Origin of the sequence: Arthrobacter sp. 9MFCol3.1 (assembly GCF_000620385.1) — a bacterium.
GTDB lineage: Bacteria > Actinomycetota > Actinomycetes > Actinomycetales > Micrococcaceae > Arthrobacter.
Map to the genome: position 1 here is coordinate 1 of NZ_JIBJ01000009.1, position 113,715 is coordinate 113,715.

The 113,715-nt window shown below is 67.9% G+C and carries 108 protein-coding genes and 1 tRNA gene (1 of these 109 only partly in view); 80 read left to right on the forward strand and 29 right to left on the reverse strand.

The window, feature by feature from the left end; all coding sequences use genetic code 11:
- Nucleotides 1-436: 436 nt before the first annotated feature.
- Complete coding sequence (locus C560_RS0111005) at nucleotides 437-1,660, reverse strand: multidrug effflux MFS transporter (protein WP_018774558.1); 1,224 nt, start codon at nucleotides 1,658-1,660, stop codon at nucleotides 437-439.
- A 184-nt stretch (nucleotides 1,661-1,844) separates the two neighbouring features.
- Here C560_RS0111005 and C560_RS0111010 point away from each other — a divergent pair, with 184 nt between their 5' ends.
- The 6 genes from C560_RS0111010 to C560_RS0111035 all read left to right on the forward strand — a co-directional run bounded on the left by C560_RS0111010 (nucleotide 1,845) and on the right by C560_RS0111035 (nucleotide 7,296).
- Nucleotides 1,845-2,723 carry a phage holin family protein gene (locus C560_RS0111010; RefSeq protein WP_026538247.1) on the forward strand — a complete coding sequence of 293 codons (879 nt, stop codon included), beginning with the start codon at nucleotides 1,845-1,847 and terminating at the stop codon, nucleotides 2,721-2,723.
- Nucleotides 2,724-2,778: 55 nt separating this feature from the next.
- Nucleotides 2,779-3,402, forward strand: a complete 624-nt coding sequence (locus tag C560_RS0111015) for a CDP-alcohol phosphatidyltransferase family protein (RefSeq protein ID WP_026538248.1) — start codon at nucleotides 2,779-2,781, stop codon at nucleotides 3,400-3,402.
- Nucleotides 3,402-4,304, forward strand: coding sequence for a DMT family transporter (locus C560_RS0111020; RefSeq protein WP_026538249.1), 903 nt, complete (start codon nucleotides 3,402-3,404; stop codon nucleotides 4,302-4,304). Before C560_RS0111015 ends, C560_RS0111020 begins: the two co-directional genes overlap by 1 nt.
- Nucleotides 4,305-4,409: 105 nt before the next feature.
- The gene (locus C560_RS0111025; RefSeq protein WP_018774554.1) at nucleotides 4,410-5,606 is read left to right on the forward strand and encodes a glycosyltransferase; all 1,197 of its coding nucleotides are present in this window, start codon (nucleotides 4,410-4,412) and stop codon (nucleotides 5,604-5,606) included.
- Between the two features lie 210 nt (nucleotides 5,607-5,816).
- Nucleotides 5,817-5,890: transfer RNA gene (locus tag C560_RS0111030), tRNA-Ile, on the forward strand.
- Between the two features lie 215 nt (nucleotides 5,891-6,105).
- Nucleotides 6,106-7,296: an acyl-CoA dehydrogenase family protein gene (locus C560_RS0111035; protein WP_026538250.1), complete on the forward strand. Its 1,191-nt coding sequence runs from the start codon at nucleotides 6,106-6,108 to the stop codon at nucleotides 7,294-7,296.
- Nucleotides 7,297-7,420: 124 nt separating this feature from the next.
- Here the strand turns inward: C560_RS0111035 and C560_RS0111040 are convergent, their stop codons facing one another.
- Nucleotides 7,421-8,068, reverse strand: coding sequence for a M23 family metallopeptidase (locus tag C560_RS0111040; RefSeq protein ID WP_043422998.1), 648 nt, complete (start codon nucleotides 8,066-8,068; stop codon nucleotides 7,421-7,423).
- A gap of 477 nt (nucleotides 8,069-8,545) precedes the next feature.
- On the opposite strand from C560_RS0111040, the gene rpsB reads away from it, so the two are divergent.
- The 6 genes from rpsB to C560_RS0111070 all read left to right on the forward strand — a co-directional run bounded on the left by rpsB (nucleotide 8,546) and on the right by C560_RS0111070 (nucleotide 13,570).
- Nucleotides 8,546-9,418, forward strand: coding sequence for a 30S ribosomal protein S2 (rpsB, locus tag C560_RS0111045; protein ID WP_026538252.1), 873 nt, complete (start codon nucleotides 8,546-8,548; stop codon nucleotides 9,416-9,418).
- Nucleotides 9,419-9,551: 133 nt separating this feature from the next.
- A complete protein-coding gene (gene tsf / locus C560_RS0111050) occupies nucleotides 9,552-10,388 on the forward strand; it encodes a translation elongation factor Ts (protein WP_026538253.1) in 837 nt (278 codons plus the stop codon).
- A 174-nt stretch (nucleotides 10,389-10,562) separates the two neighbouring features.
- Complete coding sequence (gene pyrH, locus C560_RS0111055) at nucleotides 10,563-11,300, forward strand: UMP kinase (protein WP_018774549.1); 738 nt, start codon at nucleotides 10,563-10,565, stop codon at nucleotides 11,298-11,300.
- A gap of 134 nt (nucleotides 11,301-11,434) precedes the next feature.
- Nucleotides 11,435-11,992 carry a ribosome recycling factor gene (frr, locus tag C560_RS0111060; RefSeq protein ID WP_018774548.1) on the forward strand — a complete coding sequence of 186 codons (558 nt, stop codon included), beginning with the start codon at nucleotides 11,435-11,437 and terminating at the stop codon, nucleotides 11,990-11,992.
- Nucleotides 11,992-12,912, forward strand: coding sequence for a phosphatidate cytidylyltransferase (locus C560_RS0111065; protein WP_018774547.1), 921 nt, complete (start codon nucleotides 11,992-11,994; stop codon nucleotides 12,910-12,912). Before frr ends, C560_RS0111065 begins: the two co-directional genes overlap by 1 nt.
- Before the next feature lie 31 nt (nucleotides 12,913-12,943).
- Entirely contained in the window at nucleotides 12,944-13,570 is a 627-nt protein-coding gene (locus C560_RS0111070) for a DivIVA domain-containing protein (protein ID WP_051533122.1), read from the forward strand.
- Nucleotides 13,571-13,658: 88 nt separating this feature from the next.
- Here C560_RS0111070 and C560_RS0111075 read toward each other — a convergent pair whose 3' ends face one another.
- The 4 genes from C560_RS0111075 to C560_RS0111090 all read right to left on the reverse strand — a co-directional run bounded on the left by C560_RS0111075 (nucleotide 13,659) and on the right by C560_RS0111090 (nucleotide 17,590).
- A complete protein-coding gene (locus tag C560_RS0111075; protein ID WP_026538255.1) occupies nucleotides 13,659-15,119 on the reverse strand; it encodes a sodium/solute symporter in 1,461 nt (486 codons plus the stop codon).
- 91 nt (nucleotides 15,120-15,210) lie between these two features.
- Entirely contained in the window at nucleotides 15,211-15,615 is a 405-nt protein-coding gene (locus tag C560_RS0111080) for a membrane protein (protein ID WP_026538256.1), read from the reverse strand.
- Nucleotides 15,612-16,331, reverse strand: a complete 720-nt coding sequence (locus C560_RS0111085) for a LytR/AlgR family response regulator transcription factor (RefSeq protein WP_018774543.1) — start codon at nucleotides 16,329-16,331, stop codon at nucleotides 15,612-15,614. The genes C560_RS0111080 and C560_RS0111085 overlap by 4 nt, the downstream gene beginning before the upstream one ends.
- Before the next feature lie 41 nt (nucleotides 16,332-16,372).
- The gene (locus C560_RS0111090; RefSeq protein WP_026538257.1) at nucleotides 16,373-17,590 is read right to left on the reverse strand and encodes a sensor histidine kinase; all 1,218 of its coding nucleotides are present in this window, start codon (nucleotides 17,588-17,590) and stop codon (nucleotides 16,373-16,375) included.
- A gap of 260 nt (nucleotides 17,591-17,850) precedes the next feature.
- On the opposite strand from C560_RS0111090, the gene C560_RS0111095 reads away from it, so the two are divergent.
- Both C560_RS0111095 and C560_RS0111100 read left to right on the forward strand, forming a co-directional pair.
- Nucleotides 17,851-18,231 (forward strand): DUF485 domain-containing protein, encoded by a 381-nt coding sequence (locus tag C560_RS0111095; RefSeq protein ID WP_026538258.1) that lies wholly within the window; start codon nucleotides 17,851-17,853, stop codon nucleotides 18,229-18,231.
- Complete coding sequence (locus tag C560_RS0111100; RefSeq protein WP_026538259.1) at nucleotides 18,228-19,844, forward strand: solute symporter family protein; 1,617 nt, start codon at nucleotides 18,228-18,230, stop codon at nucleotides 19,842-19,844. The genes C560_RS0111095 and C560_RS0111100 overlap by 4 nt, the downstream gene beginning before the upstream one ends.
- An 87-nt stretch (nucleotides 19,845-19,931) precedes the next feature.
- On the opposite strand, the gene C560_RS23820 is transcribed toward C560_RS0111100, so the two are convergent.
- Together C560_RS23820 and C560_RS0111110 are read right to left on the reverse strand one after the other, a co-directional pair.
- A complete protein-coding gene (locus C560_RS23820; RefSeq protein ID WP_231494320.1) occupies nucleotides 19,932-20,645 on the reverse strand; it encodes a hypothetical protein in 714 nt (237 codons plus the stop codon).
- Between the two features lie 135 nt (nucleotides 20,646-20,780).
- On the reverse strand, nucleotides 20,781-21,254 hold the full coding sequence (locus C560_RS0111110; RefSeq protein ID WP_026266622.1) for an Lrp/AsnC family transcriptional regulator: 474 nt from the start codon (nucleotides 21,252-21,254) through the stop codon (nucleotides 20,781-20,783).
- Between the two features lie 195 nt (nucleotides 21,255-21,449).
- Here C560_RS0111110 and pdhA point away from each other — a divergent pair, with 195 nt between their 5' ends.
- The 3 genes from pdhA to C560_RS0111125 are packed head-to-tail and all read left to right on the forward strand — an operon-like array spanning nucleotide 21,450 to nucleotide 25,053.
- Complete coding sequence (gene pdhA, locus C560_RS0111115; RefSeq protein WP_026538260.1) at nucleotides 21,450-22,628, forward strand: pyruvate dehydrogenase (acetyl-transferring) E1 component subunit alpha; 1,179 nt, start codon at nucleotides 21,450-21,452, stop codon at nucleotides 22,626-22,628.
- Nucleotides 22,628-23,638: an alpha-ketoacid dehydrogenase subunit beta gene (locus C560_RS0111120; protein ID WP_026538261.1), complete on the forward strand. Its 1,011-nt coding sequence runs from the start codon at nucleotides 22,628-22,630 to the stop codon at nucleotides 23,636-23,638. Before pdhA ends, C560_RS0111120 begins: the two co-directional genes overlap by 1 nt.
- A complete protein-coding gene (locus tag C560_RS0111125; RefSeq protein WP_026538262.1) occupies nucleotides 23,635-25,053 on the forward strand; it encodes a dihydrolipoamide acetyltransferase family protein in 1,419 nt (472 codons plus the stop codon). The genes C560_RS0111120 and C560_RS0111125 overlap by 4 nt, the downstream gene beginning before the upstream one ends.
- Nucleotides 25,054-25,160: 107 nt before the next feature.
- Here the strand turns inward: C560_RS0111125 and C560_RS0111130 are convergent, their stop codons facing one another.
- Nucleotides 25,161-25,829, reverse strand: coding sequence for an SACE_7040 family transcriptional regulator (locus C560_RS0111130; RefSeq protein WP_018774534.1), 669 nt, complete (start codon nucleotides 25,827-25,829; stop codon nucleotides 25,161-25,163).
- Nucleotides 25,830-25,988: 159 nt separating this feature from the next.
- Between C560_RS0111130 and C560_RS0111135 the strand changes: the two genes are divergently transcribed.
- From C560_RS0111135 to C560_RS0111165, 7 genes are all read left to right on the forward strand, one after another.
- Nucleotides 25,989-27,596, forward strand: a complete 1,608-nt coding sequence (locus tag C560_RS0111135) for a carboxyl transferase domain-containing protein (RefSeq protein WP_026538263.1) — start codon at nucleotides 25,989-25,991, stop codon at nucleotides 27,594-27,596.
- 7 nt (nucleotides 27,597-27,603) lie between these two features.
- Nucleotides 27,604-29,871: an ATP-binding protein gene (locus C560_RS0111140; protein ID WP_026538264.1), complete on the forward strand. Its 2,268-nt coding sequence runs from the start codon at nucleotides 27,604-27,606 to the stop codon at nucleotides 29,869-29,871.
- Between the two features lie 98 nt (nucleotides 29,872-29,969).
- Nucleotides 29,970-31,133, forward strand: coding sequence for an acyl-CoA dehydrogenase family protein (locus C560_RS0111145; protein ID WP_018774531.1), 1,164 nt, complete (start codon nucleotides 29,970-29,972; stop codon nucleotides 31,131-31,133).
- Nucleotides 31,134-31,152: 19 nt separating this feature from the next.
- On the forward strand, nucleotides 31,153-31,953 hold the full coding sequence (locus tag C560_RS0111150) for a CoA transferase subunit A (protein ID WP_026538265.1): 801 nt from the start codon (nucleotides 31,153-31,155) through the stop codon (nucleotides 31,951-31,953).
- A 2-nt stretch (nucleotides 31,954-31,955) separates the two neighbouring features.
- The gene (locus C560_RS0111155; RefSeq protein ID WP_026538266.1) at nucleotides 31,956-32,717 is read left to right on the forward strand and encodes a CoA transferase subunit B; all 762 of its coding nucleotides are present in this window, start codon (nucleotides 31,956-31,958) and stop codon (nucleotides 32,715-32,717) included.
- Nucleotides 32,714-33,286, forward strand: a complete 573-nt coding sequence (locus C560_RS21645) for a MaoC family dehydratase (protein WP_026538267.1) — start codon at nucleotides 32,714-32,716, stop codon at nucleotides 33,284-33,286. Before C560_RS0111155 ends, C560_RS21645 begins: the two co-directional genes overlap by 4 nt.
- Entirely contained in the window at nucleotides 33,283-34,125 is an 843-nt protein-coding gene (locus tag C560_RS0111165) for an HpcH/HpaI aldolase/citrate lyase family protein (protein WP_018774527.1), read from the forward strand. Before C560_RS21645 ends, C560_RS0111165 begins: the two co-directional genes overlap by 4 nt.
- Before the next feature lie 380 nt (nucleotides 34,126-34,505).
- Here the strand turns inward: C560_RS0111165 and C560_RS0111170 are convergent, their stop codons facing one another.
- Together C560_RS0111170 and C560_RS0111175 are read right to left on the reverse strand one after the other, a co-directional pair.
- Nucleotides 34,506-35,243, reverse strand: a complete 738-nt coding sequence (locus C560_RS0111170) for a response regulator (RefSeq protein ID WP_026538268.1) — start codon at nucleotides 35,241-35,243, stop codon at nucleotides 34,506-34,508.
- The gene (locus C560_RS0111175) at nucleotides 35,240-36,820 is read right to left on the reverse strand and encodes an ATP-binding protein (RefSeq protein WP_026538269.1); all 1,581 of its coding nucleotides are present in this window, start codon (nucleotides 36,818-36,820) and stop codon (nucleotides 35,240-35,242) included. Before C560_RS0111175 ends, C560_RS0111170 begins: the two co-directional genes overlap by 4 nt.
- Nucleotides 36,821-36,992: 172 nt before the next feature.
- On the opposite strand from C560_RS0111175, the gene C560_RS0111180 reads away from it, so the two are divergent.
- The 3 genes from C560_RS0111180 to C560_RS0111190 are packed head-to-tail and all read left to right on the forward strand — an operon-like array spanning nucleotide 36,993 to nucleotide 40,091.
- Nucleotides 36,993-38,024: a Bug family tripartite tricarboxylate transporter substrate binding protein gene (locus tag C560_RS0111180; RefSeq protein ID WP_026538270.1), complete on the forward strand. Its 1,032-nt coding sequence runs from the start codon at nucleotides 36,993-36,995 to the stop codon at nucleotides 38,022-38,024.
- Between the two features lie 2 nt (nucleotides 38,025-38,026).
- Nucleotides 38,027-38,566, forward strand: coding sequence for a tripartite tricarboxylate transporter TctB family protein (locus tag C560_RS0111185; protein WP_018774523.1), 540 nt, complete (start codon nucleotides 38,027-38,029; stop codon nucleotides 38,564-38,566).
- A complete protein-coding gene (locus C560_RS0111190) occupies nucleotides 38,559-40,091 on the forward strand; it encodes a tripartite tricarboxylate transporter permease (protein WP_026538271.1) in 1,533 nt (510 codons plus the stop codon). The genes C560_RS0111185 and C560_RS0111190 overlap by 8 nt, the downstream gene beginning before the upstream one ends.
- Nucleotides 40,092-40,244: 153 nt before the next feature.
- Here the strand turns inward: C560_RS0111190 and C560_RS0111195 are convergent, their stop codons facing one another.
- Nucleotides 40,245-41,753: a lipase maturation factor family protein gene (locus C560_RS0111195; protein WP_043423017.1), complete on the reverse strand. Its 1,509-nt coding sequence runs from the start codon at nucleotides 41,751-41,753 to the stop codon at nucleotides 40,245-40,247.
- A 121-nt stretch (nucleotides 41,754-41,874) separates the two neighbouring features.
- Between C560_RS0111195 and dxr the strand changes: the two genes are divergently transcribed.
- From dxr to C560_RS0111250, 11 genes are all read left to right on the forward strand, one after another.
- A complete protein-coding gene (gene dxr, locus C560_RS0111200) occupies nucleotides 41,875-43,059 on the forward strand; it encodes a 1-deoxy-D-xylulose-5-phosphate reductoisomerase (RefSeq protein WP_026538273.1) in 1,185 nt (394 codons plus the stop codon).
- An 18-nt stretch (nucleotides 43,060-43,077) separates the two neighbouring features.
- Nucleotides 43,078-44,409: a M50 family metallopeptidase gene (locus C560_RS0111205; RefSeq protein ID WP_026538274.1), complete on the forward strand. Its 1,332-nt coding sequence runs from the start codon at nucleotides 43,078-43,080 to the stop codon at nucleotides 44,407-44,409.
- 119 nt (nucleotides 44,410-44,528) lie between these two features.
- Nucleotides 44,529-45,218, forward strand: a complete 690-nt coding sequence (locus C560_RS0111210) for a hypothetical protein (RefSeq protein ID WP_026538275.1) — start codon at nucleotides 44,529-44,531, stop codon at nucleotides 45,216-45,218.
- Entirely contained in the window at nucleotides 45,215-45,748 is a 534-nt protein-coding gene (locus C560_RS0111215) for a hypothetical protein (protein ID WP_026538276.1), read from the forward strand. Before C560_RS0111210 ends, C560_RS0111215 begins: the two co-directional genes overlap by 4 nt.
- 58 nt (nucleotides 45,749-45,806) lie before the next feature.
- Nucleotides 45,807-46,097, forward strand: a complete 291-nt coding sequence (locus C560_RS0111220; protein WP_018774516.1) for a YciI family protein — start codon at nucleotides 45,807-45,809, stop codon at nucleotides 46,095-46,097.
- Between the two features lie 49 nt (nucleotides 46,098-46,146).
- Nucleotides 46,147-47,313, forward strand: a complete 1,167-nt coding sequence (gene ispG / locus C560_RS0111225) for a flavodoxin-dependent (E)-4-hydroxy-3-methylbut-2-enyl-diphosphate synthase (protein WP_026266621.1) — start codon at nucleotides 46,147-46,149, stop codon at nucleotides 47,311-47,313.
- The gene (locus C560_RS0111230; protein WP_442853158.1) at nucleotides 47,267-48,163 is read left to right on the forward strand and encodes a GNAT family N-acetyltransferase; all 897 of its coding nucleotides are present in this window, start codon (nucleotides 47,267-47,269) and stop codon (nucleotides 48,161-48,163) included. The genes ispG and C560_RS0111230 overlap by 47 nt, the downstream gene beginning before the upstream one ends.
- A gap of 41 nt (nucleotides 48,164-48,204) precedes the next feature.
- On the forward strand, nucleotides 48,205-48,975 hold the full coding sequence (locus tag C560_RS0111235; protein WP_026538278.1) for a hypothetical protein: 771 nt from the start codon (nucleotides 48,205-48,207) through the stop codon (nucleotides 48,973-48,975).
- A 446-nt stretch (nucleotides 48,976-49,421) separates the two neighbouring features.
- The gene (locus C560_RS0111240) at nucleotides 49,422-51,233 is read left to right on the forward strand and encodes a proline--tRNA ligase (RefSeq protein ID WP_026538279.1); all 1,812 of its coding nucleotides are present in this window, start codon (nucleotides 49,422-49,424) and stop codon (nucleotides 51,231-51,233) included.
- A gap of 29 nt (nucleotides 51,234-51,262) precedes the next feature.
- Nucleotides 51,263-52,057: a sulfite exporter TauE/SafE family protein gene (locus C560_RS0111245; protein WP_026538280.1), complete on the forward strand. Its 795-nt coding sequence runs from the start codon at nucleotides 51,263-51,265 to the stop codon at nucleotides 52,055-52,057.
- A gap of 66 nt (nucleotides 52,058-52,123) precedes the next feature.
- A complete protein-coding gene (locus C560_RS0111250) occupies nucleotides 52,124-53,536 on the forward strand; it encodes a pyridoxal phosphate-dependent decarboxylase family protein (RefSeq protein ID WP_026538281.1) in 1,413 nt (470 codons plus the stop codon).
- Between the two features lie 17 nt (nucleotides 53,537-53,553).
- Here the strand turns inward: C560_RS0111250 and fdhF are convergent, their stop codons facing one another.
- The 5 genes from fdhF to C560_RS0111275 form a co-directional block, all read right to left on the reverse strand.
- The gene (gene fdhF / locus C560_RS0111255; protein WP_197026142.1) at nucleotides 53,554-56,229 is read right to left on the reverse strand and encodes a formate dehydrogenase subunit alpha; all 2,676 of its coding nucleotides are present in this window, start codon (nucleotides 56,227-56,229) and stop codon (nucleotides 53,554-53,556) included.
- Complete coding sequence (locus C560_RS0111260; protein ID WP_026538283.1) at nucleotides 56,217-57,917, reverse strand: NAD(P)H-dependent oxidoreductase subunit E; 1,701 nt, start codon at nucleotides 57,915-57,917, stop codon at nucleotides 56,217-56,219. The genes fdhF and C560_RS0111260 overlap by 13 nt, the downstream gene beginning before the upstream one ends.
- 84 nt (nucleotides 57,918-58,001) lie before the next feature.
- Nucleotides 58,002-59,090, reverse strand: coding sequence for an aminoglycoside phosphotransferase family protein (locus C560_RS0111265; RefSeq protein WP_026538284.1), 1,089 nt, complete (start codon nucleotides 59,088-59,090; stop codon nucleotides 58,002-58,004).
- A gap of 68 nt (nucleotides 59,091-59,158) precedes the next feature.
- Complete coding sequence (locus tag C560_RS0111270) at nucleotides 59,159-59,887, reverse strand: VIT1/CCC1 transporter family protein (protein ID WP_018774506.1); 729 nt, start codon at nucleotides 59,885-59,887, stop codon at nucleotides 59,159-59,161.
- A 79-nt stretch (nucleotides 59,888-59,966) separates the two neighbouring features.
- Nucleotides 59,967-61,148, reverse strand: coding sequence for a ferritin-like domain-containing protein (locus tag C560_RS0111275; protein WP_197026143.1), 1,182 nt, complete (start codon nucleotides 61,146-61,148; stop codon nucleotides 59,967-59,969).
- A 105-nt stretch (nucleotides 61,149-61,253) separates the two neighbouring features.
- Here C560_RS0111275 and rimP point away from each other — a divergent pair, with 105 nt between their 5' ends.
- The 6 genes from rimP (at nucleotide 61,254) to trxA (ending at nucleotide 67,897) form a co-directional block, all read left to right on the forward strand.
- Nucleotides 61,254-61,871 (forward strand): ribosome maturation factor RimP, encoded by a 618-nt coding sequence (gene rimP, locus C560_RS0111280; protein WP_018774504.1) that lies wholly within the window; start codon nucleotides 61,254-61,256, stop codon nucleotides 61,869-61,871.
- On the forward strand, nucleotides 61,871-62,851 hold the full coding sequence (nusA, locus tag C560_RS0111285) for a transcription termination factor NusA (RefSeq protein WP_018774503.1): 981 nt from the start codon (nucleotides 61,871-61,873) through the stop codon (nucleotides 62,849-62,851). The genes rimP and nusA overlap by 1 nt, the downstream gene beginning before the upstream one ends.
- Nucleotides 62,852-62,993: 142 nt before the next feature.
- Nucleotides 62,994-63,449: a YlxR family protein gene (locus tag C560_RS0111290; protein WP_081801684.1), complete on the forward strand. Its 456-nt coding sequence runs from the start codon at nucleotides 62,994-62,996 to the stop codon at nucleotides 63,447-63,449.
- 152 nt (nucleotides 63,450-63,601) lie between these two features.
- Nucleotides 63,602-66,502 (forward strand): translation initiation factor IF-2, encoded by a 2,901-nt coding sequence (gene infB / locus C560_RS0111295; protein ID WP_026538287.1) that lies wholly within the window; start codon nucleotides 63,602-63,604, stop codon nucleotides 66,500-66,502.
- A 239-nt stretch (nucleotides 66,503-66,741) separates the two neighbouring features.
- Nucleotides 66,742-67,251 (forward strand): 30S ribosome-binding factor RbfA, encoded by a 510-nt coding sequence (gene rbfA, locus C560_RS0111300; RefSeq protein ID WP_018774499.1) that lies wholly within the window; start codon nucleotides 66,742-66,744, stop codon nucleotides 67,249-67,251.
- A gap of 214 nt (nucleotides 67,252-67,465) precedes the next feature.
- Nucleotides 67,466-67,897, forward strand: coding sequence for a thioredoxin (trxA, locus tag C560_RS0111305; RefSeq protein WP_026538288.1), 432 nt, complete (start codon nucleotides 67,466-67,468; stop codon nucleotides 67,895-67,897).
- 67 nt (nucleotides 67,898-67,964) lie between these two features.
- On the opposite strand, the gene C560_RS0111310 is transcribed toward trxA, so the two are convergent.
- Together C560_RS0111310 and C560_RS0111315 are read right to left on the reverse strand one after the other, a co-directional pair.
- A complete protein-coding gene (locus C560_RS0111310) occupies nucleotides 67,965-68,174 on the reverse strand; it encodes a hypothetical protein (RefSeq protein ID WP_028278246.1) in 210 nt (69 codons plus the stop codon).
- A 92-nt stretch (nucleotides 68,175-68,266) separates the two neighbouring features.
- A complete protein-coding gene (locus C560_RS0111315) occupies nucleotides 68,267-69,481 on the reverse strand; it encodes a pyridoxal phosphate-dependent aminotransferase (RefSeq protein WP_026538290.1) in 1,215 nt (404 codons plus the stop codon).
- An 82-nt stretch (nucleotides 69,482-69,563) separates the two neighbouring features.
- On the opposite strand from C560_RS0111315, the gene truB reads away from it, so the two are divergent.
- The 3 genes from truB to C560_RS0111330 are packed head-to-tail and all read left to right on the forward strand — an operon-like array spanning nucleotide 69,564 to nucleotide 71,456.
- On the forward strand, nucleotides 69,564-70,577 hold the full coding sequence (gene truB, locus C560_RS21650) for a tRNA pseudouridine(55) synthase TruB (protein WP_231494322.1): 1,014 nt from the start codon (nucleotides 69,564-69,566) through the stop codon (nucleotides 70,575-70,577).
- Entirely contained in the window at nucleotides 70,577-70,930 is a 354-nt protein-coding gene (locus C560_RS0111325; protein WP_018774493.1) for a hypothetical protein, read from the forward strand. The genes truB and C560_RS0111325 overlap by 1 nt, the downstream gene beginning before the upstream one ends.
- 1 nt (nucleotide 70,931) lies before the next feature.
- Nucleotides 70,932-71,456, forward strand: a complete 525-nt coding sequence (locus C560_RS0111330) for a hypothetical protein (protein WP_026538291.1) — start codon at nucleotides 70,932-70,934, stop codon at nucleotides 71,454-71,456.
- A gap of 83 nt (nucleotides 71,457-71,539) precedes the next feature.
- Here C560_RS0111330 and C560_RS0111335 read toward each other — a convergent pair whose 3' ends face one another.
- Nucleotides 71,540-72,094: an NUDIX domain-containing protein gene (locus C560_RS0111335; protein ID WP_026538292.1), complete on the reverse strand. Its 555-nt coding sequence runs from the start codon at nucleotides 72,092-72,094 to the stop codon at nucleotides 71,540-71,542.
- Nucleotides 72,095-72,261: 167 nt separating this feature from the next.
- On the opposite strand from C560_RS0111335, the gene C560_RS0111340 reads away from it, so the two are divergent.
- Nucleotides 72,262-73,890, forward strand: coding sequence for a DUF222 domain-containing protein (locus C560_RS0111340; RefSeq protein WP_081801685.1), 1,629 nt, complete (start codon nucleotides 72,262-72,264; stop codon nucleotides 73,888-73,890).
- A gap of 97 nt (nucleotides 73,891-73,987) precedes the next feature.
- Here C560_RS0111340 and C560_RS0111345 read toward each other — a convergent pair whose 3' ends face one another.
- Complete coding sequence (locus C560_RS0111345) at nucleotides 73,988-74,443, reverse strand: hypothetical protein (RefSeq protein ID WP_026538294.1); 456 nt, start codon at nucleotides 74,441-74,443, stop codon at nucleotides 73,988-73,990.
- Between the two features lie 140 nt (nucleotides 74,444-74,583).
- Here C560_RS0111345 and C560_RS0111350 point away from each other — a divergent pair, with 140 nt between their 5' ends.
- The 8 genes from C560_RS0111350 (at nucleotide 74,584) to C560_RS0111385 (ending at nucleotide 83,345) form a co-directional block, all read left to right on the forward strand.
- Nucleotides 74,584-74,967 (forward strand): hypothetical protein, encoded by a 384-nt coding sequence (locus tag C560_RS0111350; protein WP_018774489.1) that lies wholly within the window; start codon nucleotides 74,584-74,586, stop codon nucleotides 74,965-74,967.
- Nucleotides 74,968-75,158: 191 nt separating this feature from the next.
- Complete coding sequence (locus C560_RS0111355; protein ID WP_026538295.1) at nucleotides 75,159-76,142, forward strand: bifunctional riboflavin kinase/FAD synthetase; 984 nt, start codon at nucleotides 75,159-75,161, stop codon at nucleotides 76,140-76,142.
- Nucleotides 76,143-76,242: 100 nt separating this feature from the next.
- The gene (gene kynA / locus C560_RS0111360) at nucleotides 76,243-77,097 is read left to right on the forward strand and encodes a tryptophan 2,3-dioxygenase (protein WP_018774487.1); all 855 of its coding nucleotides are present in this window, start codon (nucleotides 76,243-76,245) and stop codon (nucleotides 77,095-77,097) included.
- On the forward strand, nucleotides 77,094-78,422 hold the full coding sequence (gene kynU, locus C560_RS21655; RefSeq protein ID WP_043423002.1) for a kynureninase: 1,329 nt from the start codon (nucleotides 77,094-77,096) through the stop codon (nucleotides 78,420-78,422). Before kynA ends, kynU begins: the two co-directional genes overlap by 4 nt.
- Nucleotides 78,423-78,560: 138 nt before the next feature.
- Entirely contained in the window at nucleotides 78,561-78,830 is a 270-nt protein-coding gene (gene rpsO, locus C560_RS0111370; protein WP_018774485.1) for a 30S ribosomal protein S15, read from the forward strand.
- Nucleotides 78,831-79,077: 247 nt separating this feature from the next.
- Entirely contained in the window at nucleotides 79,078-81,336 is a 2,259-nt protein-coding gene (locus tag C560_RS0111375) for a polyribonucleotide nucleotidyltransferase (RefSeq protein WP_026538296.1), read from the forward strand.
- A gap of 104 nt (nucleotides 81,337-81,440) precedes the next feature.
- Entirely contained in the window at nucleotides 81,441-82,790 is a 1,350-nt protein-coding gene (locus C560_RS0111380) for a M16 family metallopeptidase (protein ID WP_018774483.1), read from the forward strand.
- A gap of 57 nt (nucleotides 82,791-82,847) precedes the next feature.
- Nucleotides 82,848-83,345, forward strand: coding sequence for a hypothetical protein (locus C560_RS0111385; protein WP_043423003.1), 498 nt, complete (start codon nucleotides 82,848-82,850; stop codon nucleotides 83,343-83,345).
- 22 nt (nucleotides 83,346-83,367) lie between these two features.
- Here the strand turns inward: C560_RS0111385 and C560_RS0111390 are convergent, their stop codons facing one another.
- The 3 genes from C560_RS0111390 to moaA form a co-directional block, all read right to left on the reverse strand.
- Nucleotides 83,368-83,649, reverse strand: a complete 282-nt coding sequence (locus C560_RS0111390; protein ID WP_026538298.1) for a hypothetical protein — start codon at nucleotides 83,647-83,649, stop codon at nucleotides 83,368-83,370.
- Nucleotides 83,650-83,780: 131 nt separating this feature from the next.
- Nucleotides 83,781-84,047 carry a MoaD/ThiS family protein gene (locus C560_RS0111395; protein ID WP_026538299.1) on the reverse strand — a complete coding sequence of 89 codons (267 nt, stop codon included), beginning with the start codon at nucleotides 84,045-84,047 and terminating at the stop codon, nucleotides 83,781-83,783.
- A gap of 8 nt (nucleotides 84,048-84,055) precedes the next feature.
- A complete protein-coding gene (moaA, locus tag C560_RS0111400) occupies nucleotides 84,056-85,195 on the reverse strand; it encodes a GTP 3',8-cyclase MoaA (protein WP_026538300.1) in 1,140 nt (379 codons plus the stop codon).
- 132 nt (nucleotides 85,196-85,327) lie between these two features.
- Between moaA and C560_RS0111405 the strand changes: the two genes are divergently transcribed.
- The 7 genes from C560_RS0111405 to C560_RS0111435 are packed head-to-tail and all read left to right on the forward strand — an operon-like array spanning nucleotide 85,328 to nucleotide 92,009.
- Entirely contained in the window at nucleotides 85,328-86,071 is a 744-nt protein-coding gene (locus C560_RS0111405; protein WP_043423006.1) for a response regulator transcription factor, read from the forward strand.
- Nucleotides 86,058-87,455 (forward strand): sensor histidine kinase, encoded by a 1,398-nt coding sequence (locus C560_RS0111410; protein WP_026538302.1) that lies wholly within the window; start codon nucleotides 86,058-86,060, stop codon nucleotides 87,453-87,455. The genes C560_RS0111405 and C560_RS0111410 overlap by 14 nt, the downstream gene beginning before the upstream one ends.
- Nucleotides 87,452-89,209 carry a molybdopterin-dependent oxidoreductase gene (locus C560_RS0111415; protein ID WP_231494323.1) on the forward strand — a complete coding sequence of 586 codons (1,758 nt, stop codon included), beginning with the start codon at nucleotides 87,452-87,454 and terminating at the stop codon, nucleotides 89,207-89,209. The genes C560_RS0111410 and C560_RS0111415 overlap by 4 nt, the downstream gene beginning before the upstream one ends.
- A 26-nt stretch (nucleotides 89,210-89,235) precedes the next feature.
- Nucleotides 89,236-90,459 (forward strand): molybdopterin molybdotransferase MoeA, encoded by a 1,224-nt coding sequence (locus C560_RS0111420; RefSeq protein ID WP_026538304.1) that lies wholly within the window; start codon nucleotides 89,236-89,238, stop codon nucleotides 90,457-90,459.
- On the forward strand, nucleotides 90,456-90,998 hold the full coding sequence (gene moaC, locus C560_RS0111425) for a cyclic pyranopterin monophosphate synthase MoaC (RefSeq protein ID WP_269320028.1): 543 nt from the start codon (nucleotides 90,456-90,458) through the stop codon (nucleotides 90,996-90,998). Before C560_RS0111420 ends, moaC begins: the two co-directional genes overlap by 4 nt.
- Nucleotides 90,995-91,507 carry a MogA/MoaB family molybdenum cofactor biosynthesis protein gene (locus C560_RS0111430; protein WP_018774473.1) on the forward strand — a complete coding sequence of 171 codons (513 nt, stop codon included), beginning with the start codon at nucleotides 90,995-90,997 and terminating at the stop codon, nucleotides 91,505-91,507. Before moaC ends, C560_RS0111430 begins: the two co-directional genes overlap by 4 nt.
- Nucleotides 91,497-92,009, forward strand: a complete 513-nt coding sequence (locus C560_RS0111435) for a molybdenum cofactor biosynthesis protein MoaE (protein ID WP_026538306.1) — start codon at nucleotides 91,497-91,499, stop codon at nucleotides 92,007-92,009. The genes C560_RS0111430 and C560_RS0111435 overlap by 11 nt, the downstream gene beginning before the upstream one ends.
- A 38-nt stretch (nucleotides 92,010-92,047) precedes the next feature.
- On the opposite strand, the gene C560_RS0111440 is transcribed toward C560_RS0111435, so the two are convergent.
- Together C560_RS0111440 and C560_RS21660 are read right to left on the reverse strand one after the other, a co-directional pair.
- Nucleotides 92,048-92,506, reverse strand: coding sequence for a Clp protease N-terminal domain-containing protein (locus tag C560_RS0111440; RefSeq protein WP_026538307.1), 459 nt, complete (start codon nucleotides 92,504-92,506; stop codon nucleotides 92,048-92,050).
- Between the two features lie 9 nt (nucleotides 92,507-92,515).
- Entirely contained in the window at nucleotides 92,516-92,719 is a 204-nt protein-coding gene (locus tag C560_RS21660; RefSeq protein ID WP_026266610.1) for a helix-turn-helix domain-containing protein, read from the reverse strand.
- Between the two features lie 179 nt (nucleotides 92,720-92,898).
- Between C560_RS21660 and dapB the strand changes: the two genes are divergently transcribed.
- On the forward strand, nucleotides 92,899-93,657 hold the full coding sequence (dapB, locus tag C560_RS0111445) for a 4-hydroxy-tetrahydrodipicolinate reductase (protein ID WP_026538308.1): 759 nt from the start codon (nucleotides 92,899-92,901) through the stop codon (nucleotides 93,655-93,657).
- 5 nt (nucleotides 93,658-93,662) lie between these two features.
- Nucleotides 93,663-94,145, forward strand: a complete 483-nt coding sequence (locus C560_RS0111450; protein ID WP_026538309.1) for a hypothetical protein — start codon at nucleotides 93,663-93,665, stop codon at nucleotides 94,143-94,145.
- Between the two features lie 69 nt (nucleotides 94,146-94,214).
- On the opposite strand, the gene C560_RS0111455 is transcribed toward C560_RS0111450, so the two are convergent.
- The gene (locus C560_RS0111455; RefSeq protein ID WP_026538310.1) at nucleotides 94,215-95,468 is read right to left on the reverse strand and encodes a heparan-alpha-glucosaminide N-acetyltransferase domain-containing protein; all 1,254 of its coding nucleotides are present in this window, start codon (nucleotides 95,466-95,468) and stop codon (nucleotides 94,215-94,217) included.
- 115 nt (nucleotides 95,469-95,583) lie between these two features.
- Between C560_RS0111455 and C560_RS0111460 the strand changes: the two genes are divergently transcribed.
- The 8 genes from C560_RS0111460 to C560_RS0111495 all read left to right on the forward strand — a co-directional run bounded on the left by C560_RS0111460 (nucleotide 95,584) and on the right by C560_RS0111495 (nucleotide 104,639).
- Entirely contained in the window at nucleotides 95,584-96,072 is a 489-nt protein-coding gene (locus tag C560_RS0111460) for a hypothetical protein (protein ID WP_026538311.1), read from the forward strand.
- A 9-nt stretch (nucleotides 96,073-96,081) separates the two neighbouring features.
- Nucleotides 96,082-96,846: a carbon-nitrogen hydrolase family protein gene (locus tag C560_RS0111465; RefSeq protein WP_026538312.1), complete on the forward strand. Its 765-nt coding sequence runs from the start codon at nucleotides 96,082-96,084 to the stop codon at nucleotides 96,844-96,846.
- Nucleotides 96,847-96,949: 103 nt separating this feature from the next.
- The gene (dapA, locus tag C560_RS0111470) at nucleotides 96,950-97,858 is read left to right on the forward strand and encodes a 4-hydroxy-tetrahydrodipicolinate synthase (protein WP_026538313.1); all 909 of its coding nucleotides are present in this window, start codon (nucleotides 96,950-96,952) and stop codon (nucleotides 97,856-97,858) included.
- Nucleotides 97,859-97,918: 60 nt separating this feature from the next.
- Nucleotides 97,919-99,610, forward strand: coding sequence for a ribonuclease J (locus C560_RS0111475; protein WP_018774464.1), 1,692 nt, complete (start codon nucleotides 97,919-97,921; stop codon nucleotides 99,608-99,610).
- 247 nt (nucleotides 99,611-99,857) lie between these two features.
- Entirely contained in the window at nucleotides 99,858-102,836 is a 2,979-nt protein-coding gene (locus tag C560_RS0111480; RefSeq protein WP_026538314.1) for an FtsK/SpoIIIE family DNA translocase, read from the forward strand.
- Nucleotides 102,837-102,857: 21 nt separating this feature from the next.
- Complete coding sequence (pgsA, locus tag C560_RS0111485) at nucleotides 102,858-103,496, forward strand: CDP-diacylglycerol--glycerol-3-phosphate 3-phosphatidyltransferase (RefSeq protein ID WP_018774462.1); 639 nt, start codon at nucleotides 102,858-102,860, stop codon at nucleotides 103,494-103,496.
- Nucleotides 103,493-104,047, forward strand: a complete 555-nt coding sequence (locus C560_RS0111490) for a CinA family protein (RefSeq protein ID WP_081801686.1) — start codon at nucleotides 103,493-103,495, stop codon at nucleotides 104,045-104,047. The genes pgsA and C560_RS0111490 overlap by 4 nt, the downstream gene beginning before the upstream one ends.
- A gap of 139 nt (nucleotides 104,048-104,186) precedes the next feature.
- Nucleotides 104,187-104,639, forward strand: coding sequence for a helix-turn-helix domain-containing protein (locus C560_RS0111495; RefSeq protein ID WP_026538316.1), 453 nt, complete (start codon nucleotides 104,187-104,189; stop codon nucleotides 104,637-104,639).
- 99 nt (nucleotides 104,640-104,738) lie between these two features.
- Here C560_RS0111495 and C560_RS0111500 read toward each other — a convergent pair whose 3' ends face one another.
- The gene (locus C560_RS0111500) at nucleotides 104,739-105,248 is read right to left on the reverse strand and encodes a MarR family winged helix-turn-helix transcriptional regulator (RefSeq protein ID WP_026538317.1); all 510 of its coding nucleotides are present in this window, start codon (nucleotides 105,246-105,248) and stop codon (nucleotides 104,739-104,741) included.
- A gap of 41 nt (nucleotides 105,249-105,289) precedes the next feature.
- Between C560_RS0111500 and C560_RS0111505 the strand changes: the two genes are divergently transcribed.
- The 6 genes from C560_RS0111505 to dapF all read left to right on the forward strand — a co-directional run bounded on the left by C560_RS0111505 (nucleotide 105,290) and on the right by dapF (nucleotide 111,192).
- Nucleotides 105,290-105,526: a DUF3046 domain-containing protein gene (locus C560_RS0111505; protein ID WP_026538318.1), complete on the forward strand. Its 237-nt coding sequence runs from the start codon at nucleotides 105,290-105,292 to the stop codon at nucleotides 105,524-105,526.
- 233 nt (nucleotides 105,527-105,759) lie between these two features.
- On the forward strand, nucleotides 105,760-106,812 hold the full coding sequence (gene recA / locus C560_RS0111510) for a recombinase RecA (protein ID WP_018774457.1): 1,053 nt from the start codon (nucleotides 105,760-105,762) through the stop codon (nucleotides 106,810-106,812).
- A 136-nt stretch (nucleotides 106,813-106,948) separates the two neighbouring features.
- On the forward strand, nucleotides 106,949-107,434 hold the full coding sequence (locus tag C560_RS21665; RefSeq protein WP_043423008.1) for a regulatory protein RecX: 486 nt from the start codon (nucleotides 106,949-106,951) through the stop codon (nucleotides 107,432-107,434).
- A gap of 67 nt (nucleotides 107,435-107,501) precedes the next feature.
- A complete protein-coding gene (gene miaB, locus C560_RS0111520; protein WP_442853159.1) occupies nucleotides 107,502-109,124 on the forward strand; it encodes a tRNA (N6-isopentenyl adenosine(37)-C2)-methylthiotransferase MiaB in 1,623 nt (540 codons plus the stop codon).
- Nucleotides 109,125-109,251: 127 nt separating this feature from the next.
- Complete coding sequence (gene miaA / locus C560_RS0111525) at nucleotides 109,252-110,187, forward strand: tRNA (adenosine(37)-N6)-dimethylallyltransferase MiaA (RefSeq protein WP_026538321.1); 936 nt, start codon at nucleotides 109,252-109,254, stop codon at nucleotides 110,185-110,187.
- A 51-nt stretch (nucleotides 110,188-110,238) separates the two neighbouring features.
- Complete coding sequence (gene dapF / locus C560_RS0111530) at nucleotides 110,239-111,192, forward strand: diaminopimelate epimerase (protein ID WP_026538322.1); 954 nt, start codon at nucleotides 110,239-110,241, stop codon at nucleotides 111,190-111,192.
- Here the strand turns inward: dapF and C560_RS0111535 are convergent.
- Nucleotides 111,173-111,787: a class I SAM-dependent methyltransferase gene (locus C560_RS0111535; RefSeq protein ID WP_026538323.1), complete on the reverse strand. Its 615-nt coding sequence runs from the start codon at nucleotides 111,785-111,787 to the stop codon at nucleotides 111,173-111,175. The two genes, dapF and C560_RS0111535, sit on opposite strands and share 20 nt — an antisense overlap.
- Nucleotides 111,788-112,322: 535 nt before the next feature.
- On the opposite strand from C560_RS0111535, the gene hflX reads away from it, so the two are divergent.
- A protein-coding gene (gene hflX, locus C560_RS0111540) for a GTPase HflX (protein ID WP_026538324.1) crosses the window boundary here: on the forward strand, nucleotides 112,323-113,715 show its 5' portion. Its footprint extends 206 nt past the window's final position; 1,393 of the gene's 1,599 nt are visible here — the first part of the coding sequence; it begins with the start codon at nucleotides 112,323-112,325; its stop codon lies beyond the right edge, outside the window.

The following is a 113,715-nucleotide window of genomic DNA, read 5'->3' on the forward strand; positions in this document are numbered from 1 at the left end:
AGCCAGCCTCCGCCGCGAGATCCTGGGCAGTCTCACCCGCGATGAACCGTTCGACCAAGGCGAGCTTGAATTCGAACGAGTACACCTGTTTCGTCGGCTTGGCCATCAGCGCTCCTCGACCATGGATTCTCCACCGCAGATAGAGAAGCTGCACCGGCGAGTGAGACACACCCAGGACCCGTGCCGCCGCTTTATCCGCGATGCCCTTCTCAAACCACGCTACAGCGGCCTCGCGCTGCTCTTCGGATAACGGACTACGTACATGCATAAAACTGCTCCCCGGGAGTCGGAACTGAATTTCTCAGTCCAACTTCCGGGGAGCAGTTCATCCTGACGGGTGGACATAGTGCCAATATGTCCAGTCCTCGGTGCCAAGAATGGGCATGTCCCGCAGGGGAGGCCGCGAAGAATGGGCATGTCCCGCCGGGGAGCCCGGCTATTGGATCGGTGGCACCGTGCTGGGCCGTACAACCAGCCACAGTGCAGCGGCCGCCAGCAGGATGCAGACGGCCTGGACGGCGCCCATCGGGGTTGCGGAGCTGACGCCGAGCCAGCCGACCACCGGTGAGATAAGGCCCGCCATCAGGAAGGTCGCCGCGCCGAGAAGTGAAGCCGCGGTTCCTGCCTGGGCGCCATGTTTGGACAGGGCCAGGACCTGCACGGTGGGGAAGGTGAAACCGGCGCCGAGGATGTAGAACCACAGCGGCACCAGGACACCCCACAGCCCGAACCCCAGCTGGTCGAAGACGACAATCAGGACGGCCATGACGAACATCCAGGCCGTGGAACAGGCCAGGATCCATTGCGGCGGGACGCGCTTGATGAGCCTTGCGCTGGTCTGCACGCCTGCCACGATGCCCAGCGAGTTGACGCCAAAGAGCAGGCCGTACTGCTGGGGCGTGAACCCGTAGACATTCTGGAACAGGAACGGCGAGGCCGAGAGGTAGGTGAAAAGGCCCGCGAAGTTCATCCCGCCCACCAGCAGCAGGCCCACGAAGATCCGGTCGGAGAAGAGCACCTTGTAACGCTGGCCCGCGGTCATCCCGGATTTGCCGCGCAGCTCCGGCGGCAGGGTCTCCCGGATCACGAAGAGGGCCGCGATGATGACGCAGGTCCCGTAGGCGGCCAGGAACAAGAAGATGCCGGGCCAGGGGACCAGCAACAGCAGCTGCGAGCCGATCACCGGGGCAAGGATCGGGGCCAGCCCGTTGACAAGGGCCATCCTCGCGAACATCCGCACCATCGCGTAGCCGCTGAACAGGTCGCGGACCATGGCCATGGCCACCACACCGCCTCCGGCAGCCCCGACGCCCATGAGGACGCGGAAGAAGCCCAGCGTGGCGATGTCCGTGGACTGCGCGGCGCCCAGGGATGCCGCGATGTGAACCGCCGTCGCCACGATCAGGGGCAGCCGCCGGCCGAACTTGTCACTCAGCGGACCCACTACCAGCTGTCCCAGCGCGAAACCTATGGTCGTCCCCGTGAGCGTCAGCTGCACCGCGGCCGCGGAGACGCCCAGGCTTTCTTCCAGGGCCGGGAATGCGGGCAAGTAGAGGTCAACCGTGAACGGCCCGAGGGCGGTCAAAGCGCCGAGCGTCAGGATGTAGAGGAATTTACGACGGCGGCTCAGGGAATCACCGGGATTGTGGGGTGTGCTCACAGAGGTCCATCCTAGGGCCCGCCGGGACAGCCGGCCGGTGGCTGGGCAGGCGCGCCACACCTTGCCCGAAAGGGCCTCCCAAGAGCCTAAATGATAGTTTTGACACCGGGGTCTGTGCGAAGCTGTCCAGACCCGGCAAGCCCGCGTGAGCGGATCGACGGATGGCACCAGTTAGGCGGGACCGATGAGCGGACGTCACAGCGGCGGGACAGGCGGTGGGCTGCGCATTTCCGCGCTGCCGCAAACCCTGAAGATGATCTTCAAGCTGGCGCCCCGGCAGCTCAGTGACGAGATAGCGCTGGCCAAGGCCGAAATCAGGCGCAAGGGGATCCAGCTCGGCGTCGCAGGCGCCTTCTTCGCCGTCGCACTGGTGTTCGTTGCGTTCCTGCTGGTCGGACTCGTCGTCGCGGCAATCATGGGACTGGCCACGATCATGCCCGCCTGGCTCGCCGCCCTGCTGGTCTGCGCAGTCTTCCTGGTCATCGCCGCGATCGGGGCGCTCATCGGTCTGAACAAGTTCAAGAAGCTCATGCCGCTGGTCCCCGAGGAGACTATCCGGGGGCTCAAGTACGATCTCGGCATCGCCAAGGAGGGCTCCGCCTTCGACGCGGCGATCCTGGATCCGAACTCCGAACAGTACAAAGCCGCGAAGGCCGCCAAGGAAGCCGCCGCCGCCAAGGCGAAGGCGGAGAGGGAAGCCAAAGCGGCCGCCAAGCCCGACTTCGGGCCGCCCCCCACAGAGGCCGAACTCCGACGCCGGGTGGACCAGCGGCGCACGCATCTCACCGGCGTGCGCGACGACCTCGGCCGCGAACTCGACGTCAAGACCCAGGCCCAAACCCTGCTGGCCGCCACACAGGCCCGACTGCAGGACGGCAAGGAGCAGCTCAGCGACAAGATCGCAGGGTTCCGCTCCTCAGTCCGCACCTCGGCGGGGTCCTCCACATCCGCTGACGGGCAGGGCCTGGCCGACACGATCAAGCAGCGCTGGAAGCCCCTGGCTGTGCTCGCCGCGTCGGGAGCCGCCCTCGCGGTCCTTGTGCGCCGGCTGCTAAAGGGCTAGGCAGATCCCTGAACCCAAACGCCAAACCGTTGCCGTCCACGGAAGGGGGGAATCGATGAAGTTCATCGGCGCTGGCGCCCGCCCCGGGCAGCCCCTCGTCCACCGCGACGCGGTCTTCACGGTCCCCAATGTCCTGACCGTGGTGCGCTTCCTTGGTGTTCCGTTGTTCATCTGGCTGGTTCTCTCGGAGCACAAGTACGGCTACGGTGCCCTCGTGCTCGCCATCATGGCCAGCACCGACTGGGTGGACGGCTACATCGCCCGCCGCTTCAATCAAATGTCCAACCTCGGCCGGGTCATGGACCCGATTGCGGACAGACTTTCGCTGATCGCCGTCGCCGTGACCCTCGTGATAGCAGGCGTCGTCGAGTGGTGGTATCTCGCCGCGCTGCTGGTCCCGGACGCGGTCCTGCTGGCCCTGTCACTGTTCTATTTCCACGGCCACCCGGATCTGCCGGTGAGCCGGATCGGAAAAATCCGGACGGGCCTGCTGCTGGTGGGCACCCCGCTGCTGGTGCTGTCCAAACTGCCGGTGCCCGCTGCCGACGTGTACGCCACCCTCGCGTGGATCTTCCTGGGCCTGGGCCTCGTCGGGCACTGGATCGCGGCATATAACTACGTCTGGGCCATCATCGGCAAGGGCAGGCAACTTCGCGCGCACGACGGCGGCTCCCACTGATGGTCTGGGTTGCGGTACTGCTTGCGGTGCTCGGTGCCTTCTGCCTGGCCTTTGGCGCCCAGCGCCAGGGCAGCGCGGTCAAGGCCGATACCGGCGGCCTGGCGCTGAGCACCCACGGCCTGCTTCGGCTTGCGCGCAATCCACGCTGGCTTTTCGGGTTCGTGCTGCTGTGCGTCGGGATGGCGATGAACGCCGTCGCGCTCGTCATGGCCCCGCTGACGGTGGTGCAACCGATCGGCGCGATCGCCCTGGTCATCACCACCGTGGTCAACACCAAGGACCAGGGCCTGAGCATGAACCGGGCCACCATCGTGGCCATCTCGCTTTGCGTGACAGGTTCAGCACTCTTTGTGGTGCTGGCCGTCAATGTCACCCAGGAAAACCACAACGTCAGCAGCTCGGACGAACTGACCATCGTGCTGCTCCTGGCCCTGGCGGTCGGGCTCTTCGGAACGCTCGCCGTCCTGTTCAAGCACCGCATGAGCGCCTTCGTCTACATCCTCGGCGCCGGCGTCCTGTTCGGCTTCGTGGCGGTCCTGACCCGCATTATTGGCCGGCATCTGTTGGACCCGAACGGGCAGTTCCTGCTGAATGTGCCGTGGTACAGCGCCGTGGCAATTGTGGCTGCTGGCGTGCTGGGATCGTGGTTTGTACAGAATGCCTACTCCAGCGGACCGCCGGACCTCGTGATCGCCGGTTTGACCGTGATCGACCCCATTGTGGGCATCGCAATCGGCATCGTCATTCTGGGAGAACTGCGTCCCGACGTCCAGCCTGTGATGGCTATCGCCATGGGGACGGCCGCATCACTTGCTATCGTGGGAGTAATAGCCCTTTCCAGACACCACCCGGAAGTCACCAAGCGCAAGAAGGACGCGCGGAAGACTGCGGGCAGGTCCTAGGGCGTCCGCCCAGACTTCGGCTGCAGGCCCGGCGCCCGTGCGCCGATGGCCAGCCGGCCACCTTTGATCCAGCTGACCGCACAGCGACCACCAGGAGCTCTCCACGTGACCACGTCCGACAACCAGCCGCCGCTGACCATCCTGATTGCCGCTGACACGTACCCGCCCCACGTCAACGGCGCCGCCCAGTTCGGCTACCGCCTGGCCAAGGGGATGACGGCCCGCGGTCACGAGGTCCACGTCCTGGCATGCCGCCCGGGCAAGGGCCCGAGCTACAGCGAGTTCAGCGACGAGGCCACCGTCCACCGCCTGCGCTCCCACTCCGTGCCCACGCACGAGTATTTCCGGGTCACCTTCCCCTGGGAGATCAAAAAGGAAATCGGGCTGCTGTTCGATCGCATCCAGCCGGACGTGGTGCACATCCAGAGCCACTACATGATCGGCGAGCACGTCCTGTACGAGGCCGTGAAGCGCGGCATCCGGGTGGTGGCGACCAACCACTTCATGCCCGAAAACCTGAACCCCTTCCTGCCGTTCCCGCAATGGTTCAAAGACATCGTGGGCCGGATCTCCTGGCGTGACATGGGCAAGGTCATGGGCCAGGCCGACGTCGTGACCACACCCACACCGCTTGCCGCCAAGGCCATGCACCAGCACGCCTTCCTCCGCCAGGTCCTGCCCCTCTCCAACGGCATCGACGCCGCCGCCTACGAGCTGCATCCCGGCGAAACCGCGGAACGCCACGCCAGCCCCACCGTGCTCTTCGCCGGCCGGCTGGCGGAGGAGAAGCACGTGGACGTCCTGATCGACGCCGTCGCCAAGACTCCCAAAGAACTCGACATCCACCTCGAAATCGTCGGCGGCGGCGAAGTCCGTCCGGCCCTCGAGGCACAGGTCGCCCGGCTCGGACTGGCGGACCGGGTCAGGTTCCTCGGCCTGGCCAGCGACGCCGAGCTTCGCAAGGCCTACATCACGGCCGACGTGTTCTGCATGCCCGGCACGGCGGAGCTCCAGTCCCTCGTGACCCTGGAGGCGATGTCGGCGTCTACGCCAGTCCTGCTGGCCAACGCCATGGCGCTGCCGCACCTGGTCCGCGACGGGGAAAACGGCTACCTCTTTATCCCCAACGACAGCGACGATCTCGCCGCCAAGCTGACGCGCGTGTTCTCGCTGCCGGACCACGAGCGTGATGCGATGGGCAAGACCAGCCGCGAAATGGTGGAAAGCCACGGCATCGCGCGCACGCTGCAGACATTTGAGGACATCTACCGGGGCGCCAGCTACGACGACCTGGTCCTCTAGGCACGCCGCCTGGCAGGGATGCGTCCACTCCGAACGCGTCCAGTCCCAGTGCGTCCAGTCCCAGTGCGTCCAGTCCAACAGCATCCAGATCAGTTGCGCCGGGCCGCCTGCCGGTGGCGGCGCGCACGTGTGATGCGTCTACTATTGCTAGAGTATTTTTGCCCGGAACCAATCCGGCCCCCAGCGGGCCAGGTCCGGCTCCGGGCGCAGGGGGCTATAGCTCAGCTGGTTAGAGCGCGGGACTCATAATCCTAAGGTCCTCGGTTCAAGTCCGAGTAGCCCTACATTCATTTCTGCGGCAACCTCCTCATCCGGGGCCCGCAACCACGGGAGCCGTGGCTGACGTCCGACGTCGGCCACGGCTCCCGTTTTTGTCGGGCGTTTGTCGGGTCCGACGCTTGCAGGCGTCTCGACACTGCGATATGTTACTCATGAGTAACATATCGTCGGCGCGAAGCCCGCGCCCTTTTGGTCCCCGCTGATCGAGTGAAGGAACACCATGTCCAAAGCTGCCATCGACATCCATAACCTGCCCTACGCCGATGGCGACTTCTTTGCGTTCGAGCAGCTGCTCAGCGCCAAGGAGCAGGACAGGCTGGCCGAAGTCCGCGAGTTCCTTGCCCGCGAAGTCCGGCCGATCGCCGTCGATTGCTGGAATCGCGCGGAGTTCCCCATGGAGCTGATCCCGAAGCTGGCAGAAATCGACCTGGTCAGCCCCGTCCGGAGGCAGGGCTACTCGAACCTCTTCGCCGGCATCCTGCACGCGGAAGCCACCCGCGCCGACACGTCGATCGCGACGTTCATGGGCGTCCATGACGGGCTCTTCACCGGCTCCATCGAAGCCCTTGCCTCCCAGGAGCAGCAGGACGCGTGGCTTCCCGAGATCTACTCGCTCAAGAAGATCGGCGCCTTCGGCCTCACCGAGCCCCTTGGCGGCTCCGACGTCGCCGGCGGTACGCGCACCACGGCGCGGCGCGACGGCGGGAACTGGATCCTCAATGGAGCCAAGCGCTGGATCGGCAACGCAACCTTCTCCGACTGGGTGGTCATCTACGCCCGTGATGTCGAGGACAACCAGGTCAAAGGGTTCCTCGTGGACACCAAGACCGAGGGGTACAGTGCCTCGAAAATCGAGAACAAGATCTCGCTGCGCACGGTTCAGAACGCCGACATCACGCTCGATAACGTTGTGGTGCCGGAGTTCTTCAAGCTCGCCAATGCCAACAGCTTCCGTGACACGAACAAGGTCCTGAAAGTCACCCGCCTGGCCGTTGCCTGGCAAGCGGTGGGGCAGCAGCTCGCCGCCTTCGATGTCGCCCGGCGCTACGCCGTGGAACGCAGCCAGTTCGGCCGCCCGATTGCCTCCTTCCAGCTGATCCAGCACCAGCTCGTGCAGATCCTCGGCAACGCCGTCAGCTCCATGGGCATGATGGTGAGGCTCTCCCAGCTGGAGGATGCGGGGGAGGCGAAGGACGAGCAGTCCGCCCTGGCCAAGGCGTTCACCACCGCGCGCATGCGCGAAAGCGTGGCCCTGGGCCGGAGCATCCTCGGCGGCAACGGAATCGTGACGGACTTCGAAATGGCCAAGGTCTTTGCGGACGCCGAAGCCATCTACTCCTACGAAGGCACGCACGAAATCAACACCCTGGTCACCGGCCGGGCGATCACAGGCATTTCCGCGATCGTCTGACGGGCTCGCGGCGGCTGCCGCGGGCGTCAACGGACGAGCCGCGCATCGAAGCCAGGCGGCCGCCGCGGCTGCCCGCGGGCGTCAACGGACGAATGGCGCATCAAAGGCGGCGCCAAACGCCGCATCACGGACCCGGCTTCAGGGGCGGGAGCAGAACGGAAGGCCGAAGGTCCATCACGAACGCCAGCGGGTTGACGTAGTCCTCGCCGCGGCGGACGCCCCAATGAAGGCAGGGAGGGGCCGGGCCGCAGTGGCCGGCCTGCACCTGCCCCAGGACCTCGCCTTCCGCCACCGCGGCCCCAGCCGTCAGTGAACTCGCCACCGGCTCGAAACTGCTGCGCAGCCCGTTGCCGTGATCGATCGTGATGACCGGCCGGTCCACCACCGTGCCGACAAAGCTCACCGTCCCGGCGGCCGGCGACAGGAGCGGGGCGCCATCGAAGGCCGCCTCCATATCGACACCGCGGTGACCGCTGAGCCACGGCCTGGCCGGGGGATCGAAGGCGCGCAGCACCGCCGGCCGGGGGCTGAGCGGCCAGCTCCAGGCAGGTTCCGGGACCGGCCCTGCCCGTGGGGAGCCCCGGCCGGGGGAAGACGCAGCCCCGGCGGCGCCGATGTCGGCGGCGGCATCGGCAGCGGCGGAGATATGGGCATCGGCGGCGATGGGGGACAGCGCCAGGGACGGTGCCGCCAGGAATTGTGCCGGCAGGAACAAGGCCGCCAGAAACAGTGCTGCCGGGAACAAGGCCGGCAGGCCAAGGGGGAGCTTCATGGCCCCAGCCTGCCAAGGCAGCACCCCGGGCGGAATCTCCCGCCATGGCTATGTGGATAAGGTGCCCGCCGGCCCCCGCCCAAGCCCCGGAACCCCGCCCCGCTGCCGCGGCAAAACCGTCCTCCGGGGCGGGGCCGCTGTAGTACACTTGGTGGAGCAGTTTGCTGTGCCCTCACGCTTGTAAGTCGCGATACTTCGTGATTACCGAAGCCGGCACGCCTCATTCAGGGGTGCGGGGGAACAGCAGCTGACTACGCGTATCCAGCCCTCCTCAAAAGAAGCCACAAACTTCAGCTGCGGAGGACTGCGCCTCCTGCGGTCCGTTCCACATGGCATGTCCATATGGCCCGGATGGGAAGTGCAGTGGATGCCAGGAGCAACGCCCATCCCGGGCGAATGCTAAACAACCGTCAACTATTGGCAGGGTAAGAGGGCCATGGGCTCTCTCATGAATGACCTGCCGGAAGGAGCGTCGGCATGCCCGTCGTAACTATGCGCCAGCTGCTTGACAGCGGCGTCCACTTTGGACACCAGACCCGCCGTTGGAACCCGAAGATGAAGCGCTTCATCTTCACGGAGCGCAACGGTATCTACATCATTGACCTGCAGCAGTCGCTGTCCTACATCGACCGTGCCTACGAGTTCGTGAAGGCCACCGTTGCACACGGCGGCACCGTTCTCTTCGTCGGCACCAAGAAGCAGGCGCAGGAATCCATCGCCGAGCAGGCCACCCGCGTTGGCCAGCCGTACGTCAACCAGCGTTGGCTCGGCGGTATGCTGACCAACTTCCAGACGGTCTCCAAGCGCATCCAGCGCATGAAGGAACTCGAAGAGATCGACTTCGACGACGTCGCCGGTTCGGCTTACACCAAGAAGGAACTGCTGCTCCTTCGCCGCGAACTCACCAAGCTGGAAACCAACCTCGGTGGTATCCGCAACCTGACCAAGGCGCCGTCCGCGCTGTGGATCGTTGACACCAAGAAGGAACACCTTGCTGTCGACGAGGCCAAGAAGCTGAACATCCCGGTTGTGGCCATCCTGGACACCAACTGCGATCCCGACGAAGTCGACTTCCCGATCCCGGGTAACGACGACGCCATCCGCTCCGTCAACCTGCTGACCCGCGTTGTCGCCGACGCCGTTGCTGAGGGCCTCATCGCCCGTAACCAGCGCGCCACCGGCACCACGGAAGCTCCGGAAGAGCCGCTGGCCGAGTGGGAGCGCGAGCTCCTCGAAGGCAACAAGGCTGAAGCTGCTGCAGCGCCCGCCGCTGAGGCTGCACCGGCTGCTGAAGCTGCTGAGGCCGCTCCGGCTGCTGAAGAAGCACCGGCCGCCGACGAAGCCAAGTAGTCAGACAAGTAAATCTGGATCTCCCCACATGCGCTCAGCTGCATAGGGGGTACCGACAGGATGGCCGCTCACTCGGTGAGCAGCCGTCCTGTCGGTCCGTACACCACATAAATTTCTAGACAGAGGGGTTCACATGGCGAACTACACTGCCGCTGATATCAAGGCTCTGCGCGAGCGCACCGGCGCCGGCATGATGGATGTCAAGAAGGCTCTTGACGAAGCCAACGGTGACGCCGAGAAGGCCATCGAAATCATCCGCATCAAGGGCCTGAAGGGCGCCACCAAGCGCGAAGGCCGCTCCACCGCTGAAGGCCTGGTTGCCGCCAAGGTCGCCAACGGCGTCGGCGTGATGATCGAAGTCAACTGCGAGACCGACTTCGTTGCCAAGGCCGACAAGTTCATCCAGCTGGCCGACAAGGTCCTGGCCGTGGCTGTCGAGTCCGGCGCTGCCGATCTCGAGACCCTGCTGGCCACCGAGGTCGACGGCAAGCCGCTGTCCGAGGTCGTCATCGAAGAGGGCGCCGTTCTGGGCGAAAAGGTTGTTGTCCGCCGCATCTCCCGCATCGAGGGCGCTACGGTCGACGCTTACCTGCACAAGACCTCCAAGGACCTCCCGGCCCAGGTTGGCGTGCTGTTCGCTGTCGACGGCGAAGGCGAAGCGGCTGCCACCGCAGCCCACGACGTCGCCGTTCACGTCGCCGCCATGGCTCCGAACTACCTCACCCGTGAGGACGTTCCGGCCGAGCTCGTCGAGTCCGAGCGCCGCATCGCCGAGGAAACGGCCAAGGCCGAGGGCAAGCCCGAAGCCGCGATGACCAAAATCGTCGAAGGCCGCGTTACCGGCTTCTACAAGGGCGAGGTCCTCGTTGACCAGGCATTCGCCAAGGATGCCAAGAAGTCTGTCGCCCAGGTCCTCGAAGAGGCCGGCGTCAAGGCAACTGCCTTCACGCGCTTCCGCGTCGGTTCCTAGTCAGACTGGCCAGACACCAGTCAGGCACTAGCAAGACACGCTAAGGGGGTGGTCACCACGGTGGCCACCCCTTTTGCATGCACCCGTGAGGCACCGGTTCCGGTCACGGCCGGAATGCCGCCTTGGGCGCCCAGCACGATAACCTAACTCAGAGTTCACCAACGGGAAGGCACCATGGAAACCGTCACCACTTCAGCCCAGCCAAAGAAGAACAGGCGCCGCGTCCTCTTGAAGCTCTCCGGCGAGGTCTTCGGCGGCGGCAAACTGGGCGTCGACCCGGATACCGTCCGTGGCGTGGCCAAGCAGATCGCCGCCGCAGTTCCCGACGTCGAGGTCGCAATCGTCGTCGGCGGAGGCAACTTCTTCCGCGGCGCCGAACTGTCCCAGAGCGGCATGGACCGCTCCCGCGCCGACTACATGGGCATGCTCGGAACCGTCATGAACTGCCTCGCGCTCCAGGACTTCCTGGAGCAGGCCGGGGTGGAAACGCGCGTGCAGAGCGCCATCACCATGGGCCAGGTTGCCGAGGCCTACATTCCCCGCCGCGCCATCCGCCACATGGAAAAGGGCCGGGTTGTCATCTTCGGCGCCGGCGCCGGACTGCCGTACTTCTCCACGGACACCGTGGCCGCCCAGCGCGCCATGGAGGTCCACGCCGACGTCGTCCTGATGGCCAAGAGCGGCGTCGACGGCGTTTACACCGCCGACCCGAAGAAGGACCCGACGGCGGAGAAGCTGCACCGCCTCAGCTACGACGACGCCCTCCGCCGCGACATCCGCGTGATGGACCAGACCGCGATGACCATGTGCAAGGACAACAACCTCACGATGGTGGTCTTCGGCATGGAAGGCGAGGGCAACGTCACCCGCGCCATCCGGGGCGAGGACCTGGGCACCGTCGTCACCCCCTAGCAACGGCTAGGATGTTTTCAGGACCTTTCCGCCGCCAGGCGGAAGACAAAAGCGCCCGGCGGAATACATCAGGCGCACCAAGAAGACGTGCCGCGCCCCGGCCCCCGGGACGCACCAATTTCTGAGGAGAGACCGTGATCGAAGAAACCTTGCTCGAAGCCGGGGACAAGATGGACAAGGCAGTTGAGGTAGCCAAGGAAGACTTCGCCTCGATCCGGACCGGCCGCGCGACGCCTGGCCTGTACAACAAGGTCATCGTCGAGTACTACGGCACGCCGACGCCGCTGCAACAGCTGGCCTCCTTCGCGGTCCCGGATGCCCGCACCATCCTCGTCACCCCGTACGACAAGACGGCCCTGCGCGACATCGAACGCGCCCTCAGCGACTCCGAGGTGGGCGCCAACCCGTCCAACGACGGCAACGTCATCCGGATCACCATTCCCGAGCTGACCAGCGAACGTCGCAAGGAATACGTCAAGATCGTCAAGTCCAAGGGTGAGGACGCGAAGGTGTCCATCCGCAACATCCGCCGCAAGGCCAAGGAGACGCTGGACAAGCTCGTCAAGGACGGCGACGCCGGCGAAGACGAAGGCGCCCGCGGCGAGAAGGAACTGGACGCCATGACCAAGGCACACGTGGACGGGATCGACGAGCTGCTCAAGCGCAAGGAAGCTGAGTTGCTCGAGGTCTGATGAGTCAGGCACAGGAGGCCTCCGGGCCGCGCGCCCGGAGGCGGGGGAAGCAACGCGAGAACCCGACGCCCAAAGCGGGCCGGAACCTGCCCGCCGCCACCGTGGTGGGCGTTGGCATGCTGGTGTGCGTCCTCGGCGGCCTGCTGTTCCTCCCGCTGGGCTTCGTCCTGGTGACCGCCACCTTTGCGATCTTCGGCGTCTGGGAGATCTTCCGTGCGCTGGAGGCCGCGGGCACGCGCCTGCCGATCGTGCCGGTGATGGTCGGCACGGTCGCCATGCCGATCGCCGCCTACTTCGGCGGCCTCGAAAGCCTGCTCTTCGCGATGCTCGTCAGCAGCGTGGCGGTGCTGTTGTGGCGGACCCTGGAAGGCGCAGCCGGTTCGGCGCGGAGCATCTTCGCGGGGGTCTTCACCCTGTCCTGGGTGCCGTTCCTGATCAGCTTTGCGACGCTGCTGCTGCACACCGCCGACGGCGAGACACCGGTAGGGCTGTGGCCTGACGGGGTAATTCCGGCCGGTGCGTGGCAGATCGCGACCCTGCTGCTCCTGGTGGTGGCCAACGACACCTTCGGCTACCTCGTGGGCGCCTCCCTCGGCAAGCATCCGATGGCCCCCAAGATCAGCCCCAAGAAGACCTGGGAAGGCTTCGCCGGCTCGATCGCCGGAGCCGTCGTCGTGGGCGTGCTCGCCATGATCTTCGTGCTCGGCGAGCCGTGGTGGTTCGGCGTCGTGCTCGCGGTGGGCATGGTGGCAGCCGCCACCGCCGGCGACCTGGCCGAATCGATGGTCAAGCGCGAGCTCGGCATCAAGGACATGAGCAGCATCCTCCCCGGACACGGAGGCGTCATGGACCGACTGGACTCGATTGTCTTCGCCTCGCCGGTGGCGTTCATCCTGTTCTCGGCCCTCACGGCCGCCTAGAAGCACAGGCCCAGCACTTCCGGCGCCTAGAATGGTGCCGAGCAAACCAGCCGAACGGCATCAAAGGAACAAAGTAACAGTGGACATTCAACGGCAGATTCCTGCGTCTTTTGACCGCGTGCAGCGGAACCAGTATGGCTACAACGCCAGGCAGGTCGACGATTTCCTGCAGCGCGCACGGGTGTCATTCGAAGCTCCGTCCCCGGCCTCCCGCGCCATCAAGAGCTCGGACGTCCGCGCAGTATCCTTCGATCCCGTGAAGGGCGGCTACGCGGCGGCCGGCGTGGATGCCGCGCTGGACCGGCTCGAGGACGCCCTCGCCCGGCGCGAGCGCGATGAGCTGGTTGCCGAACGCGGTGAGGAAGCCTGGCTGCGCGAAATCGGCCGGCTTGCGGGCGTCCTGCGCGGGCGCCTGCACCGCCCGGACGGCCAGCGCTTCCGGCGCCCGTCCAAGCCCAAGGCCCGCAGCTACAACACCACCGACGTCGATGACCTCTGCCACGAGCTGATCGGCTACCTCGAGGAGGACCAGCCGCTGAGCGTGGACAACGTCCGGCGCGCCGTGTTCCGCCCCGCCGTGGGCCGGGAGGGCTACGAGGAAAGCCAGGTCGACGCGTTCCTGGAGCGCGCCGTCGAGCTCATGGCGGCCATCGACTAGTAACGCCCCACCCGGAGCCCACCGGCCCGGAGCCTCACCCCGGGTCGCCGACGCCGGGTCGTCGACGCCCGGATCCCCACCCGCCCGGTCACCGCTCCGTCGCGAGCGGCCGTTCCGGGGTGTGCAGCCGGGTCATGAGGCGCGTCATCGTCCGCGGCACCCGGCCCCGCGTGGCCCGCGACACCAGGATCGTGACGGCGAACGCGGCCGGCACCGTCCACGCGGCCGGCTGCGCCAGCCACGACGGTGCCGCCCCCAGCACGGAACCGGCCACCATCGCGCTGCCGCAGAGCACGCCGCCGGTCGCCATGCCTGCGATTGCCCCGGCGTCCGTCAGTCCCCGCCACCAGATGCCCAGCAGCAGGACCGGGCAGATCGTGGACGCGGTAAAGGCAAACACGAGCCCCACGCTGCCGGCCAGGGCCAGCGATTCTGTCATCGACGCGATTCCCAGAGGCACCAGCGCCGAGATCAGCGCTGCCAGCCGGAAGCCGCGCACGCTGCCGCCGAACACGTCCTGGCTGATCACGCCGGCCAGCGAGACCACCAGGCCCGACGTCGTTGACAGGAACGCCCCAAACGCCCCGGCCACCACCAGCGCAGAGAGCAGGTCGCCGGCCGCCCCGCCCACCAGGCGGCCAGGCAACAGCAGCACCAGGGCGTCGGCCGGCCCGCTCTGGGCGAGGTCGGGGGCGTAGGCCCGGCCGATCATGCCGTAGGCCGTGGGAAACAGATAGAAGACCGAGAGCAGGCCCAGAACAATCAGGGTGGTGCGCCGGGCGGACTGTCCGTCCGGATTTGTGTAGAACCGGACCAGCACGTGCGGCAGGCCGAGGGTTCCGAAGAGCAGGGCCACGAGCAGGGAAATGACCTGATAGGGGCCCGAGGGTGCCAGCGCCGTCGGATTCACCGCGGGGGCTGCCTCCGCCGGGGAGCTGTTGCCGCCCAGCACCAGCAGCATGAACACGATGGGCACCGCCACCGCGGTCAGCTTCAGCCAGTACTGGAACGCCTGGACAAAGGTGATGGAGCGCATCCCGCCGGCCACCACGGTGATGCAGACGACGGCGACCACCGCCACCGGGCCCACCCACGCCGGCAGCCCGGTGGTGATCCGGATGGCCAAGGCGGCGCCGTGGAGTTGCGGGACAATGTAGAGCCAGCCGACCAGGACCACCACCAGGCTCGTGACGCGGCGGACGGCACGCGAATCGAGGCGCGCCTCGGTGAAGTCCGGGATCGTATAGGCGCCCGAGCGGCGCAGGGGAGCGGCGACGAACAAGAGCAGCATCAGGTAGCCGGCCGTGTACCCCACCGGATACCACAGGGCGTCGGTGCCGGAGAGCAGGATGAGCCCGGCGACACCCAGGAAGCTCGCGGCCGAGAGGTACTCCCCGCCGATTGCTGAGGCGTTCCACCACGGCTTGACCGTCCGGGACGCCACGTAGAAGTCCCCGGTGGTGCGCGAGATCCGCAACCCGTAGAAACCGATCACAGCCGTGGCGAGGGAAACGGCGGCGAACGCCGCGACGCCGACGACGGGATTCACCGGCCGTTCACCCGGCCGCGTGGGTGGCCGCCCGCCGGGGCCCGTACATGGCCGCCCGCCGGGCCGTTCACGTGGGCCCTCACCAGTTCGGTCATTTGTCGCCGGCGAGGTCCCGGTAGCGGGCCTCGTTCCTGGCCGCGGTCCGCACGTACAGCCAGGCACTGAGGCCGATCACGGGATAGATCCCGGCCCCCAGCAGGACCCAGTCGAAGGGAAGGCCGGCAATCGTGGAGTCCGCCAGGCCCGGGACCAGCCCCAGCATCAGCGGGAAGGCGAGCATGATCAGCAGGAATCCCAGGGCCACCACCAGGCCCAGCCGGAGCTGGGACCGGATGAGTGAACGGACGAACAGCTGCCCGGCGTCGGTCTCCTCCTCCGCGTCGAGGGAGGCTGCCGCGGAGCGGCCGCCGTTCAGGGCGGTGCCGATTGGTGTGCTGTTTGGTGTGACGCTGTTTGGTGTGACGCTGCGTGGCGCCGTGACCCGGACCCTTGTCATGCCTGCGGCCGGATACGGGTTGCGCCAAGCTTTTCCCGGACAGCAGGCAGGTGCCGGCGGCTGATCGGCAGTTCGGCTCCGGCCACCGTGACGCTGGGCCGCGCGGCGGCGAGCTTCAAGTGGCCGACGTGGCTCAGCGCGATCAGGTAGGAGCGGTGGATGCGGAGGAATCCGGCGTCGGCCCACTGCTGTTCGAGGTCCGCCAGCGGAACCCTGATGAGGTAGCTGGCATCGGCGGTGTGCAGCCGGGCGTAATCACCCTGCGCCTGGACGTAGGTCACGTCTTCGCGACGGATCATTTTCGTGGTCCCGCCCAGGTCCACGGTGATCATTTCGGGTGCAGGGGCACCGTCCTTGAGCAGTTCGCTGATGCGTCCGATCGACTTGGCCAGCCTTTCGGCCCGCACGGGCTTGAGCAGGTAGTCCACAGCCGCGAGCTCGAAGGCCTCCAGCGCGCAGTCCTCGTCCGCGGTGACGAAAACGACGGCCGGCGGGCGGGCGCTGCGGGCGATGGCCCGGGCAATGTCCAGCCCGGACAGCGCCGGCATGTGGATGTCGAGGAACACGGCGTCGACGTCCTCGGCTTCGAGGGCACGCAAGGCCTCGGCGCCCGAGGACGCCCGGTGGATGGCGCCGATCCGGTCATCCCGGCCGAGCAGGAAGGCCAGTTCCTCAACGGCGGGGAGCTCGTCGTCGGCGACGAGGACGTTAATCATGGCTCTAGCGTACTGCCGCGGACATTCCTGCCCGACCGGAATCAGGCGTCGTGCCGGGGCTGGGACTTGGGGACGCGCATCGTGATCAGGGTGCCTTCGCCGGGCGCCGTCTCGATCACGAGGCCGTTGTCGTCGCCGTACACCTGGCGCAGGCGGGCGTCGACGTTGCGCAGCCCGACGTGGTCGCCGTCGCCGTGCCCGGCAAGGACAGAGCGCAGCTGGTCCGGGTCCATGCCCACGCCGTCGTCCTCGATCGTCACTTCCGCGAAGGCGCCGGAGTCGTTCGCCGTGATGGAGATGTGGCCCGGACCCTCCTTGGCCTCCAGCCCGTGCCGGACCGCGTTTTCCACCAGCGGCTGCAGGCTCAGGAAGGGGATCACGGTGCTGAGCACCTCGGGAGCGATCCGCAGGCTGACCTGGACGCGGTCCCCGAACCGGGCCCGCTCCAGGAGCAGGTAGCGGTCGATGCAGCGCAGTTCCTCGGCCAGGGTGGTGAAGTCGCCGTGGCGGCGGAAGGAGTAACGGGTGAAATCGGCGAACTCCACCACGAGCTCCCGCGCCCGGACCGGATCCGTGTTGATGAAGGATGCGATCGCGTTGAGCGAGTTGTAGATGAAGTGCGGACTGATCTGGGCGCGGAGGGCGCGGACCTCGGCTTCCATCAGGAGCGTGCGGGAAGCGTCGAGCTCGGCCAGTTCCACCTGCGTAGCCACCCAGTCAGCCACCTCGCCGGTGGCGCGGACCAGTCCCGCCCCGGCGGCCGGCGCGAAGGCGGCCACCACACCCACCACACGCGTGCCGGTTTTGATCGGGGCGATCACGACGGCGCGCTCCACCTCCGGGGCCAGCATCACGCCGCCGTCGCCAGCGGCCAGGAGCTCGAGTTCGCCCGCCGGAATGACGGCGAGGTGGCCGCCGTTGAACACTTTTGACGCGAGCCCCATCAGGGCGGGCTTGAGCTCCTCGGCGGCGCCGTCCCACGCGAGCACCCCGGTTGTGTCGGTGATGGCGAGGGCATCGCAGCCCAGGATGCTGCGCAGCTGCCGGCTGGCCTTGGCCGCACCGGCAGGGTTCAGGCCGGTCCGCAGGTACTGGCCGGCCCGGGAGGCGGCGTGGAGCGTCTTGTACGTGGCGCGCTCCGCATCGGTGCCGAGGTCGCGGAAGGAACGGAGGACCTGGAGCCCGACGGCGACGACCACCGCGATCGCCATGGCGATCACCGCGACAGCGGCGGCGGTGAACAGGGGAGAGTCCGGCATGGTGCCCAGCCTACCGCCGGTGCCGGGGCTGGCGGCTCTGGCACGTGCCCGGACCCCGACGGCCGCGAAACCGGTGTATCGCTCGCCGTTTGGCGCAACGCCGGGACCGCTGAGCGACGCAGCCCGCCCCGGCTGTAGTAGGCAACCCACGCCACGGTGCACAGTGATTGCAGTCACATCGGCGGATTGGGTTGTAGGGCGCGTCCCGCGCAGACCACGGCAACCGGTGTGGGCTCACCAGTCTCAATGAGGAGGAACCGATGGGTCACGACGCCCAAGAAACGGACGCTGCGGCGGCCGTGGACTTCAAGGAAGTCCAGTCGACGGAGCAGTTCCAGGAACTGCGCACACGTCACCGCAGCTTTGTCTTCCCGCTGTCAATTGCCTTTCTGCTCTGGTACTTCGCCTATGTCCTGCTGGCCGACTACGCGGTGGGATTCATGTCGATCAAGGTCTGGGGCAACATCAACGTTGGCCTGATCCTGGGCCTGCTGCAGTTTGTCTCCACGTTCGCGATCACCGGCTGGTACGTCAGCTATTCGAACCGCAAGCTGGACCCCATTGCCTCCGAGATCCGCCAGGAAATCGAGGGGCACGAATTCGACAAGCACGGCAACCCGGTTGGGGGGACAGCAAAATGACACTCATGGTTCCCGCAGTAAACGTTGCGGATCTCAAGGACACCACCCTGCTGAACATGGGCATCTTCGCTCTCTTCGTCGCGATCACCATGGTCATCGTGATCAGGGCCAGCCGCAACAACAAGACGGCGGCCGACTACTACGCGGCCGGACGGTCCTTCACGGGCCCGCAGAACGGCACCGCCATCGCCGGCGACTACCTCTCCGCAGCGTCCTTCCTCGGCATCACCGGAGCCATCGCCATCAACGGCTACGACGGCTTCATGTACTCCATCGGCTTCCTCGTCGCCTGGCTCGTCGCCCTGCTGCTCGTCGCCGAACTGCTCCGCAACACCGGCAAGTTCACCATGGCCGATGTCCTCTCCTTCCGGCTCAAGCAGCGCCCCGTGCGCATCGCGGCAGCCATCTCCACGCTGGCCGTCTGCTTCTTCTACCTGCTGGCCCAGATGGCCGGTGCCGGCAGCCTCATCTCACTGCTCCTGGGCATCAGCGACTGGGGCGGACAAGCCCTGGTGATCATCGTCGTCGGCGCCCTGATGATCATGTACGTCCTGATCGGCGGCATGAAGGGCACCACCTGGGTGCAGATCATCAAGGCCATGCTCCTGATCGCCGGAGCCGCCGTCATGACCTTCTGGGTCCTCGCGATCTACGGCTTCAACCTCTCGGACCTGCTGGGCGGCGCGGTGGAAACCTCGGGCAACCCGAACCTGCTCAACCCGGGACTGCAGTACGGCAAGACCGAGACCTCCAAGGTCGACTTCCTGTCCCTCGGCCTGGCCCTGGTGCTCGGCACCGCAGCCCTGCCGCACGTGCTCATGCGCTTCTATACGGTTCCGACCGCAAAGGAAGCCCGCAAGTCCGTGGTGTGGTCCATCTGGCTCATCGGCATCTTCTACCTGTTCACCCTGGTCCTGGGCTACGGCGCAGCTGCGCTGGTGGGCGCCGACACTATCAAGGCAGCCCCCGGCGGCGTCAACTCGGCCGCGCCGCTGCTCGCCTTCCACCTCGGCGGCCCGCTGCTGCTGGGCTTCATCTCGGCGGTGGCCTTCGCGACCATCCTGGCCGTCGTCGCCGGCCTCACCATCACCGCGGCGGCATCCTTCGCACACGACATCTACGCCAGCGTCATCGCCAAGGGGAAGGCCGACGCCGCCACCGAGGTCAAGGTTGCCCGCCGCACCGTGGTGGTGATCGGCCTGCTGGCCATCGTCGGCGGCATCTTCGCCAACGGACAGAACGTCGCGTTCCTCGTGGCGCTCGCCTTCGCCGTAGCTGCCTCCGCCAACCTTCCGACCATCCTCTACTCACTGTTCTGGCGCCGGTTCACCACCCAGGGAGCCCTGTGGAGCATGTACGGCGGGTTGTCCGCGGCCATCATCCTGATTGCGCTCTCCCCGGTGGTCTCCGGGGCCAAGACGTCGATGATCCCGGGCGCCAACTTCGCCATCTTCCCGCTGAGCAACCCCGGCATCGTCTCCATTCCGCTCGCTTTCTTCCTGGGTTGGCTGGGCACCGTCCTGGACAAGCGGAAGGAAGACGCCACGAAGCAGGCCGAAATGGAGGTCCGTTCCCTGACCGGGGTGGGCGCCGAAAAGGCTACCAACCACTAGGAAGGCCGCACCACCAGAGGGGCTCCCGTGCAGCAGCACGGGAGCTTCTCTGTCGGATGGGCGCCCGCTGCGAAAGTGTTTTCGAGGTCAGCGCTGAGGCCTCAGCCGAATGTTCACCATCTTCAGCTCGTCGTGGCCCTCGAAGCGGTAGGCCAGCTCCACACTCTTCGTGTCACAATCGATCGTTCCGGCGACGTCGGCGGCGTTGGCGCCGTTGTTGGAGCTGACGTTGAGGCTTGAAAAGTTCGGTTTACAGCTGCCGTCAAGCTCCAGGCTCTGCACGCCCGCGGCGAACTCCTCCGGGGAAATCTTCCGCATGAGGGCCGGATCCAGGTACTTCTCGTAGGCGGTGCTGACCTCGCCCGCGATCAGCAGCTTGGTGAAATCGTCCGCGATGCCCCGGGCCTGATTGGTGGCTCCGCCCACCACGTTGAGCAGGACGACGACGCCGGCACTCACCAGCAGGAGCACACCGCCGACGATCCCGAGGACGATCCACAGGGCCTTGCGGCTCCTTTTCGGGGGCGGCTGGGCGGCTCCGCCGTAGTAGGGCGGCGGCTGACCCGGGCCTCCGTAGTACGGAGGTGCGCCGTTCCCCGGTGGCGGGTAGTTGGGCGCCGCGCCGTCGGCGGGTGGCGGGTTGTTAGGTGGCTGGTAGTTGGGTGCCGCGGCGTCGGCGGGTGGCCCGGGCGGGGGCGCGTAGTACGGAACGGGCGGCTGGCCGGGCGCCGGGTGGCCGGCTGCAGGCTCATGCCCGGGCTGCGGCGGTACCGGGCGGCGTGGTTCCTCGGGACTGCTCACGGTTCAAGCCTTTCCGGCAGTCCAGACAAGCCACTGCCTGTTGCACTGGGCCGCGTGCGCGGACCCAAGGACTCAGGGGGACCCAACGGACACAGCCTAGCGCCGCGGCCGCCCACGGCACAGATGAAAAGGGGATCAGTTATCGGCGGATCCGCGCTCCAGCAGGGGCTGGATCCGGAACGGGATCAGCTCGCCCATCGCCAGTGCCGTATCGGTCCGGTCCACGCCGTCGCAGGCCAGGATCTTGCCGTTGATCCGGAACAGGTCCTCGGCGTCGAGCGCCACCACCCGCAGGAGCAGATCGGCCGAGCCCGTCAGGCCGTAGCCCTCCAGGATTTCCGGAATCCCGGCGAGCTCGACGGCGAGGGGACCGAGCTTCTGCTGCTGGACGTGGACGGAGATGAAAGCCATCAGCGGGTACCCCAGGGACACCGGATTGATCCGCCGCTCGAAGGAGAGGAATACGTGCTTTTTCTCCAGCTGGGCCATCCTGGCCTGCACCGTATTGCGCGAGAGCCCGAGCTTCTGGGCGAGGGCCACCACGGTCCGCCGGGGGTCCCGCGCCATGGCCGAAAGCAGGCGGGTGTCAGTGCCATCCAAGGTTTGCATAATGCGCAAGATTAGCACGGTTGACGGAGTCCAAACAGTGCATAATGCTCAATTTTTTTGCGGGTGGTTGTACCCGATGAGCATTGTGAGTAGGGTCACAATTATCCGGGGCAACGGCGCCCGGGCGGCTGGCGCGCCGCGGGATCACGAGTCCTGCGCGTTCCGGTCAGACGACGTCAGAAGGTGCGGACAACAGTGTTTACCGACGACGCGGGCAAGGGCGGCATTGCCGCCGGGGGCCCCGGAAATAGTGAAAATTCTATGAGGCGGACAGGCGGCGACCTCGTCCAGCTCATCACCCCGGCGGGCGAGCGCATCAGCCATCCCGAGTTCGATCCCTGGCTCCAGGACGTCAGCGATGAGCAGCTTTGCGCGCTCTATGAGGACATGGTGGTCATCCGCCGGATCGATGCCGAAGCCACCGCCCTCCAGCGGCAGGGCGAACTGGCACTGTGGCCGCCGCTGCTCGGCCAGGAAGCATCCCAGATCGGCTCGGCCCGCGCCCTGCGCGAGGACGACTTTGTCTTCCCGAGCTACCGCGACAACGGCGTCGCCTACTGCCGGGGAGTGAAGCCGGAGGACCTCGTCCGCGCGTGGCGTGGCAACGCCTCCGCCGGCTGGGACCCGTTCACCGTCAACGTTGCCACCCAGCAGATCATCATCGGTGCGCAGAGCCTGCACGCCACGGGCTACGCCATGGGCATCCAGAACGACGGCGCCGATTGCGTCGCCGTGGCCTACTTCGGCGACGGCGCCACCAGCGAGGGCGACGTCAACGAGGCCATGGTCTTCGCCGCGAGCTTCCAGGCGCCGGTCGTCTTCATCTGCCAGAACAACCACTGGGCCATCTCCGAGCCCGTCCGGCTGCAGTCCCACATCCAGCTTGCGGACAGGGCATCCGGTTTCGGCATCCCCAGCATGCGGGTCGATGGCAACGATGTCCTCGCCGTCATGGCAGCCACCCGCATCGCCCTGGACCGCGCCCGGCGCGGCGGCGGCCCCACCTTCATCGAGGCCGTGACCTACCGGATGGGCCCGCACACGACGGCGGATGACCCCACCCGCTACCGGGATGCCAACGAGCTCGAGGACTGGGCCGCCAAGGACCCGATCAGCCGGATGAAATCGCTGCTGGAGCGCAAGGGGCTGCTGACCGCGGACTTCGAGGCCGCCGTCGCCGCGCAGGCCGACGCCGTGGCCAAGGAACTCCGGGCCGGCACCATCAACATGCCCGAGCCGCAGCCGCTGGATATCTTCAAGCACGTGTACAGCACGCCTCACTCCTGGCTGGACCGCCAGCAGGAGCACTACTCCCGTTACCTGGCTTCCTTCGGCGATCCCGCAGAAGCCGCTTCTGAAGAAGGTGCACGCTGATGACGCAGATGACCTTTGCCCGAGCCATCAATTCGGGCCTGCGCAAGTCCCTCGAAAACGATCCCAAGGTGGTCCTGATGGGGGAGGACATCGGCGCCCTGGGCGGTGTCTTCCGTGTCACGGACGGGCTGCAGAAAGACTTCGGGAAGCACCGCGTCGTGGACACCCCGCTCGCCGAGTCCGGCATCATGGGCACCGCCGTCGGCCTGGCATACCGCGGCTACCGTCCGGTGGTGGAGATCCAGTTCGACGGGTTTATCTACCCGGCGTTCGACCAGATCGTCAGCCAGGTCGCCAAGATGCACTACCGCACCCAGGGCGCGGTCAAGATGCCCATCACCATCCGCGTGCCGTTCGGCGGCGGCATCGGCTCGCCGGAGCACCACTCGGAATCGCCCGAGGCCTACTTCACCCACACCTCGGGGCTGCGCGTGATCAGCGTGTCCAACCCCCAGGACGCCTACACCATGATCCAGCAGGCCATCGCCTCCGATGATCCCGTCCTGTACTTCGAGCCCAAGCGGCGCTACCACGACAAGGGCGAGGTGGACGAGACTGTCGACCTGAGCACTGCCCTGTCCATGGAAAAGGCCCGCGTGGTCACGGAGGGGACGGACGTCACCCTCGTGGCCTACGGCCCGCTGGTCAAGACCGCCCGCGATGCCGCCCTGGCGGCCGCCGACGAAGGCATCTCGGTCGAGGTCATCGACCTGCGCTCACTGGCACCACTGGACTTCGCCACCCTTGAGGCCTCGGTCCGCAAGACCGGCCGGCTGGTCATCACCCACGAGGCCAGCCAGTCCGGCGGCCTCGGCGCCGAAGTCGCCGCGAGCATCACCGAGCGTTGCTTCTACCACCTTGAGGCCGCTCCCGTCCGCGTGACCGGCTTCGACGTTCCCTACCCCTACTCCAAGCTGGAAATGCACCACCTGCCGGGCCTTGACAGGATTCTCGACGGCGTCGACCGTGCCCTCGGCCGCCCCAACTCCCTCAGCGGGCTGGAAGGATGAGCGCCACCATGATCAAGGAATTCAGGCTCCCGGACCTCGGTGAAGGACTGACGGAATCGGAAATCGTGGCCTGGAAGGTCGCGGTGGGGGACACTGTCACCCTCAACCAGATCATCGCCGAGGTGGAGACGGCCAAGGCCGTCGTCGAGCTGCCCTCGCCGTTCGCCGGCGTTGTCGCGGCCCTGCACGAACAGCCCGGCACCGTCGTGGAGGTCGGGAAGCCGATCGTCTCCTTCGAAATTGAGGGTGACGACGGCGCCGACGGCTCAGGCGGCGGTGCTGAGGCCGGCGGCAAACGTGAGCCGAACCTCGTGGGCTACGGCGCCGTCCTCGAAGCCTCCGGCCGGCCCGCCCGCCGGGCCCGTACGTTCGCTGCCCCGGCGGCTTCTCCAGCCGCGGCCGAGCCGGTGGCACCGGTCCGCGCAGTTGAGCCGGTGGCACCCGTCCGCGCACCAGAGCCGGTCGAAACCAAGCCAGCCGCTTCCGCGCCGGGGGAGCGCCCGCGGTCCACGCCGCCGGTGCGCAAGCTGGCCAAGGATCTCGGCGTCGACCTCGAGGCCGTGACCGGTTCGGGGGAGCACGGGCTCATCACCCGCGACGATGTGCTGAACTTCGTCGGCGGCGGGGACCTGCCCTCGGCAATGCAGGGACTTGGGGCCCAGGAAGCCGCCGGCGCGACAGCGCAGGCCGCAGGGCTTGTCCAGGTCCGGGGCGAGCGGGAGACCCGCACGCCGATCAAGGGGGTGCGGAAGTTCACGGCCGCCGCCATGGTGGCCAGTGCCTTCACCGCACCGCACGTCACCGAGTTCCTGACCGTCGACGTCACGCCCACCATGGAGCTGCTGGCACGGCTCAAGGCCAGCCGCGCGTTCGCCGGGTACAAGCTCACCCCGCTGACGCTCGTGTCCAAGGCGGTGCTGATTGCGCTGCGCAACCACCCGACGCTCAACGCCCGGTGGGACGAGGCCAACCAGGAGATCGTCCAGTTCAATTACGTGAACCTGGGCATCGCGGCCGCGACCCCGCGGGGGCTGACAGTTCCGAACATCAAGGACGCGGACCGGATGTCCCTCATGGATCTCTCCTCCGCCCTGACGGAACTGACGGACACGGCCCGGGCCGGGAAGACAAGCCCCGAGGCGCTCTCCGGCGGCACGATCTCCATCACGAACATCGGCGTCTTCGGCATCGACGCCGGCACGCCCATCCTGAATCCGGGCGAGGCAGCCATCCTGGCCCTCGGCGCGGTGAGGAAGATGCCGTGGGAGTACCAGGACGAGGTTGCCCTGCGCCAGGTTATGACGCTCAGCCTCTCCTTCGACCACCGGCTGGTCGACGGCGAGCAGGGCTCGCGGTTCCTCCAGGACCTCGGCGCCATGCTGGCCGATCCGGGCATGGTGCTCGCGATGGTTTAGGCCCCCTGTTCACAGCTGCCGGCTGCCCCGTCCGAAAGGAAGGGGCAGCCGGCAGTTTTTGGTGGGCGGGTCCCGCGGCCCGGGAAGGGGTGCAGTCCGGCGGGGCGTCAGTCTTCCGGCAGTGTCGCCGGTGCCAGGAGCGCGGCCAGCGCCATGCTTTCCAGCAGCGGCCTGGCGCGTCGGACGCCGATCCGGCGCCCGTGGCTGCGCACCGAGTGCGGGGTCGAGTTGATCAGGCCGAACGTGGCGTGCGCGCGCATCCGCAGTTCGGCGGCCTCCGTGCCCTCGTGCAGTCCGGCCAGCACGTCCACCCAGAGCTCAACGTAGTTGCGCTGGAGCGTGCGGACCTCGGCCTGGTCCTCGCCGGCCAGGTTGCTGAAGTCCTGGTCCTGTACCCGGATGACGTCCGGATTGCTGAGGGCAAAATCGACGTGGAAGGCCACCAAGCCACCCAGCGCTGCCAGGTCGCCGTCGGAATCGGCCACCACCTTGCGGCCGCCGTCGAGCAGGTCCTGGCTGACACTGAGCAGCAGGGCGCCGAGGACGGCCTGCTTGCCGGCGAAATGACGGTAGACGGCCGGCCCGCTGACGCCGGCAGCGGCGCCGAGATCCTCCAGGGAAACGCGGTTGAAGCCCTCCAGGGCAAAGAGCGCGGCGGCGGCGGACAGGAGGGCCTGCCGCCTGTTGGCCTTGGCCTGGCTGCGCTGGGTCGAGGCGGCGTGTGTCGAGGCTGCCTGGGCTGACGGAAGCTGGGCAGTCTGGCTGGGCTCGGTCACCGGAGCATCCCCTCGTTGCAAATGATCCCTGTGTTGGACATCACAGTTAATAGAGACTAACCTAAATCTCAGTTATGCGGTACTAACCGAAATAGCCGGGCGGCCTGAGCTGCCGGTCCGGCGCGCAGGTCCGCGCAGGTCAGGGAACGGAAGCAGTCAATGGAGACAATCGCCAGCCGGGTGGATGCGACGAGCACCGCCTTTGCCGCGAACCGGGAGGCCCAACGGGGGCTGGCCGGCGAGCTGAGGGAACGGCTCGCCACCGCCGCGCTGGGCGGGCCGGCAAAGTCCCGGGAACGCCACGTGGCGCGCGGCAAGCTTCTTCCGCGCGAGCGCATTGACCAGCTGCTCGACGACGGCAGCCCCTTCCTGGAAATCGCGCCGCTCGCGGCCAACGGCATGTACAACGATGACTCCCCGGGCGCCGGCGTCATCGCCGGGATCGGCCTGGTGCACGGCCGCCAGGTCCTCGTCATTTCCAACGACGCCACCGTCAAGGGCGGCACCTACTATCCGATGACGGTGAAGAAGCATCTCCGGGCCCAGGAGATCGCGCTGGAGAACCGGCTGCCCTGCATCTACCTCGTGGACTCCGGCGGGGCGTTCCTGCCCAAACAGGACGAGGTCTTCCCGGACAAGGAACACTTCGGCCGGATCTTCTTCAACCAGGCCAGGATGTCCGCGGCCAAGATCCCGCAGATCGCCTCCGTGATGGGCTCCTGCACCGCCGGCGGCGCGTACGTCCCCGCGATGAGCGACGAGACGGTGATTGTCCGCAACCAGGGCACCATCTTCCTGGGCGGCCCGCCGCTGGTGAAGGCCGCGATCGGCGAGATCGTCACGGCGGAGGAACTCGGCGGCGGCGACGTGCACTCGAAAATCTCCGGCGTCACCGACCACCTGGCCGAGAACGATGAGCACGCCCTCCAGATCGTCCGCGACATCGTCTCCACCCTGCCGAAGCCTTCCGCACCCGTCTGGGACGTGGACACCGTCGTCGAGCCCGTTGCCGACCCGGACGAGCTCTACGGTGCCGTTCCCACGGACGTCAACGCCCAGTACGACGTGCGCGAGGTCATCGCCCGGCTGGTCGACGGCAGCCGGTTCCATGAGTTCAAGAAGAACTACGGCACCACCCTGGTCACGGGCTTCGCCAAGCTGCACGGCCACCCGGTGGGGATCGTGGCGAACAACGGCGTGCTGTTTAGCGAGTCCTCCCTCAAGGGCGCACACTTCATCGAACTCTGCGACCAGCGTGGCATCCCGCTGATCTTCCTGCAGAACCTCTCCGGCTTCATGGTCGGCAAGGACTACGAGCAGGGCGGCATCGCCAAGAACGGCGCCAAGATGGTCACCGCCGTCGCCACCGCCCGGGTCCCCAAGCTCACGGTGGTCATTGGCGGGTCCTTCGGCGCCGGCAACTACTCCATGTGCGGACGGGCCTACTCGCCGCGCTTCCTGTGGATGTGGCCGGCGTCGCGGATCTCCGTGATGGGCGGCAACCAGGCCTCCAGCGTGCTGGCCACGGTGAAACGGGACCAGTACGAGGCCCGCGGCGAGGAATGGTCCGCCGCGGACGAGGAAGCGTTCAAAGCCCCCATCAAGGCCCAGTACGAGGACCAGGGCAGCCCCTACTACTCCACCGCCCGGCTCTGGGACGACGGCGTGATCGACCCCGCGGACACCCGCACCGTCCTGGGACTGGCGCTCGACGTCGTCTCCCGCACCCCACTGCCGGAGACCTCCTTCGGCCTGTTCCGGATGTGAGCCAGCCATGACCTTCTCTTCGCCCACCACGCCTTCCGTGGCCACCCCGCCAGCCGCCCCCACCACCGGCACCCCGCTGTTCGGCACCGTGCTCGTCGCCAACCGCGGCGAAATCGCCTGCCGCGTCATCCGTACCCTGCGCGCCCTCGGAATCCGTTCGGTGGCCGTCTATTCCGACGCCGACGCCGGTGCCCGGCACGTGCTGGAAGCCGACGTCGCCGTCCGCATCGGCCCGGCGGCCGCCACCGAGAGCTACCTGAAGATCGACGCCATCCTGCAGGCCTGCCGCGACACCGGCGCCGAGGCCGTCCACCCGGGCTACGGCTTCCTGAGCGAAAACGTCGACTTCGCCCGCGCCCTGGAAACAGCCGGGATCACCTTCATCGGCCCCGGCGTCGAATCCCTGAACGTCATGGGCGACAAGATCCGCTCGAAGAACCACGTCACCGGCTACGGTGTCCCGGTGGTCCCGGGCATCGCCGAACCCGGCATGACCGACGCCCAGCTGATCGAGGCCGCGGCCGGCGTCGGCTTCCCGCTGCTGATCAAGCCCTCCGCCGGCGGCGGCGGCAAGGGCATGCACATCGTCGAACGCGCCGAGGACCTTGAAGCCACCTTGGCCACCGCCCGCCGGGTCGCGGCGAGCGCTTTCGGCGACGACACCTTGTTCCTCGAACGGCTCGTCACCACCCCGCGGCACATCGAGGTCCAGGTGCTGGCGGACAACCACGGCAACGTCATCCATCTGGGGGAGCGCGAGTGTTCACTGCAGCGCCGCCACCAGAAGGTCATCGAGGAAGCCCCGTCCCCGTTGCTGGAGTCCCTCCCCGATGGAGCGGCTGTCCGGGCCCGGATCGGCGAGGCTGCCTGCAACGCCGCGCGCAGCGTCAACTACTCCGGCGCCGGCACGGTGGAATTCCTGGTCTCGGACAACGCTCCGGACGAGTTCTTCTTCATGGAGATGAACACCCGCCTGCAGGTCGAACACCCCGTTACCGAGATGGTCACCGGCATCGACCTGGTCGAATGGCAGGTCCGCATCGCCGCCGGCGAGGAACTCACCGTGGCCCAGGACGACGTCGTGCTCACCGGCCACTCGGTGGAGGCACGCGTCTACGCCGAGGTGCCGGAGAAGAACTTCCTGCCCTCGGGCGGTGAAGTGCTTCTCCTGGATGAATTGCCCGGCCCGGCCCAGCGCCCGAGCGCTCCAGCCCGCAACCAAGTCGAAACGGCCCGCGGCCGCGTCCGGGTGGACTCCGCCCTCATCCACGGACTCGAGATCTCCTCCAGCTACGACCCGATGATTTCCAAGGTCATTGCCTGGGGCCAAGACCGCACCACTGCCCTCGATAACCTGGACGAGGCGCTCGCCGGGTACACAGTGCTGGGCGTCGATACCAATGTTGAGTATCTCCGGCTGCTGGTCAACGACGCCGACGTCCGCGCCGGCCGGCTCGACACCGGCCTGATCGAACGCAAGATGCCGGACTTCAGCTTCCGGCGGGTGGGCGACAGCGAACTTGTGGTCGCCGCACTGTACGCCTTGGCCATGGCGGAGGAAGCCAGGCAGGAAGAGCGTGAAGGCGGCCCGTGGCAGCGCCGCGACGGCTGGCGGATCGGTGCGCCGGCGCCGCGCCGGATCAGCCTGGGAACCCCCGACGGCGGTGTCGCCACAGTGGAGGTGAGGGGCCCGGCCGCGGGGGAACAGGTCACTGTAAGCGTTAACGGAGGGCCGCAACGCACAGCCTTCCTGGAGTTCACCGCGCGGGATCGCCCGGTGCTCACCCTCGATGGCGGGGCCAGCAGCTATGCACTTGCACCCGTTCGCACCGGTCCTGAAGCCCAGAGCTGGATGGCTCCCGATCCCCGCGTCCTATCGGCACTCTTCCTCGGCAACGAGGGCTGGTCCTGCCGGCTCGAGGTGCTCACCCGGGAGGCCCGGCTGGTCCGGGTGCTGGCCGCGATCGAACGCGAGGAAGGCGCCGCCGACCCGGCGGTGCGCTCGCCGATGCCCGGCACCGTGGTGTCGGTGTCCGTCAGCAACGGCGACACCGTGGAGGCCGGCCAGGTCCTTGTCTCGGTGGAAGCGATGAAGATGGAGCACCAGCTTGTGGCGCCCCTTGACGGAACCGTCCACATCAGCGTCGGCTCCGGCGACCTCGTCAAGGCAGACCAGGTGCTGGCGACGATCCACCCCGCCGTCCCGGACGGGCCGCCCTCGAAGGCGGAGGACACGATCGAGGAAGCCGTCATCGCGATGGGTGCGGCCGAATGACTGCACCGTCCTGATCCACCGCGGGCCGGCCAGTCCCAGCCCAGCCAACACCCATTTTCAACAGACCACAGATGCACCCCAGACAAAGGAGTCACCCCATGCCAGATTTTGAACTCAGCGAGGACTACCAGATCCTTAGCGACACCGTCCGCGAATTCGCCGACGAGGTGGTGGCCCCGGTCTCCGCCAAGCACGACGAAGAGCACAGCTTCCCCTACGAAGTGGTCTCCCAGATGGCGGACATGGGCCTCTTCGGCCTGCCGTTCCCGGAAGAGTTCGGCGGCATGGGCGGGGACTACTTCGCCCTGGCCCTGGCCCTGGAGCAGCTCGGCCGGGTGGACCAGTCCGTCGCCATCACCCTCGAGGCCGGCGTCTCGCTCGGCGCGATGCCGATCCACCGCTTCGGCAACGAGGCGCAGAAGCAGGAGTGGCTGCCGCTGCTGGCCTCCGGCAAGGCGCTCGCCGGCTTCGGCCTGACCGAGCCGGAAGCCGGCTCCGATGCCGGCGGCACCAAGACCACGGCGAAGTTGGGCGGAGGGGAGTGGGTCATCAACGGCAACAAGGAATTCATCACCAACTCCGGCACGGACATCACCAGGCTCGTCACCGTCACCGCCGTCACCGGGCAGGAGGAGCGGGCGGACGGCAGCACCAAGAAGGAAATCTCCACCATCCTGGTGCCCACCAACACCCCCGGCTTCACCGCGGAGAAGGCCTACAACAAGGTCGGCTGGAACGCCTCCGACACCCACCCGCTGACCCTCGACAACGTCCACGTCCCCGAGGAGAACCTGCTCGGCACCCGGGGCCGCGGCTACGCGAACTTCCTCTCCATCCTCGATGAAGGCCGGATCGCGATCGCGGCACTCGCCGTCGGCGCGGCCCAGGGCTGCGTGGACCAGTCGGTGAAATACGCCAAGGAACGCAGCGCGTTCGGTCAGAACATCGGCAAGTACCAGGCCATCGCCTTCAAGATCGCCCGGATGGAAGCCCGCGCCCACACGGCCCGCCTGGCCTACTACGACGCGGCAGCCCGGATGCTCGCCGGCAAGCCGTTCAAGACGCAGGCGGCCATCGCTAAGATGGTCGCAGGCGAGGCAGCCATGGACAACGCGCGGGACGCCACCCAGGTGTTCGGCGGCTATGGCTTCATCAACGAATTCACCGTGGCACGCCACTACCGCGACTCCAAGATCCTTGAAGTCGGCGAGGGCACCACGGAGGTCCAGCTGATGCTGATCGCCCGCGAACTGGGACTGTAGCCGGCCGGAAGGATCACCGATGATCAACAAAGTTGTTGCCAGCGCCGCCGAGGCCGTCGCGGACATCCACGACGGCGCCTCCCTCGCCGTCGGCGGGTTCGGGCTGTGCGGCATCCCCGTGACGCTGATCGAGGCCCTGCATGAGCGCGGTGCCACGGACCTGGAAACCGTCAGCAACAACTGCGGCGTCGACGACTGGGGGCTCGGGATCCTGCTCAAGGACGGCCGGATCCGGCGCACCATCAGCTCCTACGTGGGGGAGAACAAGGAGTTCGCCCGGCAGTACCTTTCCGGCGAGCTGGAGGTGGTTCTCACCCCGCAGGGCACGCTGGCGGAAAAGCTGCGCGCCGGCGGCGCTGGCATCCCCGCGTTCTACACCCCGGCCGGCGTCGGCACCCAGGTCTCCGACGGCGGCCTGCCGCAGAAGTACGACGCCGAGGGCAACGTCGCGATTGCCTCCGCCGCCAAGGAAGTCCGCAGCTTCCACGGCGCCGACTACGTGCTGGAAGAGTCGCTGACGCCCGACTTCGGTCTGGTGCACGCCTGGAAGGGTGACCGCCACGGCAACCTCGTCTTCCATGCCACGGCCATGAATTTCAACCCGCTGTGCGCCATGGCCGGGAAGATCACCATCGCCGAGGTCGAGGAACTCGTGCAGCCGGGGGAGCTGGACCCGGAGCACGTCCACGTGCCGGGGATCTTCGTCCAGCGCGTGGTGCTGGCCCCGCAGGGCGAGAAACGCATTGAGAAGCGGACGGTTGCGGTGGCCACCGGCGCCTCAAGCACACCAGAACTGTCGCCGGAGCAGGCAGGAGCATAGCCGTGGAAACGAACAAAGTCCCTGAGGCCCCGCCCCGTCCCGAGGCCGTGCGCCACGAATACCGGCGCTCCGCCGTCGAACACGCCGCCGGCATTGAGGGCAAGGGCTGGACCCGCAACGAACTCGCGGCCCGGGTGGCGCAGGAACTGCACAACGGCCAGTACGTCAACCTCGGCATCGGCATGCCGACGCTGATACCGAACTACATTCCGGCCGGCGTCGAGGTGGTGCTGCATTCGGAAAACGGCATCCTGGGCGTCGGGCCGTACCCGGCCGAGGATCAGGTCGATCCGGACCTGATCAATGCCGGCAAGGAAACCGTCACGGTCAACAAGGGTGCGGCGTTCTTCGATTCCGCCGCCTCCTTCGGCATGATCCGGGGCGGCCACGTCGATGTGGCCGTGCTTGGCGCCATGGAGGTCGCCGCCAACGGCGACCTCGCCAACTGGATGATCCCGGGCAAGATGGTCAAGGGCATGGGCGGCGCGATGGACCTGGTGTTCGGGGCCAAGAAGGTGATCGTGATGATGGATCACGTGGACCGCAACGGCAAACCGAAAATCGTGGAAACCTGCACGCTGCCGTTGACCGGCAAGGGCTGCGTGGACCGGATCATCACCGACCTCGCCGTGATCGACGTCGTGACCGAGGGCGGGAAGTCCCGGCTGGTGCTGCGGGAGCTGGCGCCGAACGTGTCCGTGGAGGACGTGGTGGCGGCCACCGGAGCCGAACTCTTTGAGGAAGACCAGGAACTGACCGTATGAGCGACGCAGACACGACTTCACCGGGCCCAGGCGCACACCAGGGTACCGGCACCCCCCGGGTGATCGAGCAGCGCGGCCTCTATTTCGATGAGCTTCAGGAGGGCGTGGTCTACGCCCACCGGCCGGGCCGGACGGTCACCGAGACGGATAACGTCCTGTTCACCACCATGACCATGAACACCCAGGCCCTGCACCTCGACGCGGCCTGGAGCGCCGGGCAGCCCTTCGGCCAGCGGCTGATGAATTCGATGTTCACCCTTGCCACCGTGGTGGGCCAGTCCGTGCCACAGCTGACCCAGGGCACCATCATCGCCCAGCTGGGCCTGACGGATGTGTCCTTTCCGCGCCCGCTGTACCACGGGGACACCCTGTACACGGAGACGGTGGTGACCGGGAAGAGACTGTCCGCGTCCCGCCCCGGCCAGGGCATCGTGACCATGCAGCACACCGGACGGAACCAGCACGGAGACGTCGTGGCGCTCGCCGCCCGCAGCTGCCTGATGTGGACACGCGAGGCCCACGCCGCTGCCGAGCTGGAAGCCGCGCAAAAGGGGACAATAGAGACATGAGTTTCCTGATGGGCCCTGCCCTGCTGTTCTGCCCCGCCGACCGTCCCGAGCGGTACCAGAAAGCCGCCGAACGCTCCGACACCGTGATCGTGGACCTCGAGGACGCCGTCGCCCCCGCCGACAAACAGCGGGCCCGCGGCGCCATCCTTGCCCAACTCGGCGCCACCGGCGACGTCCCGGAACTGGATCCTTCCCGCACGATCGTCCGGGTCAACCCGGCGGGCACGGACGAGTTCGAGAAGGACATGCACTGCCTCAAGCACACGCCGTACCGGCACATCATGCTGGCCAAGGCGGAGAGCGCGGCTCAGCTGAGGGAACTCGAGGGCTACAGCGTGATTGCCCTCTGCGAGACGGCCGCCGGCGTCCTCAATGCCGCCGCCATCGCCGCCGAGCCCAATGTGGTGGCCCTGATGTGGGGTGCGGAGGACCTGCTGGCCTCGCTCGGCGGAACCTCCAGCCGATCGGAGGACGGCAGCTACCGGGCCGTCGCGCTGCACGCCCGCTCGTCCGTCCTGCTGGCCGCCGGCGCCTTCGGCAAGGACGCGATCGACGCCGTGTACGTCAACATCCCGGATCTGGCCGGGCTGGCCCTCGAATCCCGCGACGCCGTGGCATCAGGATTCTCGTCCAAGGCCTGCATCCATCCCGACCAGGTGGCCGTGGTCCGCGAAGCCTACGCACCCACCGAGGCCGACGTCTCAGCGGCCGCCGAGCTGCTCGACGCCGCCTCTACGGCAGGCTCGGGCGTCTTCCAGTTCAAGGGCAAGATGATCGACGGGCCCATCCTCAAGCACGCCGCGTCCACACTGCGCCGCGCGGGCCGCGTCGGGTCCTGATAGTCGGGTCCTGGACGTCGGGTCCTGACCGCGGGGTCCTGGACGCCGTCACGTGCCCACCGGGTCCTGACCGTCGGGTCCCAAACGCCGTCACGTGCCCACCAACGTGGGCCCGGGTGAAGCTCTGCCGTGTGAAACTCGTCGATTCGCCACAGATGGCCGGATTGGCTGGTCCTATTGCGGCCATCTGCGTCCAATGGGTGCCCTGTGGCTCCGAATCCTCGACCGGTCCCCGAGGCCCGTGCGCCGCATTTGTGCCACGTGTCTCCGGCTGCCCCAGGAACTGGGCATGTTCAGTGCGGCCTTCAGGAACTGGACATGCTCAGTGCTGACTACAAGAACTGGACATGCTCAGTGCGGCCTTGAAGAACCAGACATGTTCAGCGGCGCCAGAGATACCGGTTCTCCGGCCGGCCCGCCGCTCCGTAGCGGGGCGTCAGCCGGGCATGGCCGTGAACCACGAGGTACTCGAGGTAGCGGCGGGCACTGACCCGGGACAGGCCCAGCTGCAGTGCCAGGCCGGCCGCGGAGACGTCCTCCGGGCTGGCCTTCAGTGCCTCGACCACAGCGTCCAGGGTGGGCCGGGAGAGTCCCTTGGGCAGCCGCAGGGCAGCCTGGCCCGGTTCCGGCTGGGCTGATGACGGCCCCGCCGGAGTTTCCGCCAGCGTGGACCGGCGGGAGGGAGCCACCAGGCGGTCGATGCTTGCCTGGTCCAGCTCTCCGGTGCCGCCGGAGGCCAGTTCCTCCCGCAGCATGACGTACTCGTCCAGCCGTTCGATCAATGCCTGCGAGGAGAAAGGCTTGACCAGGTAGTGCAGCACCCCGCCGGCCATCGCGCCCCGGACGGTATCAAGTTCCCTCGATGCGGTGATCACGAGGACATCCACCGGCCGCCGGCGCCCGCGCAGCCGCTGCAGGACGTCCAGGCCGGACATGTCCGGCAAATGGATGTCCAGCAATACCAGCTCCGGCCCCAGCTCCGCGGCCAGATCGAGGCCTTGCTGCCCGGTGTGGGCCATGGCCACGACGTCGAATCCGCCGCGTGCCAGCAGGAACCCGTGATGGATCCCGGCCACTGCTACGTCATCGTCGATGATGAGGGTGCGTATGGCGCTCATTGCTTCTGTAGTTCCGCCTCTTTTGTCCTGAGCACTACCGAGAAGCAGGCTCCACCCAACGCCGATGAGGACACCGCCGCCCGGCCTCCGCGCCGGAGGGCAACCCGCTGGACCAGGGCCAGCCCAAACCCGCGGCTGTTGATTCCCTCGGCCTCCTTGCTGGTCACGCCGGGCTCGAACACTTTAGCGCGTTCAGGAACCGGGACGCCGGGTCCGTCGTCTTCCACCACGATGGTCCGCCCGCCGTCGGCGCTCTCGCCCAGCCGGATGGCAACAGTGCTGTCGTAACCCGCGGCGTCCACAGCGTTGTCGATCAGGTTGCCCAGCACCGTGATGACGTCGCCCGAGTCATCGGCCGAGCACAGCGAATCCGGGCTGACGATGATCTCGATGCCGCGCTCGGCGCAAACGGTGGACTTGGCGATCAGCAGAGCCTGGACCCCGTGATCGGTGATTCCGGGCGCCAGCGGCCGGTTCGCGAAGACGGCGTCGTTGTGGCTGCGGCCCAGGTATTCGATGGCCTTGTCCTGCTTTCCGAGCTCCAGCAGCCCGGAGATGACGTGCAGTTTGTTGGCGAATTCGTGCGCCTGGGCACGGAGTGCCTGCGTCACGTCCACGGCGCCGTCGCGGTCACGCAGGACGGTGTGCAGTTCCGTGCGGTCGCGCAGGATCAGCACCTTGCCGACCTCGCGGCCGTCGACGGTGGCCGCATTGACCTTGCCCAGCAGGATCCGCTCACCCGAGAGCACCAGTTCCTCCGTGGCGGACCCGGCCGAGAGCAAGCGGAGGACCGCCGGTTCCAGGCTTGCCGCTGCCGGGGTCCCGGTGATGTCCCCTGCCAGGGCGAGCAGGCGGCGTGCCTCATCATTGACCAGCGCGATCCTGCCGTCGGCGTCAACCGCCACCAGTCCTTCACCCAGGCCGTGGAGCATGGCGTCGCGCGTCTCCAGCAGGGCGGCAATGTCCTCCGGCTCGAGTTTGTAGATCCGCCGCCACACCAGTTTCGAGACATACATCGCGCCCAGCGAACTCAGCAGCGCCGCCCCGAGCAGCCAGCCGAACAGCTGCGGCATGTCCTCATGGAGGTCGGCGGCCAGGGTGCTCTCCAGCACCCCGACGGATGCGGAGCCGATCACCGCGCCGGCCGCATCGAAGATGGGAACCTTCACCCGCCAGGACTCACCGAGCGTGCCCGTCTGGGTACCCACGTAGATCTCCCCGGACAGGGGCACGGAAGGATCGGTGGAGACCGGCCGGCCGATTTCCGCCGGATTGGGGTGCGACTGCCGGACCCCGTGCCGGTCCGTCACCACCACATAGGTGACATTGGATGCCTGCCGGATGACTTCCGCGATCGGCTGGATGGTCTGGGCCGGCGACGGCGTTCCGAAGGCGTTGATGACCGAGGGCAGCTGGGCAACACTTTCGGCCACGCCGATCAGCCGGCCCTTGTAGGCGTCCCGGAGCTGTTGTTCCTGCATCCGGATGGTCACGGCCCCCACCGCCGTGAGGACGGCCAGCACGATGCCCAGCTGCAACGCGACCAGCTGGTACCGAAGGGGAATTCTGTGAAACATGTCACAAGTTTCCCATTGGCGACGCAGTCCGCCCGCCAAATAGGCGGCCGGGGCCGTGACCAATATGACCACTACTACCTCTAAGGCCAAATGCTGTTGCCCTTCTCCGGGCGCTCCTAGGGTCGGTGACGTGATTCCAATGATGTGCATCACATTCGCTCAAGGAGAAACCATGACTGCCCAGAACTTTTTCACCCGGCCCACCCACACCCGCCGCGCCGCCCTCATTGCCGGCGCCGCCGGAGTCGTCCTGGCCATGTCCGCCTGCGCAGGAAGCGGGACCGGCACGGCCGCCGGCGCGTCCGCGGGCGCCGACCCCATCAAGAAGCTCAGCATCATCGTCCCGGCCAACCCCGGCGGCGGCTGGGACCAGACCGGACGCGCCATCCAGCAGGACCTGCAGGCGAACAAGCTCGTCTCCTCCGCCCAGGTCACCAACATCGGCGGCGGCGGCGGGACCAACGGCCTCGCCAAGCTCGCCACCGAGAAGGACGTCAACACCCTCATGGTGATGGGCTACGTCATGGTGGGTGCGGTCGAGACCAATGGCGCCAAGACCCGGCTCGAAGACACCACCCCGATCGCGCGGCTCACCGAAGAGCCGCTGGTCCTCGTGGTGCCGGCGTCGTCGAAGTACCAGTCCGTCGCCGACCTCGTCGCGGACATCAAGGCCAACGGCAAGGGCGTGGCCATCACCGGCGGCTCGGCCGGCGGCGCGGACCACATCCTGGCCGGGCAGATCCTGAAATCCCAGGGCGTGGAGGCGGACAAGCTGAACTACATCGGCTACTCCGGCGGCGGCGAGTCCATCGCGGCGCTGCTCGGCAACAAAGTCCAGGCCGGCATCTCCGGCGTGGGCGAGTACGCCGAACAGGTCAAGGCCGGCAAGGTCCGGGCGCTCGCCGTCTCCGGAAAGGCCGAGGCCCCGGCCCTTCCCGGGATCAAGCCGCTCAAGGACCAGGGGATCGACGTCGTGCTGACCAACTGGCGCGGCGTGGTGGCTCCCGGGTCCATCGACGACGCCCAGCGTGCGAAGCTGACCGACGTCGTCACCAAGCTGCACGCGTCCGAGGCCTGGAAGTCCACCTTGACCAAGAACAACTGGGACGACGCGTTCCTGGCCGGCGACGGCTTCAAGACCTTCCTGACCGAGGACATCGCCAGGGTCAAGACCACCCTGACCCAGATCGGCCTGGTCAAGTAGCAGTGTCGTCCCTCGCATCACAGTCGTCTTCCGCCGCGGCGCCCGCCAAACGGCCGACCGGGGAGATCCTGTTCGCCCTGGTGTTCGTCAGCGTGGGCGTCGCGGGTCTGGCGACGGCGGGATCCATTCCGATTCCGCCGTCGGAAACCGGCATCGGCCCGCGTGCCTTCCCCTATATCGTGTGCGGCTTGCTCGTGCTGTGCGGCGCCGGGGTGGTCCTGCAGGTCCTCCGCGGCAAGGTCGGGCAGGCCGAGGACAGTGAAGACCTGGACGTGACCGCCAAGACCGACTGGGTGGCCCTGGCCAAACTGGTGGGCTTCGTGGTGCTGCACATCTTCCTGATCGAGCCGGCCGGCTGGCCGGTGGCCGCCGCCGTGCTCTTCAGCGGTGCCGCCTGGTCCCTGGACGCCAAACCCCTCTGGAAGGCGATCGCCGTGTCCGTGATCCTGGCGCTGGTGCTGCAGTACGTTTTCGGCGGCCTGCTGGGCGTGTCCCTGCCGCCGGGGCCGCTGCTGGAGGGGGTGCCGTTCTTCCATGGATAGCTTCATGCTCCTGCTCGAAGGATTCAGCACCGCGCTGCAGCCCGTCTACCTGCTCTACGCGCTGGGCGGGGTCTTCGTCGGCACCGCCGTCGGGGTGCTGCCCGGCATTGGCCCCGCCATGACCGTGGCCCTGCTCATGCCTATCACCTATGCCCTGGACCCCGCGGCCGCGTTGATCGTGTTCGCCGGGATCTACTACGGCGGCATGTACGGCGGTTCCACCACCTCCATCCTGCTGAACACGCCGGGTGAGTCCTCCTCGATCGTTACGGCGCTTGAAGGAAACAAGATGGCCAAGGCCGGCAGGGGAGCGGCAGCACTGGCGACGGCGGCGATCGGATCCTTCATCGCGGGCACCATCGCCACGGTCCTGTTGACCTTCCTGGCGCCCGTCGTGGCCGACTTCGCCGTCGGCCTCGGCCCTGTGGACTATGTGGCCCTCATGGTGGTGGCCTTCCTGACCGTCGGTGCGCTGCTGGGCGCCTCCGTCCTGCGCGGCCTGGCATCCCTCGCCCTCGGGCTGTTCATCGGCCTGATCGGCATCGATGACAGCACGGCGCAGCAGCGTTTCACGTTCGACAACCCCACCCTGGTGGACGGCGTCGACATGGTCCTCGTGGCCGTGGGCCTCTTTGCCCTCGGCGAGGCGCTTTATGTCGCGTCCAAGCTGAGGCACGGCCCCGTGGAGCTCATTCCGGTCAGCAAGGGCAAGAACGCCTGGCTGTCAAAGGAGGACTGGAAGCGGTCCTGGAAGCCGTGGCTGCGCGGAACTTTCATCGGGTTCCCGATCGGCACCGTTCCGGCCGGCGGCGCGGACGTCTCCACGTTCCTGTCCTACGCGGCCGAGCGGAAGCTGGCCAAGGGCGCCAACAAGGCCCAGTTCGGCAAGGGCGCGATCGAAGGCGTCGCCGGACCGGAAGCGGCCAACAACGCCGCGGCCGCCGGTGTCCTGGTGCCGTTGCTGACGCTCGGAATCCCGACGACGGCGACGGCGGCCATGATGCTCACGGCCTTCCAGCGCTACCAGATCCAGCCCGGCCCGCTCCTGTTCGAAAACCAGGGCGCCCTGGTCTGGACCCTGATCGCGTCGCTGTACGTCGGCAACCTTATGCTGCTGGTGCTGAACCTGCCGCTGGTGGGCCTGTGGGTGAAGATCCTGCAGATCCCCAGGCCCTACCTCTACGCCGGCATCCTGGTCTTCGCCGCCCTGGGCGCCTTCTCGGTGAACTTCTCCCCGAGCGACGTCGGCATCCTGCTGGTGGTGGGCATCCTGGGCTACTTCATGCGCCGCTACGGCTACCCTGTGGCGCCCATGGTGGTGGCGATGATCCTGGGACCGATGTTCGAGGTGCAGCTGCGGCGTTCGCTGCAGCTCTCGCAGAACGACCCCATGGCCCTGTTCTCCTCGCCGTTCGCCTTGGTGGTCTATGTCTCCATGGCGCTGATCTTCGTTGCCTCGTGGTGGCTGCGCCGCCGCCAGGCAACGTTGGAGGCTGCGCCGGCGAAGGAAGAGGTGTCCGTCTAGGCGCGGGCGTGCCACTGGATTGCCGCAAATGGCCGGAATGACGACCCTCATTCCGGCCATTTGCGGCAAACGGCGCAGGAGAACGCACCGCGGGCCCTGGGCCGCCTGGAACGGGCCTCAGCGCTCCGACGGGCCTCACGCGTCCGTCGGCCCTCAGCCCTCCGACGTCGGGCGCGACGACGGGAGCCGCGACGGCGGGATGACGATATACAGCGGGGTCCGGATCCAGCGCTGGCCCGTCGCGCGGAACTCGGCCCGGGTGGAGAAACGGTAGAGGTAGCTGCTGGCACGCACCCAGTGCGGCCGTCCGCCGTCGAACGGGTCGTGGCGCAACAGCCGCAGCGTGGGCCGGTCCGCCGCCAGCAGTTTGGCCAGGAATGCGTAGAACCACTCCTCGTGCACGGTACGCAGCGGCAGGAACCACATCAGCCAGTCCAGCCGCAGGTGGTACGGGGCGTACTGGCGCGGGATGCGCCGGACGTCGCCGGGCTTGCCCCTGAACCCGTACTCCCGCCAGTCCGCGTCGTCGCCGGGATCCGAGTCGAGCGTCCCCTCCACCACGATCTCGATCCGCCGCTTCGTGACGGTGCCGAACGCGCCGTAGGTGTTCACCAGCTGCCAGCGGTTGAAGGATGCGTTCATCAACTGGTGGTGGGAGAAGAGGTTCTCGATGGGCCGGTAGCTGAGCACCACCAGCAGCACGGTGGCAACCAGGACCACCACGAGCCACGCAACCGGCGCCTGGCTGCCCGCCCCGGCCCCTTCGGCTCCGGTTCCTGCGGACGCGGCTGCGGACGCGGCATGCCAGTCCAGCGGGATCGCCGGGATCACGGCGTGCGCCACAGGATCGCTGACCGCCGCGAAGGCCAGGATGATCGCCAGCCAGTTCAGCCAGGCGAAGTTTCCGGTCACCACCAGCCACAGCTGGGTGAAAATGATGATCCCGGCGGCGGCGCTGGCCAGGGGCTGAGGGGCAAAGAGGAAGAAGGGCACCACCAGCTGGGCGAAGTGGTTGCCCAGGACCTCCAGCCGGTGCCAGACCTTGGGGAGCAGGTGGGCCTGCCGGCTCAGCGGCCCCGGCATCGGCTGGGTCTCGTGGTGGTAATACAGGGCCGTCAGGTCCCGCCATTCCGGGCCGCCCCGGATCTTGATCAGGCCGGCGCCGAACTCCAGCCGGAACACCAGCCAGACCAGCAGGATCAGGATGGTCCGCGGCGGGGGAGTCTGGTCGGAGCCGAGGAACGCCACCGTGAACCCGGCCTCCAGCAGCAGCATCTCCCAGCCGAAGCCGTAGAACGTCTGCCCCACGTTCACGATCGACATGTACAGCAGCCACAGGGCCAGGAACGCAATGAGCGGAACCCAGGGCGGCCCGAGCTGCGGCAGCCCGGCGACCAGCGTGGCGGCAATGGCCATGCCGCTCCAGCACACCGTCCGCAGCAGCCGGTCCGAGTAGCGCCAGCGGAACAGGCTCGGCCGGCCCAAACGGTTGAAGCCTTCGAGGTACGCCGGCACCGGCAACAGGCCGCGCTCGCCGAGGAGGGCCGGGAACTGGTTGAGCGAGGAGAGGAAGGCCACGAAATACAGGGTGGCGGTGCTGCGCTGCAGCACCTGCCGGGCGAACTCGTACTCCGGCGCGTCGAACCACGCGGTCCACTCCACGTTTTCCACGTTACGCTTCCGCTCTGCTGCGTCAACGAGTGGCGGCGACCCGCCAGCGCGGGGAAAGCGGCAACCCGAGCACCGAACGCAGTATGGGATAACGGTGCGGGATACTTGAATCATGCAGCCGCGCAAAATCGTCCTCCTCGGGTCCACCGGTTCCATCGGCACACAGGCGATCGACGTCGTCGACGGCGCCCCGCACCTTTTTGAGGTCGTCGCGCTCAGCGCCGGCGGCGGCAACCTCGAACTCCTGGCCCGGCAGGCCGTCCACACCCGGGCCTGGGCCGTCGGTGTCGCCTCTGGGGAGGCCTCCGCCCTCCGGGACATGATCGACGACGCCGCCCGCGCGGCTTCAGTGACGGGCTACCGTCCCGAGATCATCACCGGCCCCGACGCCTCCACCCGGATCGCGGAAATCAGTGCCGACGTCGTCCTCAACGGCATCACCGGCTCCATCGGGCTTGCCCCCACCCTGGCCGCGCTCCGATCCGGTGCCACCCTGGCCCTGGCCAACAAGGAGTCCCTGATCGTCGGCGGTGCCTTGGTCAAGGCCGCGGCCCGCGAAGGGCAGATCGTGCCTGTGGATTCGGAGCACTCGGCCATTGCCCAATGCCTGCGCTCCGGCTCCGCCGCGGAAGTGGACCGGCTGATCCTGACGGCATCGGGCGGGCCGTTCCGCGGCAAAACCCGGGACGAACTGCACGACGTCTCGCCGCAGGACGCCCTCGCCCACCCCACGTGGGACATGGGCCTGATGGTCACCACCAACTCCGCCAGCCTGGTCAACAAGGGCCTGGAGGTGATCGAGGCGCACCTGCTCTTCGATATCCCCCTGGAGAAGATCGACGTCGTGGTCCACCCGCAGTCCGTGGTGCACTCCATGGTCCAGTTCGTCGACGGCTCCACGATCGCCCAGGCCTCGCCGCCGGACATGCGCCTGCCCATTGCCCTCGGCCTCGGCTGGCCGGACCGCGTGCCCGGATCCGCCAGCGCCTGCGACTGGAGCAAGGCCACCAGCTGGACGTTCGAGCCGCTGGACGCCGTGGCGTTCCCCGCCGTCGCCCTCGCCAAGGCTGCCGCCACGCAGGGCAGCACCTTCCCGGCCGTGTTCAACGCCGCGAACGAGGAAGCGGTGATGGCCTTCCACGCCGGGCAGATCCGGTTCACCGACATCGTGGACACCATCGATGCCGTCCTCAGCGAACACACAGGCTCCTCCGGGCTGACGGTGGAGTCCGTACTGGATGCTGAAAGATGGGCACGCGCCCGCACCCACGAACGTTTAGCCGTCAGAAGCGTCTAGGAAGCAGCAGATCACAGTATGAGCCCCGTCCTCCTCTTTATCCTCGGTGTCATCTTCGTGGCGATCGGCATCGCCGCGTCCATTGCCCTGCATGAAGTCGGGCACCTGCTCCCGGCCAAGCTGTTCAAGGTCCGCGTGACCAAGTACATGATCGGTTTCGGACCCACCGTCTGGTCCAAGAGGAGGGGCGAAACCGAGTACGGCCTCAAGGCCATCCCGCTGGGCGGCTACGTGTCCATGATCGGGATGTACCCGCCCAACAAGGAAGACGGCACCGTCCGCACCTCCAGCACCGGAATGTTCCAGTCGCTGGCATCCGATGCCCGCTCCCTGGCCCACGAGGAAATCGGCCCGGACGACGAAAACCGGGTCTTCTACCGGCTGCCGGTCTGGAAGAAGATCATCATCATGCTCGGCGGGCCCGCGATGAACCTGCTGATCGGCGTCGTGTTGACCGCGGTGCTGCTGATGGGATTCGGCACCGCCAGCCAGACCACCACCATCGCGGACGTCTCCAAGTGCCAGGTCAAGGCCGGCGAGACCGTGGACCCGGACTCCGCCGACTGCAAGCCCACCCCCGCCGCGGCCGCGGGACTGTTGCCGAATGACACCATCACCTCCTTCGACGGCAAGGCCGTCACCAGCTGGGACGAACTCACCGGCTGGATCCGCGCCTCGGCGGGCCGGCAGGTCAGCATCACCGTGGAGCGCGGCGGCGCCACCGTCTCCACCACTGTCACGCCCGTGCTCTCCGCCCGCCCGGTCCTCGGCCCCGACGGCCGTCAGGCCAAGGCCGCTGACGGCAGCCTCCAGTACCAGGACGTCGGCTTCCTGGGCATCGGCGCCCAGACGGCACTCGTGCAGCAGCCGGCGTCGTCCGTGCTGCCCATGGCGGGGGAGAACATCAAGCAGGTTGCCGGCGTCGTGGTGAACCTGCCGGAGCGCGTGGGCGGCGTGGCCAAGGCAGCCTTCAGCGAGGAACCCCGCGATCCCAACGGCCCCATCAGCGTGGTGGGCGTGGGCCGCGTGGCCGGCGAGGTCGCCGCGATGGAGGAGGTCCCGCTGCAGTCCCGCTTCGCCGCCCTGGTGGGTTTGCTGGCCGGACTCAACTTCGCCCTGGCCGTCTTCAACCTCATTCCGCTGCTGCCGCTCGACGGCGGCCACATCGCGGGCGCGCTGTACGAGGGGGCCCGCCGCCAGATCGCCAAGCTGTTCGGCCGCCCGGATCCCGGCGCCTTCGATATCGCCAAGCTGCTCCCGGTGACGTATGTGGTGGCGGTGCTGCTGATGGGCATGGGCGCGCTGCTGATCTACGCCGACATCGTCAAGCCGGTCAACCTCTTCGGATAGTGCCGGCCGGCATTCCAGCCAAATCCCGCTGACTACCATTCATAAGCCTATTTCGGCTGATTTTAAATAATCAGTTGAAAATGGTTGATTATTCACGATCACCTCCCTAGGCTGGGGTCATGTACGTCATGACGATCGACCAGCGGGGCAGCACGGGCGACATCGACCGGGTCCCCGGCCTCCTGAAGGGGCTCAGCGCACTATCCACCGCCGGGCGCTTTGAGCGCTCGGTCGGCGACGAGGTCCAGGGCGTCGTGGAACGGGCCGACGAGGTGGTGGAGATCGCCCTGCACGCCCTGCGCAGCGGCCGCTGGTATGTCGGAATCGGGGTGGGGGAGGTGGACCTGCCGCTGCCCGCCAGCCCGCGCGAAGGCTCCGGTCCCGCCTTCGTGGCGGCCCGGGCCGCCGTTGACCGGGCCAAGGGGGCGGCCGCCCATGTGCCCCTCGCCGTGGTCGCCGGCCGCGACCGCCGTCGGGCAAATGCAGCGAATGCGGGCGCGGACGGCGCTAACGGGTCCCAGGGGGCCAGGGCCTGCGCCAATGCGGAGGCGGTGCTCCGGCTGATTGGCCGCCTGGTCCAGGACCGGACCGCGGCGCAATGGAAGGTGGTGGACGTGCTGCGCTCGGTGCGGCACGACACCCACGGAACCCACGGCAGCCAAAAAATAGCGGCACAGAAACTCGGAATCACGGAGCAGTCGGTGAGCCGCGCAGTCCTTCGCTCGGGCTGGCAGGAAGAATGGGCCGCGAGGCCGGCCGCGGAATTGTTGCTGACCCTCGCCCACGACAGCATCGAAGGAGAGAAGTGAACGCCCTCTGGATCACGCTGGCCCTGCTCACCGCAGGATTCGTCGGCTGGCCGGTCACTGCCTGGGTGTTCCGCCTCGCCCGGACCATTGATGACCGGACCATTGATGACCGGGCCGACGCCGGCGGCGCCGCCGCCGGCGGGGACGCGGCTGAGGACCCCTCCGCGGACTCCACCACAGACCCCGACATCCAGCCGGCCGCGGAGCCGGCCGGGCCGGACACCGCAACGCCCACCCCGGCAGCGGCGGCCGCCGCCCCGTCCGCCCCGTCCGCCGAGACCGTCAGCAGCGTGCGCATCCTGCGTGGCGGCGCGATTATCGGCATCCTGGAACGGTTCGCAGTGTGCCTGGCAATCCTGGCCGGCCAGCCCGTCGCCATCGCCTATGTCGTGGCCATCAAGGGCCTCGGCCGCTTTGCCGAGTTGAAAGCCACCCCGGTGGCCGCCGAGCGGTTCATCATCGGAACCCTCACCTCCATGCTCTGGGCAGCCGGTGTCGCCGCCCTGGCCAAGGTCCTCTTCCTCGGCTGACCGCGTGCCCCGGCGCCTCCGGATGGGAACCGGGCAAACAGGGCGATAGTGTATCCATATGACTGTTTTTGCTGTGGAGTACGTGTACGACGCCGAATCATCCGAGGTCCGCGATGCCAGCCGCCCGGCACACCGCGAATGGACGGCGGGACTTGCCCGCGAGGGCGCCCTGCTGGCCAGCGGCCCCTACGGCGACGGCGCAGGCGCGCTGCTCATCTTCAAGGCGGCCGATGAGGCGGCCCTGAACGACCTTCTGCGGCAGGACCCCTTCGCAGCCGCCGGTGCCATCTCGGGCACCCGCACCACCGTGTGGGCGCCGCTGACCGGTCTTCTGGCCGGGCACGCCTAGCCCGTCCCGCCCGCACCTTCGCAACTTCGAATTCAACAAGGGAGTCCATGTGACCTCGGTCAGCCTGGGAATGCCGTCAGCACCGCCCCCCGTCCTTGCCCCCCGCCGGAAGACGCGCCAGATCAAGGTGGGATCAGTGGGCGTCGGCTCCGATTCGCCCATCAGCGTCCAGTCCATGACCACGACGCCGACGACCGACATCAACGCCACCCTGCAGCAGATCGCGGAACTCACGGCCTCCGGCTGCGACATCGTGCGCGTCGCCTGTCCGTCCGCCGACGACGCCGAGGCGCTGCCGATCATCGCCAGGAAGTCCCAGATCCCGGTGATCGCGGACATCCACTTCCAGCCGAAGTACGTCTTCGCCGCGATCGAGGCCGGCTGTGCCGCCGTGCGCGTGAACCCGGGCAACATCCGCAAGTTCGATGACCAGGTCAAGGAGATCGCCCGGGCCGCAAAGGACCACGGCACCTCCATCCGGATCGGCGTCAACGCCGGATCCCTGGAGCCGGGCATCATGAAGAAATACGGCAAGGCCACCCCGGAGGCCCTCGTGGAATCCGCCGTCTGGGAGGCCTCGCTCTTCGAAGAGCACGGTTTCCACGACTTCAAGATCTCCGTCAAGCACAACGACCCGGTCATCATGGTTGCTGCCTACGAGATGCTGGCTGAGAAGGGCGACTGGCCCCTGCACCTCGGCGTCACCGAGGCCGGACCGGCCTTCCAGGGCACCATCAAGTCCGCCACGGCGTTTGGCGCCCTGCTCTCCCGCGGGATCGGCGACACCATCCGCGTCTCCCTCTCGGCACCGCCCGTCGAGGAAATCAAGGTGGGCAACCAGATCCTGCAGTCGCTCAACCTGCGCCCCCGCAAGCTGGAAATCGTCTCCTGCCCGTCCTGCGGCCGCGCCCAGGTGGACGTCTACACGCTCGCCGAGCAGGTCACCGCTGGCCTGGAAGGCATGGAAGTGCCGCTGCGCGTGGCAGTCATGGGCTGCGTAGTCAATGGTCCCGGCGAGGCCCGCGAGGCCGATCTCGGCGTTGCCTCCGGCAACGGCAAGGGCCAGATCTTTGTCAGGGGCGAAGTCATCAAGACTGTCCCGGAGGATCAGATTGTTGAGACACTGATCGAAGAAGCCATGCGTATCGCGGAAGAGATGGGGGACGGCGATGGCGAAGATGCTGTCAAGGGTAGCCCCGTGGTTAGCGTCTCGTAGGGACGACGCCGCTCCCGGCGTCGTCGTCCGCGTCCTTGGCGGCGCGGACACTGGACAACTGCTGGCGCTGGCGCACCGGGACGCCGTCGCCAACGTCTTCATCCTCTCGCACTTGGAAGCCGCCGGCACGGCGTCTCCCACGGCCGGGGGCGCCAGCATTCTCGGCGTGTTCGACGGCGGCACCCTCCTCGGTGCCTGCTGGGCGGGAGCCAACCTGGTGCCGATCGAGCTGGCGCCCGAGCTCGCCGGCCTCATTGCCATGGCCGCGCACCGCTCCAGGCGCCGCTACGCCTCGATCTTTGGCCCCGCCGAAACGGTCCTGGCCATCTACACGGCACTGGAGCAGCTCGGCCAGACCGCCCACGAGGTCCGGGACCACCAGCCCCTGCTGACGATCTCGGGCCCGCCCGCTGTCCGGCCCGAACCCGCACTCGGCTTTGGCCAGCTGGCCGACTTCGACAAGATCCTGCCCGCCTGCGCCGCGATGTTCGAGGAAGAGGTGGGCTATTCGCCCTACCTCGGCGGCAGGGAGTATTACAGCCGGCGCGTCAAGAGCCTTATCCGGCAGGGCCATTCCCTCGTGCACGTGAACGCCGCCGGCGAAGTGGTCTTCAAGGCCGAACTCGGCGCCGTCACGCCGGAAGTGACCCAGGTCCAGGGCGTCTGGATGAATCCCGAGTTCCGCGGACTGGGACTGAGCGCGGGCTACATGGCCGCCGTCGTCGTCCTCGCCCAGACCCTCGCGCCGGTGACCAGCCTGTACGTCAACGGGTTCAACGCCAAGGCGCGCGCCACCTACGATCGGGTGGGCTTTCGCCAGGTGGGCACGTTCGCTACAGTGCTCTTCTAGCGGGCAAATGCCGGCTGCCGGTCTAGTTTTTTGGGGGAAACATGAAGACATCAGTGCTGCGCATTTTCGGGGCCTCGGCGCTCCTTGCCTGGGGCGCCGTGGGCTTGGCCGCATGCGGCACCCCAGCCGGCTCGCCGGACACAGCCAAGAGTGCCCAAGCCCAGGCCGCAACCACGGTTCCCAGCGCGACCACGACGCCTACTCCCACCCAGACGCAAGCCAAGGCGTACACGAGCGATGAACTGACGGCCCTCGTGGCACAGTTGAAGGATGCCCAGGGCAAGCCGCTCACGGTGATGCCGCTTGCCGACCTCAAGAAGTCGGTCGAACAGGCAAAGTCCTTGCTGGCATCGATCTCGGTGGAACCCGCGGAGTGCGCAGCTTTGGCCCTTGGCGCTCAGGCAGCCTCGACCGAGGGCACAGCGGTCGCGGCGGGGGTGGCCCAGGATGCCGCGACGGGAGCTTCCACGGGTGTCTCTCTGGCGTTCCGGGCTGACGCCAAGCTCCTCGAGAAGGGACTCGCCCAGGGCGAGGACTTCAAAAAGTGCTCAGCCCTTTCATTCACGACCAATGGCACCAAAGTGGACCTCAAACTGACGAAGCTGGCCGGATTCGGCTCAACCCCGGGCACCGTTGCGTACCGGACAGACACCGCCCTGCCGGGCGGCCGGAAGCAGTCCGCGATCACCGGACAGGTGATCCAGGGCGGCGTTCTCATCACAGTCAGCGCGGTGGGTGGCGGCAGCGAGGCCGATGCCATCTCCCGGGCCGGAAAATTACTGGATCAGGCCGCGGCGCTCGTCGGGAAGTAGCCCGATTGCCGCCGCGCAGAGGACACGCAACAACATGCCGAAAATATCCGGTTGAAGACTATTGCTTCCCAGCCGCATGTCACATAGGTTCTACCTAGCCGTGTCGCACAGGCGCGCACACCCTGCTGTCTATACCTCGGTATGAATTCCGGGGAAGGCGACGCCTGGAGACGACACCAAGTAGCTCGCAGCCTGAGATCTGGGGGTGCTGGGGCCACGGAGCCACGCCATGACGGGATGACCAGCCGGAAACGGCCAGGGGCTTCCATCAGTTATGGCGTGGCTCTTCCATGTGCAGTGCATCGCCCGCGCCTCACCGCAGCGGGGCCGCAGCCTGGACGCGACAGGGCCGGCGCGGCAAAGGCGTGCCCTCTGGACGGTAGATTAGTACCTAGATGCTTTTCTTAGGCTTTGCCCGCACTTCCCCAGAAACGGATACCCCACCTGTGGTCCTTCGACTCTCCAAGCTGTTCCTGCGCACCCTGCGCGAAGATCCCGCCGACGCCGAGGTGGCCAGCCACCGGCTCCTGGTCCGCGCCGGCTACATCCGGCGGGCCGCGCCCGGCATCTACACCTGGCTGCCGCTGGGGCTGAGTGTGCTGCGCAAGGTGGAGCAGGTCATCCGCGAGGAAATGACCGCCATCGGCGCCCAGGAAGTCCACTTCCCGGCGCTGCTGCCCAAGGAACCCTACGAGGCCACGAACCGCTGGACCGAATACGGCGAGGGCATCTTCCGGCTCAAGGACCGCAAGGGCAACGACTACCTGCTGGCTCCCACGCACGAGGAAATGTTCACCCTGCTGGTCAAGGACCTGTACTCCTCGTACAAGGACCTGCCGCTGAGCATCTACCAGATCCAGAACAAGTACCGCGACGAGGCGCGTCCCCGGGCGGGCCTGCTGCGCGGCCGCGAATTCATCATGAAGGATTCCTACTCCTTCGACGTCGACGACGCCGGCCTGGACGACAGCTACGCCGCCCACCGCGGCGCGTACCTGAAGATCTTCGAGCGCCTCGGCTTGGAAGTGATTCCGGTTGCTGCCACCGCCGGCGCCATGGGCGGGTCCAAGAGCGAGGAATTCCTGCACCCCACCGAGATCGGTGAGGACACCTTCGTGCGCTCGGCCGGCGGCTACGCCGCCAACGTCGAGGCCGTCACCACCGTGGTCCCCGCGGACATCGACTTCAGCAACGCCCCCGCCGCCGAAGTCCGGGACACCCCGGACACCCCCACCATCGAAACTCTCGTCGACGCCGCCAACGTCCTGGTTCCGCGCTCAGAGGCCGACGGCGGTCCCTGGACCGCGGCCGACACGCTCAAGAACGTCGTCCTCGCCGTGACGCTGCCTACCGGCGAACGCCAGATCGTCGTCATCGGCCTCCCCGGCGACCGCGGCGTCGACCTCAAGCGCGTCGAAGCGAACATCGGGTCCTTCCTGCCGATTGCCGGCGAGATCACACTGGAAGCCGCCACTGAGGACGACCTCAAGAAGCAGCCCCTGATCGTCAAGGGCTACCTCGGCCCCGGCATGTCCCTGGACGCGCCGCTGCTGGGCAGCGAGGGCGCCGCGAAGCTGCTCTACCTCGTGGACCCCCGCGTCGTCAGCGGCTCCGCCTGGGTCACCGGCGCCAACGAGGCCGGCAAGCACGTCTTCGGCCTGGTCGCCGGACGCGACTTCGGCTGGGACGGTGTCATCGAGTGCACCGAGGTGCGCGCCGGCGACGAGGCGCCCGACGGTTCCGGTCCCCTCGAAACCGCCCGCGGCATCGAAATGGGCCACATCTTCCAGCTGGGCCGGAAGTACGCCGCCGCCCTGGGCCTGTTGGTCCTGGACCAGAACGGCAAGCAGGTGGTGGTGACCATGGGCTCCTACGGCGTCGGCGTCACCCGCGCCGTGGCCGCCCTGGCCGAGTCCAACCATGACGACAAGGGCCTGGTCTGGCCGCGCGCCGTCGCCCCGGCCGACGTCCACGTTGTGGCCGTGGGCCGCGGCGAGGAAATCTTCGCCGCCGCCGAAAAACTGTCCCTGGAGCTCGAGGCTGCTGGCCTGGACGTCATCTATGACGACCGCCCCAAGGTTTCTCCCGGCGTGAAGTTCGGCGACGCCGAACTCGTCGGCGTCCCCACCATCCTCGCCGTCGGGCGCGGACTCGTGGACGGCGTCGTGGAGATCAAGGACCGCCGCAGCGGCAATGCCGAGAATGTAGCCGTTGACAAGGCTGTTGACTTTTGTGTCAACGCCGTGCGCAACAGCTGATGCTGCGCCGTCCTCGGCCGTACTAGGTAATGGTCTCCGGACTCGAGTCGATCCAGCTCGGAACTGTCATCCTGATCGTCGTGGCCGGCCTGGCGGCGGGCTGGGTGGACGCCGTCGTCGGCGGCGGCGGGCTCATCCAGCTGCCGGCGATGCTCCTGGTGCCGGGCATCAGCCCGGTCCAGGCGCTGGCGACGAACAAGATGGGCTCCATCTTCGGAACCAGTACGAGCGCGGCCACGTACTACCGCCGCGTCCGGCCCGATCTGCGCACAGCCCTGCCCATGGCCGCCATCGCGTTGGCGGGCAGCTACGGCGGGGCGGCGCTGGCCGCCAACCTGCCGGCCAGCGTGTTCAAGCCGATCATCGTGGTGGCCCTGATCGCCGTCGCGTTTTTCACCGCCTTCCAGCCCGGCATCGGCCAGCTGACCAAACTGCGCCACGCGGGGCACCGTCACTATGTGGTGGCCTGTCTGATCGGCGGCGTGATCGGCTTCTATGACGGCCTGATCGGTCCCGGCACCGGTTCGTTCCTGATCATCGCCCTCGTCTCGGCCATGGGCTACGCCTTCCTGGAGGCCAGCGCCAAGGCCAAGATCGTGAACGTGGCCACCAACGCCGGTGCCCTGCTGTTCTTCGTGCCGCACGGCGCCGTGCTGTGGGGGCTCGGGCTGCTGCTGGGCATGGCGAACATGGCCGGCGGCTACCTCGGTGCCCGGACAGCGGTCCGGCAGGGGAGCAGGTTCATCCGGATCGTGTTCCTGGTGGTGGTGGGCGCGCTGATCATCAAGCTCGGCTCCGACGTCTGGCAGGACAACCTGTCCTAAGCCGCCTGATCCCGCAGCACCTGCAGGGGACTCCCAGTCCGCTGGTGGCGGGCGTAGCATGCAGCTATGTCGGCAAGTGAGGAACGCTACCGGGATGCCCTCGAGGCCGCGGCCGGGCACGCACGCCGGTGGCTCGAGAGCCAGGGAACACGCCGGATCGGGCCGCAGGCCACGGCGGCCGGGCTCGCGGCGGACTTCGGCGGCCCGCTGCCCCAATCGGGGATGCCGGCCGCAGAGGTGGTGGACTATCTCGCGGCCAAGGCCGAACCTGGGCTAATGGCCATGCCGTCCGGGCGGTTCTTCGGCTGGGTCATCGGCGGCACACTGCCGGCCGCCCTGGCGGCGGACTGGCTGCTCAGCGCCTGGGACCAAAATACGGGGCTGCGCTTCGCCACGCCCGCCACCGCCGCGATCGAGGAAGCCGCCGGCAAATGGATCCTTGAGCTGCTGGGTCTTCCCGAGGAGTCCGACGTCGGCTTTGCCACCGGCGCCACCATGGCCAACTTCACCGGACTCGCCGCCGCCCGCTGGCGGCTCATGGCCGATGCCGGCTGGGACCTCGACGGCGACGGCCTCGCCGGCGCGCCCCGGATCCGCTGCTTCGTGGGCCAGGAGCGCCACGAAACCATAGACCTCGGCCTGCGCTATCTGGGCCTCGGGCATCCCACCGTGGTGCCCTCCGACCGCCAGGGGCGCATCATCCCGGCCGAGCTGGACTGCGCCCTGGACCTTGCGCTCAGCGCGGGGGAGGGCGGCCGCCCCGCCCCGGCCCTCGTGTGCCTGCAGGCCGGCAACCTGCATTCGGGTGCCTTCGACCCCTTCGCCGAGGCCATCGCCGTCGCGAAGGCGCACGGCGCCTGGGTGCACGTGGACGGGGCGTTCGGGCTCTGGGCGGCCGCGGTGCCCGAACTGTCCGCCCTGACCGCGGGACTCGGCCTGGCCGATTCGTGGGGAACGGATGCGCACAAGACCCTCAACGTCCCCTACGACTGCGGGATCGTGATCGTGCGCGACGCCCAGGCGCTGCGCTCGGCGATGGGGCTGCACGCCAGCTACCTGATCCAGGCCGCGGACGGGGCCGGGGACCCGTCCGAAAGAGTGCCCGAACTCTCCCGCCGGGCACGCGGCGTGCCGGTCTGGGCGGCGCTGAAATCCCTGGGCCGCGACGGCGTCGCCGGCCAGGTCCGCACGCTCGTGCACCGTGCCGCGCAGCTGGCCGAGCAGCTCGCCGCGCTGGACGGCGTCGAGGTGCTCAACGACGTCGACTACACCCAGGTGTCCCTGGCGTTCGGCGACGACGCCGTGACCCGCGCCGTGACGGAGACGATCATGGGCGATGGCCGGGTCTGGATGTCCGGGTCACGCTGGCAGGACCGCGACATCCTGCGGATCTCGGTGAGCAACTGGAGCACGGACGACGCCGATGTCAGCGTCGCCGTCGACGCCGTCCGCGACGCCTTGGCGGCCGTGCGGGGCTGACTGCGGGCGTTGTCCGGTTACGCGTGCGCGGAGATACGGACCGCGGTCACCTTGTATTCAGGGCACCCCGTTACCTCGTCCTCCACGGCGGAGGTGAGGCTGTTGACTGTTGCGCCGGGGAAGTGGAAGCCCGCGAAGACCTGACCGGGTTCCACATCGTCCGTGATCTTGAGCCTCAGGACCGCCATGCCATGCCGGCTGTCCAGCCGGACAGTATCGCCGTCTTTCAGTCCCAGCGCCGCCGCGTCCCCGGGCTCGACGTCGATCGTTTCGTCGGTGAGCAGGACCAGGTTGTCGGTCCGGCGGGTCATGCTGCCGGAGTTGTAGTGCTCCGCCCGGCGCCCGGTGACGAGCAGGTACGGATACGCCGCGTCGCACTGCTCGCCCGGCGGCAGGTACGGACGCGCGGCCAGGTGTGCCAGGCCGTCCGGGGTGGCGAACCGGTCCTGATAGAGCCGTGGTGTTCCGGGGGAAGCGGCGGACCCACACGGCCAGTGCAGCGGGCCGTCCCGGTCCAGGCGTGCGTGGGATATTCCGCCGAACAGCGGCGCCAGGCTGGCGCACTCCGCCATGGCCTCCTCCGGTGTGGGGCATCCAAGGTCCGCCCCCATGCCGGCCGCGACGGCGTGCAGCACCGCGAAGTCCGTGCGGACGCCGGCCGGGGGCGCCACCGCGGCCCTGACCCGCTGGAAGCGCCGGTCGAAGTTGACGAACGTGCCGTCCTTCTCGAGCCAGGCGGCCACGGGAAAGACGACGTCCGCTGCAGCGGCCGTGGGGGAGAGGAACAGATCGTTGCAGATCACCAGCGGGCAGGTTTCCAGGGCGGCCCGCACCGAAGCGCTGTCAGGATCGGTGGCGAGCACGTCCTCCCCGATCACCCACAGCGCCTGCAACGCCCCGTCCCGGGCGGCAGCGAACATCTGCGGGATCCGAAGCCCTGGCCGCGGCGGCACATCGGCCTGCCAGGTCTCGGCGCAGCGGGTCCGCGCTGCCGGGTCCATGACCTTCTGGTAGCCGGGCAGCAGGTCGGGCAGAGCGCCCATGTCAGACGCACCCTGGACGTTGTTTTGCCCGCGCAGCGGGTTCACCCCACCGCCGTCACCCGGCCCCACAGCGCCACGGAGGAGTGCCAGGTTGGACAGGGTCCGGACACCGTCAGTGCCGTGCCGGTGTTCGGTCACCCCGAGTCCGTAGAAGATTGCCGGGATCAGTGCCTGCCCGTACATCACGGCGGCGCGCACGAGGTCGCGCGCCGGGACACCGGAGATTTCGGCCACGCGTTCCGGCGGGTAGTCCTCAAGCAACCCGAGCAGCTCGTCGTGGCCGCTGGTGTGGGTTTCAAGGAAGGCGGTGTCCACGAGCCCCTCGCGGACCAGGAGGTGGGCCAGGCCGTTGAACACGGCCACGTTGGTTCCCGGCCGGGGCCGAAGGTGGACGTCGGCGTGCCGGGCCAGGAAGGTGCGCCGGGGATCCACCACCACCAGGCGGGCGCCATCCATGACCCGCTGGAAGATCCGTGAGCCGACGACGGGGTGCGCCGCCGTCGGATTCGCGCCAACCAGGAGGATCACGTCGCACCGGTCGAGGTCATCGAATGCATTCGTGCCGCCGCCCAGGCCAAACGTGGCGGCCAGGCCGGCTGCCGAGGGGGCGTGGCAGAGCCGGGCGCAGTTGTCCACGTTGTTTGTCCCCATGACGGCCCGGGCGAATTTCTGGGCCAGATAGTTTTCCTCGTTGGTGGCCCGGGCCGAGGAGATGACGGCGAATCCGCCCGGGTCCGTGTCCCGGATCCCGGCAAGCCTGGCGGCCACGTAACCCGTGGCGGCCTCCCACGACGCGGGCGCCAGGGTTCCGTTCCTGCGGATCAGCGGGGTTGTCAGACGCTCTGCTGAACCCAGGAACCCGTGGGCGAACCGTCCCTTGACACACGCGTGGCCGCGATTCACTGAGCCCTCACCGGCGGGCCGGACGGTCATGATCACGTTGTCACGGGTGGAGACCTCCAGGCTGCAGCCGACGCCACAGTACCCGCAGGTGGTCCGGGTCTGCCGTTCGATCGGCAGCATGTTGAGCAGCCCGGGCTCGGACAGGGCGCCGGTGGGACACGTATCCACGCACGCCCCGCACGAGACACAGTCGGACTCCGCCCAGGGACCACCGGTGCCCGGCGCCACCACCGTGCCGGCTCCGCGGCCCGTGAGGGTCAGGGCGAACGTGCCCTGGATCTCCGCGCAGGCGCGGACACACCGCCCGCAGGCAATACAGAGATCGCGGTCAAGCTTGACGTACGGGTGGGAGTGGTCAAGTCCGCGCTCCGGCGGCGTGACGGCACCAGACGCGGCTGTCACCCCGTAGTCGGCACATTGCCGGGCCAGTTCGCTGCGGTCGGCCGGGACATCCAGCGCCCGCGGCGGCAGCCCCGCGACGATGGCCCGCAGGGCATCCCGCCGCAACGCCCGGGACGCCTCGACGGCGACGCGCAAGCCGTCCTCCGCCGGGGTGCTGCAGGCGGCGGCCGGGCCCCGGCCAGTGACGTCGACCAGGCACGTACGGCACGAGGCCACGGTGGTGAGCCGGTCATCGTGGCACAACGTCGGGAGGGCCAGGCCGGCCGCCCGCACAGCATCGAGCAGCGTGGCTCCGGCCGCGACCTCGACCAGTCGGCCGTCGACAACGAGTCTCACGACGGCCATCCGTCCAGGCCGTAGACGCGGGCGAGGCTTAACACCGCGGCCGGCACCCGGCGGCCGAAAGCGCACAGGCTGCCCGCCGCCATCGTGCGCAGCACCTCGCCGCGTTCCCGGCGGATCTCCGGCCCGTCAGGCCGCTCCGACAGGGCCCGGCCGCGCCATGTCCCCACCCGGCAGGGCGAGCATTGCCCGCAGCTCTCCGCCGCCGCAAAGTCCCACAGGTTCCGCAGCACCTGCTCGCCCGAGAGCCGTTCATCGAAGGCGACGATCCCTGCGTGGCCGAGGGCCGCTCCCCGGCTGGTGAGGGCGGCATCGCTCAGGGGCACGTCCAGGTCGGCGGGGCCGAGGAAGCCACCCAGGGGGCCGCCGATTTGCAGGGCACGCAACGCTGCTCCGTCCCGAAGCCCGCCGCCGAGATCTTCCACGATCCGCCGGACCGGCGTGCCGATCTCCACCTCGTAGGCGCCGGGCCGGAGGAACCGTTCGGACAGGCAGGCGATTACCGTGCCGGCCTCGTCCGAGGTCCCCATCGCCGCGTATGCGGCTCCGCCGTGCTGCACTATCCACGGCACCGCACTGAGTGTTTCCACGTTGTTGACCACAGTGGGCCGTCCGTGGAGCCCCCGTGCGGTGGGGAACGGCGGCCGGGGCCGCACGACGCCGCGCAGGCCTTCGAGCCCGTTCAACAGGGCCGTTTCCTCGCCGGACACATACGAGCCCGCGCCAACAGCTACGTGGATCTCCAGGTTGAATCCGCTGCCTCCCGCGTCCGGGCCGATGTGCCCGGCAGCGCGTGCCTCAAGCAGCGCTTCCTGCAGGCGGGCGACGGCGTGGGGATACTCTGAGCGGACAAACACGACGCCGGTTTCCGCGCGGACAGCGAAGCATGCCAGGGCGAGGCCTTCGAGCACACGGTGCGGGTCCTGTTCCATGAGCAAGCGGTCCGCAAAGGAACCGGGGTCGCCCTCATCACCGTTGGCCACCACCACGCGCGGTGCAGGGTGGTCCAGTGCGGCCCGCCATTTGGCGGCGACGCGGAAACCGGCTCCGCCCCGCCCCACCAGCTGGGCGGATTCGACCTGGCCGAGGACATCTGCAGGTGTTGCTGCGGCGACGACGCCGGGCCAGGCCGACCACGGCGTAGAGGCTTCCAGCAGTCCGGCGGTCACCACGGGGAACGCACTGTCGCAGGACACCGGGATGGGCGGAGCCTTCCGCGGTGACGACCCCTCCAATTGGGCCGCCAGATCGGCCCCTGCACACGCGTCCTCGCCGTCGAGGGCTGCCGGTCCGCCGAAGCAGTAGCCCAGGCAGCGCACTTCCTGGAGCGACACGGCGCCGTCCGCGCTTCGGCTTCCCGCCTCCACGCCCAGCGCCGCCTCCACTTCCGCCATGTGCCTGCCGCCGGACGCCGCGAAGCAGGCGGCTGCACCGCAGGCCCTAATGTGCCGGGTTCCGCGCGGCGCGGAGAAGTCGGCGAAAAACGATGCCGGTCCCTCGGCCGCTGCGGCGGGCAAGCCGATCGCACGGGCGATCTCGGCCGGGGAGGTAACGGAGCCGCGGAGCAGATTCTTGATGTCCACGATGGGCCGCTCGAAGCGGGCGGCATACCGGAGGAAAGGATCGTCATTGTGCCGGCCCTCGTGCCCAGCAGGTTCGGCGGCTGAGCGCCCGCCACGGGGTTCGTGCATGTGTCCAGCCTTCTCCCCGGCACCCCCGGTCGGGTAAGAGCCAAAAGTCCCCGGATCGCCAAGTGCTGACGGAGCCGGCTGCGGCTAGCGCTGGTCCGCCGCCCAGTGGGCCATGTCCTGGCCCGGATCGGGCAGCTCCTGCGGGGCTGGCAGGCCGGGAAGCGTCCGGCCCGCCAGCGTGCTCGCCACCCACAGCGATCGGGCCAGATCGCCGTCATGGTGGCGCTGCGAGGCATACCAGAGGGCGTTCTCCACCTCGCGCGCCAGGCTCCACTGCCGGGCGGCCTCGGCGTCGAGACCGGCTGCGGCACTGAAATCCCCGCACCGCGCGAGCAGGGCCCGCCCGGGATCCCGCTGCGGCAGTTCCCGGAGCCTGTTCCACAGCACCGGGGCCACCGCGAACTCCGCCTCCCCGATCATGGGCTGGGGATCAATCGCAGCGTACTCCAGCGGCGCCGGTGTTTCCTTCCGGGTTCCCGGATCCGGCACGCCGGGACGGGCCAGGACGTTCAGGTAGTGCAGGTCCGCGTGGACCAGGACGTCTTTGCCGGACCGCCGGCCCACGGCGCCGCGGGTCTGGCAGACCTCCAGCGCCGCTTCGAGCAACCATCGCGGGAACGGCCGCCCCAGTTGCTCCCACGCCTCTGGGAATTCATCGCTCCACCGTTCGGCCCGTGCCGCCACGTGGTCGATTTCCAGCCACTCCGGCCGGCCGTCCGGGACCACGCTGAGCTGGCGGACCACGCCGCCCCACGCCGTCACCGCCGTGTCCAGCGGGACATCCAGGAGGGAACGGCAGGCGTCCAGGCGCTCCAGGAGCAGGGCGCAGGAACCGGCGTCGGCGGCCAGCAGCCTGACGGCGCCTTGGCCTCCCCACAGGGCGAGGGCGTGGTGTTCGCGGGTCGCCTCCTCGTGCGGAAACGCCAGCTTCAGGACCGCTGGATCGCCCTTGCCGGGGGACCCGTCCCCGTCCCGGCGCCGCACGGGGATGACGACGCCGCCGTGACCGTTCCAGGGAAGGGCGCCCGGTTCCAGGTCCGGGTCCAGGTCCCACTGATCGAGAAACTGTCCGATCAGGCCAGGAAGTGACGCCAGCCAGGCGCGTCCCGCAGGGGTCCGGGCGTAGCGGCGGGAGAGATCGTGCGGGATGGGGACGTCTGGGATCGGGCTCACGGGACCTATCGTAGGTCCCCGAACGGATGCCGCCGCGTTGGCGGGCTCCTGGTTGGCCGCGGGAGCCGTTAGACGATGCCGCTCGCTCCGAGGGCGCTGCCGATCGCGAACGTGGCCACCAGCGCCGCGGCGCCGCCGATCACCACGCGGATGGCTGCCTTGAGCTTTGAGCCGCCGCCAATCCACGCGCCCACGGCCCCGGTGGCCGCCAAGGCCACGAGCACGGCCACGAACGTCAGGGGGATCCTGATGTTTTCCGGCGGCAGCAGGATGGCCAGCATGGGCAGGATCGCGCCGATGAGGAACGCGAGGGCGGAAGCGAACGCCGCGTGCCATGGACTCACGATGTCGGTCTCGTCAATGTTGAGTTCGGCAGAGAGGTGGGCGCCGAGGGCATCGTGGGCCGTCAGTTCCTTGGCCACCGTCCGTGCCGTCGCGGGGCTGAGGCCCTTGCCCTGGTAGATCGCCGCGAGTTCCTCGAGCTCTTCCTCCGGCTGTTCCTGCAGTTCGCGGCGTTCCTTCTCGATCAAGGCATGCTGGCTGTCCTTCTGGCTGCTGACGGAGACATATTCACCGAGTGACATCGAAATGGCGCCGCCCACCACCCCCGCGGCGCCCGCAAGCAGGATTGCCCCGGTGTCGGTGGTGGCGCCCGCGACGCCGACGACGATCGCGGCGACGGAGACGATGCCGTCGTTGGCCCCCAGGACGCCCGCGCGGAGCCAGTTGAGGCGGTGCGCGAGGTCGTTGTGGTGGGGCTCGTTCTCATGAAGGGTTGCGGGGCCGGTCGTGTCCATGCCTACAGCAAACCACCCGGTCCGGGGCCTCGCCAGTATTCCAAGGCTTACCAAAATTAGCCGAGGCTTTCTCGGGCGTTCAGCCTGCGGGCTGCGACGGCGTTTCGGCGGCCGGCTGCGTTGGCATCGACGCACTTTCCAGGCCCGGCAGGGCGCCGGGATCCGCACCCCACCGCACCGCCCGCTTCGCGGACCCGAACAGGGCCGCAATGGCCCACTGCCGGGTCCCGCCCTCGCTCAGCGCCACGAGGTCGCCATAGACCGGCAGCGCGGCGGCTTCGAGGCCGGCGAGGCCGTCGGCGGGGGAGGCCAGGAAGGACGGGCCCAGCGCGTAGCCCGCCTCGCGTGGCGGCACCGCGGAACAGTGCAGCCGGCTAAGGGATTCCGCGCCGTCGAGGAGTGCGTCGTGGCGGGCGAGTTCCTCGGCCGCGGATTTCGCCGCGTCGCCGCCCAGCCGGGTCAGCGCCACCTGATAGCCGTAGATGGTCTGCGCTTCGGTCCGGACAGTGGCCGCCAGGGCACCACTGAGGCTGGCCGCGGCCGCAGACGGCTCTGCTGCGGACTCCCCAGCGGCCGGCACCGCCGGGGACGCGGACGGCGACGGGCAGGTGCCGGACAGCTGTGGCGGGGTCACGTCGGCCGCCGGGGCCGCCGTTCCGGTTTCGGCGGCGAGGGCGGACGCCTGCAGCAGCTGCGCGGTGCCGACGGCGGCCAGCAGCCGTGCCATGCCGCCGTCGGCCTTGGCAGCGTCCGCGAGGCGCTGGCGGCCACTGTCCGCCAGAGCCAACACCAGCCCGGCGGCGGTCGCCGGCCGTGATGCGGCGGAGGAGGTTGCCGGGGACGTTGCAGGGGACGTTGCCCCGCCGGAGGCGGAAGCTGCGCTGGCCGCGTCTGCAGGACTTTCGCCCGGCGCCAGCAGCGCTTGCGCCTGAAGTGTCAGCAAGGTCACAGTCCGCTCGACGGCGGGATTCCCGGCAGCGGCGGAACGGTCATCCGCGCTCTCCGCCGAGTTGTCTTTGGAGCCGTTCCGGGCCGCGGTGCCCAGCTGGCCGCCGGCGTCCAGCAGCTGCCGGGTTTCGGCCAATGCGGCGGCGCGCGCCTGCTCGGAAAAGGGCGGCTCCGCAGGTTCCGGCGGCCTGGCCGGCGTCAGGACCACCCCCAGGCTCACCACCACCAGGGCGAGGCACGCCATCAGCACGTAGCGGGGGAGCGACCGGGGAAAGTGATCCTGCCATCGCTTTTCCCTGGTGTCGTCTTTCACAACAGACCATGTTGTCATGCCGGCCCGGAACTGCGTGCACCACGCCGCCCGGAAAATCGCTAGGCTAGTACACACAACATCATCTAGCGGGAGGCGGCCGGCATCATGACCAACGCAGAAGCCACGACTTCAACAGACCGGACCGGGACGGGTAAGGCTGAAGCCGCAACCGTTCAAAATGTCGAGGCCGAGCGCCTTCACGCACTCCTGGAACCCGCAGTGCTGGCGAACCGGCTGTACCTGGAGGACGTATCCATCCATGTCGCCGGCGCCAACCGGGTGGTCCACGTAGTGGTGGACCTGCCGCAGGAGGAGACCGGGGGCGTCGGGCTCGACGTCATTGCCGAGATCTCCAAGACCCTCTCGGACACCCTGGACAACGATCCCAGCATGGACGCGCGCCCTTATGAGCTCGAAGTCTCATCACCCGGCGTCGGCCGTCCGCTGACCGAGGAGCGGCACTGGCACCGCGCCCGCGGGCGGATGGTCAACGTGAACGTGATCCAGGGCGACAACGTCACCGGAAGGGTCCAGTCCGTGGACGACGGCGGAGTCACCATCGTCCCGGAAATTGCCGTCAAGAAGGGCATGAAGCCCAAACAGGGTGAGCCCGTCAAGCTTCCTTTCGACAGGATCCGCAGCGGAAAAGTCGAGATAGAGTTCAGCCACCTCGAAGAGGCCGGCCTGGAAAAAGCAAACAATGGACCTTCTGAGGAGGCCTGATGGATATTGACATGAGCGCACTGAGACTCCTGGAGCGTGAGCGTGAAATCCCGCTGGATCTCCTGATTCCAACAATCGAGCAGGCACTGCTGGTGGCCTACCACAAGACCCCCGGCGCCTTCGAAAAGGCCCGGGCCGAGCTCGACCGCAAGAGCGGCCACGTGACCATCTGGGCCACCGAGATCGACGACGACGGCGCCCCGATCGGCGAGTTCGAGGACACCCCCGCAGGCTTCGGACGCATCGCGGCGAGCACCGCACGGCAGATCATCCTGCAGCGCCTCCGGGACGCTGAGGACGACAACGTCCTGGGCCAGTTCAAGGGCCGTGAAGGCGAACTCGTCGCCGGCACCATCCAGCAGGGCAACAACCCGCACATGATCCAGGTGAACCTGGGCACGGTGGAGGCACTGCTGCCGCCGCCCGAGCAGGTTCCCGGCGAGAAGTACATCCACGGCAACCGGCTGCGCGCCTTCGTGATCGACGTCCACCGCGGCACCAAGGGCCCGTCCATCACGCTGTCCCGCTCCCACCCCGGGCTCGTCCGGAAGCTCTTCGAACTCGAAGTTCCCGAGATCGCGGACCGTTCGGTCGAAATCGTGGCGCTTGCCCGCGAAGCCGGCCACCGCACCAAGATCGCCGTGAAGGCAAACACCCCCGGCGTGAACGCCAAGGGTGCCTGCATCGGTGAAATGGGTTCGCGCGTCCGGGCGGTCATGACCGAACTGAACGACGAAAAGATCGACATCGTTGACTACAACGACGATCCGGCAACCTTCATCGCCAGCGCCCTCTCGCCGTCGCGCGTGAATTCGGTCACGATCACCGACGAGGCGACGCGTTCGGCACGGGTGGTCGTTCCCGACTACCAGCTCTCGCTCGCCATCGGCAAAGAGGGCCAGAACGCCCGTCTCGCCGCCAAACTCACGGGGTGGCGAATCGACATCGTTTCCGACGCCGCCGTCAACACCGGCAAATAGCGCGGAGCACCCGCGCACTGACAAGCTGCGGGCCGCTGTCGCGGCCCGCAGCTTGTATGCGCTCTCACGGGTTAGCCGTGATTTCCAAGCTGACCGGCACGCCTGGGTTCGGGACCCGGGCTCCGGAGGGGCTAGAATAGACATGACCGCGCCTAACGGCCGGTATCCGTGTGTCTTTGGCGCGTCTGGGTTTTTCCCGGATTCCAGGGACGCAGTGATTCACCAAGCAGTTGAACTGGCAGGAAGATACTCGAACGTGGCACATGTGCAACACCTCGGGAATCAGCCGCAGCGCACCTGCATCGGATGCCGACAAAAAGGGTCGCGGTCGGAGTTACTCCGGCTCGTCGCCGGCGCCGGTGGTTCGTCCGCCGTCGTGGTCGATGAACGACGCCGGATGGCTGGCCGGGGAGCATGGCTGCACCCCAGCGAAAAGTGCCTGGCACTGGCGGTCAAACGCCGAGCGTTCGGCCGCGCCCTCAACGGCGCAGCCGGTACAGCCGACGTTGAACGCCGGATCGCTGCCGGCACGGAAGCCGTGGGCACCCCGGTGGCCACAGCAACAACCGTCCAACCTGAAAGCGGGTCAGAAAACTGATGGAAACCCGATGAGTTCCCAGCGATGAGTGCGCAACGATGACAACTTTGTTGCGCTCTGCAATGGGCCTTTCAGCTGCATTCGCGGCGGAGGCCCGCAGTAAGAAGTAGACGGTTCGTGCCTGGCTCGGTGCGGACCGAGACAGGAGAAATGTGGCCAAGGTCCGCGTACATGAGCTTGCTAAAGAGCTCGGTATTACTTCCAAAGATGCAGTAACCAAACTGCAGGAACTGGGCGAATTCGTTCGCTCCGCCTCGTCAACAATCGAGGCTCCCGTTGTGCGGAAACTGCGCAACGCTTTCCCCGACGCCCCCGCAGCTTCGAAGTCCGAAGCTCCGGCGTCCGTCCCCCAGGCATCTGCCAGCCCGGCAGCGACCCGTCCGGCGCCTGCGCCTGGCCCCGCTGCGCCCAAGGCTGCAGAACCCAAGGCTGAAGCTCCGGCTCCGGCCGCTGCGGCACCTGCCGCCGCGCCCGCCGCACCGGCAGCCCCCGCCGCCCAGGCTCCGGCAGCCCCCGCTGCCCAGGCCCCGGCCGCACCCTCGACGGGCGTCAAGCCCGGCGCGCGTCCGGCTCCCAAGGCTGAAACCCCGGCTGCTCCGGCACGCCAGGGCGGCTCTGCACCGCGTCCGGGCGGTCCCCGTCCCGGCAACAACCCGTTCGCCACGTCCCAGGGCATGCCCCGCGGCCGCGGCGGCGACAACGAACGTCCCTCGCGTCCGGGCAACAACCCGTTCGCTCCTTCCCAGGGCATGCCCCGTCCGGGCGGAAGCCGCACCGAGGGTGAACGCCCCGGTGGTCCGCGCCCCGCAGCAGGCGCAGGCGGCCCCCGTCCGGGTGGTCCCCGTCCGGCGGCAGGCGCGGGCGGTCCCCGCCCCGGCGCCCCGCGTCCGGCCGGCGCTCCCGGCGCTGGCCGTCCGGCAGGAGCCGGCGGCAACCGCCCGACTCCGGGCATGATGCCTAACCGCACCGAACGTCCCGCACCCGCTGGTGCCGGCCGTCCCGGCGGCGGCCGTGGTCCGGGCCGTCCGGGTGGCGCTCCGGGTACCGGTGCTCCCGGTGCCGGTGGCGGCGCTCCGGCCGGTGGCGGCTTTGGTAAGGGCGGTCGCGGTCGCGGCGGCACCCAGGGCGCCTTCGGTAAGGGCGGCGCAGGCCGTGGCAAGCAGCGCAAGTCGAAGCGTGCCAAGCGTCAGGAACTGGAGCAGATGAGTGCTCCGTCGCTGGGTGGCGTGAGCGTACCCCGCGGCGACGGCAACACCGTAGTCCGGCTCCGCCGTGGCTCGTCCATCACGGACTTCGCCGACAAGATCGAGGCAAACCCGGCAGCACTGGTGACGGTCCTCTTCCACCTCGGCGAAATGGCCACGGCCACGCAGTCGCTGGATGAAGAGACCTTCGCCCTGCTCGGCGAGGAGCTTGGCTACAAGCTTCAGGTTGTGTCCCCGGAGGACGAGGAGCGCGAGCTGCTCTCCACCTTCGACATCGACTTCGACGCCGAACTGGAAGCCGAAGGCGACGAAGACCTCGAGGCACGTCCTCCGGTTGTCACCGTCATGGGTCACGTTGACCACGGTAAGACCCGTCTGCTCGATGCCATCCGCAAGTCCGACGTTATGGCGGGCGAGCACGGCGGCATCACGCAGCACATCGGTGCCTACCAGGTCACCCACGCCCATGAAGGCATCGATCGGAAGATCACCTTCATCGATACTCCGGGCCACGAGGCGTTCACCGCCATGCGTGCCCGTGGTGCGAAGGTCACCGATATCGCCATCCTGGTGGTCGCAGCGGACGACGGCGTCATGCCGCAGACCGTTGAAGCCCTCAACCACGCCCAGGCGGCCAACGTGCCGATCGTCGTGGCCGTGAACAAGATCGACAAGGAAGGCGCCAACCCGGACAAGGTCCGCGGCCAGCTGACCGAGTACGGCCTGGTTCCGGAAGAATACGGTGGCGACACCATGTTCGTGGAGGTCTCTGCCCGCCAGAACCTGAACATCGACGAGCTCCTCGGCGCCGTTCTGCTCACCGCAGACGCTGCCCTGGACATGCGCGCCAACCCGAACAAGGACGCCCGCGGCATCGCGATTGAAGCCAACCTGGATAAGGGCCGCGGTTCCGTGGCCACCGTCCTGGTTCAGTCCGGTACCCTGCACGTCGGCGACACCATCGTGGCAGGCACGGCCCACGGCCGCGTCCGTGCGATGTTCGACGACGACGGCAGCGCCCTGACCGAGGCCGGCCCGTCCCGCCCCGTGCAGGTCCTGGGTCTGTCCAACGTCCCGCGCGCCGGTGACACCTTCTTCGTGACCGCTGACGAGCGCACCGCCCGCCAGATCGCCGAGAAGCGTGAAGCCGCCGACCGCAACGCCGCCCTGGCCAAGCGCCGCAAGCGCATCAGCCTGGAAGACTTCGACCAGGCCGTCGCCGATGGCAAGATCGACACCCTCAACCTCATCCTCAAGGGTGACGTGTCCGGTGCCGTGGAAGCCCTCGAAGACGCGCTGCTCAAGATCGACGTCGGCGAGGGTGTCCAGCTCCGCGTCATCCACCGCGGTGTCGGTGCGATCACGCAGAACGACGTCAACCTGGCAACGGTCGACAGCGCCGTCATCATCGGCTTCAACGTCAAGCCCGCCGAGCGTGTTGCCGAACTGGCAGACCGCGAAGGCGTGGACATGCGCTTCTACTCCGTCATCTACGCTGCAATCGATGACATTGAGGCAGCCCTCAAGGGCATGCTCAAGCCGGAGTACGAAGAGGTCCAGCTTGGCACCGCCGAGGTCCGCGAAGTGTTCCGTTCCTCCAAGTTCGGCAACATTGCAGGCTCGATCGTCCGCTCCGGTGTCATCCGGCGCAACGCCAAGGCCCGCATCAGCCGCGACGGCAAGATCATCGGTGACAACCTCACCGTTGAGACGCTCAAGCGCTTCAAGGACGACGCCACCGAGGTCCGCACGGACTTCGAGTGTGGTATCGGTCTTGGCTCGTTCAACGACATCACCGAAGGCGACATCATCGAGACCTTCGAGATGCGCGAGAAGCCGCGCGTCTAACGTGTAGCTTCGCGGGTGGGGCCGTCGGAATTTTTCCGGCGGCCCCGCCCCTAAGCTGGGCGGCAATGGATCTGCGATCCATTGCCGCCCAGCTTCGGCAGGCCCGATGCCACTCCCAGGCCGCCGAAAAAATTCCAACGGGAGTCCGTCGTTGACTCACCGTAGTGCGTGGCAGAAAACTGAAACGAGCGACCCCGCCTAACAGGCGCCGTCGTACATCCAAATTTTTAGGAGTGGAAATGGCTGATCCCGCACGGGCTGCCAAGTTGGCGCAGCGGATTAAGGTTGTCGTTGCTGAGGCGCTGGGCCGGAGGGTGAAGGATCCCCGTCTGGAAGGCGTCACCGTGACCGACTCGCGGGTGACCAACGACCTGCAGCACGCGACTGTCTACTACACCGTGTTCGGTGACGAAGTGGCCCAGGCCGATGCCGCCAAGGGGCTGGAGAAGGCCAAGGGCGTGCTGCGGCAGGAAGTCGGCCGGAACATCACTGTTCGGCTGACTCCGACGCTCGAGTTCGTGGCCGACCAGATCCCCGTCAATGCCTCGAACCTTGAGGAACTGCTCCGGGCGGCGAAGAAGCGCGACGCCGAGGTGGCCGCGCTTGCCGAAAGTGCAAAGCACGCCGGCGACGCCGATCCTTACAAGAGCGACACGCCGCAGGACGTGGAGCTCGACGAGGACGACTTTGACGAAGAGGACCTGGACCTCATCGACAACGACGCCATCGATGAGGACCGCAACAAGTAAGAATTCTTTCCACAGCAGGGGCCGGAACCGGTAACGGATCCGGCCCCTGCTGTTTTCGTTGGTGTTCCGGGGTGCCTGTTCCGGCGGAGGACGCGGTGGCTGCCGTGACGAGGGGGCGGCGGCGGGCCGGGGGACCTTCGACCCTATGCCCTTTCTAGGGCGGGGAGTCCCATGGAACCATGACTGCAGGTATGCGGGGAGGCGCCGGAGCGCCGTGGATTCCAGCCTGATCAAGTGCCCGCACTGCGGGAAGACCAACCGGATTCCTGCGGCCGCCGCCGGGCATCCGCGCTGCGGAAGCTGCCGCCGGGACCTGCCGTGGATCGTGGCGGCGGGAGATGCCGACTTCCCTGTGGTTGCGGAGCAGTCGTCCGTTCCGGTGCTCGTCGACTTTTGGGCGGCGTGGTGCGGCCCGTGCCGAATGGTCAGCCCGGTGCTGGACAAGCTGGCGCAGGAAAGGGCGGGGACGTTCAAGCTCGTGAAGGTCGACGTCGACACGTCCCCGGGGCTGTCCCGACGGTTCGATATTCAAGCCATTCCGACGTTGCTGCTCATCAAGAACGGCGCGGTGGTGGCGCGTCAGGCCGGGGCGCCGCCGGCCGCGGCCCTTCGCAGCTGGCTCGACGATGCACTGGCGGCAAGATGACGTCGAGATGACAGATTACGGCAGTGCGCGGGCACAACATTGCCGCCAAATGCCATCTCGCCATGCACTAGCGGCGTCTTGAGCGCCCTCGGGCTCCCAGGCCGCCGCCGAGTACGGGGGATCCCATGCCCAGCAGGTAGCCGAAGTCGTACCAGTTCCCCGCACGGGCGGAGTTATAGAACGGGAATTCACTCCAGAACCCGAATACATGGGCGATCAGGACGATCCATGCCGTCAGCCCATTCCAGAAACCCCACAGCAGGTCTTGCCACCACACGATGTACTCCCTCGGCTGGAAATCCACGGCGCCCTGACGGGCCAGGGCGGCCCGACGCCAGGTTGGCGGGCCAGCCCGGAAGCGCCGTGAGCTCAGGCTAGGGCGCCGGCGGGTCCGGCGATAGGGCCGGTGGACCTGTCGCTGCCCGCTGCCGGCCTACGTGCAGGGATGCGCCCGAGGCCTTCCACCAGATCGGCCTGGCTGCCGCAGAGCGCGATCCGGATCCAGCCCTCGCCGATGGAGCCGAACGCTGTGCCGGGGGCGAAGGCCACGCGGGAGTCCGTCAGGAAGCGGCGCGTCCATGACCGGACATCCCCGCCGCTGGCATGCGAGACGTCCGCCCACAAATAAAACGCGCCTTGGGCCGCGAGGTAGGGGATGCCGTGGGCGCGCAGCACCGCCGAGGCCGCGTCGCGGTTGGCCCGGTAATGGGCATGGGCGTGGCTGACGTAGTCCTGCGGGCCGGTCAGCGCCGCCAGCGCGGCGTACTGCGACGGCGAGGCCACGCAGGACACGATCGACTCCATGACGTTGTTCATCTTCTGCTCCAGCCCCGGCGGGCAGATCAGGGCGCCGATCCGCAGTCCCGTGAGCCCGTAGGTTTTGGAGAGCGTGAGCGAGGTGAAAACGCGTGCTTCGCCCGGGACGTCGCTGTCAAAGCGGGCCGGGCTGACGTGCGGGACATCGTAGGTGAACGCCTCGTAGCATTCGTCGGAGATGACCCACAGATCGTGCCGCCTTGCCAGCTCCACGAGACGGCGTGTCAGGTCCTCGCCCAGGACAGCGCCGAGCGGATTGGACGGAGAATTCAGGATCAGCACCTTGGTCCGGGGCGTGATGAGCGCCTCGATGTCCTCGATCCGCGGCTGGAAATCGTGCTCCGGGTACAGCGGGTAGCGGACCGGGACGGCGTGCAGCAGGCTGGACGTCATCGCGAAGGTGGGGTAGCCGGGATTGGGGATGAGGATCTCGTCCCCGGGGGAGAGCAGCAGGCTCATGGCGAAGTGCAGGCCCTGCTGGGCGCCGTCGACCACGTAGACGCGCTCCGCGCCGACCGGCGTCGCATTGTGTTCACGGAAGCGGGCGGCGAAGGCCTCCCGCAGGGCGGGGATCCCGGCGTTAGGTGTGTAGTTGGTCTCGTCCCGGTCGAGGCACGCCATGCCGGCCTCGAGGACGTGGCGGGGGACTGCGAAGCCCGGCTCCCCGATACTCAGCACGATCGCACCGGGGGTTCCCCAGGCGGCTTCGGTGATCTCACGGATCTGGTTGATCGGGACGTCGCGGACATGTGCGGCAAGCTCGGGCATGTGTGCCATCCTAACGCCCGGCATCCGCGATGCCGGCGGGACTGGGCGTCGGGGCAGGGCTGGCCCGCATATACTGGGAGGCGTGCTTTCTGGACTGGTGATAGTAGACAAGCCGCAAGGTTGGACCAGCCACGATGTGGTTGGACGGATGCGGCGGATCGCCGGTACCCGAAAGGTCGGCCACGCCGGGACACTGGATCCGATGGCCACCGGCGTTCTGGTGGTGGGCATCAACAAGGCCACCCGCCTGCTGACCTACATCGTGGGCACGTCCAAGACCTATACGGCCACCATCAGGCTCGGTGAATCCACCGTGACGGACGACGCCGAAGGCGAGGTCACTGCCACCCGCAGCGCCGCCGGGGTCACCGAGGACGCCGTCCGCGCCGGCGTCGCGGCACTGACCGGGGAAATCGACCAGGTTCCCAGCAGCGTCAGCGCCATCAAGGTCAACGGGGAACGCGCCTATGCCCGGGTCCGGTCCGGTGAAGAGGTCAAGCTCGCAGCCCGGCCCGTGACGATCCACCGCTTTGAGATCCACGAGACCCGTCCTGTCCACGATGGGGAGGCCCTCGACGTGGACGTCACCGTGGAGTGCTCCTCCGGAACCTACATCCGTGCCCTGGCCCGCGACCTCGGTGATGCCCTCGGCGTCGGCGGCCACCTCACGGCACTGCGCAGGACCCAAGTGGGACCGTACACCCTTGACCAGGCGCACACCCTCGAACAATTGGCCGAGAAGCTGGACGTCCTGGAGATCTCGGACGCCGCCCGGGCACTGATGCCGAACCGTGAACTGAGCGAGGCGGAGACCACTGAGATTTCCTTCGGCCGCAGGATCGCCGCTGGAGCCTCGGCCGGCACGCCGGAGGCGGCGACGGCGGACAAACCCGCGGCGGCGTTCGCGCCGGACGGTTCGCTCGTGGCCCTCCTGGCCGATGCGGGAAGCTACGCCAAACCTGTGCTGGTCTTCGCACCGGACAATGAAAAGCACGGCAACGACAAGCAGCCCACAGAAAAGCCAGCCACAGAAAAGCAGCCCACAGAAAAGCCAGCCACAGAAAAGCAGCCCACAGAAAAGCTGGCCGGCCAGTAGTGGACGCGTATTTCTACATCATTCTGGTGGTTGGCCTGCTCTCCAGCGTCATCTGCGTCGTCGCAGGCATCCTGAAGAAGGCGCCCAACGACACGACGATACTGTCGGTCGCCGCCGTCGAACTTGCCCTCCTGGTCTATCTGGTGGGTTCGATTGTCCGGGTGGCCAGCGGCGAGCGGATCGCGGGGGAGTCATGGGAGTTCTGGGGCTATCTGGCGACGGCGATGATCCTCCCGATCGGGGCCGTGTACTGGTCCATCCTGGAGCGGACCCGCTGGAGCAACTTTGTCCTGGCCGCCGTCGGCGTCACCGCCCTGGTGATGGCGGCCCGCATGAACCAGATCTGGTATTGAGATGGAAGAGGCAGAAAACGTGAGCGCAAACTCCCCGCACGACGGCATCCGGAACCCGGCGGGGCCGGATTCCCGGACCACCGGGCCGGCGGACGCTGGATCCGCCGAAGCTGCGCCGGCGCTGACCGATACCCGCAACACCGGGCCGGGACGGCTGCTGATTGCTGTCTATGCCATCTTCGCGATTTCGGCGACGGCCCGGGCCGGCTACCAGATTCTCACGAAGTTTTCCGAGGCACCGCTGGCGTATCTGCTGTCCGCGTTCGCCGCCGCCGTCTACGTCGTGGCCACCGTGTCCCTGGCGAAGCCGGGGCGCACCGCGTTCAAGGTCTCCGTGGCGGCAGTCCTGGTGGAGCTCGTGGGCGTCCTGGTCGTGGGAGCACTCAGCGTGTTCGACTCGGTGAACTTCCCGCACGAGACGGTGTGGTCCCTGTTTGGCCGCGGCTACGGATTCATCCCGCTCCTGCTGCCGATCCTGGGACTCATCTGGCTGTACCGCCGCCGGCCCGCGCCCCGCAAGGCCTAGGGCGGGGTGGTCCGCGGCGGGACGACGACGGATCGTCCCGTCCCGCGCCGGGACTTCACCTAACGACCAGCGGGGGTTGCCCCTTACTCCGGACTTGTCAGGCGCAAGGCCTCGGTGAGCCTGCTTCGCAGCCCGGGCCAAGCCGCGCCGAAGCCCGGGTGCAGTTGCATGCTGGCGACGGCGTCAATCCCCACCCACTGCAGTTCGAGGCTTTCCGGATCACTGATTGCGGCATCGAAGGGCTGCAGGGCTTCGGCGACGACGGTCGTGTACGTCCAGTAGCCGACGTCGAACACTGACGTAAACAGGACGCGGACGTTCTCCGGCGGCACGGCCGCTTCTTCCTGTGCTTCCCGCAGCGCGCCGTGGATGGCCTCTTCCCCTTGGTGCAAGGCGCCGCCGGGGAGCCCCCACGTGCCGCCTTGATCGCTCCATAGCGCGCGGTGCTGGAGCAGGACCCCCTTGGCGGGGTCGTGGACCAGGAGCCCGGCGGATCCGAACCGACCCCAGAACCGCCCCCGGTCGCCCTCAACCCAGGCATCGCCTGGATCGCGTGGGCCCAACGGGCGGCGCGGATCGCCCGGCAGCGGTGGTGCGAACGGTGATTCCCCGGCCTGGGGCGCGGCTGTGCTGTCCATCCCTACAGCTTGCCACGCACCGGTCCTTGGGAGGGCGGGTGGCGTACGCAGTGTTACGTGCACGACGCGCACTGGGGTGCACTGAGGTGGTCCCTCCACTATGAGTCGCGCGCGAGAGCAGAATCGCTTCCGCTATTCCTGTCGGACCCCTCTGGAAGAGTTCAGCTATGGAAGCCATTGGAGAATTCATCCCGGATCGGGCCTCGTGGGCCGGCCCGGCTGTATCCTCCCGGCTTCCGCGCCCGGCTGCAGTTCCCGGCGCGGCTGAAGCAGGAGCAGGCGGTGCTCTGGGCGCCGCGGGTGCGGCGGTGGACTCGGCGCTGGGGGCGCTGCGCTCTTCGAGCCCAATGGTGAATGCCGACGCTGCCCGGTTCGGCCTGCGGGAGGCCGCGGACTTTGCCGGCCGGGTCGAGGACCTGTCCCGCACGGTCGAATACTTCCAGCTCGTTGCCGCGGCCGCGGTGGAGCGGACGCGCCAACAGGCCGCGTTGACCGCGCCGGCCGCCCACGGCTGGGGCGCGGAAGCGGCCGGTGCGGGCTGGCTCACGGGCTGGAAACAGGATTCCGACGCTGGAGATGGGCCGGCGACCCTGTCTGCCGCGGCGGACGATGGCTTCCGGAACACCACGGAGTTTTTGCGGGCGCGGCTGCGGATCAGCGCCGCCGAGGCCCGGCGCCGGCTGACGCTCGCCGCCGAGCTGCTGCCCCGCACCGGCAGCGGCAGCCATACCGGGCCGCCGGTCCGGGAGGAACTCGCCGCCGCCGTCGCGTCCGGAGACGTCGCCTCACGCGCCGCAACGCTCATCACACTCGCCCTGGAGCGGGTGCGGCACAGCTGCCTCCCCGAGGCCGCCGCCACCATGGAACATGCCCTGACCGTGACGGCCATCGACAACGACGCCGACTTCCTGGCCCGGATCGCGCGCCGGTGGACGGAGGCCTTGGACCAGGACGGCGCGGAACCCTCCGAGGAACTGCTCCGCCGGATCCAGGGCGCCTTTATCCGCAAACCCCGGCACGGCCTGCGGCACCTCGAAATCTTCGCCACCGCCGACCAGTTCGAACACCTCGTGACCGTTATGAACACCGCCACCAACCCCCGCATAGATGGTGGCGACCGTGCCGGGGGCGGACCGGCAGGGCATCCAGTAAGTGCGGTGGCCTCAGTGTTCGCCGAGGACGGCGAAGCACCACCGCTGGACCTCCGTTCCCGGCCGCAACGGCTGCTGGACGGCCTCGTCGGTGCCTGCAAGGTTGTCCTCGCCACGGGAGGTCTTCCCGCCGCAGGCGGGCTCCGGCCGCAGGTCATGGCCACCATCGACTATCGGGACCTCGTCCAGCGGCTCGGCAGCGCCGGCAGCGACAACGAGGGCGGCACGGGATCGCTGCTGTTTACCGGCCCCATTGCGGCGTCCACGGTGCGCAAGCTCGCCCGCGACGCCGACATCATCCCCGTCGTCCTCGGTGGGAAGGGCCGGGTCCTGGACATCGGCCGCGCCTCCCGCGTCTTCCCGCCGCATATCCGCAAGGCCATCACGGCCCGGGACCGGGGCTGCGCGTTCCCGCAATGCACGATTCCGGCGCCGTGGTGCGAGGCCCACCACATCACCTACTGGTCCCGCGGTGGGACCACCGGAACCGAGAACGGAACCCTGCTTTGTTCCCATCACCACCATGTGATCCACAAGGAACACTGGAGCATCCAGCTCAAAGCCGGGATCCCCTGGTTCATCCCACCCCCGCACCTCGACCCAGCCCAGACGCCCCGACGGAACACGTACTTCCGCCTGGAATGAACCTCGCTACATCTGACACTGCGCCACAACTGACATTCCGGTACTCCTGAACCGGCGCCTCGTCCGGTCCCGCATTGCGCCAAACCTTTCGGCACGGCTACTTCTGCGCGGGGGAGGTTTCGGTCGGGGACGTTTCGAACGGGAGGGGCGTGCCGACGTCGAACGGAACGGCACCCTGCGCCGGCGTCACGGTAAACCAGTAGCCGTCCTGCTCGGTGGCATAGATCAGCATCCGCCGGCGCCCGTCGAGTGGATCGCCTTCCGGATAGGACACCCCTCCGGTGCACGTCACCGGCATCGAAGCGATGCGGAGCGGCCCTGGCCCCGGATCGCCCTTCAGGACGTCCTCGACCTCCACGAGATGGATATGGGCCGTGTAGCCGTAAATTCTGGTTTCCGACTCGGTGCCCTGCGGTGTCCCGATCACTACCAGGGTCGCCTGCCGGAACTGTTCCTGGGCGGTCTCGAAACGGATCCAGTCGACGCAGGTTTCGGTCGTCGAGCCCGGCAGCAGACCGCATCCTGCCATCAGCAGGCAAAGGATCCATCCCATCAACCCGAGCTGCACCGGCCTCCGCATCTTCAGAACCTAGCGGCTCGGAGCGGGAACGGTCCAGAGTAGAGGCGGCGCCCATCCCTGCACCGGGCCGAAAGCCCCAAGCATGCGCGCCCGGGCGGGCCTAGGGTGGAGGCATGGACCAGCGCAGTCTGATGCTGCGGGCAGTGAAGACGATCCACACCCTTGCCTGGCTCGTGATCGAGGCCTGTATGGCCTACGTCCTGTACGCCGGCATCACGGGCCGCAATGACCGGAAGACGAGGGCTGCCGCCGTCGTGGTCGCCGGCGAATCGCTGATCTTTGCAGGCACCGGCTTCCAATGCCCGTTGACCGTCGTCGCGCAAACTCTTGGCGACGGCTCGGGCTCCGTCACGGACATCTACCTGCCGCGGTGGTTGGCGAATATCCTGCCCGGGCTCCACGTCCCCCTCATCCTCGTCGCCGTGCTGCTGCATTGGCGAAATTGGCGGAAACAAGCGGTGCGCGATAGCGAGCGGCGGCTTCTGCTCGGGCGATAGTGCGCGCCCGCCTCACACCTTCGACCTGCCGCCGCCTAACCCTGGTCCCGCCGGCGGGGTCTTTGCGGGGCTGCCCCGGGTGCCCGGCGGACCGTCCGGGAGTTGCCCGGATTGCGGGTAATCTTAGAGAGTTCCGGAGCCGGCACGGTCGCTCCGGAGGAGTTCATGGCAGGCAGCAAAAGGCGAGGTTGATGGTCCACATCTGGAACGATCTGTCCGAGGTCCCGGCGGACTTTGGTCCGTCGGTGGTCACGTTCGGCAATTTCGACGGCGTGCACCGCGGCCACCAGCAGGTGCTGTCGCAGCTCATCCGTACCGCCCGGTTGAACCACGCACGCGCCGTCGCCATCACCTTCGACCCGCACCCCGCGCAGGTACACCGCCCCGAATCGGCTCCCGAACTGATCATGGGGCTGGAGGACAAGCTCGTGGCCCTCGGAGAGCTCGGCCTCGACGCCGTGCTGGTCATGAAGTACTCGCTGGAGCTCGCCAGCCTCACGCCCGAGGAATTCGTCGCGACAGTGCTGGTCGACAGCCTCAAGGCCAGCCATGTGGTGGTCGGCCACGACGCCCGGTTTGGCCGCGGCAATTCCGGCGACCTCTCCACCATGCAGCAGCTGGGCAAGAAGCTCGGGTTCGAGGTGCTGGTCATCAGCGAGTTCGGCTCAGAGGGCTTTCCCATCCACGACGACGACGGCACGGACCGCCGCTGTTCGTCCACGTGGGTGCGCGAGGCACTGCGCGCGGGCGACGTTGCCACCGCCGCTGCCGTCCTCGGCAGGCCGCACCGGATGCGCGGCGAGGTGGTGCACGGCGCCGCACGCGGCCGCGACCTCGGCTTCCCCACCGCGAACCTCGCCTCGACGGCTACCGGGTACATCCCCGCGGACGGCATCTACGCCGGCTGGCTCGTGGACCAGGCCGGCACGCGCTGGCCCGCCGCCATCTCCGTGGGCTCGAACCCGACGTTCGACGGCGTGAGCCGCCAGGTCGAGGCCCACGTGATCGACCGCCCGGAAGAGTCTCCCGACGACTTCGATCTGTACGACCAGACAGTTGTGGTGGAATTTGTCGCCAGGCTCCGCGGCATGGTGGCGTACCGTGGGGCTGAAGCTTTGGTGGAGCAGATGCGCCTGGATGTCGTCCAGGCCCACGACCTTCTGTTCGCCCGCTGAAAACCGGGCCGGATCGGCGTCGGCCCCCGCGCTGACAATGTTCTGATTCACTGGAGCCGCGCGCTGATTGGCAGCCATGTGGCAAGGAAGGCAAGAACGCATGACCATCGAGAAAAACACGAGGGAACTGGACCAGGACATTGTCCGGGACTTCAGCGCGCGGATGAGCTACTCGTCCTACCTGCAGTTGCCCACCCTGCTCAGCGCCCAGCAGCCGGTCAGCACCCCGGAACACCACGACGAGATGCTGTTCATCATCCAGCACCAGACCACGGAGCTGTGGCTGAAGCTGGTGCTGCACGAGCTTCGCAGCGCCGCCGCGTGGCTGCGGTCGGACGACCTCGGGTCCGCCCTGAAGGCGATCGCCCGCGTCAAGCACATTCAGAAGACGCTTACCGAGCAATGGTCCGTGCTGGCCACCCTGACGCCCACCGAGTACTCCCAGTTCCGTGGGTTCCTCGGCAACTCCTCCGGATTCCAGTCCAGCCAGTACCGTGCGGTCGAGTTCCTCCTCGGCAACAAGAACGCCAAGATGCTTCCGGTGTTCGAATCGGACCCCGAAGCCCACGAGATGCTGCGCGAACTGCTCGAAGCCCCCAGCATCTATGACGATTTCCTCGCCTATCTCAAGCGCCAGGGCTTTGACGTCCCGGCCTCCGTGCTGGAGCGCGACGTCACCAAGGCCCACGAGTTCTGCCCCGAACTGGTCCCGGTGTTCAAGTACATCTACGAGAACGCCGCCGACAACTGGGGCGCGTACGAGGCCTGCGAGGAACTTGTGGACCTTGAGGACAACTTCCAGCTGTGGCGTTTCCGCCACCTGCGCACTGTCCAGCGGACCATTGGCATGAAGGCCGGCACCGGCGGATCCAGCGGCGCCGCGTTCCTGCAGAAGGCCCTCGAACTGACCTTCTTCCCCGAGCTCTTCGCCGTACGGACGGAGATCGGCCAGTGAGCGTCTCCGCCAACACCGAAGCGACGGACATCCTGTGGCAGCGCGCCCTGGACCTCGACGCCGCGGATCCGCTGGCAGGCTACCGCGACCACTTCGTCGGCACGGACACGGACCTGTCCTACCTTGACGGCAACTCCCTGGGCCGTCCGCTCAAGCGGACTGTCGCCGACATCGGCAGCTTCATCCAGGACAGCTGGGGCGGCCGCCTGATCCGGGGCTGGGACGAGGAATGGCTTGAACTGCCCCAGAAGATCGGCGACCAGCTCGGCCGCGCCGTGCTCGGCGCGGCGCCGGGGCAGACCATCATTGCCGATTCCACCACCGTGGTGCTGTACAAGCTCATCCGCGCCGCGCTGGCGGCCGTCACCGATCCGGCCCGGACCGAGATCGTCCTGGACACGGACAATTTCCCCACCGACCGCTACCTGGTGGAGGGAATCGCCCGCGAAGAAGGCCTGACCCTGCGCTGGATCGACGCCGATCCCGCCTCCGGTGTCACCGTCGAGCAGGTGCGGGACGCCACCGGCCCGGCCACCGCCGTCGTGGTCCTGAGCCAGATCGCCTACCGCTCCGGCTTCCTCGCGGACCTGCCGGCCATCACCGCCGCAGTCCACGACGCCGGCGCCCTGGTGGTGTGGGACCTTTGCCACTCCGCCGGGTCTGTGGAGATCGCTTTGGACGACGCCGACGTCGACTTCGCGGCAGGCTGCACCTACAAGTACCTGAACGGGGGACCGGGTTCGCCCGCGTTCGCCTACGTCAACGCCCGGCACCTGGCCGGACTGCAGCAGCCCATCTGGGGCTGGATGGGACGCAAGGACGCGTTCGAAATGGGTCCCGGCTACGAGGCCGCTCCCGGCATCCGCGGCTTCCTCAGCGGCACTCCGGCGATCTTCGGGATGCTCGCCATGCGCGGCACCCTGGACCTGATCGAGGAAGCGGGGATGGCGTCACTGCGTGGGAAGTCACGGTTGCTGACGGCGTATGCCCTCGAACTCTACGATGCCTGGCTGGCGCCGGCCGGCGTGCAGCTGTCCACCCCGCGGGACGCGGAACTGCGCGGCAGCCATGTGACAATCGACCACCCGGCCTTCCGTGAAATGACGGCCACGCTGTGGAACCAGGATGTGATTCCCGATTTCCGCGCCCCGCATGGCATCAGGATCGGGCTGTCGCCGCTGAGCACCTCCTTCGCGGAGCTGTACCGGGGCGTCGAGGCAATTCGTGCGCTGCTCGCAGGCCAGGAAAGCGGATCCGCATCGCCGGCCGGGCCGGCGGGCGCGCCCGCCGGTTTCGACAAGACCGCGGACGTGCCACTAAACTGAACGTTGGATCCGGCTGCAGTCCGTGGCGGCTGGCTCCTGTTGTGTACGGAATGCCCGGCTTCGGCGGGGGATTCCGGGACAGCACCCCCGGCAGTGCATTACTGATTCGGGCCTCACGGCACATCTCTAGGAGTTATTGTGGCACTTGAAGCCGCTGTAAAGCAGTCCATCATCAAGGATTTCGCAACGTCCGAAGGCGACACCGGTTCGCCGGAGGTCCAGGTTGCAGTCCTGACTCAGCGGATCAAGGATCTCACTGAGCACATGAAGGAGCACAAGCACGATTACCACACCCAGCGCGGTCTGCTGGCCATGGTTGGTCGTCGCAAGCGCATGCTCACCTACCTCAAGAACACTGACATCACCCGCTACCGTAAGCTCATCGAGCGCCTCGGCCTGCGTCGCTAGTCAGCTTTAAGGGGCGGCCCCTTCCGGACCGGAAAGGGCCGCCTTCTTCAGGAAAAAACTAAACAGGAGGATCAACCGCATCACGCATTCGCGGTCCTCGGTAGTGATCCCCGGGAACGGCCTCAAGGAATGAGGCCCGGCCCGTGGGTCTCGATCGATGACCGGGTGCAGTGCAGGCCAGTAGACAGATGCTGGACTGGGTTGATGCGGCTGGGCTCCGTGAACCAAGAAACGGAGGTGACTCTCTATGGAGGGTCCCGAAATCCAGTTCTCAGAAGCAGTCATTGACAATGGCCGCTTCGGCAAGCGTGTAATCCGCTTTGAAACCGGCCGCCTTGCCAAGCAGGCAGCCGGCGCAGCGATGGTCTACATCGACGAAGAGACCGCGCTGCTGTCCGCAACCACCGCCGGCAAGCACCCGCGTGAAGGTTTCGACTTCTTCCCGCTGACCGTCGACGTCGAAGAGCGTATGTACGCCGCCGGCCGCATCCCGGGCTCGTTCTTCCGCCGCGAAGGCCGTCCCTCCACGGAAGCCATCCTGGCCTGCCGCCTCATGGACCGCCCGCTGCGCCCCGCGTTCGTCAAGGGCCTGCGCAACGAGGTCCAGATCGTCGTCACCGTGCTGTCCATCAACCCGGACGAGCTCTACGACGTCGTCGCAATCAACGCGTCCTCGATGTCCACCCAGCTTTCCGGCCTGCCCTTCTCCGGCCCGATCGGCGGCGTCCGCGTTGCCCTCGTCGCCGACGAGAACGGCTCGCAGTGGGTTGCGTTCCCGAAGCACTCCCAGCTCGAGAACGCTGTCTTCAACATGGTCGTCGCCGGCCGCATCGCCGGTGACGACGTCGCCATCATGATGGTTGAAGCCGAAGCGACCGACAACTCCTGGAACCTCATCAAGGAACAGGGCGCCACCGCCCCGACCGAAGAGGTTGTCTCCGAAGGCCTCGAGGCTGCCAAGCCGTTCATCAAGGCCCTCTGCGAAGCACAGTCCGACCTGGCAGCCCGCGCCGCCAAGCCGACCGTCGAGTTCCCGGTCTTCCTGGACTACCAGGACGACGTCTACGCCGCTGTGGAGTCCGCTGCCGCCGAGAAGCTGGCCGCTGTCTTCCAGATCGCCGACAAGCAGGAACGCGACACCGCGTCCGACGAGCTCAAGGACGAGGTCACCTCTTCCCTGGCCGGCCAGTTCGAAGGCCGCGAGAAGGAGCTGTCCGCAGCCTTCCGCTCCGTTACCAAGCAGGTTGTGCGCCAGCGCATCCTCAAGGACCAGATCCGCATCGACGGCCGTGGCCTGACGGACATCCGCCAGCTCACCGCCGAGGTTGAGGTTCTGCCCCGCGTCCACGGCTCGGCCATCTTCGAACGCGGCGAGACCCAGATCATGGGTGTCACCACGCTGAACATGCTCAAGATGGAACAGCAGATCGACTCGCTGTCTCCCGTGACGCGCAAGCGCTACATGCACAACTACAACTTCCCGCCGTACTCCACCGGCGAGACCGGCCGCGTCGGGTCCCCGAAGCGCCGCGAAATCGGCCACGGTGCCCTCGCAGAGCGCGCCATCATGCCGGTGCTGCCGTCCCGCGAGGAATTCCCCTACGCCATCCGCCAGGTGTCTGAGGCTCTCAGCTCCAACGGTTCGACGTCGATGGGTTCCGTCTGCGCCTCCACGCTGTCCCTGCTCAACGCAGGCGTGCCGCTGAAGGCTGCCGTTGCCGGTATCGCCATGGGCCTGGTTTCCGACCAGGTTGACGGCCAGACCCGCTACGCCGCCCTGACCGATATCCTCGGCGCCGAAGATGCCTTCGGCGACATGGACTTCAAGGTTGCCGGTACCTCCGAGTTCGTCACGGCCATCCAGCTGGACACGAAGCTCGACGGCATCCCCGCCTCGGTCCTGGCCGCCGCCCTGAAGCAGGCCCGCGAAGCCCGCCTGCACATCCTGGACGTCCTGAACTCCGCGATCGACACCCCGGATGAGCTCTCCGAGTTCGCGCCGCGCGTCATCGCGGTCAAGATCCCGGTTGACAAGATCGGCGAGGTCATCGGCCCGAAGGGCAAGATGATCAACCAGATCCAGGAAGACACCGGAGCCGACATCTCGATCGAGGACGACGGAACTGTCTACATCGGCGCCACCAACGGCCCGTCTGCCGACGCAGCACGGTCCGCGATCAACGCCATCGCCAACCCGCAGATCCCGGAAATCGGTGAGCGCTACCTGGGCACGGTCGTCAAGACCACCACCTTCGGCGCCTTCGTTTCCCTGACCCCGGGCAAGGACGGCCTGCTGCACATCTCCGAGCTGCGCAAGATCGCCGGCGGCAAGCGCGTGGACAACGTCGACGACGTCGTCTCCGTGGGCCAGAAGATCCAGGTGGAAATCACCAAGATCGACGATCGCGGAAAGCTGTCCCTGTCGCCCGTAGTGGCTGACGAGGCAGGCGCAGACAACGCAGAAAACGCAGACAACGCTGAGGTCTCCGAGGAGTCCGCACAGTAGTCTCGAGCATCACAGCAGCGGGGCCGGTGGATCAACCACCGGCCCCGCTGCTGTTAAAGGTAGGATGGCAGGCAGATTTGGCATGTGTTCAATGAAAGGCCTTGATGACTGTCGTCCCCCTGCCGCTAGAGCAGAACCAGCACGCTGACACCCTGATCCACGGCGCCGACGGCGGCTCCGAGGTGCGACGCTCGGTCCTGCCCGGCGGCGTCCGCGTCCTCACCGAAGCGATGCCCGGCCAGCGCTCTGCCACGATCGGTTTCTGGGTCGGCGTCGGCTCCCGCGACGAGGCCCCCGGCCAGCACGGCTCCACGCACTTCCTGGAGCACCTGCTCTTCAAGGGCACCAAGCGCCGCACCGCGCTGGAGATCGCCTCGGCCTTCGACGAGGTTGGCGGGGAATCGAACGCCGCCACCGCGAAGGAAAGCACCTGCTACTTCGCCCGCGTGCTGGACACCGACCTTCCCATGGCGATCGACGTCATCGCGGACATGATCACCGGCGCGGTCCTGGACCCGCAGGAGATGGAGCAGGAACGGGACGTCATCCTCGAGGAAATCGCCATGGACAGCGACGACCCCACCGACGTCGCGCATGAGAACTTCGTCGCCGCCGTGCTGGGAACGCACCCGCTGGGCCGCCCCATCGGCGGCACCCCGGCAGCCATCCGGGCCGTGGCGCGCGACTCGGTGTGGGACCACTACCGCCGCTACTACCGTCCCGACGAGCTCGTGGTCACCGCTGCCGGCGGGCTGGACCACGACGTCGTCTGCGGGCTCGTGGTGGAGGCCCTGCACTCCGCCGGCTGGAACCTTGAGGCCGCCGCCGCCCCCGTGCAGCGCCGCTCCACCGAGCGTGCATCCATCACCGGCACGGCCGGCCTGCATGTGGTCAAGAGGCAGGTAGAACAGGCCAACATCATTATGGGTTGCCCCTCGCTGGTCGCCACGGACGACCGGCGCTTCGTCATGAGCGTTCTCAACGCCGTCCTCGGCGGGGGCATGTCCTCCCGGCTCTTCCAGGAGGTCCGGGAAAAGCGCGGCCTCGTCTACTCGACCTACTCGTTCGCCTCCTCCTACGCCGACGCCGGCTATTTCGGCATGTACGCCGGATGCACGCCGTCGAAGGTCCGGCAGGTCATTGATCTGCTGGGCGCCGAACTGGACAAGCTGGCTGCCGGCGGCATCTCAGACGAGGAGCTCCGCAAGGCCGAGGGGCAGCTGTGCGGCGGAATCGTGCTGGCGCTGGAGGACACCGGTTCCCGGATGTCCCGGCTGGGCCGCGCGGAACTGGTCTCCGGCGAGTACCAGGACATCGACGAGACACTCCGCCAGATCAAGGCCGTCACAGCCGCCGAGGTCCAGGAGCTCGCCCGTGAGCTCGCGGCAGCCCCGCGGACCGTCACGGTGGTCGGCCCGTTCGAGGAAACCGAGACGTTCGGGCTCCTGGCCTAGACATTCCAGCTGGCGCGGCGTCATGATGGTGGCGGGGTCACTCGGGAGGAACTCCATATGGGAGAAACTGTGGACCGGCCACTGCCAGGCAGTGCATGCGAGGCGCTTGAGGGGTTCCTGGGCCATTGGACCGGGATGACGCACTGGGAGGCAACGGCGTGGGGTCCGGCGCGCAGCGCGGACACCGAGATCATCTTTTCCCGGGCGGCCGCCGGGCTCGCCGTCACCCAGAGCTACCGGCACACGGACGCGGACGGGAACCGCTCCGAAGGCCATGGTGTCTTTACGACGGACCCGGACCACCCCGACACCTTCTGGTACCACGTCAACAGCCTCGGACTGCCGCCCGAGGCGCCCGCGCGCGCCAGCATGGAGGGTGGCACATTGACCGTGGAACGGCGCAGCGACCGCGGCACCGCACGGCACACCTTCCGGGTGGACGACGGCGAACTGACGCACGCCGCCGGTCTCCGCCTGGGCAAGGCGAGCGACTTCACACCCTTCATGACCACTGTGTGCCGCCGCGTCGCTGAGGGCGACGCCGTCCCGGCATGAGCCCTCGTCCCCGCATAAGGTCTCAGGCGGCTCCCTGCAGGATCCGGGTCTTCGGAGTTCCCTCAAGGGCGGGCGCCGCCCCGGCGGAGTTCCACACCTTCGCCTGAAGATTGGCCAACAAGGCCTCCGCCTGCTCGCGCTGCTCGAAGTCCAGCTCAACGACTACAGAGTGCGGGTCGTCCACGGGTCGGTTGATGCGGTACGCGGTGACGCCCGACGCCGCGCGGTTCACCGGATCACGGTCGAACGCCGCTTTCCACATGGCGAAATCCTTGATCTTATGCTCGATCTGCAAGGTGAACATGCTGCCCTCCTCGTTGGTGTTTGTTGCCCGCCGCGGCGGATATTCCACACTCTAGAACCGGCCAGCTAAACGCGATACCCCGGAATTTTCTGCACCCGGCATACCGGCTTCATGGCGCGGGCGTGCCCGTCCTACCCGCCGGCGAACGGCGGCAGTACGTCGACGACGTCGGCCGCCTTGAGCACCGCGGCGTGGTCCCGGACGGCAACTTCGTTGAGCAGGAAACTGGAGCGGGACAGGAGGCGGGCCAGCGGCGGCGTACCGGCCGGCGGTTCGGGGCGCTCGACGGCGAGGATCGCCTCCAGCAGCGAGGCGAGGGTGTCGCCGTCGGCGAGCTCGTAGCGTTCCTCATCCACGCCGGCAGCAGCGCGCGCGGCAGCGAAGTAGCGTACATTCACGAAAAAAATCAGCCTCCGATGGCGCTCATGCTGCGGTCCGGCTGGACGAAGTCGGGCGCGTCGAGGCCCACATGGTCCATGCCGTGGGCCTTGGGCTTGATCCACATGGCATCCTGCCAGCGTTCAGCGAGCTGTTCGTCGCTGGCGCCCTCGCGCAGCAGCCCCAGCAGATCCACTTCCTCGCGCGAGAACAGGCAGCTCATGATCTTGCCCTCGGCGGTGATGCGCGTCCGGCGGCAGTCTGAGCAGAACGGCTCCGTGACGGAGGCGATGATGCCCACGGTGCCGAGCACGGGGCCGGTGGCCTGGTCGGTGCCGGGAACGCGGGCCCGGACCTCGAACCGTTCCGCCGGGGCGCCGTCGCGGTCCCGCGGGTCGGAACTGAGCACGTAGTCGGCGGAAAGCAGTTCGCGGATCTCCGCGGCGGTGATCATGTTCCGCCGGGTCCAGCCGTGGTCGGCGTCGAGCGGCATCTGCTCGATGAAGCGCAGTTCATAGCCGCGGTCCAGTGCCCAGGCCAGCAGGGCCGGGGACTCGGCGTCGTTGATCCCGCGCATGAGCACGGCGTTGAGCTTGACCGGGCCCAGGCCTGCGGCCCAGGCGGCGTCGACACCGGCGAGGACCCTGTCCAGGAAGGGCCGGCGGGTCAGCTTGGCAAAGGTTTCCTCGTGCAGGGAGTCCAGCGAGACGTTGATCCTGGACAGTCCCGCGGCCTTGAGCCCGGCGGCTTTCTTGTCCAGACCGACGGCGTTGGTGGTCATTGAGATCGGCAGCTCGGGGTGGGCCTGGCGGAGCGCGGCGATGATATCTAGCAGGTCCGCGCGTACCAGCGGTTCGCCGCCGGTGAGCCGGAGTTCGCGCACGCCGAGCATGTCGACGCCGATCCGCACGATCCGGACGATCTCCTCCGCGGACATCACCGCCTGCTTGGACAGCCATTCCAGGCCCTCGGCCGGCATGCAATAGGTGCAACGCAGGTTGCACTTGTCGGTCAGTGAGAGGCGCATGTCCGTGGCCCGGCGCCCGTAGCGATCGACGAGCCCGGCAGGCAGGCCCTCCGGACGCCCGGACAGCGCGGCTGCAGCAGGCATTCCCGCTCCGGGACTGCCTGCCACGCGGGGCTGGGGCATACCCAGTTGAACTGTCATAGAGTCAGGCTACGCCACCTCGCGGCCCACGTCACAGCTGCATGACGGCACGGATCTTACGGATTCGGGAACGATGTCCTGCAGGGATCCGGAGCCCTGCCCGGAGCATGGCTGCGAACCTATGCTGGAAGCGTGAACAAGACCCAGCCGGCCCCGGAAGCAACGGAGCACCGGCGCATCCTCCTCGTCGAGGACGAACCGACCATCGCCGGAGTGGTTCGGGACTACCTCGTCCAGGCGGGATTCCAGGTGGTCCTCGCCGCCGACGGGTTCACGGCCTTGCGCCTTGCGGCTGAGCGCCGCCCGGACCTCGTCCTGCTGGACCGGATGCTGCCCGGCCTGGACGGCGTGGAAGTCTGCCGCCGGCTACGTGCCGCACACAATGTCCCGGTCATCATGCTCACCGCCCTCGGAACCGAAGACGACCGGATCCTGGGCTTGGAAGCCGGCGCGGACGACTACGTCACCAAGCCGTTCTCGCCCCGCGAGCTGGTACTGCGGGTCCGTTCGGTCCTGCGCCGAAGCATGCCCGAATTCAGCCCGGAGCCCTCCGTCGAAGTGGGCGGCTTCGACCTCAACCCGGCCGCGCGAACCGTCTCCCGTTACGGCAGGCCCCTGGCGCTGACGGCCCGCGAGTTCGACCTGCTGGCCTTCATGCTCCGCCGTCCCCGGCAGGTCTTCAGCCGCGAGGAACTCATGAAGGCCGTCTGGGGCTGGGACTACGGGGACCTGTCCACCGTGACGGTGCACGTGCGGAGGCTGCGGGAGAAGATCGAAGACGACCCCACCCGCCCCTCCGTCCTGAAAACGGTCTGGGGCGTGGGTTACCGGCTGGATCCCAGCGACGAGGAGGAGTCCGCCGATGCAGACATCTGAACTCCTGACCATCATCGGCTGGGCCGTGGCCTGGGGAGCCGTGATCGGGGCCGCGTCGCTGCTCATCCTGAAATCCCTGCGCAGGGCCTCGTTCGCGGTCCAGATCTGTGTGGTGGTGCTCGCCGCCGTGGCGGTCCTGACAGCCGGAATGGTCAGCGCCTTCAACGCCATGTTCATCTCGGCCCGGGACCTCGAAGTGATGTGGTATGTCCTGGCGGTGGCCTCCGCCGTGGCTGTTTCGATCGCGCTCGTGCTGGGATCGAGGGTCTCGCGGAACGCGAAGGCGCTGGTCGAGGCCGCGCGGAGCATCGGCCGCGGCGAGAGCCCCGGGATCCAGTCCCCGGTGATGAGCCACGAGCTTGCCGCCCTCGCCGCCGAGCTCGAATCGAGCAGCCGGATGCTGGAGGCCTCCCGGCAGCGTGAGGCCGCCGTCGAGAACGCCCGCCGCGAACTGGTCAGCTGGATCTCCCACGACCTCCGGACACCGCTGGCGAGCATGCGTGCCATGACCGAGGCCCTGGAAGACGGCATGGCCGCGGATGTCCCCGGCTATTACCGCAAGATCATCGCGCAGACCGACCTCATGGCCGGCATGGTCAACGATCTCCTGGAGCTGTCGAAGATCCACGCCGGAACGATGCGGCTCAAGGCCGAGCCGTTGGACCTGTACGACCTCGCCAGCGACGCCATTGCCGACCTCGCCGCGCTGGCGGAGCAGCACGGCATTACGCTCGACGGCGGCGGCCAGCGGGAAAGCCTGGCCCTCGCCGACGGCCCCTCGATGGGGCGCGCCATCCGGAACGTGGTGCTCAACGCGATCGTCCACAGCGCTCCCGGCTCCCGGGTCACCGTGGAAGTCGGCCGGGACGGTGACCGGGCCGTCGTCGCGGTCACCGACGGCTGCGGCGGGATCCCCGAAGCGGACCTCCCGCATGTGTTCGAGACCGGCTGGCAGAAGGACCCGGCCCGGCGGCAGCCCGGCCGTTGGACCGCCCCCGACGACGGCCCGGACAAGAGTGCCCCCGATGGCGGAGCTCCGGGTGATGGCTTCCGGGTGCCCGGGCCGGATGAGCCGGCAGGCGTCATGCGCTACAGCGGCGCCGGGCTGGGCCTGAGCATCGTCGCCGGAATCGTCAGCGCCCATCAGGGCACCGTCACCGTGGAGAACGTCGACGGCGGATGCCGGTTCTCGCTGCGGCTCCCCGGCCAGGGAGCCGCCGGCCAGGAGCCAGCCGGCAGCCATGGCACTTCTGCCGGGGAGCCAGCTGCCGGGGGAGCAGCAGTCCCGGCAGCATCGGCGCAGACAACATCAGCCCAGGGGGCACACAACAGGATTCCGCGCGACGCGGTAGAGGAAAAACTCCGGACGGGACGGGCACAATGAGCAGCGGCGTCGAATTTGACGGGCACGGGAAAGAAATGGACGGGACACTCGCCGGCAGCGAACAGCGCCAGGGGGCACCGCTGGCCCGGCAGCGGCGGTCCCGGGACCTGTGGGCCGCCGGGGCCGGACTGGTGGCCGTGGGGACCGCGGTGGTCCTCGGCGAGCTCACAGCCAGCCTGGTGAGCCCCACGGTGTCTCCAGTGACGGCCGTTGGCGGGGCCGTGATCGATACCGTCCCGCCGGGCGTCAAGGAGTGGGCGATTTCCTTGTTCGGCACGGCGGACAAGGTGGCACTGCTGGGCGGCATGGCACTGGTCATTGCCGCACTCGCGGCACTCTCCGGCGTCCTTGAAGTGCGGCGCCGTTTCGCCGGCGTGACTCTCATTGCGGTGTTCGGCGTTGTGGGCCTCGTGGCCGTGGTGAGCCGGGCCGACCTGACCGCCAATGCCATCCCCGTCCCGGTGCTGGTGGCACTGGTGGGGATCGCGTTGTTGCGGTGGCTCATCCGGAAACTGGTGGAGTGGCAATCCGTTGCGGGCGGCCGACCGGCTGGGGCGTCCGCCCCGCCGGAAGCAGCCCCGGCGGAAACAGCCCCGGCGGAGTCCGCCCCGCCGGAAACAGCCCCGGCCGCGGCTCCTGCAGATGCCGCGGCGCCTGCAGACACTGCAGCCAATGAAGCCGGGCCCGCCCGGCGCCGGTTCCTGCTGGCCCTGGGCGGGACAGCCGCGGTTGCCGCCGTCGCCGGTGTGCTCGCCTCCACCTTCAGGGGAGCGGCCGCCGTCGTCAGCGACGTGCGCAGCAAGCTGGTCCTCCCGGTGCCCGCCGCTCCCGCGCCGCCCGTCCCGGCCGGCGCAGAGATCCGGCTGGACGGGCTGGGCCCGCTCGTGACGCCCAACAGGGATTTCTACAGGATCGACACTGCCCTGCGCGTCCCGCTGGTGGACCCGGCGGAATGGACGCTGAAAGTCACGGGCCTGGTGGAACGCGAGATCGAGCTCGACTTCGCCACCCTCCTGGCCAAACCCCTTACGGAACGGCACGTGACCATCGCCTGCGTCTCCAACGAGGTGGGCGGGGACCTGATCGGCAACGCCCGCTGGCTCGGCTGGCCGGTGCGCGAACTGCTCGCCATGGCCGGCCCCAAGCCCTGGGCGGACATGGTGCTTTCCCGCAGCACGGATGGCTGGACGGCAGGGACGCCGCTTGAAGCCCTCACGGACAGCCGCGACGCGCTGCTGGCCGTCGCCATGAACGGGGAACCGCTCCCGCTCGAACACGGATTCCCGGTCCGGCTGATCGTGCCCGGGCTGTACGGCTACGTCTCGGCCACGAAGTGGGTCACCGAGCTGAAAGTGACCCGCTACGCGGACGACGTGGCCTACTGGACTCCCCGCGGCTGGAGCGAGCGCGGACCGATCAAGACATCGTCCCGCATTGACGTGCCGCGCGACGGGGCCAACGTGACAGGCGGGACGGTGGCCTTCGGCGGCGTCGCGTGGGCCCAGCACACGGGCATCGGCAAGGTGGAGCTGCGTGTCAACCGCGGCGATTGGCGCCAGGCCCAGCTGGCCCCCGGCATCTCCAAGGACACCTGGTACCAGTGGAAGCTGGCACTGCCGCTGGAGCCGGGACAGTACGAGGTCCAGGTCCGGGCCACAGCCCTCGACGGTGTGACGCAGGTTGAGGCATCGGCCCCGGTCGCGCCGAACGGAGCCACGGGTTACCACACGGTTAGAGTTGACGTGAAGTCCTAGCGAGCCGAGCAGAGGTCAGGAAAAGCATGCACCGCACCGAGACAAGGCATGTCAGCGTGGAAGCCCACCGGGACAAGGTGCGGGCCCTGCTGGCCCCGTTGCGCACCGAGGCGCGGGTGGAACGGCTCCCGCTGCTCGAAGCCCTGGGCCGGGGGCTGGCCGCCGACATTCTGTCGCCGCTGGACCTTCCCCCTTTCGCCAACTCGCAGATGGACGGCTTCGCGATCCGCAGCGCCGACGTGCCCGACGGCGGCAGGGAACTGCGCGTCGTCGCGCCCGTCCCGGCCGGTGCCGCACCGTCGGAACTCGCCGCCGGCACGGCAGCGCCGATCATGACCGGCGCGATGATGCCGGCCGGGGCTGACGCCGTCGTTCCCATCGAACAGGCGGTGCCCGATTCCTTTCCGGTGCCGGGGGAGCCCGCCACGGTCCACCTGCCGGCCGCGGCCGTCGGAACGTTCGTGCGCGACGCCGGCAGCGACATCCGCTCCGGCGAGCTCGCCCTCGCGGCGGGGGCCTTCCTCGGCCCCGGCCAGCTGGGCCTGCTGGCGGCGATGGGCTATACGGAGGTGCCCGTCCGTCCCTCCCTCCGGGTCCTCCTGGTCACCACCGGCGACGAGGTGGTGGAACCGGGCAGTCCGCTGGGACCGGGCAAGATCTTTGACTCCAACGGCACACTGCTTGAGTCCTCCATGCGACAGGCCGGGCTCCAGGTCACACGGACCGGCGTCTCCACGGACCAGCCGGACGAGCTCGCCGCCTTGCTGCGCCGGCACGGCCCTGCCGTGGACTTGATCGTCACCACCGGCGGCGTCAGCAAAGGAGCCTATGAGGTGGTCCGGCAGGCGATGGCGGGACACGACGTCGAGTTCGGCGCCGTGGCGATGCAGCCGGGCGGCCCGCAGGGAATCGGCAGCTTCGACGGCGTCCCCGTGCTGGGGTTCCCCGGTAACCCGGTGAGCTGCCTCGTGTCCTTTGAAATGTTCCTCCGCCCGGTCCTCACGGAGCTGTTCGGCGCCCCGGCGCCCCGGGCCGCCGTCCGCGCGCGCCTCGCCGAACCGCTGACGTCCCCGGCGGGCAAGCACCAGGTCCGGCGCGGCACGCTGGCTCCGGACGGCACGGTCAGGCTGGAGGGCGGTGCGGGCTCCCACCTGGTTCATGCCCTGGCTCGGTCCAATGCCCTGGTCCACGTGCCAGAGGGAACAGCGGCGCTCGCAGCGGGCGACGAAGTGGAAGTATGGATCCTGTGAATGATGTAGAAAACCCTGAAGCGGATGCCGCACCAGCCGATAGCGGCGAAACGGACAAAAGCGCAGTGGGCAACACCCGCCTGACCCACCTCCGCCACGACGGCACGGCCCAGATGGTGGATGTGTCCAACAAGGCGCAGTCCACCAGGGAAGCCACGGCCACCGCGACCGTCCGCAGCACGGCCGAGGTCCTTTCCCTCCTCGGCGGCGGTGAGCTCCCGAAGGGCGACGCCCTGGCCGTGGCCCGCATCGCCGGGATCATGGCCGCCAAGAAGACGCCGGACCTGATTCCGCTGTGCCACCCGCTGCCGATCGCCAAGGTCACCATCGACTTTGAGCTCGACGCCGACGCCGTGACAATTTTCGCCACCGTCAAGACCCGCGGCGTGACCGGGGTCGAGATGGAAGCCCTGACCGCGGCGACGGTCGCGGCACTGAGCGTGTACGACATGATCAAGGCCGTGGACAAGCACGCGGTCCTGACCGATATCAAGGTGCTCGCCAAAAGCGGCGGCAAGAGCGGGGACTGGACCCTATGAACATGCCCGAACCCCACCGCCACGGCGAAGCCACGGGCCGGAAGGCAGGCGTCGTGATAGCCTCCACCCGGGCGGCCTCCGGTGTGTATGAGGACCTCACGGGGCCTGTCATCATCGATTGGCTCACCGAACACGGTTTCGAGCCGTTCCCTGCCATGGTGGTGCCGGACGGGGCGCCGGTGGGGGCCGCGCTGAGGGCCCTGCTGAGCCAGCAGCCGGCCGTCATCATCACCAGCGGCGGCACCGGGCTGAGCCCCACCGACGCAACGCCGGAGCAGACGCTGCCCCTGCTGGACCGGGAAATCCCGGGCATCATGGAGGGCATCCGGAACGCCGGAACGGCCAAGACGCCGATGGCCATGCTCAGCCGGGGCCACGCGGGCGCGGCCGGCCGGACGTTCGTCGTGAACCTGCCCGGATCCCCGAAGGGTGTAATGGACGGCCTGGCCGTACTGGATCCCATCCTCGGACACCTTTGCGACCAGCTGGAAGGCAGCCATGGGCACTGACACCGGATTTGAAATCGTGCACGCCGTGCTGAGCGCCGAGCCCATCTCGGTGGAGCAGGCCATCGCGGCCGTCGAGTCGGACACGGCAGGTGCGGTGGTCAGCTTCAGCGGCGTCGTCCGCAACCACGACGGCGGCAAGCAGGTCGCCCGGCTCAGCTACAGCGCCCACCCGACGGCGCACCAGGTGATGGCCGACGTCGTCGCCCGGCTCGTGGCGGAGCACTCCGTCCCGGCCGAAGACGGCGCGACCGGCGGATCTCCGGAGGACGCCGCCGGCGGCGCCCGGGAAGAGCAGCAGCCGGTGCGGATCTGGGCGGCCCACAGAATCGGCATGCTGGAGATCGGCGATCCTGCCTTGGTCTGCGCCGTTTCGGCGGCCCACCGCGGCCAGGCCTTCGCCGTATGTGCAGAACTTGTTGACCGGATCAAGGCCCAGGTGCCCATCTGGAAAGAGCAGTTCTTTGCCGACGGCAGTGTGGAGTGGGTCGGCGCCGGCGAGTAGGCGCGGTGGTGGCCGGCCGGCAGGAAGCCGGCCCGGGATCAGGAGGAAAGAACCCTGCGCCGGACCTCGGCCCGGTCGACCCCAAGTTCCTTGAGCAGCGCGGCTGCCGGGTCGTGTTCCTCGCGGTCCAGCAGTGACAGCAGAAGATGCGCGGTGGTGATCTGTCGTGACTTCTGGTCCATGGTGTACCGAAGCATGCCTTCCATTACCGACCGGGCGCCCGAGCTGAAGGGCGGCTTTTTCCCCCGGCTGGGCATGGGGGCGCGCTCAAATCCTTGGGCGTCTATTCCGATTGACGCGAGTGCCGTGCGGTCAAGCCTCGCCGCCGCTTCCCGTGCCTGATCGAGCGTGACTCCCAGAACGCCGGCCGGACCGGGATCGTGAAGCGCCCCCAGCAGCAGATGATCCGTGCCCAGCCGCTTGTCGCCGCTGGAGCGGGCCTCGTCCATGGCGTAGCCAACGATCTTTCGGGTGTCGCCGGCAAATCGTTCAAACATGGTTTGACCTCACTCTCGGTATTTTGCGTGGACTGACTGCCGTGAGACGCCCAGGGCGTCACCGATCTGCTCCCAGGTCCATCCCTGCTGGCGGGCAGCTCGGACCTGTGCTGCCTCGACCTGTTCTGCGAGGCGATGGAGGGCGCCGACCGCCCGGAGACCGACGGCGGGGTCGAGTGAATGAATATGCGCGGACAGGTCGTCAGTCTCCATGCCTGTCAGTTTAGATTGACAGGCATGGCCCGTCAATCCAGCCTGACAGAGTTGGGGTTTGGCATGGCGGAACGTTGCTCACACGGCATAGCGATCCCGATGTCCCCACCGACGGCGGGGCCTGTAACCCAAGGCCTCCGGTTCCGGAACGCTACGGCCCCGGCGGTAGGGTTGATGGCATGACCGAACAACTCTCCGTCGCCGTGCTGGGCGCCAGCGGGCGCATGGGTGCAGAGGCCGTGAAGGCCATCGACGCCGCCGCGGACCTGAACCTCGTCGCGGCCCTTGGCCGCAACGACTCCCTCGACTCCCTTGTCAGCTCCGGCGCACAGATCGTGGTGGACCTGACCGTCCCCGAAAGCACCGAGGCGAACGTTCGCTTCGCCGTCGAGCACGGCATGCACGCCGTGGTCGGCACCACCGGCTGGGATGCCGGCCGGCTCGCGGGGCTGCAGGCACTCCTCGCCGACCGGCCCGAAGTTGGTGTCCTGATCGCCCCGAACTTCGCCCTCGGCTCGGTCCTGGCCTCCGCCTTCGCCGCCAAGGCGTCCAAGTACTTCGAATCCGTTGAAATTATTGAGCTGCACCACCCGGACAAGGTCGATGCGCCCTCGGGCACGGCCGTGCGCACGGCGCAGCTGATCTCGGCCGAGCGCTCCGACGCTGGCGTGCCGTCCAGCCCGGACGCCACCACCTCGGAACTCGCGGGTGCCCGCGGCACCGACGTCGACGGCATCCGGGTCCACAGCGTCCGGCTCGCGGGCCTTGTTGCGCACCAGGAGGTCCTGCTGGGCGGGCCGGGGGAGCAGCTGACCATCCGCCACGACTCCTTCGACCGCGCCTCCTTCATGCCCGGAGTGCTGCTGGGGATCCGCAACGTCGCCGCTCACCCCGGTCTCACCGTGGGACTCGACGGCTACCTGGACCTGGGACTCTGAGCCCGATGTCCGCTGCCTTGACAGCCCTGAAAGCGAACCGCACCAAGATCTGGGTGGGGGCCGTCACCCTGCTGCTCGTGTTTTACCTGGTGGTGTCCCTTCAACGTTCCGTACTGCTGATGTCCGACCCCAGCCTCGTGGCGAAGGCGATCGGCGTCGCGTACCTGGTGCTGCCGGTCATCGGGGCCTGGGCCTTGATCCGGGAACTGCTGTTCGGTGCCCGCACTGAGCGGCTGGCGAAGATTCTCGAAGCCGAAGGAGGCCTGCCGGAGGACACGCTGCCGCGCACGCCCGCCGGCCGGATCATCCGCGAAGCCGCCGACGCCGAATTTGAGAAGTATCGCGCCGAGGCCGAAGCCGCCCCCGAGGACTGGCGTTCCTGGTTCCGGCTCAGCTGTGCCTACGATGCTGCCGGAGACCGCAAGCGCGCCCGCGCCTCAATGCGCGACGCCGTGCGGATGTTCCGTGCCGGGGCACAAAAACCCTAGCCGGACACCCATCGCCGATGAGGCCGGATCCGGCCGTGGCACCTGCCGCGCCGGGTCCGGCGTCGGACCTTAGCGGAGGCGTGGAGGCTGGCGGACCCGGGCCGGCTGATAGCTGCCAACCTGGTTGGCCGCATGCGTTGCCCACTCCAGCGGCCCGCGCCACGCCATCGCCGCGAAGACTCCGCCGGCCACCAGCATCCCGACAGCCTGCGCGAAGTACACCCCCTCCACGGTCCAGCCCGTCATCAGCGGCTGATCGTGCAGGGTAGCCATGATGCACAGATGAGCCGTGTAAAGGCTCAACGTCATGGCCCCGGCGCCGCGCAGCGGGAGCAGCAGATCCAGTTCCAGCCATTCACCCAGCCGTCCCAGCAGCAGGCACAGGCCGATCACGGCGGCAGCGGCCCCCGAGGTGTGCAACAGATCCAGCGTGGTGCCGGAGTGCGGTGCACTCGTGGCCAGCCACCACACCGAGCCTGACTGGTCGACGCCGGCAAGGTTGACCTGCAGCAGGCTCTCCAGCGGGTAGGCGGGATCGCCGATGTGCGCCTGCAGGGCCTGCCGGCCGCCCCAGTCCTCCAACATGAGCGTCCCCAGCCACTTGGACATGACCGCCACCACCGTTCCGGCAGCCAGCAGCAGGAACGGCACGGCCGCTTTCCACAGCGCCATCCGGCCGATCACCAGCCCCACAAGGACATAGGCGATCCACTGCAGGACAGGGTAGTAGCCCGTGAGGAAGAGGTCGCCCAGCAGCCTGGCCGGCGTGGCCAGATCCTCCCAGCTGGGGTTGTGACCCAGCCGCAGGGGCGGATCGGCGGACAGCAACCACGGCCGCAGGAGGTAGGCCAGGGCGGGCGCCGCCAGTATCCAGAGGACCGCGAGTGCGGCCAGGCGTTTCACCCCGAGCCCGATAAAGGGCAGCACGCACAGGAACAGGAGGGCGTAGTGGACCAGAATTATCGCGATATTGACTTCCAGCCCGCCCAGGGAGAGCCCGACGGCGCCGATCACGAGCGCCCGCAGGGCGATGCCTCTGCGGGCCGCCCCCAGTTCGGGGCCCTCGAGCGGCTGCTGCTTCCCCGTGGACAACGCGAGGCCGACTCCGGCCAGCACGGCGAACAGCGCGGCTGCCCGTCCGGAAAACGCCAGGCCGATCCAGGTGGGCGTGAGCTGCGGGTCCGGTTCAAAGGTCGCCAGCACGTGCGTGGCCATCATGGCCAGCAGGGCCAGGCCGCGTGCGGCGTCGATGCCGGCCAGCCGGGCGCCGGAGGAAGTGCCCCGGACGGTCCGGGAAGCAGTGGTCATTCCGCGCGCGGTCATCATCCGATCGTCTCACGATCGGCCGGGTAATCGTCCCATCCTCGGCCTGCCCACAGCTTCGGTCCTCTTCCGGACAGATCTTGTATTCGAATATATGTTCGAATACGATGAGCGCATGAACGACGCCGCAGAGCCCGCCTTCCCGCAACCCCAGTTCACCGGCCGGGATTCCACAAACCGGCAAATCCCGGGTCCGGATCCGTTCGGCCCGGAACGGAACAGGACCACGCCGGGCGGACGGGCCGGCGGTGGCGAGTCGGCGGCCGGCGTCCTCAAAGCCATGAGCCCGGGCGTCGTGGACTTCCTCTTCCGGCGCCTGGTGGCCGGCGAACCGGCCGAGGACGTCCAGTGGGGGAACGAAGGCACGGCGCTGGCTGCGGTGCCGCCGGGGGCTGAGCTGGCCCGGCGGCTGGCCGAGACGGACCTTGACGCCCTCACTCCAACAGAGTTGTTCGACTACGTGCGGGCGGCCCAGCGCCTTGCCGCCTGGGCAGAGGCCCTGCGCGAAACCGCCGTTGGGCGTTACTCCTCGGCGCCCTCCGGTGGAAGATCCGCGCCCTCCGGCGAAAGATCCGCACCCTCCGGCGAAAGACGGGGTGCATAGGATGGCAGGGTGACCACTGGCTCAATCACCGCGCTGACGCTGTCCGCCGTCCAATATCAGGCCCTGGATGGTGGCGTCGCCGCCAACGTGCCCGAGCACATCCGGCTCATCGAAGACGCCGAGTCGCACGGGGCCCGGCTGGTCATCTTTCCCGAACTCTCGCTGACGGGGTACCGGCTGGACCTTCTGGAGGGGTCAGGGGAATGGCTGAGCGCGGCGGACCGGCGGCTGGACGGCATCCGGGAAATCTGCCGGCGCACCGGAATAACCGCCGTGGTCGGGGCCGCGCTCAAAGAACCGGCCGGTACGCCGCGGCTGGCCTCCCTCGCAGTCCACCCAACAGGCTCCATCGAGACCAGCTTCAAAACGCACCTGCACGGACCGGAACAGGATCTCTTCGTGGCCGGCAGAAATCCCGCCATCCTGGAGATCGACGGCTGGAAGGTCGCCCTGGCGATCTGCTTCGACGCAGCCCGCCCCGGCCACGCGGAATGGGCCGCGGACGCCGGGGCGGACATCTATGCCGTCTCGGCCCTCTACACGGCCGGCGAAGACCACCGGCTGGCACTGCATCTGGGCGCCCGGGCCATGGACAACCGGATGTTCTCCGTCCTGGCGAACCTGGCAGGCGCCACGCCCCTCGGCCCTTCGTGTGGCCTGAGCGGATTCTGGGGTCCTGACGGGTTCCCGCTCCGGCAGGCGGCCGGCACCGGCACCGAGGTGCTGACCGTGAGCCTCCAATACAGTGTGCTGGCGCGGTTTCGGCGGCCCTGAGTCCGGCCGCGCCGCCGAAACGTGACGCACGGCCGCCGAGTTTGACGTTCGTCACACCGCCGCCATTGTCCTAACATGCCGCAGACAAGGTAACGTTTTTCATATGGCTGACTCTGATATTCGCTCTTACACGTTCGGGACCCTCGTGACTGCCATGGTCACGCCTTTCACACCGGACGGTGAGGTCGACTACCGGCAGTCGGCGGAACTGGCGAGCAAGCTCGTCGACGACGGCAATGACGCCCTCGTGATCTCCGGCACCACGGGGGAGACCTCCACGCTTGAGGACGACGAAAAAGAGAAGCTCTTCCGCGTCATCGTCGAGGCCGTGGGCGACCGCGCCAAAGTCATCGCCGGAACCGGGACCAACCACACCTCGCACTCGATCGAGATGGCCAAGCGCGCCGCCAAGGCCGGAGCGCACGGCCAGCTGATCGTCACGCCGTATTACAACAAGCCGAGCCAGGCCGGCATTCAGGCACATGTCGAGGCCGTGGCCGACGCCGCCGACCTCCCCGTCATGGTCTACGACATCCCCGGACGCGCCGGCGTGCCCATCCTGCCCGAGACCATGATCCGGCTCGCCGACCACCCCAGGATCGTCGCCCTCAAGGATGCCAAGGCCGACTTCAACGCCGTCACGCGCGTCCTGGCGAATACCGATCTTGATGTCTACTCCGGCGACGACGGCCTCACGCTGCCGTGGATGGCCGCCGGCGCCGTCGGGCTGGTCAGCGTTTCCGCGCACGTCGCGACCCGGCAATTCCGTGCGCTGATCGATGCCGCACTTGCAGGCGATTTTGCTACCGCCCGCACCCTACATTTCGAACTGGACCCCGTGGTCCGCGCAGTGATGACCCACATTCAGGGTGCTGTCGCTGCCAAGCAGGTTCTTAAGTGGCAGGGAGTCCTGCCCAACTCGGTTGTCCGTTTGCCCCTCGTGGAGCCGGGCGAGGCCGAGATCGCAACCATCCGCGAGGATTTGGCGGAAGCGGGGATGGTCTTTTCCTGATCGGGATCCAATCCTGATCGTTAAGAACCAGCCCGGCTTCAGCCTGGAAAGTAGTGCACTATGACCCAAACCGCCCTTCCCGGCCTTGTCACGCCGCCCCGCCTCCCGAAGAACACCCTGCGGATCGTGCCGCTCGGCGGACTCGGGGAAATCGGTCGCAACATGACCGTTTTCGAGATCGATGGCAAGCTCCTCATCGTTGACTGCGGCGTGCTCTTCCCCGAAGAGACCCAGCCCGGTGTCGACCTCATCCTGCCGGACTTCTCCTACATCGAGAACCGTCTCCAGGACATCGTCGCGGTAGTCCTGACCCACGGTCACGAAGACCACATCGGCGCCGTCCCCTACCTCCTGCGCCTGCGCGCCGACATCCCCATCGTCGGGTCACAGCTGACACTGGCCTTGATCGAGGCCAAGCTGCAGGAACACCGGATCAAGCCGAACACGAAGATCGTCGTCGAGGGCCAGGTCGAGAAGTACGGGCCCTTCGAATGCGAGTTCGTCGCCGTCAACCACTCCATCCCGGACGCCCTGGCCGTGTTCCTCCGCACCTCCGGCGGCACCGTCCTGCACACCGGTGACTTCAAGATGGACCAGCTGCCGCTTGATGGCCGCATCACCGACCTCCGGCACTTCGCCAAGCTGGGCGAAGAAGGCGTGGACCTGTTCATGTCGGATTCGACCAATGCCGACGTCCCGGGGTTCACCACCGCCGAGAAGGAAATCGGGCCCACCCTGGACCGGCTGTTCGGGCAGGCCTCCAAGCGCATCATCGTCGCGTCATTCTCCTCGCACGTGCACCGCGTCCAGCAGGTTCTCGATGCCGCCGCCAACCACAACCGCAAGGTTGCCTTCGTCGGCCGCTCCATGGTCCGGAACATGGCCATCGCCGCGAAACTGGGCTACCTGGAGGTCCCGGCCGGGATCCTGGTCGACATCAAGAACATCGACAACCTGCCGGACAACCGGGTTGTGCTGATGTCCACCGGCTCCCAGGGCGAGCCCATGGCCGCCCTGTCCCGCATGGCCAATGGCGACCACCGCGTCGTCGTCGGCGAGGGCGACACCGTCATCCTCGCGTCGAGCCTGATCCCGGGCAACGAAAACGCCGTCTTCCGCATCATCAACGGCCTGCTGAAGCTCGGCGCCGACGTCATCCACAAGGGCAACGCCAAGGTGCACGTCTCCGGCCACGCTGCCGCCGGCGAGCTGCTGTACTGCTACAACATCCTTGAGCCGCTCAACGCCATGCCGGTGCACGGCGAAACCCGCCACCTCATCGCCAACGGCAAGATCGCCCTCGAATCCGGAGTGCCGGAGGAAAGCATCCTGCTCGCGGACAACGGCACCGTGATCGATCTTCGCGACCACCAGGCCGACATCGTGGGCCAGGTGGAGGTTGGGTTCGTCTATGTCGACGGCTCCAGCGTCGGCGAAGTCACGGAAGCAGACCTCAAGGACCGCCAGACTCTCGGCGATGAGGGCTTCATCTCCATCATCACGGTCATCCACCGTGCCACCGGCAAGGTGGTGTCCGGGCCGGAGATCCACGCCCGCGGTGTGGCCGAGGACGATTCCGTCTTCGACGAGATCATCCCCAAGATCAACGAGGCCCTCGAGGAAGCCGTGCTGAACCGCACGGACCACACGACGCACCAGCTGCAGCAGGTTGTCCGCCGGGTCGTCGGCACGTGGGTCAACCGCAAGCTGCGCCGCAAGCCCATGATCATCCCGGTGGTCCTTGAGGCGTAAGCCTCAGATGGTTCGCCGGGGCGTAAGCCTCAGGTGGTTCGCCGGGGCGTAAGCCTCAGATGGTTCACCGGGCGTAAGCCCCCCACCCGTACCCGGCGCAGGCCTGGTCAACGGCCTTCCCGGCCATCCCGCAGCCTGAGCGCCGCGGGAGGCGGGGGAGGCCGTTCCCGTTGGGTCCGGCGGCAACATGATCCCGGACGCCCGGAAATTCGGGGTTTTCGGCCCGGCATCCGGTACCGTGGCGGGTATGGCGACTCGTACTTCTTCCGCGCCTAGAGGAAACTCAAGCGGCAAATCAGGCAGTTCTCCCGGCCGGGGGTCCAGTCCCGCCGCATCCAAATCCGCCCGGCCGCGGGGCACCGCAGGCGGCACCGCAGGTAGAACAACAGCCACCGCCCGGACCCGGCAGCTGGCCGTTGTAGAGCCGCACCAGCCCTGGGTGGTGCGGGTGCTGGCCGGAGCCTGGCTGGGCGTCGCCCACGTGATCGGCGCCGGCATCCGCCGGGTCGGCCACGACGTCAGCGACCTCGCTCCCGAGGACCGCCGCGATGGCGCCGCCCTGTTCAATCTGGCCCTGGGAGTCTTCGTCGCCACCTTCGCGTGGTGGGGATTCCAAGGCTGGCTCCCCGATCTCATCTTTGCAATCGTCAACGGCACATTCGGCTGGATGGCCCTGCTGCTGCCGCTCATGCTGTTCGTGTGCGCCTTCCGCCTGTTCCGCCAGCCCGACGACGGCCGCGGCAACAACCGGATCGGCATCGGCTTCCTCATCATGACGTTCGCCGGTTCCGGGCTGGCCCACATCATTGGCGGCCAGCCGACCGTCGCCGACGGCTTTGACGGCCTGCGCCGGGCCGGCGGCATGCTCGGCTACCTCGCCGCGGCCCCACTGGCCGCCGTGCACACCGCCGTCCCCGTCGCGGTCTACGGCCTGCTGGCCTTCACCTCGCTGCTGATTGTCACCGCCACGCCTTTCGGGGCCATCCCCGGCCGCCTGCGCGACGCCTACGAGCACCTGATGGGCATCGACCTGCAGGACGACGAAGACGCCGACCGCCACGACCGCAGCTACCTGTACGAGAACGACGCACCGGCCCCGGCCAGGAAGAAGCGCAAGCGCCTCTTCGGCAAGGACCACGACGACGAGTCCGGCCTGGAAGGCTACGTCGGCGACGAGGCCTTCGAGCGCGCCCTCATCGCCGACGAGGAAGCTGCCGACGCGCGTCCGGCGAAGGGCACGAAGGGCAAGGCGCGCCCTGGCGCCGCGGCCGATGCCGCGCCCGATGTGGCGCCCGGCGTCCGCCGTCCCACCCAGGCCGAGATCGCCGTCGAAAAGATCAAGGCCGCCCAGGGGCTCGGCTCGGCAGGATCCGCCGGCGCTGCGGCGGAGTCCAGCGGCGACGCCACCGAGGCCATCCCGCTGGTCACTCCGGGGATGGTGGCCGCGGGATCGCTCAATGCCGCCGCAGCCGCGGCCGCCAAGGTCCCCTCCAACCCGGTCGCGCCGGCACCGCTGCCCACCCCGATTCCGCAGCGCACCGAACAGCTCTCCCTGGCCGGCGACGTCACCTACACGCTGCCGGCGTCGGACGTGCTGACACCCGGTTCCATCCCCAAGGAACGCACCGAGGCCAACGACGCGATTGTCGCCTCGCTCACCGAGACCCTCAACCAGTTCAACGTGGAGGCGCAGGTCACCGGCTTCAGCCGAGGCCCCACCGTGACCCGCTACGAAATCGAGCTGTCCCCGGGCACCAAGGTGGAGCGGGTCACCGCCCTATCTAAGAACATCTCCTATGCCGTTGCCAGCTCGGATGTGCGCATCCTGAGCCCCATCCCGGGCAAGTCGGCCATCGGCATCGAAATCCCCAACACGGACCGCGAAACCGTGTCCCTGGGTGACGTGCTCCGCAGCCAGAACGCCCGCCGCACCGACCACCCCATGGTCATGGGGGTCGGCAAGGACGTCGAGGGCGGGTACGTCGTGGCCAACCTGGCCAAGATGCCGCACTTGCTCGTGGCCGGTGCCACCGGTGCCGGCAAGTCCTCGTTCGTGAACTCGATGATCACCTCGATCCTGATGCGGGCCACCCCGGACGAGGTCCGGATGGTCATGGTGGACCCCAAGCGCGTGGAACTCACGGCCTACGAGGGCGTCCCGCACCTCATCACCCCGATCATCACGAACCCGAAGAAGGCGGCAGAGGCCCTGCAGTGGGTGGTCCGGGAAATGGACGCCCGCTACGACGACCTCGCCAATTACGGCTTCAAGCACATCGATGACTTCAACAAGGCCGTCCGGGCCGGCAAGGTCCACCCGCCCGAGGGTTCCAAGCGCGTCATCAAGCCGTACCCGTACCTGCTGGTGATCGTGGACGAACTCGCCGACCTCATGATGGTGGCCCCGCGCGACGTCGAAGACTCGATCGTCCGCATCACGCAGCTGGCCCGTGCGGCCGGCATCCACCTGGTCCTGGCCACCCAGCGCCCGTCGGTCGACGTCGTGACCGGCCTGATCAAGGCCAATGTGCCCTCCCGCATGGCCTTCGCCACGTCCTCCGTCACCGACTCCCGCGTGGTCCTGGACCAGCCGGGCGCCGAAAAACTCATCGGCCAGGGCGATGCCCTGTTCCTGCCGATGGGGGCGTCCAAGGCGATGCGTGTCCAGGGTGCCTGGGTCACCGAATCCGAAATCCACAAGGTCGTCGAGCACGTCAAGGGCCAGCTCAAGGCCGTCTACCGGGACGACGTCGCGCCCGAGGCGCAGAAGAAGCAGATCGACGACGACATTGGGGACGATCTTGAGGTCCTGCTCCAGGCAACCGAGCTCGTGGTCACCACCCAGTTCGGCTCCACCTCGATGCTCCAGCGCAAGCTCCGTGTCGGTTTCGCGAAGGCCGGCCGCCTCATGGACCTGCTCGAGTCCAGGGGAGTGGTGGGGCCCTCCGAAGGTTCCAAGGCGCGCGACGTGCTGGTCAAGCCCGATGACCTCGCCGCCGTGCTGGCCGCGATGAAGGGGCAGGACGGTCCGGTGTCCGCCGACTCGCAGACCGCGGCACTGAGCGATAACGCCAACGCGAACATCGCCCAGGGCGGTTACGCCGAGGACCTCGTGGCGGCCGACCTGGAGAACCGCACCCAGGCGATCGACTACCACGACGGCGCCGACGGCGGTTCCAGCGACGAGGACGGCTCGGAGGACGCCTGGTCGCTCACCGGGCGGTAGCGCAGACGGTAGCCTAGGAAGGTGAATAGCGCCGAAGCCAACGCCGGATCCGCCTCGCGGATCTGGAACCTGCCGAATGTCCTCACGATGCTGCGGATAGTGCTGGTGCCGTTCTTCGTGTGGTTCCTCCTCCTCGACGCGCCGGGACTGCAGGCCCAGAACGGCGTCTGGCGCTGGGCGGCCGCCTTCGTCTTCGCGGTGGCCATCTACACGGACAAGCTCGACGGCGACATCGCCCGGTCCCGCGGCCTCGTCACCGACTTCGGCAAGATTGCTGACCCGATCGCCGACAAGCTCCTGATCGGTTCCGCGCTGGTCATGCTCTCGTTGCTCCAGGAACTGCCGTGGTGGGTCACGATCCTGATCCTGGTCCGGGAGTGGGGCATCACCGCGCTGCGCTTCTTCGTGATCCGCTACGGCGTCATCCCGGCCTCGCGCGGCGGCAAGCTCAAGACCGTGGTGCAGACGGTGGCCATCTTCCTCTACGTGCTTCCGCTGGCGTCCCTCGCCCCGTGGCTGGGCGTTGTGGCGTTCGTCGTGATGATGGCTGCCCTGGTCATCACCCTGTGGACCGGCGGCGAATACGTCATCGAAGCGCTTAAGCTGCGGGCCGCCGGCATCAGGGCAGAGAAACAACGTTCAAGGGAGAACAAGCCATGAACCAGCCGGACCCCGCTCCTCATCCCCAACTGCATCCCAACCTGCACCCCAACCTGCACCCCAACCTGCACCGTCTGGCGGAGCAGGCCGTCACCGGCGCCCTCGGCCGCGGCATGACCGCCGCCACCGCCGAATCCCTCACCGCCGGGATGGTCACCGCCGTGCTGGCCGACACGCCCGGCGCCTCCGGGATGCTGCAGGGCGGCGTGGTGTCCTACGCCAACAAGGTCAAGGCCGACGTCCTGGGCGTCCCCGCTGAGCTGCTCGACGCCGTCGGCTCCGTGGACGGCGACGTAGCCTCAGCCATGGCCGACGGCGCGCGCCGCATCTGCGGCGCCGACATCGGCGTGTCCACCACCGGCGTGGCCGGGCCCGAACCGCACGACGGCAAGGCGGTCGGCACGGTCTTTATCGGCATCGCCACGGCGGAAGGATCGACGTCGTACCCCTATTCCTTTGAGGGCAGCCGCGCCGAGATCCGCGCCCTCGCGTGCGGTGCCGCGCTGGAGCGTCTGCTGGAGGCCCTATCTTCCGAAGGCTACCGGGCGTAAAGTTGCCGGGAACAAAAGTTGATTCCGAATAGTTGTTACATTGTGTCGCTTCCAAATGAGGGAGGCGCCTAGGATGAAATCATCAGCAGAGTCCGCCCCCACCGGCGGACTCGACAGTACGAGGAGCAAGGCGATACAGATGGTAAAGCAGCCCGTATCCGTAAACGGCGTTGTCCGCTGGAAGGATGTGGGCCTCGCCGATCAGGCCAAGAGCGAACAGAAGGAGCGCAAGATGGTTGTACTACGTCACGAAATCGGTGATGTCCTGCGCGACGTCCGCCAGCGCCAGGGCCGTACGCTCCGCGAAGTCTCGCACAGTGCCCGTGTTTCCCTGGGCTACCTGAGCGAAGTGGAACGCGGCCAGAAGGAAGCCTCCTCGGAGTTGCTCTCCTCGATCTGCTCGGCCCTCGATGTTCCGCTTTCGAGCATGCTCCGCGAAGTCAGCGACCGCGTCGCAGTCGCAGAAGGCGTCGCAGTTCCGGATACCGTTCCCCAAGAGTTCGCGCAGCGCTACGGCCGCGACCTCGACCGGGAGCTCAACTCCGACCTCACCGACGAGCTGGCCAAGGGCCTCCTCTCCGGAGCACGCTAACCCCCAACTCACTTAAGACCTAAGACGCAAAAGAGGACCTCCGGCCCCGGCCGGAGGTCCTCTGACGTGTTCCGGGGACCTGGATTCCCGCCGGGGGAGTCAGGCGGGCTCGTCCCGGGGGAACCCATCTCTTTCGTAAGTGGCATTGAGCTTGGCCATGTACATGGCCAGCGCCTGCAGATCCTCGGCGGGCCATTCCGCCAGGCGTTCCCGAAACACCTCACGCCGGGCGTCCTGGACCTGGTGCATCCTTTCCTCGCCTTCGGGCGTCAGCCGGATGGCCTGCGCCCGGCCGTCCAGGGGGTCCGCCTCCTTGGACACCAGCCCGAGGCCCTCGAGGAAGGCGATCTGCCGGCTCACCGAAGGCTTGCCGACTCCGATGCAGGAGGCGAGATCGGTCAGCCGGATGGGGCCCTGCTTGCGGATCACGCTGAGCAGCCCGTAGGCGGCGGGTTCCATGTCCGGATGGACCTGGCGCGAGAGCTGATGGGAAATCGACCGGCCCCGGCGCCAGAGCAGGCTCAGCTGGTTCTCGACGGCGTCCAGGGCGGCGTCCGCGCCGGCGGGATCGGGAGCGGCATCTCCCGCGGGCTCAGTTGGGTTGCTCATGGCAACCATTCTAGAGTCCCGGGCCGTGAGAGACTTTACTCGTGCGAATCAGTGACTTTTGGCGGCTTATGGACGACGAGTTCGGCGCGGGATACTCCCGCGTCCTGAGCAGTTCGCTGGTCCTGGCAGGGGTTGGAGGCCGCACCGCGGACCAGGCCCTCAGCGCCGGCGTTGCGCCCCGCCAGGTGTGGCTTGCCCTGTGCGACGTCCAGGACGTCCCGCCGGAGCGCCGCCTGGGCCGGGACGTCAAACCCCGTGACAGCACCGGGCCCCGCTGACGCCTGCGCTGATGCCGGCTGAGCCCCGTTGACGCCGGCCGGGCCCGTCGGCGCCTGACACGCCGCCCGATTGTTCGAATATCTGTTCGGATAGCGATATGCTTTTTTTCAGACCGTTTTCCACATAAGTGGTTCCCTCGACAACTTTGTCGGAGGGTGCCAGTAGCGTCAGTGATGACAGACAAAGGCCTCCACGGCCACTCCACAGCGAGAAAGTATTAGAGGTGTGAATCATGGCCGCAGCCCCGGATCGCCAGAAGGCGCTCGACGCAGCGCTTGCCCAGATTGACAAGCAGTTCGGCAAAGGCTCGGTCATGCGCCTCGGCGATGAAGTCCGTGCGCCCATCGAAGTCATCCCGACCGGCTCAATCGCACTGGACGTCGCCCTGGGAATTGGCGGCCTGCCCCGCGGCCGCGTCGTGGAAATCTACGGTCCGGAATCATCCGGTAAGACCACGGTCGCGCTGCACGCCGTTGCCAACGCCCAGCGCCAGGGTGGCATTGCCGCCTTCATCGACGCCGAGCACGCCCTCGATCCGGAATACGCCGCCAAGCTGGGCGTCGACACCGACGCGCTCTTGGTCTCCCAGCCGGACACCGGCGAGCAGGCACTGGAAATCATGGACATGCTCATCGGTTCCGGCTCCCTTGACGTCATCGTCATCGACTCCGTGGCCGCCCTCGTTCCCCGCGCGGAAATCGAAGGCGACATGGGCGACAGTCACGTGGGCCTGCAGGCCCGCCTGATGAGCCAGGCCCTCCGTAAGATCACCGGCCGCCTGAGCCAGACGAAGACCACGGCCATCTTCATCAACCAGCTGCGTGAAAAGATCGGTGTCTTCTTCGGTTCCCCGGAAACCACCACCGGTGGTAAGGCGCTGAAGTTCTACGCCTCCATCCGCATCGACGTCCGCCGCATCCAGACCCTGAAAGAGGGCGCCGATTCCGTCGGCAACCGCACCAAGGCAAAGATCGTCAAGAACAAGATGGCCCCGCCCTTCAAGATCGCCGAGTTCGACATCATCTACGGCCAGGGCATTTCCCGTGAGGGCGGCATCATCGACATGGGTGTCGAGCACGGCCTGATCAAAAAGTCGGGCTCCTGGTTCACCTACGATGGCGACCAGCTGGGCCAGGGCATGGAGAACTCCCGCCGCTTCCTGCGCGACAACCCGGAGCTGGCGGCCGAACTCGAGCGCCTGATCAAGGAAAAGCTCGGTGTCGGCGTCAAGGCCCCGGCCGAGACCGAGGAATCACCGAAGCTGAAGGCCGTTGACGGCTTCTAACAGCCGGCGGCGCAAGGGGGCAGGATTTCCATCACGGAATCCTGCCCCCGGCTTTGTCGGCCCCGACCAGCCCGCGGACAGCGCCCGTGGCGCGGGTGCGCCGGCCGAACAAGACCGGGACGCGGATCCCGCGGCCGTGGCGCGTGCCATCGTGCTGCGGCAGCTGACGAATTCGCCCAAGAGCCGGCTGCAGCTCGCGCGCAAACTGGCCGAACGCAACGTCCCCGAGGATGTCGCGGAGGCCGTGCTGGACCGCTTCGAGGAAGTGCGGCTGGTTGACGACGCCGAGTTCGCCGACATGTGGGTCCGCAGCAGGTCCCAGACCCGCAAGCTCGCCAAGGGGGCCTTGCGGCGCGAACTTGCGGACAAGGGCATCGACCCGGAGACTGCTGCCGGTGCACTGGATCAGCTCAGCGACGCCGACGAGGAAACGGCCGCCAGGGAGCTCGTGGAGAGAAAGCTGCGGGGATTCACCGGCGGCGAAGACCGTGCCGAACGCGACAAGGTGACGCGCCGCCTCGCCTCAATGCTGGCCCGCAAGGGATACCAGCCGTCGCTCGCCTTCCGGGTGGTGGGCGAGGTGCTCGATGCCGCCGCCGGCCATGCAGGGGACGGGGACTAGGGCCGCCGGGCCGGGGTCTGCGCGGGCCCAGCCGCGGCCCGCTATCCTTACCCGTTACCCTTAACAGGTGAGTTTTACCATTCCTTCCCCAGCAGCCGGCACGACTTCTCCAACAGCGCCACCGGCGGTGCAGCCAGCAACCAGCGCAGACGCCGTTTCCGCACCGGAAAGTCCCGCCCCGGCCCAGCCCCGCACCTACCAGGTGCGCACTTTCGGTTGCCAGATGAACGTGCACGATTCCGAGCGGATGGCAGGCATGCTGGAAGCCGCAGGCTACGTCCCTTCCGCCGGCGAGCTGGCCGACGTCGTGGTCTTCAACACCTGCGCGGTCCGGGAGAACGCCGACAACAAGCTGTACGGCAACCTCGGCATCCTCGCCCCGGTCAAGGCAGCCAACCCCGGAATGCAGATCGCCGTCGGCGGCTGTCTCGCGCAAAAGGACCGGGAGACCATCCTCACGAAGGCCCCGTGGGTGGACGCCGTGTTCGGCACCCACAACGTCGGTGCCCTGCCGGCGCTGCTGGACCGGGCCCGCCACAACAATGAGGCCCAGCTGGAGATCCTCGAATCGCTGGACGTCTTCCCCTCCACCCTCCCCACCAAGCGGGACTCCGTCTACTCAGGCTGGGTATCGATCTCTGTGGGCTGCAACAACACCTGCACCTTCTGCATCGTCCCGGCCCTGCGGGGCAAGGAAAAGGACCGCCGCCCCGGCGAGATCCTGGCCGAAATCCAGGCGCTCGTGGATGACGGCGCCATCGAGGTAACACTGCTGGGCCAGAATGTGAACTCCTACGGCGTCGAATTCGGCGACCGGCAGGCGTTCTCCAAGCTGCTGCGTGCGTGCGGCGACATCCCGGGCCTGGAGCGGGTCCGGTTCACCAGCCCGCACCCGGCCGCCTTCACCGACGACGTCATCGACGCCATGGCCGAGACGCCCAACGTCATGCCGCAGCTGCACATGCCGCTGCAGTCCGGCTCGGACAAGGTCCTCAAGGACATGAAGCGGTCCTACCGCTCAACCAAGTTCCTCGGCATCCTGGACAAGGTCCGCGAGAAGATCCCGCACGCCGCCATCTCCACGGACATCATCGTCGGGTTCCCCGGCGAGACCGAGGAGGACTTCCAGGCCACCCTCGACGTCGTGGAGAAGTCCCGGTTCGCCACCGCCTTCACCTTCCAGTACTCGAAGCGGCCAGGCACGCCCGCCGCAGACCTGCCGGACCAGCTGCCCAAGGCAGTCGTCCAGGAACGCTTTGAGCGCCTCACGGCCCTGCAGGACCGGATTGCCGCAGAGGAAAACGCCCGGCAGCTCGGCCGCCGCGTCGAAGTCATGGTGACCGCCCAGTCGGGCCGTAAGGCTGGGGAAACCCACCGCCTCTCCGGCCGGTCCCAGGACCAGCGGCTGGTGCACTTCTCCGTGCCCGCAGGAGCCGAAGTGCCCCGGCCCGGCGATCTCGTGACCGTCACCATCACGGAGGCGGCGGCGTTCCACCTCGTCTCGGACCCTGCCTCGGCCGAGGACTACAGCCTGCGCCGGTCCCGTGCCGGTGACGCCTGGGACCGTTCGCAGGCAGATTCCTGCGGCGCTGGCCCGGCGGGCAAGATTAGCCCCGCGGGCAGGACCAACGCGCAGGGCACGTCCGGCGTGTCGCTGGGTATGCCCAGCCTCCCGGTCCGCGGCCGTTAGCGCCGTGCCCGGCCCGCAGGGTGCCGCGCACGACGCGGCAGCCCAGGCCACACCAGTCGAGGCCACACCAGCCGAGGACACAGCCCGGCAGGACACTGCCCGGCGGGACACAGCCCAAAATACGGCGGTGCCGGGGGCGCCGCCGGTTGCGCCGCCGGTGATCGCCGTCGTCGGGCCGACGGGGTCCGGCAAATCAGACCTGGCAGTCTCCCTCGCCCTCGAGCTCGACGGTGAAGTCATCAACGCCGACTCGATGCAGTTCTACCGTGGCATGGATATCGGCACTGCCAAGATCACCGAGGCCGAGCGCCGCGGTGTGCCGCACCACCTGCTGGACATTCTGGACGTGACCGAGGAAGCGAGCGTCTCGGACTTCCAGCAGCAGGCCCGCGCGTTGATCGCCGACATCCACGGGCGGGGCAAGCGGGCCATCCTGGCCGGCGGCTCCGGACTCTACGTCCGCGCCGCCCTCGATGTCCTCGAGTTCCCCGGCACGGATCCGGAGATCCGCGGCCGGCTTGAGGCGGAACTGGCCACCGCGGGATCCGCGCCCCTGCGGGAACGGCTGGAAGCAGTGGACCCCGTGTCCGCGGGCAGGCTCGGCGACGACCGCAGGATCATCCGAGCCCTGGAAGTTTTCGAGCTCACCGGACGGCCATTCAGCTCCTTCATGCCGGCCCGCGAATACTTCCAGCCTGCCGTCCAGATCGGACTCGAGGTGGACCGGGAACTGCTCCGGCAGCGCCTCGCCGACCGGGTCCACGCAATGGTCGACCAGGGGCTACTGGACGAAGTCCGCCGGCTGGACGCCGCTGGACTCCGCAACGGCCGGACCGCGCCACGGGCCCTCGGCTACGCCCAGTTCCTCCGGGTGCTCGACGGTGCCTCCAGCCTGGAGCAGGCCGCGGACGACACCATCATCGCCACCCGGCAGTTCGCGCGCCGGCAGCTGACCTGGTTCCGTGCGGATCCCCGGATCACGTGGCTGGGCTGGAACGATCCCGATCTGGTGGCCGAGGCCGCCGGCCTCTGCCGGGCGACGCCGGTTCCGCCTCCGGCGTAGCGCGTGGGTCACGGTACCGGAGCGGTCAGGGCGGAACGGTAACCTTGGAGCATGGACGAATCCCAAGCCGTAGCCGCTGACCGTACTGCCGGCGATACCGCACCCCTGAGCGGTCTGAAGTTTTCCAAAGGCCACGGAACGGGCAACGACTTTGTCCTGATCGCAGACCCCAACGGCGCGCTCGAGCTCAGCCCGGAGCACGTCGCGGCGCTCTGCGACCGGCACCGCGGCATCGGCGGCGACGGCCTGATCCGCGCCGTGCCTTCCCGGCTCCTGCCCGAGGGACAGGATTTGCTGACCGCGCACCCCGACGCCGAGTGGTTCATGGACTACCGCAACGGCGACGGCTCGCTCTCTGAGATGTGCGGCAACGGAGTCCGCGTCTTTGTGCACTTCCTCATCGCCGAAGGCCTCGTGGACCTGCCGGCCGGCGAATCCCTCGTCATTGGAACCCGGGGCGGTGCCAAGACGATCGTCCGGACAGCTTCGGGCTACGCCGTGGACATGGGCCCCTGGGAGTTCATTTTCCCGGGCGAGGCGACGGCGCGGGCAATGGATTCGCTCGTCAGCGCAGACGGGCTCGAAGTCGCGCGCCCCGCCCTCTCCGTCAGCATGGGCAACCCGCACACCGTCGTGGCCCTCGCCGAAACGGCCGAACTGGAAGCCACGCAGCTGTTCACGGCCCCCCGGGTGGACCCGACGCCGCCGCACGGCACCAACGTCGAATTCGTTGTGCCGTCCGAACCACTGGTCCACGACGGCACCGGCACCATCACCATGCGGGTCCACGAGCGCGGGGTGGGGGAGACCCAGTCATGCGGCACGGGCGCCTGCGCTGCCGCCGTCGCGATTCGCCACTGGGCCGGCCAGGGCGCACCGGACGCGTGGAACGTCCACGTCCCCGGCGGCGTCGTCGGCGTGAAATTCTTCCTGGGCCCGGAGGGGCACGAGCACGTCGAGCTCAGCGGCCCGGCCGTGATCGTCGCTAGCGGGACGCTTTCCTGATTCGAAGGATCCGGAACGACTTCGACGTGCTCTCCCGGGTCACGCTGAAGCTGGAGTCGAGCTCCGCCGAGAGCCAGCGCTGCAGCGAGTCCGAGCCGAGGTTTTTCTGGACCACGAGCCAGGCCGATCCGCCCGGCGCCAGCCTGGGAATCCACAGGCGCAGGAGGGCGTGAAGCTCATCCTTGCCGATCCTGATCGGCGGGTTGGACCAGATGGTGTCAAAGCGCAGTTCGGGGTCGACGGCGTCCGGCGTGCTGGCGGTTACGTTGTTCAGCCCCAACAGGCCGGCGTTTTGGTTGGTCAAGGTCACGCAACGTTCGTTCACGTCCACCGCGTAGACCTGTGCGTGCGGTGCCCGCAGGGCCATAGTCAGGGCGATCGGTCCCCAGCCGCAGCCGATATCCAGCAGGTTGCCCTGCGGCGACGGCGCCGGGACGTCGGCGAGCAGCACCGCCGTCCCCTTGTCGATCCCGTCCGGGCTGAAGATCCCCGAGGACGTCTGCAGCCGGCGCGTCTCACCGGCAAGATCCACGGTGAGCGGCTTGCGGGTGAACGGCCCGGCCGGCTGGGCGCTGAAATAGTGTGCAGACTCCATAATGGGCCAGATTAGTTCGCGGCCAGCCCGTATGGGAAACCGGGCGGGAGCGCCGGCGTCTGCTACGCTACGAAACATGATCTTGATCTCCAAGTAGCCGGCACGGGCCTGGTCTCTCCTAGGAGCGACAGCCCGTCCCCGGAGCGACGCAGGTAAACGCCTTCCGCTGAGTGCGCCATCGCAAGGGTGAGTTTTCTCACCCGCTGGCGCCCGCACCACTTGGAATCCAGCCGCTTTCCAGCACCGTGTCTTTTTGGCAGCGTGCTCCTTGGCCCGGCTTGGCGGACGGCACCTACCTCACTGTGTGTTCTACCGGCACCGATCTCCACAGTCTGTGGTCCCACAGCCAGGCGCTTCTGCCGCCTCTACCCTTCAGCCAGCCATAGCTCCGGACGGAGCCAGCCCCGCCCCGGCACCGTTGCCGCGGGCATTCCAGGAGGCCTGCATGACCCCCCGCCGTCAGCCCAGCGCGAATACCGCCCCACAGAGCAGCAATCGGCACTATTCTGAAAGAGCCGAACCCTTAAAGGAGACCATGACCAGCCACCCCAACACCGGACCCGATTCAGCAGCCCAGGACATGAGCCCTGAGGAGATCCAAGCTGTAATCGACCGGATCCTTTCCAAGGACACCCCCGCCTCAGGCCGCGGCACCAGCCACGGCGCCGCCACCGCCGCCGGTGCCGGTACCGGTGGCCCGACGTCGGTGCTCGGCAAGGCACAGGCCATCTCCCGCCTGGATGAGGTGTACACCAACTTCGACGGCGACCAGCAGGACCTTGAGGAACGCCACGCGCTGCGCCGCAAGGCCGGCCTGTCCACCGAACTCGAAGACGTCACCGAGGTCGAATACCGGCAGTTGCGCCTTGAGCGCGTCGTCCTGGCCGGCCTCTGGACCGAGGGCACCCTCGCGGACGCCGAGAACTCCCTGCGTGAACTTGCCGCGCTAGCTGAGACAGCCGGCTCCGAGGTCCTCGACGGGCTCGTCCAGCGGCGCGCCAAGCCCGATCCCGGGACCTTCCTCGGCTCCGGCAAGGCGCAGGAACTGAAAGCCATCGTGATGTCCACCGGCGCCGACACCGTCGTCGTCGACGCCGAGTTGGCCCCGTCCCAGCGGCGCGGCCTGGAGGACATCGTCAAGGTCAAGGTCATTGACCGTACAGCGCTGATCCTGGACATCTTCGCCCAGCACGCCAAGAGCCGTGAAGGCAAGGCGCAGGTGGAGCTCGCCCAGCTCGAATACCTGCTCCCGCGCCTGCGCGGCTGGGGTGAATCAATGTCCCGCCAGGCCGGTGGCCAGGTGGGCGGCGCCGGTGCCGGCATGGGCTCGCGTGGTCCCGGTGAGACCAAGATCGAACTGGACCGCCGCCGGATCCGCACCCGGATGGCCAAGCTGCGGCGCGAAATCGCCGCCATGAAGCCTGCCCGGGAAACGAAGCGGGCCAACCGCCGTCGTAATGCCGTGCCCTCGGTGGCGATCGCCGGGTACACCAACGCCGGGAAGTCCTCGCTGCTGAACCGGCTGACCGATGCGGGGGTGCTGGTGGAAAACGCCCTGTTCGCCACCCTGGACCCCACTGTCCGCAAGGCCGAAACCGCTGACGGGCTGGGATACACCCTGGCCGACACCGTGGGCTTTGTCCGTTCCCTGCCCACCCAGCTCGTGGAGGCATTCCGCTCCACGCTGGAAGAGGTGGCCGACTCTGACCTGATCCTGCATGTCGTGGACGTCTCGCACCCGGATCCGGAAGGCCAGATCGCCGCTGTCCGGACGGTCTTCAGCGAAGTCGACGCGCGCAAGGTTCCGGAAATCATTGTCCTGAACAAGGCCGACGCCGCTGACCCGTTCGTGGTCGAACGGCTCAAGCAGCGCGAGCCGCGCCACGTCGTGGTCTCGGCCCGCACCGGCGAAGGCATTCCGGAACTGC

Coding starts and splice junctions, on each gene's coding strand:
- C560_RS0111010 (WP_026538247.1), top strand. CDS start 1,845: ATGAGCGGACGTCACAGCGGCGGGACAGGCGGTGGGCTGCGCATTTCC.
- C560_RS0111015 (WP_026538248.1), top strand. CDS start 2,779: ATGAAGTTCATCGGCGCTGGCGCCCGCCCCGGGCAGCCCCTCGTCCAC.
- C560_RS0111020 (WP_026538249.1), top strand. CDS start 3,402: ATGGTCTGGGTTGCGGTACTGCTTGCGGTGCTCGGTGCCTTCTGCCTG.
- C560_RS0111035 (WP_026538250.1), top strand. CDS start 6,106: ATGTCCAAAGCTGCCATCGACATCCATAACCTGCCCTACGCCGATGGC.
- C560_RS0111040 (WP_043422998.1), bottom strand. CDS start 8,068: ATGAAGCTCCCCCTTGGCCTGCCGGCCTTGTTCCCGGCAGCACTGTTT.
- rpsB (WP_026538252.1), top strand. CDS start 8,546: ATGCCCGTCGTAACTATGCGCCAGCTGCTTGACAGCGGCGTCCACTTT.
- tsf (WP_026538253.1), top strand. CDS start 9,552: ATGGCGAACTACACTGCCGCTGATATCAAGGCTCTGCGCGAGCGCACC.
- pyrH (WP_018774549.1), top strand. CDS start 10,563: ATGGAAACCGTCACCACTTCAGCCCAGCCAAAGAAGAACAGGCGCCGC.
- C560_RS0111065 (WP_018774547.1), top strand. CDS start 11,992: ATGAGTCAGGCACAGGAGGCCTCCGGGCCGCGCGCCCGGAGGCGGGGG.
- C560_RS0111070 (WP_051533122.1), top strand. CDS start 12,944: ATGGTGCCGAGCAAACCAGCCGAACGGCATCAAAGGAACAAAGTAACA.
- C560_RS0111080 (WP_026538256.1), bottom strand. CDS start 15,615: ATGACAAGGGTCCGGGTCACGGCGCCACGCAGCGTCACACCAAACAGC.
- C560_RS0111085 (WP_018774543.1), bottom strand. CDS start 16,331: ATGATTAACGTCCTCGTCGCCGACGACGAGCTCCCCGCCGTTGAGGAA.
- C560_RS0111090 (WP_026538257.1), bottom strand. CDS start 17,590: ATGCCGGACTCTCCCCTGTTCACCGCCGCCGCTGTCGCGGTGATCGCC.
- C560_RS0111095 (WP_026538258.1), top strand. CDS start 17,851: ATGGGTCACGACGCCCAAGAAACGGACGCTGCGGCGGCCGTGGACTTC.
- C560_RS0111100 (WP_026538259.1), top strand. CDS start 18,228: ATGACACTCATGGTTCCCGCAGTAAACGTTGCGGATCTCAAGGACACC.
- C560_RS0111110 (WP_026266622.1), bottom strand. CDS start 21,254: ATGCAAACCTTGGATGGCACTGACACCCGCCTGCTTTCGGCCATGGCG.
- C560_RS0111120 (WP_026538261.1), top strand. CDS start 22,628: ATGACGCAGATGACCTTTGCCCGAGCCATCAATTCGGGCCTGCGCAAG.
- C560_RS0111125 (WP_026538262.1), top strand. CDS start 23,635: ATGAGCGCCACCATGATCAAGGAATTCAGGCTCCCGGACCTCGGTGAA.
- C560_RS0111135 (WP_026538263.1), top strand. CDS start 25,989: ATGGAGACAATCGCCAGCCGGGTGGATGCGACGAGCACCGCCTTTGCC.
- C560_RS0111140 (WP_026538264.1), top strand. CDS start 27,604: ATGACCTTCTCTTCGCCCACCACGCCTTCCGTGGCCACCCCGCCAGCC.
- C560_RS0111145 (WP_018774531.1), top strand. CDS start 29,970: ATGCCAGATTTTGAACTCAGCGAGGACTACCAGATCCTTAGCGACACC.
- C560_RS0111150 (WP_026538265.1), top strand. CDS start 31,153: ATGATCAACAAAGTTGTTGCCAGCGCCGCCGAGGCCGTCGCGGACATC.
- C560_RS21645 (WP_026538267.1), top strand. CDS start 32,714: ATGAGCGACGCAGACACGACTTCACCGGGCCCAGGCGCACACCAGGGT.
- C560_RS0111165 (WP_018774527.1), top strand. CDS start 33,283: ATGAGTTTCCTGATGGGCCCTGCCCTGCTGTTCTGCCCCGCCGACCGT.
- C560_RS0111170 (WP_026538268.1), bottom strand. CDS start 35,243: ATGAGCGCCATACGCACCCTCATCATCGACGATGACGTAGCAGTGGCC.
- C560_RS0111175 (WP_026538269.1), bottom strand. CDS start 36,820: ATGTTTCACAGAATTCCCCTTCGGTACCAGCTGGTCGCGTTGCAGCTG.
- C560_RS0111180 (WP_026538270.1), top strand. CDS start 36,993: ATGACTGCCCAGAACTTTTTCACCCGGCCCACCCACACCCGCCGCGCC.
- C560_RS0111190 (WP_026538271.1), top strand. CDS start 38,559: ATGGATAGCTTCATGCTCCTGCTCGAAGGATTCAGCACCGCGCTGCAG.
- dxr (WP_026538273.1), top strand. CDS start 41,875: ATGCAGCCGCGCAAAATCGTCCTCCTCGGGTCCACCGGTTCCATCGGC.
- C560_RS0111205 (WP_026538274.1), top strand. CDS start 43,078: ATGAGCCCCGTCCTCCTCTTTATCCTCGGTGTCATCTTCGTGGCGATC.
- C560_RS0111210 (WP_026538275.1), top strand. CDS start 44,529: ATGTACGTCATGACGATCGACCAGCGGGGCAGCACGGGCGACATCGAC.
- C560_RS0111220 (WP_018774516.1), top strand. CDS start 45,807: ATGACTGTTTTTGCTGTGGAGTACGTGTACGACGCCGAATCATCCGAG.
- C560_RS0111230 (WP_442853158.1), top strand. CDS start 47,267: ATGGCGAAGATGCTGTCAAGGGTAGCCCCGTGGTTAGCGTCTCGTAGG.
- C560_RS0111235 (WP_026538278.1), top strand. CDS start 48,205: ATGAAGACATCAGTGCTGCGCATTTTCGGGGCCTCGGCGCTCCTTGCC.
- C560_RS0111245 (WP_026538280.1), top strand. CDS start 51,263: ATGGTCTCCGGACTCGAGTCGATCCAGCTCGGAACTGTCATCCTGATC.
- C560_RS0111250 (WP_026538281.1), top strand. CDS start 52,124: ATGTCGGCAAGTGAGGAACGCTACCGGGATGCCCTCGAGGCCGCGGCC.
- fdhF (WP_197026142.1), bottom strand. CDS start 56,229: ATGGCCGTCGTGAGACTCGTTGTCGACGGCCGACTGGTCGAGGTCGCG.
- C560_RS0111260 (WP_026538283.1), bottom strand. CDS start 57,917: ATGCACGAACCCCGTGGCGGGCGCTCAGCCGCCGAACCTGCTGGGCAC.
- C560_RS0111270 (WP_018774506.1), bottom strand. CDS start 59,887: ATGGACACGACCGGCCCCGCAACCCTTCATGAGAACGAGCCCCACCAC.
- rimP (WP_018774504.1), top strand. CDS start 61,254: ATGACCAACGCAGAAGCCACGACTTCAACAGACCGGACCGGGACGGGT.
- nusA (WP_018774503.1), top strand. CDS start 61,871: ATGGATATTGACATGAGCGCACTGAGACTCCTGGAGCGTGAGCGTGAA.
- C560_RS0111290 (WP_081801684.1), top strand. CDS start 62,994: ATGACCGCGCCTAACGGCCGGTATCCGTGTGTCTTTGGCGCGTCTGGG.
- rbfA (WP_018774499.1), top strand. CDS start 66,742: ATGGCTGATCCCGCACGGGCTGCCAAGTTGGCGCAGCGGATTAAGGTT.
- C560_RS0111315 (WP_026538290.1), bottom strand. CDS start 69,481: ATGCCCGAGCTTGCCGCACATGTCCGCGACGTCCCGATCAACCAGATC.
- C560_RS0111330 (WP_026538291.1), top strand. CDS start 70,932: ATGGAAGAGGCAGAAAACGTGAGCGCAAACTCCCCGCACGACGGCATC.
- C560_RS0111335 (WP_026538292.1), bottom strand. CDS start 72,094: ATGGACAGCACAGCCGCGCCCCAGGCCGGGGAATCACCGTTCGCACCA.
- C560_RS0111340 (WP_081801685.1), top strand. CDS start 72,262: ATGGAAGCCATTGGAGAATTCATCCCGGATCGGGCCTCGTGGGCCGGC.
- C560_RS0111345 (WP_026538294.1), bottom strand. CDS start 74,443: ATGGGATGGATCCTTTGCCTGCTGATGGCAGGATGCGGTCTGCTGCCG.
- C560_RS0111350 (WP_018774489.1), top strand. CDS start 74,584: ATGGACCAGCGCAGTCTGATGCTGCGGGCAGTGAAGACGATCCACACC.
- C560_RS0111355 (WP_026538295.1), top strand. CDS start 75,159: ATGGTCCACATCTGGAACGATCTGTCCGAGGTCCCGGCGGACTTTGGT.
- kynA (WP_018774487.1), top strand. CDS start 76,243: ATGACCATCGAGAAAAACACGAGGGAACTGGACCAGGACATTGTCCGG.
- C560_RS0111375 (WP_026538296.1), top strand. CDS start 79,078: ATGGAGGGTCCCGAAATCCAGTTCTCAGAAGCAGTCATTGACAATGGC.
- C560_RS0111380 (WP_018774483.1), top strand. CDS start 81,441: ATGACTGTCGTCCCCCTGCCGCTAGAGCAGAACCAGCACGCTGACACC.
- C560_RS0111385 (WP_043423003.1), top strand. CDS start 82,848: ATGGGAGAAACTGTGGACCGGCCACTGCCAGGCAGTGCATGCGAGGCG.
- C560_RS0111390 (WP_026538298.1), bottom strand. CDS start 83,649: ATGTTCACCTTGCAGATCGAGCATAAGATCAAGGATTTCGCCATGTGG.
- moaA (WP_026538300.1), bottom strand. CDS start 85,195: ATGACAGTTCAACTGGGTATGCCCCAGCCCCGCGTGGCAGGCAGTCCC.
- C560_RS0111410 (WP_026538302.1), top strand. CDS start 86,058: ATGCAGACATCTGAACTCCTGACCATCATCGGCTGGGCCGTGGCCTGG.
- C560_RS0111415 (WP_231494323.1), top strand. CDS start 87,452: ATGAGCAGCGGCGTCGAATTTGACGGGCACGGGAAAGAAATGGACGGG.
- C560_RS0111420 (WP_026538304.1), top strand. CDS start 89,236: ATGCACCGCACCGAGACAAGGCATGTCAGCGTGGAAGCCCACCGGGAC.
- C560_RS0111430 (WP_018774473.1), top strand. CDS start 90,995: ATGAACATGCCCGAACCCCACCGCCACGGCGAAGCCACGGGCCGGAAG.
- C560_RS0111435 (WP_026538306.1), top strand. CDS start 91,497: ATGGGCACTGACACCGGATTTGAAATCGTGCACGCCGTGCTGAGCGCC.
- C560_RS0111440 (WP_026538307.1), bottom strand. CDS start 92,506: ATGTTTGAACGATTTGCCGGCGACACCCGAAAGATCGTTGGCTACGCC.
- C560_RS21660 (WP_026266610.1), bottom strand. CDS start 92,719: ATGGAGACTGACGACCTGTCCGCGCATATTCATTCACTCGACCCCGCC.
- dapB (WP_026538308.1), top strand. CDS start 92,899: ATGACCGAACAACTCTCCGTCGCCGTGCTGGGCGCCAGCGGGCGCATG.
- C560_RS0111450 (WP_026538309.1), top strand. CDS start 93,663: ATGTCCGCTGCCTTGACAGCCCTGAAAGCGAACCGCACCAAGATCTGG.
- C560_RS0111455 (WP_026538310.1), bottom strand. CDS start 95,468: ATGACCGCGCGCGGAATGACCACTGCTTCCCGGACCGTCCGGGGCACT.
- C560_RS0111460 (WP_026538311.1), top strand. CDS start 95,584: ATGAACGACGCCGCAGAGCCCGCCTTCCCGCAACCCCAGTTCACCGGC.
- dapA (WP_026538313.1), top strand. CDS start 96,950: ATGGCTGACTCTGATATTCGCTCTTACACGTTCGGGACCCTCGTGACT.
- C560_RS0111475 (WP_018774464.1), top strand. CDS start 97,919: ATGACCCAAACCGCCCTTCCCGGCCTTGTCACGCCGCCCCGCCTCCCG.
- C560_RS0111480 (WP_026538314.1), top strand. CDS start 99,858: ATGGCGACTCGTACTTCTTCCGCGCCTAGAGGAAACTCAAGCGGCAAA.
- C560_RS0111490 (WP_081801686.1), top strand. CDS start 103,493: ATGAACCAGCCGGACCCCGCTCCTCATCCCCAACTGCATCCCAACCTG.
- C560_RS0111495 (WP_026538316.1), top strand. CDS start 104,187: ATGGTAAAGCAGCCCGTATCCGTAAACGGCGTTGTCCGCTGGAAGGAT.
- C560_RS0111500 (WP_026538317.1), bottom strand. CDS start 105,248: ATGAGCAACCCAACTGAGCCCGCGGGAGATGCCGCTCCCGATCCCGCC.
- recA (WP_018774457.1), top strand. CDS start 105,760: ATGGCCGCAGCCCCGGATCGCCAGAAGGCGCTCGACGCAGCGCTTGCC.
- dapF (WP_026538322.1), top strand. CDS start 110,239: ATGGACGAATCCCAAGCCGTAGCCGCTGACCGTACTGCCGGCGATACC.
- C560_RS0111535 (WP_026538323.1), bottom strand. CDS start 111,787: ATGGAGTCTGCACACTATTTCAGCGCCCAGCCGGCCGGGCCGTTCACC.